The sequence below is a fragment of the Ruegeria sp. BF12 genome, from assembly GCF_056538705.1.
Window position 1 is genome coordinate 1 of record NZ_JBQFTP010000012.1, and the last position, 110640, is coordinate 110640.

Annotated in this window: 122 protein-coding genes, 2 pseudogenes and 1 riboswitch (1 of these 125 only partly in view); of the genes and pseudogenes, 46 read left to right on the forward strand and 78 right to left on the reverse strand. The window is 55.6% G+C overall.

From position 1 onward, the window contains the following. Both ACR0J0_RS17280 and ACR0J0_RS17285 read right to left on the reverse strand, forming a co-directional pair. Window positions 1-304: type II toxin-antitoxin system RelE/ParE family toxin (locus ACR0J0_RS17280; protein WP_480665381.1), on the reverse strand; the 304-nt coding region annotated here is incomplete at its 3' end. Then, window positions 301-558: a type II toxin-antitoxin system ParD family antitoxin gene (locus ACR0J0_RS17285; protein WP_170417856.1), complete on the reverse strand. Its 258-nt coding sequence runs from the start codon at window positions 556-558 to the stop codon at window positions 301-303. The genes ACR0J0_RS17285 and ACR0J0_RS17280, both read right to left, overlap by 4 nt. Before the next feature lie 836 nt (window positions 559-1394). On the opposite strand from ACR0J0_RS17285, the gene repA reads away from it, so the two are divergent. From repA to ACR0J0_RS17340, 11 genes are all read left to right on the forward strand, one after another. Next, on the forward strand, window positions 1395-2579 hold the full coding sequence (gene repA / locus ACR0J0_RS17290) for a plasmid partitioning protein RepA (RefSeq protein WP_170417853.1): 1185 nt from the start codon (window positions 1395-1397) through the stop codon (window positions 2577-2579). Continuing rightward, complete coding sequence (gene repB / locus ACR0J0_RS17295; RefSeq protein WP_170417850.1) at window positions 2579-3547, forward strand: plasmid partitioning protein RepB; 969 nt, start codon at window positions 2579-2581, stop codon at window positions 3545-3547. Before repA ends, repB begins: the two co-directional genes overlap by 1 nt. Before the next feature lie 177 nt (window positions 3548-3724). After that, window positions 3725-4780 carry a helix-turn-helix domain-containing protein gene (locus tag ACR0J0_RS17300; protein ID WP_170417847.1) on the forward strand — a complete coding sequence of 352 codons (1056 nt, stop codon included), beginning with the start codon at window positions 3725-3727 and terminating at the stop codon, window positions 4778-4780. Between the two features lie 154 nt (window positions 4781-4934). Next, complete coding sequence (locus tag ACR0J0_RS17305; protein ID WP_170417844.1) at window positions 4935-6044, forward strand: Fic family protein; 1110 nt, start codon at window positions 4935-4937, stop codon at window positions 6042-6044. A 265-nt stretch (window positions 6045-6309) separates the two neighbouring features. Then, the gene (locus ACR0J0_RS17310) at window positions 6310-7647 is read left to right on the forward strand and encodes an ImmA/IrrE family metallo-endopeptidase (RefSeq protein WP_480665382.1); all 1338 of its coding nucleotides are present in this window, start codon (window positions 6310-6312) and stop codon (window positions 7645-7647) included. Next, window positions 7647-8138, forward strand: a complete 492-nt coding sequence (locus ACR0J0_RS17315) for a DUF4411 family protein (protein ID WP_170634626.1) — start codon at window positions 7647-7649, stop codon at window positions 8136-8138. The genes ACR0J0_RS17310 and ACR0J0_RS17315 overlap by 1 nt, the downstream gene beginning before the upstream one ends. Before the next feature lie 497 nt (window positions 8139-8635). Next, window positions 8636-9250, forward strand: coding sequence for a TetR/AcrR family transcriptional regulator (locus ACR0J0_RS17320; RefSeq protein ID WP_480665383.1), 615 nt, complete (start codon window positions 8636-8638; stop codon window positions 9248-9250). After that, window positions 9247-10401, forward strand: coding sequence for an efflux RND transporter periplasmic adaptor subunit (locus ACR0J0_RS17325; protein ID WP_480665384.1), 1155 nt, complete (start codon window positions 9247-9249; stop codon window positions 10399-10401). The genes ACR0J0_RS17320 and ACR0J0_RS17325 overlap by 4 nt, the downstream gene beginning before the upstream one ends. Beyond that, complete coding sequence (locus ACR0J0_RS17330) at window positions 10398-11534, forward strand: ABC transporter permease (protein WP_480665385.1); 1137 nt, start codon at window positions 10398-10400, stop codon at window positions 11532-11534. The genes ACR0J0_RS17325 and ACR0J0_RS17330 overlap by 4 nt, the downstream gene beginning before the upstream one ends. 4 nt (window positions 11535-11538) lie before the next feature. Next, entirely contained in the window at window positions 11539-12252 is a 714-nt protein-coding gene (locus ACR0J0_RS17335) for an ABC transporter ATP-binding protein (protein ID WP_480665386.1), read from the forward strand. Further along, window positions 12249-12656 (forward strand): hypothetical protein, encoded by a 408-nt coding sequence (locus tag ACR0J0_RS17340; protein WP_480665387.1) that lies wholly within the window; start codon window positions 12249-12251, stop codon window positions 12654-12656. Before ACR0J0_RS17335 ends, ACR0J0_RS17340 begins: the two co-directional genes overlap by 4 nt. Window positions 12657-12873: 217 nt before the next feature. Here ACR0J0_RS17340 and ACR0J0_RS17345 read toward each other — a convergent pair whose 3' ends face one another. Genes ACR0J0_RS17345 through ACR0J0_RS17355 form a run of 3 tightly spaced genes read right to left on the reverse strand, consistent with a single transcriptional unit; the run spans window position 12874 to window position 14286 of the window. Further along, window positions 12874-13455, reverse strand: a complete 582-nt coding sequence (locus ACR0J0_RS17345; RefSeq protein ID WP_480665388.1) for a helix-turn-helix transcriptional regulator — start codon at window positions 13453-13455, stop codon at window positions 12874-12876. Further along, window positions 13452-14027, reverse strand: coding sequence for a cytochrome b/b6 domain-containing protein (locus tag ACR0J0_RS17350; protein ID WP_480665389.1), 576 nt, complete (start codon window positions 14025-14027; stop codon window positions 13452-13454). The genes ACR0J0_RS17345 and ACR0J0_RS17350 overlap by 4 nt, the downstream gene beginning before the upstream one ends. Before the next feature lie 7 nt (window positions 14028-14034). Further along, window positions 14035-14286: a PepSY domain-containing protein gene (locus ACR0J0_RS17355; protein WP_480665390.1), complete on the reverse strand. Its 252-nt coding sequence runs from the start codon at window positions 14284-14286 to the stop codon at window positions 14035-14037. 816 nt (window positions 14287-15102) lie between these two features. Between ACR0J0_RS17355 and ACR0J0_RS17360 the strand changes: the two genes are divergently transcribed. Further along, window positions 15103-15597 carry a hypothetical protein gene (locus ACR0J0_RS17360; RefSeq protein ID WP_480665391.1) on the forward strand — a complete coding sequence of 165 codons (495 nt, stop codon included), beginning with the start codon at window positions 15103-15105 and terminating at the stop codon, window positions 15595-15597. A gap of 274 nt (window positions 15598-15871) precedes the next feature. Here the strand turns inward: ACR0J0_RS17360 and ACR0J0_RS17365 are convergent, their stop codons facing one another. Then, window positions 15872-16783: a homocysteine S-methyltransferase family protein gene (locus tag ACR0J0_RS17365; RefSeq protein WP_170417800.1), complete on the reverse strand. Its 912-nt coding sequence runs from the start codon at window positions 16781-16783 to the stop codon at window positions 15872-15874. An 84-nt stretch (window positions 16784-16867) separates the two neighbouring features. Here ACR0J0_RS17365 and ACR0J0_RS17370 point away from each other — a divergent pair, with 84 nt between their 5' ends. Next, the gene (locus ACR0J0_RS17370) at window positions 16868-17167 is read left to right on the forward strand and encodes an MBL fold metallo-hydrolase (protein WP_170417797.1); all 300 of its coding nucleotides are present in this window, start codon (window positions 16868-16870) and stop codon (window positions 17165-17167) included. A gap of 482 nt (window positions 17168-17649) precedes the next feature. Here the strand turns inward: ACR0J0_RS17370 and ACR0J0_RS17375 are convergent, their stop codons facing one another. From ACR0J0_RS17375 to ACR0J0_RS17390, 4 genes are all read right to left on the reverse strand, one after another. Beyond that, window positions 17650-19056, reverse strand: a complete 1407-nt coding sequence (locus ACR0J0_RS17375; RefSeq protein ID WP_174819503.1) for a DUF7986 domain-containing protein — start codon at window positions 19054-19056, stop codon at window positions 17650-17652. Between the two features lie 115 nt (window positions 19057-19171). Further along, entirely contained in the window at window positions 19172-19282 is a 111-nt protein-coding gene (locus ACR0J0_RS17380; RefSeq protein WP_371732129.1) for a DUF6429 family protein, read from the reverse strand. Window positions 19283-19467: 185 nt separating this feature from the next. Continuing rightward, window positions 19468-19719, reverse strand: coding sequence for an SH3 domain-containing protein (locus ACR0J0_RS17385; RefSeq protein ID WP_408015525.1), 252 nt, complete (start codon window positions 19717-19719; stop codon window positions 19468-19470). Between the two features lie 153 nt (window positions 19720-19872). Further along, a complete protein-coding gene (locus ACR0J0_RS17390; protein ID WP_152460663.1) occupies window positions 19873-20265 on the reverse strand; it encodes a GFA family protein in 393 nt (130 codons plus the stop codon). 233 nt (window positions 20266-20498) lie between these two features. Between ACR0J0_RS17390 and ACR0J0_RS17395 the strand changes: the two genes are divergently transcribed. The 10 genes from ACR0J0_RS17395 (at window position 20499) to ACR0J0_RS17440 (ending at window position 29787) form a co-directional block, all read left to right on the forward strand. After that, window positions 20499-20768, forward strand: coding sequence for a WGR domain-containing protein (locus ACR0J0_RS17395; RefSeq protein ID WP_245220702.1), 270 nt, complete (start codon window positions 20499-20501; stop codon window positions 20766-20768). Window positions 20769-21295: 527 nt separating this feature from the next. Beyond that, window positions 21296-21700, forward strand: a complete 405-nt coding sequence (locus ACR0J0_RS17400) for a DUF3768 domain-containing protein (protein WP_152460664.1) — start codon at window positions 21296-21298, stop codon at window positions 21698-21700. A 218-nt stretch (window positions 21701-21918) separates the two neighbouring features. Next, window positions 21919-23784 (forward strand): ParB/RepB/Spo0J family partition protein, encoded by a 1866-nt coding sequence (locus tag ACR0J0_RS17405; protein ID WP_170417794.1) that lies wholly within the window; start codon window positions 21919-21921, stop codon window positions 23782-23784. A gap of 115 nt (window positions 23785-23899) precedes the next feature. Then, window positions 23900-24193 carry a type II toxin-antitoxin system RelE/ParE family toxin gene (locus ACR0J0_RS17410; RefSeq protein ID WP_170417791.1) on the forward strand — a complete coding sequence of 98 codons (294 nt, stop codon included), beginning with the start codon at window positions 23900-23902 and terminating at the stop codon, window positions 24191-24193. A gap of 5 nt (window positions 24194-24198) precedes the next feature. Then, a complete protein-coding gene (locus ACR0J0_RS17415) occupies window positions 24199-24489 on the forward strand; it encodes an addiction module antidote protein (RefSeq protein WP_152460667.1) in 291 nt (96 codons plus the stop codon). Window positions 24490-24511: 22 nt separating this feature from the next. Continuing rightward, window positions 24512-25054 carry a hypothetical protein gene (locus tag ACR0J0_RS17420; RefSeq protein WP_170417788.1) on the forward strand — a complete coding sequence of 181 codons (543 nt, stop codon included), beginning with the start codon at window positions 24512-24514 and terminating at the stop codon, window positions 25052-25054. A gap of 683 nt (window positions 25055-25737) precedes the next feature. Beyond that, entirely contained in the window at window positions 25738-25938 is a 201-nt protein-coding gene (locus ACR0J0_RS17425; RefSeq protein WP_170417785.1) for a hypothetical protein, read from the forward strand. A 472-nt stretch (window positions 25939-26410) separates the two neighbouring features. Continuing rightward, window positions 26411-26830 carry a hypothetical protein gene (locus ACR0J0_RS17430; protein WP_170417782.1) on the forward strand — a complete coding sequence of 140 codons (420 nt, stop codon included), beginning with the start codon at window positions 26411-26413 and terminating at the stop codon, window positions 26828-26830. Then, the gene (locus tag ACR0J0_RS17435) at window positions 26827-28662 is read left to right on the forward strand and encodes a relaxase/mobilization nuclease domain-containing protein (protein WP_480665392.1); all 1836 of its coding nucleotides are present in this window, start codon (window positions 26827-26829) and stop codon (window positions 28660-28662) included. The genes ACR0J0_RS17430 and ACR0J0_RS17435 overlap by 4 nt, the downstream gene beginning before the upstream one ends. A gap of 87 nt (window positions 28663-28749) precedes the next feature. Next, complete coding sequence (locus ACR0J0_RS17440; RefSeq protein WP_152460672.1) at window positions 28750-29787, forward strand: hypothetical protein; 1038 nt, start codon at window positions 28750-28752, stop codon at window positions 29785-29787. A gap of 486 nt (window positions 29788-30273) precedes the next feature. Here the strand turns inward: ACR0J0_RS17440 and ACR0J0_RS17445 are convergent, their stop codons facing one another. From ACR0J0_RS17445 to ACR0J0_RS17460, 4 genes and pseudogenes are all read right to left on the reverse strand, one after another. Beyond that, window positions 30274-30804, reverse strand: coding sequence for a gluconokinase (locus ACR0J0_RS17445; RefSeq protein ID WP_480665393.1), 531 nt, complete (start codon window positions 30802-30804; stop codon window positions 30274-30276). 11 nt (window positions 30805-30815) lie between these two features. Then, the gene (locus ACR0J0_RS17450; RefSeq protein ID WP_480665394.1) at window positions 30816-31949 is read right to left on the reverse strand and encodes a Gfo/Idh/MocA family protein; all 1134 of its coding nucleotides are present in this window, start codon (window positions 31947-31949) and stop codon (window positions 30816-30818) included. A 12-nt stretch (window positions 31950-31961) separates the two neighbouring features. Beyond that, complete coding sequence (locus tag ACR0J0_RS17455) at window positions 31962-32702, reverse strand: sugar phosphate isomerase/epimerase family protein (protein ID WP_480665395.1); 741 nt, start codon at window positions 32700-32702, stop codon at window positions 31962-31964. A 63-nt stretch (window positions 32703-32765) separates the two neighbouring features. Further along, window positions 32766-33518 (reverse strand): annotated as a pseudogene (locus ACR0J0_RS17460) (ABC transporter ATP-binding protein); the annotation flags it as partial. Between the two features lie 2 nt (window positions 33519-33520). Between ACR0J0_RS17460 and ACR0J0_RS17465 the strand changes: the two are divergent. Continuing rightward, window positions 33521-34078: pseudogene (locus ACR0J0_RS17465) on the forward strand (beta-keto acid cleavage family enzyme); the annotation flags it as partial. Window positions 34079-34102: 24 nt separating this feature from the next. Continuing rightward, window positions 34103-34981: an SMP-30/gluconolactonase/LRE family protein gene (locus ACR0J0_RS17470; protein WP_480665396.1), complete on the forward strand. Its 879-nt coding sequence runs from the start codon at window positions 34103-34105 to the stop codon at window positions 34979-34981. A gap of 155 nt (window positions 34982-35136) precedes the next feature. On the opposite strand, the gene ACR0J0_RS17475 is transcribed toward ACR0J0_RS17470, so the two are convergent. After that, window positions 35137-35544, reverse strand: coding sequence for a helix-turn-helix domain-containing protein (locus ACR0J0_RS17475; protein ID WP_480665397.1), 408 nt, complete (start codon window positions 35542-35544; stop codon window positions 35137-35139). Between the two features lie 442 nt (window positions 35545-35986). Here ACR0J0_RS17475 and ACR0J0_RS17480 point away from each other — a divergent pair, with 442 nt between their 5' ends. Then, on the forward strand, window positions 35987-36355 hold the full coding sequence (locus ACR0J0_RS17480; RefSeq protein ID WP_303963459.1) for a hypothetical protein: 369 nt from the start codon (window positions 35987-35989) through the stop codon (window positions 36353-36355). On the opposite strand, the gene eno is transcribed toward ACR0J0_RS17480, so the two are convergent. The 33 genes from eno to ACR0J0_RS17645 all read right to left on the reverse strand — a co-directional run bounded on the left by eno (window position 36356) and on the right by ACR0J0_RS17645 (window position 65932). Further along, window positions 36356-37633, reverse strand: coding sequence for a phosphopyruvate hydratase (gene eno, locus ACR0J0_RS17485; RefSeq protein WP_480665398.1), 1278 nt, complete (start codon window positions 37631-37633; stop codon window positions 36356-36358). It abuts the gene before it with no gap. Between the two features lie 10 nt (window positions 37634-37643). Beyond that, the gene (gene pyk / locus ACR0J0_RS17490; protein ID WP_480665399.1) at window positions 37644-39071 is read right to left on the reverse strand and encodes a pyruvate kinase; all 1428 of its coding nucleotides are present in this window, start codon (window positions 39069-39071) and stop codon (window positions 37644-37646) included. Window positions 39072-39081: 10 nt separating this feature from the next. Continuing rightward, window positions 39082-40215, reverse strand: coding sequence for a DUF4147 domain-containing protein (locus ACR0J0_RS17495; RefSeq protein ID WP_480665400.1), 1134 nt, complete (start codon window positions 40213-40215; stop codon window positions 39082-39084). A 22-nt stretch (window positions 40216-40237) separates the two neighbouring features. Continuing rightward, window positions 40238-40753, reverse strand: coding sequence for a gamma carbonic anhydrase family protein (locus ACR0J0_RS17500; protein ID WP_303963468.1), 516 nt, complete (start codon window positions 40751-40753; stop codon window positions 40238-40240). Between the two features lie 72 nt (window positions 40754-40825). Continuing rightward, entirely contained in the window at window positions 40826-42352 is a 1527-nt protein-coding gene (locus tag ACR0J0_RS17505; RefSeq protein ID WP_480665401.1) for a UxaA family hydrolase, read from the reverse strand. 63 nt (window positions 42353-42415) lie between these two features. Next, window positions 42416-43357, reverse strand: coding sequence for a 3-hydroxyacyl-CoA dehydrogenase (locus ACR0J0_RS17510; protein ID WP_480665402.1), 942 nt, complete (start codon window positions 43355-43357; stop codon window positions 42416-42418). Window positions 43358-43465: 108 nt separating this feature from the next. Beyond that, window positions 43466-44143: a 3-oxoacid CoA-transferase subunit B gene (locus ACR0J0_RS17515; protein WP_480665403.1), complete on the reverse strand. Its 678-nt coding sequence runs from the start codon at window positions 44141-44143 to the stop codon at window positions 43466-43468. After that, window positions 44144-44797: a CoA transferase subunit A gene (locus ACR0J0_RS17520; RefSeq protein WP_480665404.1), complete on the reverse strand. Its 654-nt coding sequence runs from the start codon at window positions 44795-44797 to the stop codon at window positions 44144-44146. A gap of 79 nt (window positions 44798-44876) precedes the next feature. Further along, complete coding sequence (kce, locus tag ACR0J0_RS17525; RefSeq protein ID WP_303959441.1) at window positions 44877-45818, reverse strand: 3,5-dioxohexanoate:acetyl-CoA acetone transferase; 942 nt, start codon at window positions 45816-45818, stop codon at window positions 44877-44879. Window positions 45819-45838: 20 nt separating this feature from the next. After that, window positions 45839-46657, reverse strand: a complete 819-nt coding sequence (locus ACR0J0_RS17530) for an SDR family oxidoreductase (protein WP_480665405.1) — start codon at window positions 46655-46657, stop codon at window positions 45839-45841. A gap of 8 nt (window positions 46658-46665) precedes the next feature. Beyond that, on the reverse strand, window positions 46666-48009 hold the full coding sequence (locus ACR0J0_RS17535; RefSeq protein WP_480665406.1) for a TRAP transporter large permease: 1344 nt from the start codon (window positions 48007-48009) through the stop codon (window positions 46666-46668). Next, window positions 48002-48469 (reverse strand): TRAP transporter small permease subunit, encoded by a 468-nt coding sequence (locus ACR0J0_RS17540; RefSeq protein ID WP_480665407.1) that lies wholly within the window; start codon window positions 48467-48469, stop codon window positions 48002-48004. The genes ACR0J0_RS17535 and ACR0J0_RS17540 overlap by 8 nt, the downstream gene beginning before the upstream one ends. 138 nt (window positions 48470-48607) lie before the next feature. Further along, on the reverse strand, window positions 48608-49645 hold the full coding sequence (locus tag ACR0J0_RS17545) for a TRAP transporter substrate-binding protein (RefSeq protein WP_480665408.1): 1038 nt from the start codon (window positions 49643-49645) through the stop codon (window positions 48608-48610). Window positions 49646-49934: 289 nt separating this feature from the next. Beyond that, window positions 49935-50609 carry a GntR family transcriptional regulator gene (locus ACR0J0_RS17550; RefSeq protein ID WP_480665409.1) on the reverse strand — a complete coding sequence of 225 codons (675 nt, stop codon included), beginning with the start codon at window positions 50607-50609 and terminating at the stop codon, window positions 49935-49937. A gap of 719 nt (window positions 50610-51328) precedes the next feature. Then, window positions 51329-53221 carry a type IV secretory system conjugative DNA transfer family protein gene (locus tag ACR0J0_RS17555; protein WP_152460673.1) on the reverse strand — a complete coding sequence of 631 codons (1893 nt, stop codon included), beginning with the start codon at window positions 53219-53221 and terminating at the stop codon, window positions 51329-51331. Next, a complete protein-coding gene (locus ACR0J0_RS17560) occupies window positions 53214-53372 on the reverse strand; it encodes a DUF4177 domain-containing protein (protein ID WP_152460674.1) in 159 nt (52 codons plus the stop codon). The genes ACR0J0_RS17555 and ACR0J0_RS17560 overlap by 8 nt, the downstream gene beginning before the upstream one ends. A 12-nt stretch (window positions 53373-53384) precedes the next feature. Next, window positions 53385-54398 (reverse strand): ATPase, T2SS/T4P/T4SS family, encoded by a 1014-nt coding sequence (locus ACR0J0_RS17565; RefSeq protein WP_152460675.1) that lies wholly within the window; start codon window positions 54396-54398, stop codon window positions 53385-53387. 205 nt (window positions 54399-54603) lie between these two features. Beyond that, a complete protein-coding gene (locus ACR0J0_RS17570) occupies window positions 54604-55437 on the reverse strand; it encodes a TraB/TrbI/VirB10 family type IV secretion system protein (RefSeq protein ID WP_170575215.1) in 834 nt (277 codons plus the stop codon). Between the two features lie 11 nt (window positions 55438-55448). After that, the gene (locus ACR0J0_RS17575; protein WP_152460677.1) at window positions 55449-56129 is read right to left on the reverse strand and encodes a hypothetical protein; all 681 of its coding nucleotides are present in this window, start codon (window positions 56127-56129) and stop codon (window positions 55449-55451) included. Continuing rightward, entirely contained in the window at window positions 56129-56944 is an 816-nt protein-coding gene (locus tag ACR0J0_RS17580; protein WP_152460678.1) for a TrbG/VirB9 family P-type conjugative transfer protein, read from the reverse strand. Before ACR0J0_RS17580 ends, ACR0J0_RS17575 begins: the two co-directional genes overlap by 1 nt. Next, window positions 56944-57588, reverse strand: coding sequence for a VirB8 family type IV secretion system protein (locus ACR0J0_RS17585; protein WP_152460679.1), 645 nt, complete (start codon window positions 57586-57588; stop codon window positions 56944-56946). Before ACR0J0_RS17585 ends, ACR0J0_RS17580 begins: the two co-directional genes overlap by 1 nt. 17 nt (window positions 57589-57605) lie before the next feature. After that, window positions 57606-58661: a TrbL/VirB6 family protein gene (locus ACR0J0_RS17590; protein ID WP_152460680.1), complete on the reverse strand. Its 1056-nt coding sequence runs from the start codon at window positions 58659-58661 to the stop codon at window positions 57606-57608. Further along, window positions 58658-59158: a hypothetical protein gene (locus ACR0J0_RS17595; RefSeq protein ID WP_152460681.1), complete on the reverse strand. Its 501-nt coding sequence runs from the start codon at window positions 59156-59158 to the stop codon at window positions 58658-58660. Before ACR0J0_RS17595 ends, ACR0J0_RS17590 begins: the two co-directional genes overlap by 4 nt. Next, entirely contained in the window at window positions 59155-59901 is a 747-nt protein-coding gene (locus tag ACR0J0_RS17600) for a type IV secretion system protein (RefSeq protein WP_152460682.1), read from the reverse strand. The genes ACR0J0_RS17595 and ACR0J0_RS17600 overlap by 4 nt, the downstream gene beginning before the upstream one ends. Next, complete coding sequence (locus ACR0J0_RS17605; protein ID WP_170425207.1) at window positions 59901-60038, reverse strand: hypothetical protein; 138 nt, start codon at window positions 60036-60038, stop codon at window positions 59901-59903. The genes ACR0J0_RS17600 and ACR0J0_RS17605 overlap by 1 nt, the downstream gene beginning before the upstream one ends. Further along, window positions 60035-62401: a VirB4 family type IV secretion/conjugal transfer ATPase gene (locus ACR0J0_RS17610; RefSeq protein WP_480665410.1), complete on the reverse strand. Its 2367-nt coding sequence runs from the start codon at window positions 62399-62401 to the stop codon at window positions 60035-60037. Before ACR0J0_RS17610 ends, ACR0J0_RS17605 begins: the two co-directional genes overlap by 4 nt. After that, on the reverse strand, window positions 62394-62672 hold the full coding sequence (locus tag ACR0J0_RS17615) for a VirB3 family type IV secretion system protein (protein ID WP_152460684.1): 279 nt from the start codon (window positions 62670-62672) through the stop codon (window positions 62394-62396). Before ACR0J0_RS17615 ends, ACR0J0_RS17610 begins: the two co-directional genes overlap by 8 nt. A gap of 3 nt (window positions 62673-62675) precedes the next feature. Then, window positions 62676-62957: an HAD family hydrolase gene (locus ACR0J0_RS17620; protein WP_152460685.1), complete on the reverse strand. Its 282-nt coding sequence runs from the start codon at window positions 62955-62957 to the stop codon at window positions 62676-62678. Then, complete coding sequence (locus ACR0J0_RS17625) at window positions 62954-63598, reverse strand: lytic transglycosylase domain-containing protein (RefSeq protein ID WP_152460686.1); 645 nt, start codon at window positions 63596-63598, stop codon at window positions 62954-62956. Before ACR0J0_RS17625 ends, ACR0J0_RS17620 begins: the two co-directional genes overlap by 4 nt. Then, on the reverse strand, window positions 63595-64020 hold the full coding sequence (locus ACR0J0_RS17630; protein ID WP_152460687.1) for a TSCPD domain-containing protein: 426 nt from the start codon (window positions 64018-64020) through the stop codon (window positions 63595-63597). The genes ACR0J0_RS17625 and ACR0J0_RS17630 overlap by 4 nt, the downstream gene beginning before the upstream one ends. Next, window positions 64017-64640: a hypothetical protein gene (locus tag ACR0J0_RS17635; protein ID WP_152460688.1), complete on the reverse strand. Its 624-nt coding sequence runs from the start codon at window positions 64638-64640 to the stop codon at window positions 64017-64019. Before ACR0J0_RS17635 ends, ACR0J0_RS17630 begins: the two co-directional genes overlap by 4 nt. Before the next feature lie 473 nt (window positions 64641-65113). Beyond that, window positions 65114-65527: a thermonuclease family protein gene (locus ACR0J0_RS17640; protein WP_170417964.1), complete on the reverse strand. Its 414-nt coding sequence runs from the start codon at window positions 65525-65527 to the stop codon at window positions 65114-65116. Between the two features lie 48 nt (window positions 65528-65575). Continuing rightward, window positions 65576-65932 (reverse strand): hypothetical protein, encoded by a 357-nt coding sequence (locus ACR0J0_RS17645; protein ID WP_142638830.1) that lies wholly within the window; start codon window positions 65930-65932, stop codon window positions 65576-65578. Window positions 65933-66087: 155 nt separating this feature from the next. Between ACR0J0_RS17645 and ACR0J0_RS17650 the strand changes: the two genes are divergently transcribed. The 3 genes from ACR0J0_RS17650 (at window position 66088) to ACR0J0_RS17660 (ending at window position 69608) form a co-directional block, all read left to right on the forward strand. After that, the gene (locus ACR0J0_RS17650) at window positions 66088-66810 is read left to right on the forward strand and encodes a hypothetical protein (RefSeq protein ID WP_170602107.1); all 723 of its coding nucleotides are present in this window, start codon (window positions 66088-66090) and stop codon (window positions 66808-66810) included. 367 nt (window positions 66811-67177) lie between these two features. Then, on the forward strand, window positions 67178-68467 hold the full coding sequence (locus ACR0J0_RS17655) for a helix-turn-helix domain-containing protein (RefSeq protein ID WP_170417959.1): 1290 nt from the start codon (window positions 67178-67180) through the stop codon (window positions 68465-68467). A gap of 187 nt (window positions 68468-68654) precedes the next feature. Beyond that, window positions 68655-69608, forward strand: a complete 954-nt coding sequence (locus ACR0J0_RS17660) for a LuxR family transcriptional regulator (RefSeq protein ID WP_170417956.1) — start codon at window positions 68655-68657, stop codon at window positions 69606-69608. Between the two features lie 417 nt (window positions 69609-70025). On the opposite strand, the gene ACR0J0_RS17665 is transcribed toward ACR0J0_RS17660, so the two are convergent. After that, a complete protein-coding gene (locus ACR0J0_RS17665) occupies window positions 70026-70523 on the reverse strand; it encodes a L,D-transpeptidase family protein (RefSeq protein WP_171676746.1) in 498 nt (165 codons plus the stop codon). A gap of 472 nt (window positions 70524-70995) precedes the next feature. Then, window positions 70996-71448 (reverse strand): manganese-binding transcriptional regulator MntR, encoded by a 453-nt coding sequence (mntR, locus tag ACR0J0_RS17670; RefSeq protein WP_171676701.1) that lies wholly within the window; start codon window positions 71446-71448, stop codon window positions 70996-70998. Window positions 71449-71564: 116 nt separating this feature from the next. On the opposite strand from mntR, the gene ACR0J0_RS17675 reads away from it, so the two are divergent. Genes ACR0J0_RS17675 through phnE form a run of 4 tightly spaced genes read left to right on the forward strand, consistent with a single transcriptional unit; the run spans window position 71565 to window position 75788 of the window. After that, on the forward strand, window positions 71565-73418 hold the full coding sequence (locus tag ACR0J0_RS17675) for a cytochrome c peroxidase (RefSeq protein ID WP_170634649.1): 1854 nt from the start codon (window positions 71565-71567) through the stop codon (window positions 73416-73418). Beyond that, window positions 73418-74278, forward strand: a complete 861-nt coding sequence (locus ACR0J0_RS17680; protein ID WP_171676699.1) for a phosphate/phosphite/phosphonate ABC transporter substrate-binding protein — start codon at window positions 73418-73420, stop codon at window positions 74276-74278. The genes ACR0J0_RS17675 and ACR0J0_RS17680 overlap by 1 nt, the downstream gene beginning before the upstream one ends. Next, a complete protein-coding gene (locus ACR0J0_RS17685; protein WP_171676697.1) occupies window positions 74275-75045 on the forward strand; it encodes a phosphonate ABC transporter ATP-binding protein in 771 nt (256 codons plus the stop codon). Before ACR0J0_RS17680 ends, ACR0J0_RS17685 begins: the two co-directional genes overlap by 4 nt. Next, complete coding sequence (phnE, locus tag ACR0J0_RS17690; protein ID WP_171676695.1) at window positions 75045-75788, forward strand: phosphonate ABC transporter, permease protein PhnE; 744 nt, start codon at window positions 75045-75047, stop codon at window positions 75786-75788. Before ACR0J0_RS17685 ends, phnE begins: the two co-directional genes overlap by 1 nt. A 202-nt stretch (window positions 75789-75990) precedes the next feature. On the opposite strand, the gene ACR0J0_RS17695 is transcribed toward phnE, so the two are convergent. Beyond that, window positions 75991-76752 (reverse strand): transglutaminase-like domain-containing protein, encoded by a 762-nt coding sequence (locus ACR0J0_RS17695; RefSeq protein ID WP_171676693.1) that lies wholly within the window; start codon window positions 76750-76752, stop codon window positions 75991-75993. Between the two features lie 97 nt (window positions 76753-76849). Beyond that, on the reverse strand, window positions 76850-77278 hold the full coding sequence (locus ACR0J0_RS17700; protein WP_170424832.1) for a MerR family transcriptional regulator: 429 nt from the start codon (window positions 77276-77278) through the stop codon (window positions 76850-76852). Window positions 77279-77455: 177 nt separating this feature from the next. Between ACR0J0_RS17700 and ACR0J0_RS17705 the strand changes: the two genes are divergently transcribed. The 7 genes from ACR0J0_RS17705 (at window position 77456) to ACR0J0_RS17735 (ending at window position 81891) form a co-directional block, all read left to right on the forward strand. Continuing rightward, window positions 77456-78055 carry an SCO family protein gene (locus tag ACR0J0_RS17705; RefSeq protein WP_371810752.1) on the forward strand — a complete coding sequence of 200 codons (600 nt, stop codon included), beginning with the start codon at window positions 77456-77458 and terminating at the stop codon, window positions 78053-78055. Between the two features lie 5 nt (window positions 78056-78060). Continuing rightward, complete coding sequence (locus tag ACR0J0_RS17710; protein ID WP_171676691.1) at window positions 78061-78483, forward strand: disulfide bond formation protein B; 423 nt, start codon at window positions 78061-78063, stop codon at window positions 78481-78483. Then, window positions 78480-79139 carry a DsbA family protein gene (locus ACR0J0_RS17715; protein ID WP_171676689.1) on the forward strand — a complete coding sequence of 220 codons (660 nt, stop codon included), beginning with the start codon at window positions 78480-78482 and terminating at the stop codon, window positions 79137-79139. Before ACR0J0_RS17710 ends, ACR0J0_RS17715 begins: the two co-directional genes overlap by 4 nt. A 54-nt stretch (window positions 79140-79193) precedes the next feature. Beyond that, window positions 79194-79637, forward strand: a complete 444-nt coding sequence (locus tag ACR0J0_RS17720; RefSeq protein ID WP_171676687.1) for a copper chaperone PCu(A)C — start codon at window positions 79194-79196, stop codon at window positions 79635-79637. Next, window positions 79637-80263 carry an SCO family protein gene (locus ACR0J0_RS17725; RefSeq protein ID WP_171676685.1) on the forward strand — a complete coding sequence of 209 codons (627 nt, stop codon included), beginning with the start codon at window positions 79637-79639 and terminating at the stop codon, window positions 80261-80263. The genes ACR0J0_RS17720 and ACR0J0_RS17725 overlap by 1 nt, the downstream gene beginning before the upstream one ends. Beyond that, window positions 80260-81627: a M23 family metallopeptidase gene (locus tag ACR0J0_RS17730; protein WP_171676683.1), complete on the forward strand. Its 1368-nt coding sequence runs from the start codon at window positions 80260-80262 to the stop codon at window positions 81625-81627. The genes ACR0J0_RS17725 and ACR0J0_RS17730 overlap by 4 nt, the downstream gene beginning before the upstream one ends. Window positions 81628-81726: 99 nt before the next feature. Beyond that, on the forward strand, window positions 81727-81891 hold the full coding sequence (locus ACR0J0_RS17735) for a hypothetical protein (RefSeq protein ID WP_170481525.1): 165 nt from the start codon (window positions 81727-81729) through the stop codon (window positions 81889-81891). 52 nt (window positions 81892-81943) lie between these two features. On the opposite strand, the gene ACR0J0_RS17740 is transcribed toward ACR0J0_RS17735, so the two are convergent. Beyond that, on the reverse strand, window positions 81944-84277 hold the full coding sequence (locus ACR0J0_RS17740; RefSeq protein ID WP_171676681.1) for a heavy metal translocating P-type ATPase: 2334 nt from the start codon (window positions 84275-84277) through the stop codon (window positions 81944-81946). Between the two features lie 188 nt (window positions 84278-84465). On the opposite strand from ACR0J0_RS17740, the gene ACR0J0_RS17745 reads away from it, so the two are divergent. Next, the gene (locus tag ACR0J0_RS17745) at window positions 84466-84738 is read left to right on the forward strand and encodes a hypothetical protein (RefSeq protein ID WP_171676679.1); all 273 of its coding nucleotides are present in this window, start codon (window positions 84466-84468) and stop codon (window positions 84736-84738) included. A gap of 42 nt (window positions 84739-84780) precedes the next feature. Here the strand turns inward: ACR0J0_RS17745 and ACR0J0_RS17750 are convergent, their stop codons facing one another. From ACR0J0_RS17750 to ACR0J0_RS17765, 4 genes are all read right to left on the reverse strand, one after another. Continuing rightward, complete coding sequence (locus ACR0J0_RS17750; RefSeq protein ID WP_171676677.1) at window positions 84781-85443, reverse strand: L,D-transpeptidase; 663 nt, start codon at window positions 85441-85443, stop codon at window positions 84781-84783. Window positions 85444-86057: 614 nt separating this feature from the next. Continuing rightward, entirely contained in the window at window positions 86058-86480 is a 423-nt protein-coding gene (locus tag ACR0J0_RS17755) for a c-type cytochrome (protein ID WP_480665412.1), read from the reverse strand. 161 nt (window positions 86481-86641) lie between these two features. Next, window positions 86642-87109, reverse strand: a complete 468-nt coding sequence (locus ACR0J0_RS17760; protein WP_171676673.1) for a DUF411 domain-containing protein — start codon at window positions 87107-87109, stop codon at window positions 86642-86644. A 74-nt stretch (window positions 87110-87183) separates the two neighbouring features. Continuing rightward, the gene (locus ACR0J0_RS17765; protein WP_171676671.1) at window positions 87184-87813 is read right to left on the reverse strand and encodes a cation efflux transmembrane domain-containing protein; all 630 of its coding nucleotides are present in this window, start codon (window positions 87811-87813) and stop codon (window positions 87184-87186) included. 73 nt (window positions 87814-87886) lie between these two features. On the opposite strand from ACR0J0_RS17765, the gene ACR0J0_RS17770 reads away from it, so the two are divergent. Next, window positions 87887-88303 carry a MerR family transcriptional regulator gene (locus tag ACR0J0_RS17770; protein WP_171676669.1) on the forward strand — a complete coding sequence of 139 codons (417 nt, stop codon included), beginning with the start codon at window positions 87887-87889 and terminating at the stop codon, window positions 88301-88303. A 497-nt stretch (window positions 88304-88800) separates the two neighbouring features. Here ACR0J0_RS17770 and ACR0J0_RS17775 read toward each other — a convergent pair whose 3' ends face one another. The 7 genes from ACR0J0_RS17775 to ACR0J0_RS17805 all read right to left on the reverse strand — a co-directional run bounded on the left by ACR0J0_RS17775 (window position 88801) and on the right by ACR0J0_RS17805 (window position 94348). Then, window positions 88801-89409, reverse strand: coding sequence for a transglutaminase-like cysteine peptidase (locus ACR0J0_RS17775; protein WP_480634869.1), 609 nt, complete (start codon window positions 89407-89409; stop codon window positions 88801-88803). Window positions 89410-89612: 203 nt separating this feature from the next. After that, window positions 89613-90116 carry a hypothetical protein gene (locus ACR0J0_RS17780; protein WP_171676556.1) on the reverse strand — a complete coding sequence of 168 codons (504 nt, stop codon included), beginning with the start codon at window positions 90114-90116 and terminating at the stop codon, window positions 89613-89615. A gap of 66 nt (window positions 90117-90182) precedes the next feature. Next, complete coding sequence (locus ACR0J0_RS17785; protein ID WP_171676554.1) at window positions 90183-90881, reverse strand: CbtA family protein; 699 nt, start codon at window positions 90879-90881, stop codon at window positions 90183-90185. Window positions 90882-90885: 4 nt separating this feature from the next. Continuing rightward, a complete protein-coding gene (locus tag ACR0J0_RS17790; RefSeq protein ID WP_170481539.1) occupies window positions 90886-91056 on the reverse strand; it encodes a CbtB domain-containing protein in 171 nt (56 codons plus the stop codon). 34 nt (window positions 91057-91090) lie between these two features. After that, window positions 91091-91306, reverse strand: a riboswitch (cobalamin riboswitch). A 181-nt stretch (window positions 91307-91487) separates the two neighbouring features. Then, a complete protein-coding gene (locus ACR0J0_RS17795; RefSeq protein WP_170481541.1) occupies window positions 91488-91823 on the reverse strand; it encodes a DUF1636 family protein in 336 nt (111 codons plus the stop codon). Window positions 91824-92956: 1133 nt separating this feature from the next. After that, window positions 92957-93580 (reverse strand): transglutaminase-like cysteine peptidase, encoded by a 624-nt coding sequence (locus ACR0J0_RS17800; RefSeq protein WP_253762183.1) that lies wholly within the window; start codon window positions 93578-93580, stop codon window positions 92957-92959. A gap of 348 nt (window positions 93581-93928) precedes the next feature. After that, a complete protein-coding gene (locus ACR0J0_RS17805) occupies window positions 93929-94348 on the reverse strand; it encodes a MerR family transcriptional regulator (protein ID WP_170481544.1) in 420 nt (139 codons plus the stop codon). Between the two features lie 145 nt (window positions 94349-94493). Here ACR0J0_RS17805 and ACR0J0_RS17810 point away from each other — a divergent pair, with 145 nt between their 5' ends. Then, a complete protein-coding gene (locus tag ACR0J0_RS17810; protein WP_171676552.1) occupies window positions 94494-94817 on the forward strand; it encodes a hypothetical protein in 324 nt (107 codons plus the stop codon). Window positions 94818-94821: 4 nt separating this feature from the next. Further along, the gene (locus ACR0J0_RS17815) at window positions 94822-95040 is read left to right on the forward strand and encodes a GDCCVxC domain-containing (seleno)protein (RefSeq protein ID WP_247748072.1); all 219 of its coding nucleotides are present in this window, start codon (window positions 94822-94824) and stop codon (window positions 95038-95040) included. A 211-nt stretch (window positions 95041-95251) separates the two neighbouring features. Here ACR0J0_RS17815 and ACR0J0_RS17820 read toward each other — a convergent pair whose 3' ends face one another. The 11 genes from ACR0J0_RS17820 to ACR0J0_RS17870 form a co-directional block, all read right to left on the reverse strand. Further along, a complete protein-coding gene (locus tag ACR0J0_RS17820; RefSeq protein ID WP_171676550.1) occupies window positions 95252-95728 on the reverse strand; it encodes a DUF411 domain-containing protein in 477 nt (158 codons plus the stop codon). A 347-nt stretch (window positions 95729-96075) separates the two neighbouring features. Continuing rightward, complete coding sequence (gene petA / locus ACR0J0_RS17825; RefSeq protein ID WP_170515728.1) at window positions 96076-96624, reverse strand: ubiquinol-cytochrome c reductase iron-sulfur subunit; 549 nt, start codon at window positions 96622-96624, stop codon at window positions 96076-96078. Between the two features lie 59 nt (window positions 96625-96683). After that, window positions 96684-97214, reverse strand: coding sequence for a c-type cytochrome (locus ACR0J0_RS17830; RefSeq protein WP_171676548.1), 531 nt, complete (start codon window positions 97212-97214; stop codon window positions 96684-96686). A gap of 113 nt (window positions 97215-97327) precedes the next feature. After that, the gene (locus ACR0J0_RS17835) at window positions 97328-97606 is read right to left on the reverse strand and encodes a DUF2933 domain-containing protein (protein WP_170515721.1); all 279 of its coding nucleotides are present in this window, start codon (window positions 97604-97606) and stop codon (window positions 97328-97330) included. A 17-nt stretch (window positions 97607-97623) separates the two neighbouring features. Further along, window positions 97624-98937, reverse strand: a complete 1314-nt coding sequence (locus ACR0J0_RS17840) for an APC family permease (protein WP_171676546.1) — start codon at window positions 98935-98937, stop codon at window positions 97624-97626. Then, complete coding sequence (locus tag ACR0J0_RS17845; protein ID WP_171676571.1) at window positions 98934-101219, reverse strand: copper-transporting P-type ATPase; 2286 nt, start codon at window positions 101217-101219, stop codon at window positions 98934-98936. The genes ACR0J0_RS17840 and ACR0J0_RS17845 overlap by 4 nt, the downstream gene beginning before the upstream one ends. A 132-nt stretch (window positions 101220-101351) precedes the next feature. Then, on the reverse strand, window positions 101352-102401 hold the full coding sequence (locus ACR0J0_RS17850) for a YncE family protein (protein WP_171676544.1): 1050 nt from the start codon (window positions 102399-102401) through the stop codon (window positions 101352-101354). Window positions 102402-102533: 132 nt separating this feature from the next. Then, on the reverse strand, window positions 102534-102893 hold the full coding sequence (locus ACR0J0_RS17855; RefSeq protein WP_171676542.1) for a hypothetical protein: 360 nt from the start codon (window positions 102891-102893) through the stop codon (window positions 102534-102536). Between the two features lie 84 nt (window positions 102894-102977). Beyond that, window positions 102978-103346, reverse strand: coding sequence for a hypothetical protein (locus ACR0J0_RS17860; RefSeq protein WP_157054266.1), 369 nt, complete (start codon window positions 103344-103346; stop codon window positions 102978-102980). Further along, complete coding sequence (locus tag ACR0J0_RS17865) at window positions 103343-104065, reverse strand: TVP38/TMEM64 family protein (protein WP_371810746.1); 723 nt, start codon at window positions 104063-104065, stop codon at window positions 103343-103345. The genes ACR0J0_RS17860 and ACR0J0_RS17865 overlap by 4 nt, the downstream gene beginning before the upstream one ends. A gap of 251 nt (window positions 104066-104316) precedes the next feature. After that, a complete protein-coding gene (locus ACR0J0_RS17870) occupies window positions 104317-104859 on the reverse strand; it encodes an EF-hand domain-containing protein (protein WP_253762181.1) in 543 nt (180 codons plus the stop codon). 172 nt (window positions 104860-105031) lie between these two features. On the opposite strand from ACR0J0_RS17870, the gene ACR0J0_RS17875 reads away from it, so the two are divergent. Beyond that, window positions 105032-105757, forward strand: a complete 726-nt coding sequence (locus tag ACR0J0_RS17875; protein WP_171676540.1) for a response regulator — start codon at window positions 105032-105034, stop codon at window positions 105755-105757. Next, a complete protein-coding gene (locus tag ACR0J0_RS17880) occupies window positions 105721-107151 on the forward strand; it encodes an ATP-binding protein (protein WP_254448066.1) in 1431 nt (476 codons plus the stop codon). Before ACR0J0_RS17875 ends, ACR0J0_RS17880 begins: the two co-directional genes overlap by 37 nt. Window positions 107152-107224: 73 nt before the next feature. Here the strand turns inward: ACR0J0_RS17880 and ACR0J0_RS17885 are convergent, their stop codons facing one another. From ACR0J0_RS17885 to ACR0J0_RS17895, 3 genes are all read right to left on the reverse strand, one after another. Beyond that, a complete protein-coding gene (locus ACR0J0_RS17885; protein WP_480665413.1) occupies window positions 107225-107845 on the reverse strand; it encodes a class I SAM-dependent methyltransferase in 621 nt (206 codons plus the stop codon). 566 nt (window positions 107846-108411) lie between these two features. Continuing rightward, entirely contained in the window at window positions 108412-108753 is a 342-nt protein-coding gene (locus ACR0J0_RS17890) for a copper-binding protein (RefSeq protein ID WP_171676536.1), read from the reverse strand. A 29-nt stretch (window positions 108754-108782) separates the two neighbouring features. Then, window positions 108783-110640, reverse strand: partial view of an efflux RND transporter permease subunit gene (locus ACR0J0_RS17895; protein WP_171676535.1) — the 3' portion only. Its footprint extends 1322 nt past the window's final position; the window shows 1858 of its 3180 coding nt (coding positions 1323-3180); its start codon lies off the right edge, out of view; the stop codon is at window positions 108783-108785.

Consider the following 110640-nt stretch of genomic DNA (forward strand, 5'->3'; position numbering starts at 1 on the left):
CGGAAACATGTCGCGGCAGATCGCAACGGGAATGCAGGATATCAACAATGATCACCGCGTCCGGCTGATCCAGATAAACCAGGAAATGCTCTCCTGCGCGCACATATCTGAGATCCGCCGCCTCTTCGACCAATATAGAACAACTTCGGCTGGCCACCCTGCCCTCTGTGATGGCCTGACAGCGCGCTATTAGTTCTTGTTCATAAAGATCGGCTTGATGCGATCCAAACTTGTCGATGGTCCATCGGGCAATTTCCACCAGGCTGGATTCAGCGCGGCGTGTCAGTCGAAAGGGTCTGGTCACGCCTTGGCTCGTGCCCTTGCAAAGGCACGACGGATCGCATCCGAACCCCTGCCTTCTGCCAAATCTCCGGCCTGAGCCTGCGCTACACCCTCCTGCAAGCCTTGTTTGAGAGACTCCAGCCCCGCTTCTTCCCGCTCCAAAAGCCGAAGGCCGGCGCGCAACGCTTCACTGGCGTTCTGATATCGACCGGACGCAACCAGATTCTGCACCAGTTGATCCTGCGATTCTGTAAGTACAACATTGCGGGTTACCATGGCGTAAGCCTCCTTTTTGGCAATATATGCCAACGAGACCGTCTGTTCAACGATTGAGGAGCCCAAAATCACTAATTCGAGCAAGCTGGTTTTATGGACGCTAATGGGACGTGAACACACGGATCATGTCTGTGATCCCATATGAATCCAATGACGGTAGAGACTTGCGTCAAAAGCCGCGCCGCGCAAGCACAGCTGCACTGGATCGAGGACAGTTCCGTGTTCCGTCGCAACTTACAGGCGCACAATTCCCGAAACCCCGCCCTCACGGTATGCCATTTCTTGGGCAATTGGCGAGCGGCTGACTCTAGCCGGAATGTTCGCGTGTTTTCCTCTGCGCACGGGCTGAGCTCGGTGTATCTGACCCAGATCGCCATGCCATTCTCACCGCATCGTACTCCCGTACTGGCGCAGAAGTATTGTTACGAAGTTGGTATCGCAGAAAACTCGATAACGAAATTGTTGGTGAGAGAATTTGACCAATCAGCTCAACTAGCTCCCTGCCCTTCCCAATTGCGCAATTTGCGCCAAAAGCCGTTCGGCCTTCACTCCAACTCCATGCTAGAGGCGTTCTACTCAAAGCGGAGCATAGGGAGGAGTTTTACAGGAATGCCTTCGCATGCCTACGTTAGAACTTCATCGACTGAAAGAACCCATGATCCCGCTCAACCGAGTTTACAACTGTAAACCACCCTGCTCTGATGCAAAGCGTATGTAGTCCTCCGCGTTGGAAAATCTACAATATAGGCGAAAATCCTTGACTTAGTGCTATGAATCACGGCTGTTTATCTCAAGTGGCGCAAAAATGACCACATTCTTTAATTTGAGGCAACTACATGATTCCCGTGACACCACTTGCGGCAGAAAGACCATCGGCACTCGCCACGGAAATATCTGAGAGATTAAACTCGGCTATCCGGGAACATCTACTTGCTGCATTTGCCCCCGACAACACCAAATCACTGCGAAATTTTGCAGCGCCAGAAGCTGCTGAACTCTTAGGAGTCTCAGGTCAATTCATGCGCAAAGTCCACGCAGAGGGAACGATTCCTGAACCGAATGACGTACGCAGCGGTAGGCGTTACTATACTGCCCAAGAACTTTGGGAGGCTCGCGAAACGCTTGAGAAAACCTCACGCAAAAAAGGGCGCTATGTCCCTCGCCGGACTGAAGGAGAAAAGCTCCAAGTCTGGCAGTTGATGAACTTCAAAGGCGGCAGCAGTAAGAGCACCACAACAATTCACTTGGCTCACTATTTTGCGCTTCGCGGTTACCGTGTGCTGGCTGTTGATCTGGATCCTCAAGGCTCTCTTACATCCATGTGCGGCATAAGCCCCGAAATAGAGTTTGACGGGCTGACGATTTACGATGCTATTCGATATGAAGATCCGGTAGATATGGCGGACGTCGTGCTTCCGACGTACTTCCCCGGTCTCTCTGTGGCTCCGTCACGGCTTGTTCTTTCCGAATTTGAGACAGAATCTGCCGTTCACTCCAACCCAGACCATCCGTTCTTTACAAGAATACGGAATGCCCTGGCCCAGGTGGAAGGAGATTTTGACCTTGTTCTGATTGATAGCCCACCTCAGCTAGGATTCTTGACAATTGCTGGGATGGCGGCCGCCAGTTCATTGCTTGTGCCACTTACACCTTCGATGCTGGACGTGTCTTCGACGGCTCAATTTCTCGAACTCGCTGGTGCTTACATGGCAGTCATTGAAGATGCCGGCGCTACGCTCGAATACGACAACTTCAAATTCCTGATAACGCGTGACGAGCCAACAGACGTACCGTCTCAACAACTGGCTTCGTTCATGCGGGCACTGTTTCAGGATCGCGTTATGTCAGCCACAGCCCTCAAAAGCACCGCGGTCAGTGACGCCACAATGCTCAAACAATCAATTTACGAAGTCGTGCGGTCAGAAATGACACGCGCAACTTATGATCGGGCAAAGAACTCAATGGATGCGATCGGCTCTGAGGTAGAGCAAATGATCCATCAAGCATGGGGACGCAGCTAATGGCTAGAAAGTCGCTTCAGGAGATGTCGGGGATCGCAAACACCATCGCGCGCTCTGGCCCCAAGGCCATCGATAAAACTCCAAAACCCAATGCCCCTGCTCTTGGTGCGCTTCAGGGCTCTCTTGCCGCAATCAGGGAAATTGACCCTGCTCTGATCGACGACTGGGGGCCTGCCGATAGGCTCGGTGAGTTTACAGCTGTAAACATTGACGAAGAAGACGATAGTTTTGAAAGCTTGATGTCGAGTATACAAGACGGTGGCCAACAAGTTCCCATTCTTGTCAGAAGATCGAAATCCGACGGTCGATACGAGGCAATTTATGGACGGAGGAGGCTCAAAGCCTGTCGTGAACTTGGTATTAAAGTCCGCGCCAATGTTCAGGATATCGACGATGCTTCAGCGCTTCTCGCCAAAGGGCTTGAGAATGCTGCGAGGCGCAATCTTTCCTTCTACGAGAAAGCACGTTTCGCCGAGGCGATCCTGACTTCCGGGCATGACACGGCAACGGTGCGGCAAGTATTGAACGTTTCGAAATCAGGGCTGTCTCACCTGACAAAAATTACGCAACATGTTCCTGCAAAGATTGGTGACATGATCGGCGCAGCCCCAAAATCAGGCCGCCCAAAATGGACCGTGCTTGCAGAGCACTTCGTTGCAGGCAAGCTAGCGGAAGATGAAGCTGCAAATCTTCTTGCAACCATTGAGCCATCGATGTCGTCAGATGATCGGCTGGAAATGCTCCTAAAAGCAGCTGCCAAACGCGGTGCAAGACAAAGAGAAGGTGCAGCCGAACTCAACCCAATCGAAGGCGTTACAATCAAATCTACCAACGGATCACTAACTGTTTCGGTCAAAAGGACCGGAGCTAACGCTGGCTTCGCTAGCTGGTTGGACGAAAACATGGCTGAAATCATTAAGCGCTCACACGCTGAGTTTACAGCTGTAAACGCCAAGAAAAAGAACTGAGGACGAGCAGAAAGGAGGAAGGCAAACAAACAAAACCCCCGAAACCGGAGCTTCGAGGGCTGCTGCGCAAAGCGCAATTCTTAGATTAGACACCTAGAATCTAGCAGCACCCGAATCGCCACACAAGAAAAAACGCTCTTGAGCGAACGGGTAATTTTTGTCTGCCGATAGATAATCATGAAAACACTAACAGCATTGGCTCCAATTGGAGCGACCTTGTCGGGAACGGCAGGGCAGGGGAACAGTACGCCCAAAAAATGGATACTTCTTCGCGCCGTTGAAGAGGCCAGAGAACCTCTTGGGTTAAAATCCACAACTCTCAATGTCCTGAGAGCGATGGTTTCCTTTATGGGCGGTGATCAGATTGCTGCGGACCAGGATGATCATCACATCTGTTTCGCGTCCAACGCGGCGATAGCCAAACGAACTCATGTCAGCGTGCAGACAGTTGAGCGTCATATCTCGACGCTGGTGGACCTTGGACTTATCCGCCGCGTCATGAGCGCAAACGGTAAGCGATGGGCGCGCCGGGATCGCCAGGGCAGGGTGGTCACCGCAACTGGGCTCTCCTTGATGCCTTTGTCTGAACGGCACGCTGAGTTCATTCAGGAAGCCCAGAGGCATGCTGATCGCGTTCTCGAGTTCACTGTACTCCGTGACAAAGTTTCCGCCGCTCTGGCGCGCCTTAAGGAACTCGTAGCAAATGACACCGCGATCTCTGATTTGGTGACCACCGTACGCAATGCTCTGCGTCGCAAACCAGATGCGAATGTACTCAGCGAGCTGTTGGCAGAAATCTCTGTGGAAATCTCCGAGATAACACAGACTGATACAGAAAATTTGAGGGCCAGTGACAGTGAAATTGAGGGGCACAAAGAGGACTCTTTGAATCCGGAAGTTAAGAAAGAAAAGCTTTCTCAGATTCAGGTTTCTCCAGACCAAATGGAGCGCAGTTTTCCACGGCTATGCTCAGAACTACGCTTTGCAAAAGATCAGCACCACTGTGATCGGCTTATGGATGATATCGCCGAGTATCTACGGCTTGGCCAAACCTGGTATGCAATGAAATCAACTTTTGGCCCAGCTATTCGCTTCATTGTTCTCGGATACATCTTTCAACGTGCTGAGAACATACAATCTCCAGGGGCTTACCTGATTTCGTTGCTGGCCAAGATCGAAAAGGGCGAATTGTCTCCAAAGGCAATGCTCTCGCGGACATCCAATGCTACGTAAATTTGGGGAAACAGGATGAAATTTACCGTTTTCAGATTACACCTCCAAGTGATGACTGGATCGAAGGGTCTGAAAAAGGTGAGCTATAGGATTGACCTCTATAAATCACGCAACCATAAATAGTGAGTTATAGAAAGGAAGCTTATACCTCACGATGTGGAACTGGCAGAACCCTGATTGGCCGACATTTCGTTACGACGCCGCAAGACTCGAACCATACGAGCAACAGTTCCTGTTGTCCTCAGGGGAAGTTCTTGGAGCGGTTCATCATGTGAACACATCGGATCGAGATCAATTGCGTATCGACCTGCTAAGCGAAGAAGCAATGAAGACCAGCGCGATCGAAGGTGAGATGCTGGATCGTCTCAGCGTGCAATCTTCCTTGCGCCGACATCTTGGACTGGCTCCCGACAGCTATCCATCCAAACCGCGCGAGCAGGGCGTTTCTGAAATGATGGTGGATGTTTATTCCAACTATTCGGAACCACTGTCACACGACACCCTGTTTCGGTGGCATGACATGCTTCTGTCCCATGACAGGCATCTGGAAACGATTGGATCATACCGGAGCCATGAGGATGCGATGCAAATCGTCTCAGGCAGGCTCGACCGCCCAACGGTGCATTTCGAAGCTCCACCTTCACATCAGGTTCCGGCTGAAATGGACCAGTTCGTAGCCTGGTTCAACCGGACCGCACCGGATGGTCCCGAACCATTGCGCGCACTGATCCGGGCCGGTTTGAGCCATCTGTATTTCGAGAGCATTCATCCCTTTGAGGACGGCAATGGCCGGTTGGGTAGGGCGCTGGCTGAAAAGTCCTTGGCCCAGAATATCGGTCAGCCAAGTCTGATTGCCCTTGCTTTCACGATCGAGCGAGAGCGGAAGGCTTACTACGACCAACTCGAACGCCATCAAAAGACGCTGGAAGTCACACCGTGGCTCGTCTGGTTTGCCGAAACTGTCCTTACAGCACAGCAGGTGACGCTTGAGCGGGTTGGTTTCTTTATTTCCAAGACGCACTTCTATGATCGGTACCGTGATCAGTTCAACACTCGCCAAAGCAAGGTAATCGCCCGTTTGTTCAAGGCTGGGCCGGATGGGTTCACAGGGGGATTGAGCGCTGAGAACTATATCTCGATCACGGGAACATCGCGCGCCACAGCAACGCGGGATCTCCAGAACCTGGTAGAGAAGGGCGCTTTGATCCGAACGGGTGAACTCCGGTACACGCGATATTGGTTAAAGCTAGATCGGGACGGGTAGGGGGCTGAAGTACGGCACGAAGCGCGGGAAGCTGCCGTTCTCTGCAGTCGCGAAACCGTTCACTCGAAAATCAAAAAACGGCCATTCCGGTCTAGAATGACGACTTCGATGATGCCGCAGCCGTACCGATGTCAGTAAAGCGCAGAAGTGACCTTTGCAAAGTCAGTTTTGACACTCGAAACTCCCTTACAGGCGGCAGAGTGAATTCCCTGGGTCGGCCCCAAAATGCACCTAGCATCGCTAAGCAGACCTCACTGTGATATCTATGCACTATGCGTCGTCTGCAAAGTGTCCTACATCTCAAGTAATCAAAGAACAAATATCCAACGGCGAAGCACGGTTTATGTCCATTAAAGTCAATCCAGATGTCCTGATTTGGGCACGTGAGACCGCTGGTTTCACGCTGGAAGATGCTGCGCGCAAGCTGTTTTCTGATGGAGTCCGTGAGACGGCTGATCAGAAGCTTGAGGCACTTGAAAGTGGCGACAGAGAACCGTCCCGTGCACAACTGAATAGCTTTGCCAAGTTGTACAAAAGACCTTTGCTAGCATTTTACATGGAACAGCCGCCACGCACCGGACGCAGAGGGCAAGATTTTCGTCAAAGTCCGGACAGCCGCACAAAGCGCGAAAATGCTATGTTGGATGCTTTGTTGCGTGATGTGAAGGCTCGGCAAGAGGCCATAAAAGACATCCTCATAGATGACGAGGATTTTTGGGAGCACAAATTTGTAGGATCCGTCAATCTCAAAACGAGTGTTGAGGCCACGGTAAAATCCATTTCCAACGAACTTGAGTTTGACTACACGGATGTGAGCTTGCGCCGCGGTGACCCGGACAAGCTGTTTAAGCGGCTGCGTATGGAAGTGGAAGACATCGGCGTTTTTGTATTGCTGTTGTCCGATCTTGGTTCCCACCACTCCACGATCCCGTCCAGTGTATTCCGCGGCTTTGCAATCGCTGATGATGTCGCCCCATTTATTGTGATTAACGCAAAAGAGGCCAAACCGTCCCGCTCCTTTACACTGATGCACGAACTTGCCCATATTTGGCTTGGAACAACCGGAGTAAGCGGTCAAGCCTCTACTGCCACCCCGACGAACCAATCCGCCAAGATTGAACGGTTTTGTAATGATGTGGCTGGAGAGTTTCTTTTGCCTTCGGCGCACTTCCGCAAGGGTATGCCTGACTTTGACCCTGACGATAGCAATAGTGCGGAGGCAGTGGTTGATAGTATTGCCTATAAGTGGTCTGTCAGTGGTCCGATGGTCGCCTATCAACTCTATAGAACAGGTGACCTAAGTGGCGATGCCTATGGCCGTCTTCGTGGGGTGTACTCGGCACGTTGGCAGGCTGCTCTCAAGAGCCAAAAAGAAAAGATGAAAGATAGCGACGGACCAAACCCGCACGTTGTGAAATCTCACAATCTGGGCAACGCACTATTGGAGGTAGTTTATCGCTCCGTTCGCGGCAATGCGCTTACCTACACAAAAGCTGCAAACCTTTTGGGGTCGAAACCATCTGCGGTAGAACCGCTGTTGAGAAGGTACGAGGCGAAACGAAAAAAGGGTGATCTGTTCTCCAACGCAAGCGGAGCGCATTGATGTACCTAATCGATGCCAACGTGTTGATAACTGCGAAGAACACCTACTACCCTTTAGAACACATTCCCCAATTTTGGGAATGGCTCGTTGTTCAAGGTGATGCTGGTAGAATCAAGATGCCGCGTGAGATTTATGAAGAAGTGTCAGGCGGTAGCGATGACTTGGCCGACTGGATCAAGGGAGAAGACGCAAAGGAAGCGCTACTTTTAGATGAGGATGCAGACCCCGCCTTAGTGCAGCAAGCGCTACGTGACGGGTATCAAAGCGATGACGCCAAATTCACAGATAGCGAACTGATCAAGGTAGGTCGGGACGCTTTCCTTGTTGCTTATGGCCTTGTTAGTAGCAACAGAACAGTTGTGACGAAAGAAGTCACAAAACGAACCAAGCGCCTTGGCGCGACACGACTACCAGATGCATGTGACGACTGCGCTGTGTCTTGGTGTGATGACTTCACGATGTATCGCACTTTGGACTTCAACTTGCGTTGACAGATATGCCCGGTCGGAAAACACAGTTTAAATTCTGGATTGGCGGCACTCTGCTGCTGAACCGCGAAAGTTCTCTTAACTGTCCAATTCTCGGGAAAAGCATCCTGAAAGAGCTCTAACGTCTGCTCAGGCTAAACTATGCAAATGCAGCGAATGTCCGAGAAGCGGGCTGCGACCGCGGCATCGGTATGTGCAGGTGAACGGCAGGAATGGGCCGCCCACGACGCCAGGAATACAGGTTTCTGGCTCAATGTCGCGTCGGCTCCGAGTTCCGCTTTGAGCCCAAGCTATTTGATACCGCATTTTCATGAAGGTCGCCTATAGGTGTTGCGCAGTCATAAGGCTCTCTCTGCTGTTTCTTGTCGTCTTCTCGCTACTAGAGAGTGCCATGCGACCATTTTCGATCCCCTATGCCGCAATCAACTGCAGATGCGCTTGACGGTAAGCAAACATCGCCCTATTTAGTTAGTGAGTAATCACTAACAAACTGGTGCGTAATGCCTGCTCGTAAGCCCGCAGATGAACGCAAGACCGAGATCGTACAGGCAATGCTGCGTCTCGCGGACGAGTTGGGCCCGGATCGCCTGACCACGCAGTCGGTTGCTGATGCAGTAGGGTTGACGCAGCCCGCAATCTTCCGGCACTTCGCGACCAAGCAGGATTTATGGTTGGCGGTGGCTGCGGGGATCTCTGACCGCCTCAAGACCGCGTGGGCTGACGCGCTGAAGACATCCAACGATCCGACAGCCCGAGTCAAAGCGCTGATCTTGGCTCAATTGCACCAGATCGAGACAATGCCGGCCATCCCGTCCATCCTGTTCTCGCGTGAGCTACAGGTGGAAAACGACGATCTGCGGCAATCCGTTCTTGCACTGATGACCGAATTGGTCGCATTGCTGGCCATTGAATTGACCAAGGGACAGAAAGAGGGCCTGTTCGACACAGACCTGCCACCAGAAGACGGAGCGCTATTGTTGGTCTCGCTGGTGCAAGGGCTGGCGATCCGTTGGACTTTGGGGAAACGCAGTTTTCCATTGGAATCCGAAGGACGCCGATTGCTCGACGCTCAGATGCGGCTGTTCCGAATAGAAAGTACGGAGGTTTCGCCATGAGCCGCCGTATCATTCTGGGTGTAACCCTTGTTGTCGTCCTCGCCGTATTTGGCTGGTTTGTGCTAACAGAGCGCCCGATCAGTGTTTCCACTGCCACCATTGAAAAGAGTGTCCCTGTGCGCGTCTATGGGCTGGGTACGGTCGAAGCACGGATCGTCTCAGATGTCGGATTTGAGGTTGGTGCCGCGTTGACCGAACTTTTGGTCGACAGTGGCGATGTGATTGAAGAGGGGCAGGTCATTGCCCGGCTTCATCCTAAGGAACAACAAGCAAAAGTCGCGCGCGCCGAAGCGGGGTTTGCCGCCGCAGGAGCCACCCTGGGCAAGGCCGAGGCAAACGTGATCCGCGCCCGCGCCATTCTGGCGCAGCGGCAATCGACAAATGCGCGCCAGCAGGAACTTGCCGGACGCAATGCCGTCTCGACCCAGGCTGCAGAAGAGGCGCAACGTGATGTCGATGTTGCAGCGGCCGATCTGGCCGTCGCAGAAAGTGATGTTGAGGTAGCCAAGTCCATGCACAAGGACGCCGAGGCAGCCCTGCAATACGAACGCGTGCTGCTCGATCATCATGTGTTGCGGGCACCATTTGACGCGGTCGTCGTTGAGCGCCATGTCGAAGCAGGTACCGTTGTTATCGCCGGTGAACCAATCTTTACTCTTATGGATCCGAACACTGTCTGGGCGTTGGCCTATATTGATGAAGAGCGTGCCGGGCCTCTGCGACTCGGACAGGTTGCCGAAGTGCGGTTGCGGTCTCTGCCGCATCAGGTCTTCACGGGTAAGATCGCGCGGATCGGTATTGAAAGCGATCGGGTGAACGAAGAGCGCCGGGTCTGGATTGCGTGCAATCGGTGCCCGGAACAGGTTTTTCTCGGCGAACAGGCCGAAATTTGGATCACGGTGACAGAGTTGGACGATGCGTTGTTGGTTCCAGAGATCGCCGTAACCGGGTTTGATGGGCATGAAGGTCGTATCTGGGTCGCACAGGAGGGACGTGCGCATCAGGTGTCCGCAGTCTTCGGTCACCGGACCGAGGATGCACGGGTCGAGCTGGTCAGTGGTATTGCCGACGGCGCGCAGCTCATTGTGGCACCCGTTAAAGGGTTGTCGGAGGGACGCATGGTTCGGGTTGCCGAGAGGGATGCGCCATGAACCTCGCATACCGCGATGTGCGTCATAATCTATTCCGCTTCGTACTGACTTGCCTCGGCCTCAGCCTTCTGATGGCGGTCGTGCTGGCTATGATTGGTATTTACAATGGGCTGGTCGCGGACGCGCTGAACATCGTCAAAGCACCGCAGGCAGATCTTTGGATTGTTGAATCAGGTACACAGGGGCCCTTTGCAGAAGCCTCGAAAATTCCCGACGGTACCCGTGATGCCGTGGTCCGATTGCATGGTGTGGCCGAAGCGGGCAGCATCAGCTACCAAACCGTCGAGGCGCCCTTTCGCGGCGAAACGCTACGCCTTTACGTGATCGGATACGAGTCAGGTCATCCCGGTGGACCCGAAGCAATCTCGGCTGGACGCGGGATCAGTCAGTCCCATTTCGAGATCGTGGCAGATGCCAAATCCGGACTGTCCGTCGGCGATGTGATCCGACTGGGCCGCGATCCTTTCACTGTGGTCGGGTTGGTCGAGGATACGATGAATTCCGCCGGTGATCCGGCAGCGTTCATCACCCTGCGCGATGCGCAGGTGCTACAGACGCAACTGGCCCCGCCGGCGCAACGCGTTCAGGAGGCGCGAGGCGCGGGGTTGCTCGAAAGTCAGGACAGTGTGGCAGCTGTGATCGCACGGCTTGAGCCGAACGCTGACCCAGATGCAGTGGCGCAGTCGGTGCGGCAATGGAAACATCTTGGGGCCCTGACACAAGCCGATCAGGAGTCAATCTTGCTGATGTCTGTGGTGGACCGGGCAAAGCGGCAGATAGGTTTGTTTCTGGGCATCCTATTGTCCGTTTCAGCCGTTGTGATCGCGCTGATTATCTACACAATGACCATGGAAAAGCTGAAGCAGATCGCCACACTCAAACTGATCGGCGCGCCCGACCGCACGATCGTCGGGCTGATCGTGCAGCAATCCATTGCACTTGGTGCGGTTGGCTGGAGTTTTGGTCTGATCCTTATCCTGCTCGTCAAGGACTACTTCCCCCGTCGAGTGGTGTTGGAGCCGATCAACGCCGCCGCGCTAGCAGGGATCATCCTCTTTGTCTGCATTGTGGCCAGCGGCCTTGGCGTGCGTGCCGCACTCAAGGTCGATCCAGCCACGGCAATCGGAGGGTGACGTCATGCTCAATGATCCGCGCCGCGTGATTGTAGATGTTGCTAATGTCTCCAAACACTTTGGCGAGGGCGATACTCGCGTTGACGCTCTGAAGGATGTTGATCTGTCAGTCCGGACGGGCGAAGTGGTGGCGCTACTCGGTCCGTCTGGATCGGGTAAAACGACGCTTCTGAATGCCATTGGCTGCATCATTGCTCCGAGTGCGGGCAAGGTTACGCTGGACGATGAGGTGGTTTACGACAACCAATGGCTGCGAGACGATCTGCGTAAGCTCCGGCTCGACAAGATCGGGTTTATCTTTCAGTTCCATAATCTTCTGCCATTTCTAGACGCCAAAGATAACGTTGCGCTGGTGCTGAAACTGGCTGGAAAATCGACGGCTGAGGCGCAAAGGCGCGCTATCGAACTGCTGGACTATCTGGAGGTCGGTCACCGCAAGGATGCGATGCCCGCGCTTCTGTCTGGGGGTGAGGCGCAGCGTGTGGCCATCGCACGCGCCCTTGCCAACAGCCCGCGCATTATTCTGGCTGATGAACCAACTGCGGCGCTCGACAGTAAGCGGGCCGGGATCGTGATGGACCTGATGCGCAAGCTGGCAGCCGAGCAAGACGCCTGCATTATCGCAGTGACGCATGACGAGAAGATTTATGACCGGTTCGACAAGCTGTTCCATCTACGCGACGGCCAGCTTGATGGAGAGGAAGGGGACGTGACATGAAAAACGCAAACTCTGGCAACCGCGCCCTGAACATAGCGGCAAACGTGGCAATAGTGTTCGGCGCGTTGACCGTTTTCTCAGGCGGAAGGGCCTTGTTTGGAAGCGAGGAAGCGCGCGCCGCCGTCGGCAATGCGGTGCCCTTCGTGCTGTGGTTCAACTATCTGGCGGGATTCGCCTATGTCGTGGCCGGTATTGGGCTGTTTCTGCGGCATCGGCCAGCGGTCTGGATATCGATAGGCATTCTGGTTGCCACCGTTCTGGTTTTCCTGGCCTTCGGCGCTCACGTGCTGCAAGGCAACGCCTATGAGATGCGCACCGTTGGTGCAATGACCCTGCGCACGGGTGTCTGGTTGGTCATTTCTGTCGTGGCTTGGATGCATATCTTGCGGGCGCGTCGATCCTGAAAGGACAGCCTGCGAAATAGCGCTTCACCCGTAGGCAACACCAAAACCGCCTGAAGCTCTTCCTTACGACATGCCACTGGGGAGTTCACCGCTTAGGACAAGCAGGCATTGCGTGAAAGTCCAAGATGTCCGTCTGCCCGGAAAATTGAGTTTAACCCAATTTGACCTGCGGACTGTTTTGAGACTGATGTCAGTATTTGCATCCAAGACCAATCCACTATTTTGCGTGGAGCTTGTCCCCCGGCGCATTAGCTTCAGGCGGCTGATGGCCTTTCGCCACCTCACCCGTGGAAAAGTCGCCTGACATCAATTCTTCCATGAAAAGACTGACGAATTGGGCCCGACCATGCGTGTCGGATTTGGAGTAGATACTGGTGGCCTGAGCACGAACGGTGCCAGGCGCAGTGTTTCTGACTTTTGCGATGGCCTCATTGTCGAGCCCTTTGAGGATCATCGTCGCGATGTCGCGCTCTGCCTGCGTCAGGTTCCAGTCCTCGAAGAAGCCCTCCATCACCTCGGCCATCTGCCCGCGCGCAACCCTCAGACCGGCATCCATGTCGTTCACCCGTGCCAATAGCCGTCGCAATTCCACCATCAGGAACACGACGCCACCGACAAGTGCGAGTGCTGCCAGCGCTTCGAGTCCGAGATGGAGGTCTTCAAGATGTCCGCCGCCGCTCAGATCGGCAATCACGTCGCCGATGAAAAACAGCGCGCAAAGCGCTTGCAGGATGATGATACCCGCAAGCACTGTCGCGCGTCGTTCCTTTGTAATCGGCGTCATTGTGCGACGTTTCATTCCACCTCTGTTCCGTCCGGAATGCGTTTGTGTCCATTTATCATAGCGCGCACCAGATTTACACCGGAACGCCAGCTATCGAACGCCACACCGGCAACATGAAGCGCAACCGACAGCATGAGCCAGTTGAAGGCGAACTCATGTGCCTCTTCCACCCAGTCGATGCCAAAGAACCGGATCGTCGTCATCATGTACCCGGTTACGCCGAGGGCTATCACTGTTAGCCAGAGGTTGTAGGCCATGAGCGCGCCCAGCGGGTTGTGCGACAGATGAACCGTGCGGTCGCCGTGCAGAATCGCCCGCATATGTCGGATCGCTCTTGCCGGGTTTGGCGGGAAAGCGGAAAAGCGCGCGTGCCGTGGACCGATGACGGCCCAGAGCAGACGAAGGGCGACAAGCCCCAGAGCAGCATAACCCACCCACTCGTGCAGCTTGCTTTCTTCTTCGGTTATTGCGCCGTTCAGCAGGATAGTCAGGGCAAGCGACCAGTGGATCAGCCTTACCAGCGGGTCCCATACCGCGATGTCACGGACGCTGTCGCGCCCGCTTGCAGGATCTGTAACAATCGACATCGTCAGCTCACTTCATCTCGAGCTTGATAATCTTGCCTGTTTCGGGGCTCACATAAACCTCGCCCATGGTTTTGTCCTTGACGAAATAGACCTCGATCTTGCCCTCTTCCATTTCGGCCTTGCGGACCTCGTAACCCATTTCGGTCAAGTTGGAGGTTACTTGTTCCATCGTGGTGCCGAGTACCGTGTCTGTGCTGAGGTCCTGTGCCAGAGCAGGGGTGGCCATCGCGATAAATGTGATAAGAGCCAATTTGGGCATATTCTTTTCCTTTTCAGATATCTCAAAGGCGGCAACGATTGTTGTCGCTAGACTTCGACTTGAGCCATATGAAAGGGTCGCGCAATTGGCAGTCGGCTTACGTACCTTCGGTTAAGCGTGCGCTTAGAGCAAGAGATCGCCGCTCAGGACGATCTTGCGACAGAGTCCAAGCAAGTCACACCGATATCCCTTCCGCTCCAATCTATGTACAGCAACACCGACCGCTGAAGAATCCCGCGCTGCATTTAGGGGCAACGCAGAACTGATACGCATTATCCAATCACCGTCATCAACGACGACGATGACGAAAAGCTTGAAATTGAGCTTAGCGCTACATCAATTGCTTAGTTTATGGCCAAACGTGCCACGATGAATCCGGGCATAGAAAGGAATCCATCGCTATCTTCGTCTGGGGACGTGAGTTTACACCCCCCCTTGTCGGCAAGGAACTGGACCTGAGATACGAGTCCGTCGCCATCTGCATTCATCTGGTAAACGATGCGTCTTTTTCGGCTTGCTTTTCAGCATAGCGCGGGCCGCGTTGTTATGGATCAGCACCGGCGCCCAACTGGATCGTCATGTATGCCTCGCGTGTGAGATGCCCGCAGAGCATCATGTCGGCGGTCACAATTGTCTGTACCGACATACTGCCGCATATGCTTTGACGAGGATCATTAAACCTCGCCCAAAGCCGCCAATCGAGTGCAGCGAAAGCCTGCTTAGCCTGCTTGGAGGTTGACCCTTCTCAAGGTTGATTACTTCGAAGTCGTTTATACTGATCGCTGGTTTTCCGTCGTACAGCATGGAGCTTCGAACATGAAGCAGCTTGTGAAAATTGGCTTAGCAGTCAACTTTGTTTTCTGGGCAGTTTCCCTGAACGCCCAGCAGTCTGATCCGCATCTGATTTACGAAGAGAACTGCGCAGTCTGTCACGACTCGCATGCCGGAGATTTTGTTTCTGAAAATTTGGTTGCGACTGAGAATGGCCTTGTCGGAAAAACCTCTGGTCGCCTTGCCCTCGATTTTCTGGAGGCAGGCCACGGCAGGCTATCAGACAAGGAAATCGACCACCTGATTGACCAGTTCGAATTTATTCACGAATCTGGACGCCTGTTCCAAGACAAGTGCGTTATCTGCCACGACAATGCAGCCAAATTTGCGCGTCTCAAGTTAGTCTTACGCGACGACATACTTACAGGTCGTTACACGGATCGAATTGTCGCAGAGTTTCTGTTGCATCACGGAAGACTCGACGCAACTGAGGCTCAAAAGATGGTAGAGATTCTTACGCACCAACTTCAGGTAAAGTAGTCGAGCAGTGAATTCGCTTTCCGTGTAGGTCGGCTGACAACCCCAGGTAGGACCTTTGGCCCTATTCGCTAATAGTCAGAATTGTCCGCACTCCGCTAGATCAGTAAGCCCTTAGCTTCGCGCACGAAGCGAATGTCGGCAATGCGGGCTGCGACCGCGGCATCTCAATACCCGATCGAGTGACCGGTTTGGGCCGATCTCCTAACAAGTTGTGGAAAGAAATTACGGGATCACCTTAGATCTCAGCGTTATCGCTCAGATTGAACCAAGTTGGCTATGCTAGTTCGCTGATCATCGATTTCAGATGGCGCATGTCGGTACCGCAGCATCCTCCAAATACTTGGATCGACGGATTCTGCCTCGCAATCGCGGCAATCTGTTTACCAAGTTCAGCTGGATCGCCTTCGTCCAGCTCATCTGCTTCGTCAAGTTCCGCATGCGAGCAACTCGAAGCGTTCGCCACAAGGCCTCTCAGCCGGGGGTGGTTGCCAAGCGCTCCGGCGAAATGGGTAGGGTGAGCGCAGTTGACCATAAAAAACAGCGCCGCCGAGTCGGTTGCTGCGTCGATCTGGTCAATTCCGTCCACAAGTTTGGTCCCGTCTGCCAGGCACCCGTCTGTCTCAACAACCAGAGACATGATGATCGGCAGTTCAGCGTCCCGGGCGGCGAGGATGCATCCCGCTGCCTCGCTTGGGCGGTTGAATGTATAAGCGGTGACCAGATCGAGGCTTGTGTCTTTCAGGCTGTGCATTTGAGCGGCGTGGTATTGACGTGCATCTTCGACGGGTACCGGCGGGATGTCGGCGTAAGGATCATGGCGCGGGCCGATGCAGGCCGACACCAGTACATCATCGCGAGCGGCAGCTTGGCGCACGTCTTCCATTAGACTGACCGCATCTTTGTTTACTTCGGCGAGCCGCTCTGCATCGTACCCCAAGGGCGCTGCCCGGTCGGCGTTCGCCATCCATGTGGGCGCATCAAGGATGCATCCGACATTCATTTCACGGGCCAGATCGACAAGAGCCTGCATTTGACCGGCCAGTATCACCCTGGTGCCAGGTTCTTCCAGCAATGGAAACGACGCGAAACCGGGAAGCTCAATTCCATGATTGAAAATCAGGTCGGTGCCAGTGCCGGCGTAAACCAGAAAGGGCTTGTTACCTTCGAGTGGGAGCTGTCGCGCCATTCTGATCCACGCCTATTGCCGTTACCTCTGCACAAGAAACCTACTTTGTCTCGGGCCTCCTGTGAACCTTAGGACTGCGACAGGGTGTATTCCGTCACTCTGATCCCCACGCCAGGCCAAACACCAGGTCATGTCTCGGTCGAAATCACCAGTGGCGACCGGCGCGCTCTGATTACAGGTGATGCAATCCATACAACCGCCCAGTGCTGGCATCCCGAGTGGCATTTTATGTTTGATTCCGATGCTGAGATGGCCGTGACATCCCGTCGGAAACTGTTGGAAAGCGCCTCGGAAACGGGATGTATTGTGCTGGGAAACCACTTCGCTTTGCCGTCTATTGGTCGGGTGAAGGCGGACAACGACGCGTTTCGCTGGGAGGACTAGCCCAGGTTGTATTTTGATGTGCGCGGGTCTGTTGTGGGATGGCGGCTGACGTGAAAGTTCGACGCGCCGCGCAGCTTACAGGCAATGATCGGCGAAACTAAATCTCGAACCCATTGGGCTATGTCACATTCCCTTGAATTCTTGTTTCACAAGCTTTCTCTCTTCACCATTTTGTGAAAGCCTGAAGCAGTTATGAGTGACAGAGTGTGCAATTTTCAGAAAACAGTGGTTCTTTCTGAACTCCAATCAGCTCTCTTGGACGGAATTTGTGATCACTGCGAGGTGACAAGTTCGGAACTGGCCAAGAGTGGAGAGGTGCTGGAAATATGTGGACAAGAGTACTGTTTCGATTATGAAACCGGTGTGTCCACGGAGACTGAAATTTTGTTGTGCCCCAGCTGTCACGAGGCAAACCATCTGGACGCGCAGCGACAGCATAACCCTTGCCACATCTCTGCAAGACGCAGCCGGGAAAACATGGGTTAGTCGATGGGTTCAGGAGGCGAAGCTTTGGAACGGTTTTTGCAAGAACCATCGCTGGTCCAATTTCGGTAGTCTGACAGACCAAGCTCGTCCCACATCCAGCCGAAATCATACTCAGCCACCGGAGAGCCGGTCTGGCGCGCGCTGCGGTTTTCGATTGTCTTCAGCCAGTCTATGACTTTCTTCCTGCCCGCCGTGCTGCGAACGGCCTGGCGCGGGGTCTTGCCATCCAGGGCAGGAATCGGCTGGTCAAGCGTATCGCGGTAATGCTGTTCGAGATATTCGTGGGCCATCTGACGGGCAAGGGCACGGGGGATGTCCTCTTCTTCTGCCACTCCGTTACTCGTGCTGTCATCCGCCATCATCTGTTCGGCGGTCTGGATTGATGTCAGCGGAGATTTCACCAGGTCGCCCAGGAGGTCCCGGACCAGGGCTTCGCCGCGTTCAGCGCGCGCTGTAGAGCTCACAGAAAGTGTGAGTGTCCGACCTTTCAGATCTAGGGACCCAAGCACGGAGGCCCCTGACATTGATTTGTCCAACACGAGGCCGGTGCCGTGCTTGGTGCCGGACGGGGTGTCGAGGTCAAGCCAGGTCCAATCCTTCTGGCCTGAGATCACGAGTTCTGCGGACTGTGTTAGCTTTTCAGATACCTGGCTTTGCGTCACTTTGCTGGCGAGGGGGAAGCGCATGTCGTGAAAGAGCAGGTTGTCGCCATCGCTGTTGCTGATTTGTGGTGGTTCCGGATCCAGTAGGTTCGGCAGATGTGCGAAGAGCCAGGCATTGGTGAAGAGGGGTGCGGAACGGTGTAGCTGATCCTGTGTCAGCCTCAGTTCAACGTCGGGGTTCAATTTCAACACGGAGCGGAGCCCGTCTTCAAAAAACGCGACGGTGTCGGGGTCGAATGGGAGCAGCGCCCCCGAGATCACGTTATAATCCCCCTGTGCGACAACCCGAGCTGCGATGCGATCCCATCGCTGCAGCATCTGCGTCGCGCTGTGTTCCCGGACGGTAACCGGCTCTGCGTCCGAAAGCATGTTGCGCAAGACCATGGATCTGCCGGGGTCTACCTCGCTCACCTCATAAAGGCTGACCGACGCGTCCCGCAATCCTTTGATATAGGCGCGGGTCTGCGCACTCTCCTTGGAACCGCTCCCTTTCAGATAAGCATCCGCAGCGTTTTCGGCGTCCGCTCCGAATGTCCTGCCCAGCAAATCTTCCAGGCCACCACCCCACAGGACCATCGGCCAATCCTCGCCCAGCAAGTCGCCCAGATCCTCGAACTCAAGATCGAAGGCCTCGAGCGCTGGCAGAAAATGCTCGTCCAACACATCAGCGAGCCGCTCATGCCAAATCTCGTCACGGGTGATAAACCCGATGAGCCCACCAAGATCGTTCCCCGTTGTCATCTTCAGCTTCTCCCTGTTTGCCGGACAGGGGCGATTTAGCGCAGATTGCAACCGCCAGCCAGCCCACACGCGTATGCAGACCTGCGTTACATGGAGGGACTTGTCATGGCGAATGCTATGTCTTTGGCTCCCGCCCAAAAAGCTCTGTGAAAAGCTTTTCGGAGCGGCGCAGGCCTTCATCGGTCAGTACCACCGATTTTGCCTTTCCAACCGGGTCCAGGATCAATCCGTTACGGTGCAGGCGATCAAGCGCTCCCCAGTCAAAGCCTTAGGGCCGTCCTGAACCCAGCGAATTCGGGGATGTTGCGAGCCGCTTCGACGACGGGTGTGAGCCCAACTAGTGGATTCGTCAGGGCGTTTCCGCCGGTATTCTATGATTGCTAAAAGATGGTGGTGCTGATCGCTGTCGTATTAGATTTTCCGCAAATATGCCCAAGAGACGTATCCCTTAAGCTTGCGCGCGCGCTCCAAAGAGACGCGGCACCAACGGGTGCCACCGGTCTGCTCACAGCCGTGAACTCGTAGTGCGGTTCCATTTGGAAGACCAACGATCACATTGAACCCTGTTCCAGGCCCACTGCGCATTTTTAGCATGTCACCGTCTTCGACGCCAAAAACCTCATATGTTCCGAGTGACGCGGCCGCCGCCGGTTTAACGTCCATGACGACCCCCAGGAACAAAGCCATTAGGGGTAAAAAGATTGCATTGCGCATCGCGATGTCCTGCTTATTGCCTCAACGACAATCGTAGCAACTCGGGTCACCAAGAGGAACAACTCCAAGACAGAAATGTAGGTGATACCAAAGCTTCAAACGCTACATTTCTTCCAAATGGTGGGGAACCCTGGCCCAGTTGGGGGCATCTTTCACAAAAACCTTGCTCGTTGGCTTGAAGTTGTTTGGCTCATCCAATGTCCCAGCCGCAATGCTCGTCAATCCGAAGGCTGTCACGCCCCACAGGCCTGATCCGCAGGTGCCACAAAAATGCTTGATGACAGGTCGACCTTCCTTTGAGGTCTTCTCAAAGGTCCGTGGTTTGCCTTTCAGCAGCTGCAGGTCTTCCGACTTTATCATGTACCCGGCATAACCGTCCGTTCCGGTCATCGATAGGCAATCACTGCAAAAACACATGAGTTGCATTACTGCGCTGCCAGTGACCTGGTATCGAACCTCACCGCAAAAACATCCGCCTTCCAAGATTTCAGCCACGTTGCCTTCATCCTTCTATTTCGTTTTGCAAGATATGAGAAAACCGTACCTACTCTGGCCAGTGGTCACAACGGTTCCAGCAGCGGAATGTGGAATGGTGCCAATATGAGCTCCTGTACCTGGATGGGTACGAGGCAAGCATCAGACAGATTGAGTTGTCGAATGTTTTCATCACGGTTCTGAATCCTTGCCAATTGACTGTTCCAGCAAAGTCATTGGACAGACGAGCTTTATTGATCGACAATCGCGTCATGGAGCTGACAGACACCACACCTGTGCACCTGATCCATGTGGACCCTGAGATCAACATGGCGCGGTTCTATGGCATCGAGTTGCAGCCGACGTTGTTTGGGGAGGTTTCAGTGCTTCGTACCTGGGGGCGTATTGGCACGAACGGGCAAGCCATGATGGTGACGTATGATGACGAAGCCCTGGCTAGTGAAGCGCTCCACAATCTCGAAAAGCAAAAGCTCCGTCGAGGGTATGTTCCGGTCGGTGAGTGACTTCGGGCTGCAGTCTGTTTCTGTGGCAAATCCCGAGCCTTTCGGCTCGTGAGCAGGCTCTAGGTTTCAGCCGACGTATCGGCTTCCACCCAGAACACCCCAGAATGATCTCCCTGTCCCAGTAGCCCCTGACCCGTCTCTTGCGAGCCGGGGCAGGGGCTTTGGGTCATGGTCGGTCCATGCCGTGGTGATCTGCCCATTCGGGTGACGGTCCCTTTTGCGCTCACGCAGGATCAGAGATCCTTTGTCCTTTCCTTGTGGGTCAGGCGGGATTTGGACAAGCCAAACGCTACCTTCCGTAAGGGGGAAGGCGCGGCCTCCCCCCTCGGACAAGACAAATAGACAATACCGTGTCCTCGCGCGCCTGCGCTGCGGGCCGCACCACTCTTGTCGATTGGTCCTGTCTCGCCCCTCTCCGCGTTCGCCACGGGGCAGGTTTTAGAGACGACGCCCTTTCAGGGCTCGGCTCAAAACCAGCACCAAAGGGGATCAACCCCAGAGGTCGCACCACAAAAGGAGAGACGGTTTTGGACATTGAAAAGACAAAAGACATCGACACTGACACCAGCCTGCAGGCGGCAGAGATTGCGACCCAGAATGACCTATTTCGGAAAGCGCTGATCGATCCGACTGCGGCAATCGAGATGCATTCTAAGGGAATTCAGGGTCAGGTATTTGTCACGCCCGGCGTGTCAGGTGAAGGGATGGAGTTCCAGACTGCAGCTTTGGCAGCGGTGGCGTCGGATGACCAGTTTGACGAGGGCAATGACCCCTATGGCGATCACACCTTTGGGGCGGTGACAGTCCGTGACCAGAAGCTGTTCTGGAAGATCGATCTTTACGACACGGACTACACGTATGGGTCCGACCGGCCGTTTGACACGTCAGTGACGCGCCGCGTTCTGACCATCATGTGCCCCAGCGAATACTGATCTCAATCCCAAACCGGAAAGGAGGTGAACACCATGAGCAATGAAATCTTGCAGCAACGTATCGCAGAAGCGTGGGCGCTAATCAGGAAGGGCGACAATTTCCACATCGCGCGCCGCTTCCTGATCCAACACGCAGCCATCTAAACGGCTCCGCTCTACCCCGGAAGGGGTAGGGCACCCTTAACACGATCTCAAACACTCAAACAAGGATTTGCCCCATGAGCAAAGTCGAAACATTCACCGCACCGGAAACCATCGAAACCGTATCCCTGTCCGATCTCTACCTGTCTGACATCAACCCACGACAGGAGGTTGGTGAGGAAGGTATTGCACTTCTGGCCGACAGTTTGGTTATGTGTGGCTTGATCCAGAACCTCAGCGGGTTGCGCGATACCGATGGCAAAGTCGCAATCGTTGCCGGTGGTCGCCGCCTACGGGCTCTGAACATCGCCGTGACTGAGCGCGCTGATCTGGCACAGGTTCCCGTTAAGGTCACGGACAATCCCTTCGTGGCTGAGCAATGGGCCAATGCGGAGAACACCGCCCGTGAAGAACTGGACCCTGTGGACGAGGTCCGTGCTTATGGCAAAATGGCCGAGAAATCTCTGTCTATTGCCAAGATCAGCAATGCGTTTGGCGTGACCGAATCCCATGTGCGCCGCCGCCTCGCGCTTGCCAGTCTGCCCGCCGCCGTTCTGGATGCGCTCAAAGCCGGTGAGATCAGCATGGGGCTGGCCAAGGCCATGACCGTCAGCACCGAAGAAGAGAAAATTCTGGAGGTTCTGGAACGGGCCAAAGAATGTCGGTGGTTCAGTGAGCATGATGTCAAACAGGCACTGACGTCGGAGGCTGTTAGCAGCACTAGCCGCAAGGCCGTATTTGTCGGGCAGAAGGCTTATGTTGAGGCGGGCGGCACCGTCACCGCTGATCTGTTTGCCGATGAAACCCTATTCAATGAAGGCGCGTTACTGGATCGTCTGTTTGCCGAGAAACTGGCGGTAGAAGCGGAAAAACTGCGCGACGCGGAAGGCTGGGACTGGGTGGACACCCATGAGGAAAGCTACATTCCCTATGGGTTCTCGGGTACGAAAGACATGCACCGTTTGGACATGGTGAGCCGGGACTTCACCGAAGGACAGGCCGAACGGTATGACGAACTTGCCGAACTCTATGAGGGTGAGGCTCTGGACGCGGATGGTGAAAAGGAGCTGGCCGCGCTTGAGGACTATACGGCGCCGTTCTATTCTGACGCGCAGCGCAAGCTGTCCGGCGTGTTTGTCTATGTCACCAACAATGGCGAGATCAAAACATCCCCGGCCTATGTCGCGGCGGAACATGTTCAGGCTGCCATTGAGGCTGGTGTTCTGGCCCCGGTCAAAGAACCGGAGATCAAGGAAGAACCAAAACCAGTTTATTCGCAGAAGTTCATCGACGACATGGTGGCGATCCGGCTGGCAGCGGTTCAAACGGCCCTGCTGGACAAGCCTGATTATGTGTTGAGCCTGTTTGCTTTCTTTGCCACCCCGGCCTCCGGTCTGAGCAGCAATCTGTTTGGGTTTGGCTATGGTGGTGCCGAGCGGAACACACCCGAGATCGATGACCAGTTCATCCTCGACCCGCGTCTTGGCGGAGAACGGGATGAAGCGGCACAGGCAGCCTATGACCAGTTCCACGAGATTGCCGCACAAGGCAGCGTGGAAGCGTTCAAAGCGTTTCGCGATCTGGGCAAGAAGACCCGCAATGGTGAGATCACGGGTTTTCTGGCCCGGCGGTTTCTGACCCAACGCCCGGAGTTCATGGCGGAGATCGAGGCTGAGATCGAGGCTGACATGCGCGCGATCTGGACCCCTTCGGCTGAAAACTGCTTCAAGCGTCTGAAAGGCTGGCAGCTGGATGATCTCTACAAAGACCTGCTGGACCTGCACATCGACGCCGACATGTTCAAAGCCTTCGCGAAATCCAAAAAGGGTGCCAAGAACGAGGCGCTGCACAAGCTCTTCAATGATCCAGAGCATCAAAAGGCACTGGGCGTGACCGAGGCACAGAAAGCCCGGATCGATGCATGGGTGCCGGATTGCTTCTGAAACTGGCAGGGCAGGGCGCAACGCGCCCTGCTTTTCAGCAATGATTTTTGATTTTAGTTCAATGGTATAGGTTGTTTTGACTTGAAAGGTTGTAGCCTGTAGGCTACATATAGGTATGATAGAAATTCGTAAGACGGACCTGTTCGACAAGTGGCTCAAGGGCCTGAAGGACCAAAGGGCGAGAGCCAGGATCTTGGTTCGCATCACGCGGTTGAGCCTGGGCAATCCCGGTGATGTGAAACCGGTTGGTGAAGGTGTGAGTGAACTGCGTATCTCCGAAGGGAAGGGGTATCGCGTTTACTATGTGTCGCGCGGTGACGTTTTGATCGTTTTGCTGTGCGGGGGAGACAAGTCATCCCAGCAAGCCGACATCAAAACCGCCAAGGCGATGGCAAGAGAGTTGGAGTGAAAAACATGGGTGTCAAAACAACGAAGTTTGAAGCGGCTGACTATCTGGACAGCCCGGAAGCCATTCAAGCCTATCTTGAAGCGGCTTTTGAAACCAGCGACACGGCGCTGATCGCGTCGGCACTTGGCGATGTTGCCAAGGCCAAAGGTATGTCGAGTGTGGCCGACAAATCTGGTCTGTCTCGGGAAAGCCTCTACCGCGCACTTAGCGAAAATGGCAATCCCGAGTTTGGCACGGTGCTGAAAGTGCTGAGCGCTGTGGGTGTGACGCTCACCCCGAAAATGCACGTGAATTAACCCACTTTAAAGGCTATCCACCATGTCCACCGATGCAGCTCCGTCTACGGTTGAAAAAGCCGCCCGCCGCGTCTGGAAATCCGCGCAGATGTTCGTCGGGTTTCATACAGACCAGAAGGGCAAGCCGCGCACACAGCCGAAGCTCTGGCCGCCAAAAAACGGGAGCGCGTCGATCCATGGTGATCCCAGCGCGCAGGAGGCCATCGTGGTCGTCAAAGCCGCTGATCCGGACGAGGTACAGGACGTGCAGATCAAGCTGCACCCAAACCGCATTGTTGTGCGCCGCGATGCAGATGCCTGGTGGCAGGGTGTCGCTGTAGATGAGCATACCGTGACGGTCCGAATGGCCGACAACACGATCATCGAAATCCGCCATGACGGATCGGTGAAGCGGCGCTCGGCAGAGGACGAAACCCATGTTGAAGCAGATGGCAGCATCTTCAAGTTCACGGAATTTGCCGAGGCGCATATGACGGGTGACGGGGTGGAAATGACCCGCCGCACAGAGGATCGCATTGCCACGATCACAGCTGACGGTGTTGTCGATCGCGCGCGCAAGCGTTAGCCTGTAAAGAATACCTCCAGATTTTCCTTTGGTTAAACTCGTGGCCCGCTTCGGTGGGCCTTTTTCTTGGCGTACTCATCACTGTATCTGCCCGTGCGCCGGTCTCGCCCCGCGACAGCGCTTGAGAGAGTTCTTGCGGATTACCGGGGCGTCCTACCGAACCCGCCAATCCAAATTGAGTCCGGCTGTTTACCTGATCCGCACAAGCACGGACCAGGGCCGGACCGTCCGGTCTTTGGCCTCCGCCAGTTGGATAGGGCGGTTTGCACCGTCCGTCATTCTTCATCCTTTGCGACGACGGTCATACCGACCCAGAAGGGCAACCCCCAACTTAGAACTGAGCGCCGCGCCTGTGTCGGATCGAGGTGATGTTGCCGCCATCAAAGACATCGTTTTGTTCAGATGTTCCGCGCGCAGCGATCCCAGAAAGCCTTGCCTTTCACCAGGTCTGACAGTTTCAAGTACGTTGCCGGAGAAGATCCTCGGCTGCGGTGTTTCTGAAGGGATGAACATAAGCGGGCAGTCGGGGAAGACGCGCGGCGCCCGGGCCGGGCGCCGCGCTTCAACAAGGAATGTCCCCTGCGCCTGCGGCGCATTCCGCGCGGATCAAATTCCCTGCTGACATCCCCTTGATGCCCGCTTTTCCCTTGTTCATCGAAACACGCCATAGCGAGGATCAAACAATGGCAACTCAAACTCTGAAACTGAGCGTCAAGACCGGTGAAAAAGAAGGCAAGACATTCTGGGATCGATGCGGGGTGCTCTTCGTCAATACCGATGAGACCGGCACCATCACCTCGATCCAGGTCAAGCACAGCATGTTCCCTGGCGTTGAGATGGTGGCCTTCCCGAAGCGCACCGATGACGATCCCGTCACCGAATGACGGGAGGGCAGGGCGGCGCAAGCCGCCCTTTCTTCTGCTCCGGCCGCAGGCCGGACCACATATGCGCCACAGGTGGCGCGCGGTCCTAAGACCGGGCAGGGGTGCCGACCTGCCCCAATGCGGCAGCAGACAACCCTGCCACACCCGCCGCGAAAGCGGCGGGACATTGAGCGCGCTGAGGCGCGCGGAAAATGCCATACTGACCTTGAACGTGCCGGTATGTGACGGGCGCTGTTCGGGCAGCTCCCGCTTTGCGTGATTGCCCTGCGCCGGTCCACCGGCACCCACGCCTGCTGGCTGGAAAAGGGGCAGGACCCTTTTCCCGGCGTGGAGATTGCCTCCAAGAGCAAAACTGTTCCGGGGGCAATTTGAGAAAATACGGATTTCTAAAATCACCCCCGGTTTCCTCTTGGAGAGTATGACAGGATAAGGTAGTTGTGTTACAAGTCATAAAAACAACCAGAGGTATACATTGAGCAAGCCCGGCGACACCACTGTCTTTTCCGTTCGATTGCCGTCAGATGCGTTGGTGCGTTTGGAGGAGGCCGTGCAGTCGCTTGGGGCCAAGAGCCGCAACCAGATCATCCAACGACTGATCTATCGTCTGATCGGGTATCTCGATCCTGACCCGGCCGTTGTCGATCTCTGGCAGACGCACTTGCGGCAGGTTCAGGGTGGATACACCAACCTCAATCAGCTCGCAAAATCGGCCAAACGCGGTTCGGTGATCTGGACCGATGACGACCGGCGCGATGTCGAAAACCTCCATCGTGCGATCATCCAGCACCGGCAAGACCTGAAGGCGCTGATCACCGCGGCCCGCCGAAACCGAGAGCCAGACTCCGCCATTCGCCGAATCTTGCGCGACGATGAGAGGACATCTGAAGCATGAACGTCGCGGCTCACAATTTGACGGCAGGGGACTTTCTGGAGCTAGCCTTCCGGGAAGCGCAGAAGGGTATCGATCGGTCCAAGCAGATCAGCCAGCAGCTGCAAACCGCCAAGCGCATGAAGTTCATGATCTCGCGGGCCTCATCCATCAAGGCGCGGCTTGGTGCTGTGGTTGGAAAGCCCGAGGCGGTTGTGAAACACGTCCGCAAAGGTGGGGTGAAAAAAGCGCATGAGCTGCGCCGCCAGATCAATTACCTGACCGTCAGGGCAGAGGGCGTGTTGGACATCCGCGACAATGGTGTGACCCCGCTCGATGCCGATCAGGTGAGTGATCTGATCGAGACCTGGGCCGAGGATTTCAACGGGAAAACCAACTATGGTTATACCCGTCACATGATCGTTTCTTTTCCCGAAGGCACCTATCCGGATGCCGCGCATGAGGCCGGTTTGGACTTCGCGGATCGCCTGTTTGGGAGCGGTGATTTTGGCGATACCTGGGACTATCTGACCGTGTTCCACAACGACACTGACAACCCCCATGTCCACATCGTTGTGAATAACCGAGGCGTGGAACATGGGCAGTGGTTGGCTATGGGTATGAGCAGCGACATGAACATCGACGTTCAGCGCTCTATCCAGGTTGAGGTTGCCGAAGGATACGGAATTGAGCTGACCGCAACGACCCGCCTTGAGCGCGGTTTGCGGCAGGAAGTTGAGACCGACACGTGGAAGGTTCAGGCCGGACTGTCTGTTGTTGAAAGCACTCCGGAGGTTGAAGTTACGGCCCGCGACATGGCCGGTGATGTGATGACACTCTCCATCGCAAGAATGTCGGATCTGTTTGATGAGCGCGCCAACGCTGTCAAAGACCGGATCGAAGAGTTTGCCATCCAACTCGTTGAAAGTGAGGAACCTATGGTATCGAGAATGGAACATCTGCTGGATCAAGCCCATCATTTTGATGATTACGGCGAGCCAGGAGACCCGTCTTATGTGTCGCCCGAAGTCATGAGCAACTTGCGGCGACACATCGAATTAGGCGGTTCTGAGGAAACAATCGCACCCGAGCTGAAGGCTCAGGTTGTTGCCCATATCAGCGACGTTCGGGACAACGAACAGAGCCATCCGTATCTGTCTGCCCTTGCTGATATTGTCGATGACAAGGCGTTCCAGTCGTCCGCTGATTATGCCCCGGCAGCACGCCGGTACGAGGTCTATATACAGGACACCTTGGGCAAGGGGGCCTATGAGGACTTCCAGACTCAGACCAAAGAATTGCTGCAATCCATCGACAAGATGGAAGGGCTGGCCCGTGAGGTTGACGACCCTCATCTGCGTGTCGCTATGGATATTCAAATTGGCGAGTTGAAGGGCGACGTTGCGGACCTGCGCACCAACGATCCGGACCTTCAAGCCTTCATCATCGAGGACCGCCGCTATTCAACGATGATGGGAATGGGCACTGCCGAAATGGATGTCTTGGATTATTCAGAGGCCGGCAAGTGGGCAGCGATCCGCAAAGAAGTCACCGACACGGCCAGCAGCTACGGCCTCGATGGCGAGGCGTTCGTTGCCCGCTTTGGCGATCATCAGAACGTCACCCTGGGTACAACAATGGGATGGCGCAGCGACGACATTTCGACCGCCGCTGCCCACTTCCAGGCTCAAGGATTGTCGGACAGCCGCGACCGCGCAGAGGCCGTTGTTGACGAGCTGCACCAGCTTGCTTCTTCCAAGATCATCGCAATCTCAGAAGAACTTTCAGACGTTCACGCCCACGCAACGCAACCGCTCTTGCAAGGGCGGGGCGACGATGACGGACACAGCCTATAAGGAGTTCACCCGGTCTGCCTGATGAGCGCGCCAACGCCGTAGGTAGATCCATCAAAGAGTTTTCCATCAACTCGCAAAGGAAAAACTATGGTTTCGCGTACAGACTATCTTTTGAACGAAGTCGAACACTTCGCACCCTATTCCCAATTCGATCAATCTGCCCCGCGCGAGGATCGCGTTTCAGAGCAGATCGACATCATCATGAAAGAGCAGCAGGCGATGGGCTATGATCGTGCAGCCATTGCTTCAAAGAGCTTCGACATCGAGGACCAGGCCAACCGCCGTGTTGACGAACACACGGCGCAAAAAGATCTGGTCGAAGAACTGAAAATCGAATTGGAGGCTGCGGAGCGGTCAGGGGAGCCGGTTGATCTGAACGACATGCAGGCTTTGGTTTCTCAGCACATGAACGACGCTCAGGAATACGACTTGTATCACCCTTACTATTCGTCCCTTGCGGATCTGTCCGGCGACAAAGGCTTTCAGGATTCCGACGACTACCAGTCGCCCGGTGATCGCTATGTTCAGTATATGCAATCCGCTCTGGGGCAGGCCGGTTTCGAGAACTACGAACAGCAGACCAAGGACATTGTGAACTCCATCGAAAACATGGAGGCACTTGCACGAGAGGTCGAAGATCCGCATCTGCGTGCTGCAATGGACGTGCAGATCGGAGAGCTGAAGGGCGATGTTGCCGAGCTACGCCCATACGACACCGACCTGCAGGCATACACTGTTGTCGACGACAGCTACACCACATCCATGAATGCGGCCGAGTTGGATAACCTGGACCCCTCCGAGGCCGAAAAATGGCTGGCAGTGCGTGACGACATTGTTGCAACCGCCAACAGCTTCGGACTCGATGGAAACAAGTTCCTGGCCCGCTACAACGATCATGACAGCGTTTCAGTCGGCACCACTGCGACTTGGCGAGACGCGGACATTTCCACCGCTGCCGCCCATTTCAACAGCCAAGGCGTTCCGGACAGCTACGAGCGCGCGGAGGCCGTTGTTGGTGAGCTGCACCAAGTTTCATCCAGCAAGATTGCCGCCGTGGTGCAAGAGATTGCCCATACCCGCGAACAGGCTACCCACGTCCATGAGTATGATGGACACAGTCTTTAACCACGGAGGACATGATAGATGATTGTTCGCGCCGGTGAATGTGTTGCCGGGAACAGCGAGACCACCGGGTTGGAGTAATGTGGGGTCTGTTCCGATTGGGACGGACTCTTGTCCTTGGACATTCCGGGCATTCGCTGCACCACGTTTGAATAGGCAAGAAGCGGACACAGCCGCCATTTGCTCATGCAGCTATTGCTGACGCAGCATCCGCTGGCAGGTGAAGCACACTTTTCGCCGCGTTGCAGCCGATGTCGCCGGAGCGGTCATTCAGGTGCATAGATTTGGCTGGAAACGAAACTACACTTTCGCGGTGAGACAAGTCATTACGATCTTGTACTCAGAGCATTCGCTGACCGTCTCTGAGGCGCCGGAAAACCTCACAAAGTCGCCATCACGGCCGTCGCCCGCAAGCCTGTGATCATTGCCAGCGCTCTCGTCAAATCAGGTCAGGAGCGGTCATCGCAAACCGCTGGAGAGATACAGTTGCTAGCCACAAACCGATTTGGCAGCTGCTTCGACGGCATCCTCGACCGTCGGCATAGGAGCAGCGGCATCTATCACGATAGCGCCCTCATTTTTGAGCGGCCGCTCCAGATTTGCGAATTGGGCATCCAGCAAAGATGCTGGCATAAAATGGCCCCTGCGCGACGCCATACGCTGTGCAATGGCATCGCGACCGGCATCTAGAAATATGAACTTTAAATGCCCCACGTGGGTGCGAATCAGGTCACGATACTGCTGTTTGAGGGCAGAGCAGGCCAGAACGACATGCCCCTGACGTCGGGCGGTTTCAGCGGCCTCACACAATGCATGAAGCCACGGCAATCGCATCTCATCATTGAGCGGGATACCCCGTTTCATGGCCCTTCGATTGGCGTCCGAATGGTAATCGTCGGCTTCAATGAATTGAGCGTCCAGTCGCTCCGCGAGACTGCGTGCGATAGTGGTTTTGCCAACACCGGACACGCCCATAACAATAAAGACATGATTTCGTGTGGCCTTTGGGGGTTCAACCATAAGAGTGCAATTCAAATGAGTAGAGCGCGGGCTTGATCCGGGAGCAACGCATCCGGACGTTCGCAAGCAGTGACCATATCGATCCAGCGTCGTTCTTCAGCGGACTGAAGGATTGCGGTCATTATCTCGACCACGTGAGTCGCTAGTTCCAAGCTGCAACGATGTGGCCTTCCCGTGGCGACGGCCACGGCCATATCCGCAAGTCCTGCACAGCGGTAGTTGGCACGGTCATTCCCTTGCCCGTCCTTGGCATTGGGGATCTCAAATGCATGATTGCGAGACGCAATAGCGGTGGTATCGCCGTCCTGCTTGGCTAGATAAACCTCTCCTCCAAAGAAATTTGGATCAGGAAGGTACAGCGAACCGTCAGTTCCATAAAGTTCCATATTCTCATGGCGATGGGCGCAAACATCCCAACTTGCGCCAAGGGTGATCAGCGCGCCGTTTTCGAATTCAAGTACGGCGTGAATATTGGTCGGCGTGTCCACAGGCACGGTTTCGCCCTCGCGCGGGCCATTGCCGATGGTGCGGCTCGGAAAGCTGGCCGAAGCCATGGCTGTCACCGCTTTCACCGGCCCAATGAGTTGCACCAGGTTGGTCACATAGTAGGGTCCGAGATCAAGAATGGGCCCGCCACCGGGCTGGAAAAAGAAGTCCGGATTGGGGTGCCAAGCCTCCATTCCGCGCGACATTACGTGACAGGTACCACCGATGATGTCCCCGACCAGATTTTCGTCAATGACCGCACGAGCAAGTTGATGGGCACCGCCTAGGAAGGTGTCCGGCGCCGACCCGACGCGCAGACCTTTTTCCGCCGCAAGGCTCCGCAGGGCTTCGCCTTCTTCCAGGGTCAGCACAAAGGGCTTTTCGGAATAGGCGTGCTTGCCTGCCTCTAGAGTCCGTTTGGTCACATCGAAATGCGCCGCCGGGATCGTCAGGTTGACGATGATCTCTATGTCATCGGCAGCCAGCAGATCGTCGATCGTATCGGCGCGAACCGAAAACTCTTCCGCACGCAACTTGGCGACATCCATGTTCAGATCGGCAACCGCCCGCACCTCCAGCGCCTTAAAGAGCGGCGCGAGCTTGAGGTAAGAGGTCGAGATATTGCCGCAGCCGATGATGCCGACACCAACAGTCTTCATGTCTGTGATCCCTCAAAATGCCTGAACGGTGGCCAGCGACCGGGTGGCCATGCGGACATGGTCATTGGGGTTGTCATGTTCGATGACGTAACGCTCGACCCCGGTGGCATCCATGGCCTGCTTGATCGCGGGCCAGTCCATGATGCCGTGACCCACATCGGCCCAGCCGCTTTCATCGGCATTCTCGCCTTCGGGCGCGCGGTCCTTGACATGCACGGTGGTGATGCGGTCGGCATATTTCGTCAGCCATTTCGCCGGATCGTGACCGGCCACTTTGACCCAAGCCAGATCAAGCTCAAGCATGATGTCATCAGAGGCTGCCGCGATGATATCGAGCGGCATTTGCCCGTCAACGGGCACCAACTCGAAATCGTGATTGTGCCAACCGTATTCCAGCCCGGCAGCGATGATCGGCTCGCCCGCCTTGGCCAGACGCGTCGCGAAGTCCTGCCAACCGGCCAATGTGGTCGGGCGCTCGGCAGGCGGGATGAAGGGCACGATCACCGATTTGATCCCAAGGGCCTTGGCAATCTCGATCGCCTTTTCGGGCTCGTTTTCGACCAGATCAGGCGCGAAATGGCCCGTCGGCATGGTCATGCCATGCGTCTCGAGCAATGCTTTGGTCTTGGCCAGGTCTTCATAGTAAGGGCCGACGCCTTCGACCTCTTTTACGCCCAGCTCTTCAAGCATCTTGAAGGTTTCTCCAACGTCCCAATTGCGCGACGAATAGAGCTGATAGGAAATAGAAGGCATGATCTGTCCTTTTAGATCAGGTTAAGGGTTGGCCATTCGGCCCTTTTTGGGATTGGAAAGCGCTTAGAGCCGCAATTCCGATTGAATATCGAAGAGCGAGGATTGTGACAGGTCGAAACCAAGTCGCAGTTTCTCACCGACCTTCACATCGGCCTGCCCCTCCATGCGCACGCGGAAATGGTTGCCCGCAACAACGCAATCCACGAGCTTGTCTGAGCCAGTTGGTTCAATCAGGTCGATATCCACGTCGATCTGATAGGGCGCGTTCTGCACAAGCTCTCCGGTGACCACATGTTCGGGGCGGATACCCAAGGTCGCAGGGCCTTCGACCGAACCTTCCGAAGAGAATTCGTAGCCGGACAGCGGGATCTTCTGCTCGCCCACTTCGAAGTGACCGTCCTTGATCTGGCCATCCATGAAATTCATTGACGGCGATCCGATGAAGCCCGCCACATATTTGTTGACCGGGCGGCTGTAGATTTCATCAGGGGACGACAGCTGCATGATCTGACCGCCCCGCATGATCGCGATCCGATCGGCCAGCGTCATCGCTTCGATCTGGTCGTGGGTGACGTAGATCATGGTGTTTTCGAGGTTCTGGTGCAGGCGCTTGATTTCGACCCTCAGATCTGCGCGTAGTTTCGCATCGAGGTTCGACAACGGCTCGTCAAACAGAAATACATCGACGTCGCGCACCAACGCACGCCCGATGGCCACACGCTGACGCTGACCACCGGACAGGGCGGCAGGTTTGCGTTTCAAAAGCGGCTCGATTTGCAGGATTTCCGAAGCGCGTTTGATCCGCTCGGCGATCTCACAAATACAAGGACTTCAAGTTCGACTGGGAGCGCGCTCATCTGGAAGGATCACGCGATCTGGTTTTCCGCAACTCTTTTCAGGACATCGAATATGTTCTGGAAACCTGCTACGGCAACGGCACGCGGTTCGAGTTCGAATGTTACGACATCTCGCATCTCTATAACCTTGCGCATTTCGCCGATCGGGGATTGGTCAGGGCACCTTTCTTCGTGCAGTCGGTGTTTGGCCTCTTGGGCGGGATCGGCCCGCACCCCGAAGACGTGATGCACATGAAACGCACGGCGGACCGGCTCTTTGGCGATGATTTCCGCTGGTCGGTGCTGGGCGCCGGATCGAACCAGTTCCGGATTGCCGCGCAAGCCGCCGCCCTGGGTGGCAATGTGCGCGTCGGGCTGGAAGACAGCATCTGGGCCGGCAAGGGCGAGTTGGCTAACTCAAATGCCGTTCAGGTCACCAAGGTGCGCCAGATCATCGAGGGCCTTGGCCTGTCGGTCGCGACACCCAATGAAGCCCGCGAAATTCTGTCGCTGAAGGGCGGCGATCAGGTCAATTTCTGAAGAGATTATTGGGAGGGAAAACATATGCGGATCGAAGTTCTTCTGGATGTAAAGACAACACTGGGCGAAGGCCCGGTCTGGGACGTGGACCAGCAGCGGCTCTATTTTATCGACTCGATGGATGGTCGCGTCTTCCGCTGCACCGCGCAGGGTACGGAAATCCGCGCCTGGGATGTGCCCGGCAAGATCGGCTCGATGGCGCTACGCAAGGACGGCAACGGCGCGATCGTCAGCCTACAGGGCGGTTTCCACCGGCTGGATTTCGAAACTGGCGAATGCGAGCTGTTTCACGACCCCGAATCCGACCTGCCCGCCAACCGGATTAATGACGGCAAATGCGACCGGCGCGGCCGGTTCTTCGCGGGCTCCATGGACACGAGGGAGGAAGGCCCGTCCGGTGCGCTCTACCGCGTCGATCCGGATTTCAGCGTGACCAAAGTGGACGAGGGCATCATCTGTTCGAACGGCCCGTGTTTCAGCACGGACGACAAGACTTTCTATTTTCAGGACACTTGGACCGGTGATATCTGGGCCTATGATTACGACATCGAGACCGGCGAGGTTTCGAACCGGCGCACCTTCGCCACGGTGGACGGCAGCAATGGCGGGGCGGCGGACGGCTCCACCGTCGATGCGGACGGGTATCTCTGGACCGCGCTTGTCTATGACGGGAAACTGCTGCGCTTTGCGCCTGATGGCAGCCTGGACCGCGTAATCGAAATGCCGGTGAAAAAGGTCACCAGCGTGAATTTCGGTGGCCCAAATCTAGATATTCTTTACGTGACCTCGATGGCCAAACCACCCCTGCCGCGATTTCCCGGCGACGGCGTTCAGCGTGGCAGCCTATTTGCGATCTATGATCTTGGCGTGACGGGCGTACCGGAACCACGGTTCGGCGCCTGAAATAGGTGCAGAGCTATGGCGTAGAAAAACAGATCGGCTTTGAGCCGATCGTCGATACAAAAGCCGTTGTTAGTGCTCGCTGCAGCAATTGTCGCTGAGGGCTCACGCGTTGAATCCGCCGCGCTGTGGATGAACGTCGGCTTAGCCGAAAATGCTTAGAGTGTCATTTCGCCCCGTGCCGCAAAGGACCCCGAGATGCCCATCGCCTCGGCCATCAGGCTGCGGCTCCAATGGGTGGCATTGGGTGGGGCCTCCCGCACCGTCTTGGCGATCACCTTCAGCCGGGTCTCGTGAGGCAAGGGCGGCACGCGCGAGGGCCGCGTCTTGTCGCGCTTCAGGCCCGCGATGCCTGCGTCGAGATATCGTTCCTGCCAGCGCCATACCGTCGGCTTCGACGTTTTCGCCCGGCGCATGATCTCAAACGTGCCGAGCCCGTCCGCCGTCCCCAGAATAATCTCGGACCGCCAGACCAGTTTTCGAGGGGTGTTACGGTTCTTGACGAGGGCTCGAAGCTCAGCCCGGTCGTCGGGGCTCAGGTAAAGGCAGATGTCTTTGCGTCTCATGGTTCATCATGACACGCCTACAAGAAAATGGGAATCCTATGTTGGGTGGGGAACACTAGCGCATCGGGCAGCTCAGAGCCCATCTTGTGAATTTGAAATTCTCGCTGCGAGCGCACGCGGCACGATTTTTGCTGCAACTGCGTGATTAACCGTGCTGCGCCGCGATGTGAAAAGGCGTCGTTCATGCAAGTTGCAGCAAGCCGAGGGGGATCAATTCACAGATCGCGGACTTTCTGGACGCTTGCAAGTGCGGCCAGTGCGACCGCGAGAAACTTGCCACCGACCTTCGCGATTGCAGCAATGCGAGTTCGCCGGCATGGCGAACTTCCCCAGACCGGTCATTGGCCGGCACCACCGACCCACCGAATCCTTTACCGTTATTCGTTGCGCCGAGATTGCACTGGCAAGAAGCGGACTTGCAGGACCGTTTCTTACGTAACTGATGCTCCCGCAGAACGCATTTGCTCATGTGGTGTGGAACTTTCGCTGGCGTAGCAGGTTACACCGATCCGAGCAGGTCGACCAGTCCGGCGAAGACCTCGCACGCGAGACAGCGAGCTGCCTTGGCAGGCTCGTGGGGCGCCCGGAATTGCGCTGGAGCATGGTCGCCCTTGCATCGCGCCCCGTGCCGGCCGACGGTCTGCCATGCGTTGGGGCTGTCGGGCCCGAAGGGCTCTACCTGGCGGTCATGCATTCCGGTGCAACGCTTGCCGCAGGCATTGGAGAGGCGCTGGCCGCCGAGATACTGGAGGGCAAGGCGGCAGAGTTGCTAGACCCCTTCCGCCCTGCGCGTTTTCAAACCGTGGGCTGATCAGCCGCGCAGGATAGAGCGCCCGGCGAACTCAGCCGATGCGCCCAGCATTTCCTCGATGCGGATCAACTGGTTGTATTTTGCCAGCCGGTCCGAGCGTGCCAGCGATCCGGTTTTGATCTGGCCGCAGTTGGAGGCCACAGCCAGGTCGGCGATGGTGGCGTCTTCGGTCTCGCCCGAGCGGTGCGACATCACGTTCGTGTAGCGCGCGCGGTGGGCCATATCGACGGCTTTCAGGGTCTCGGTGAGCGAGCCGATCTGGTTCACTTTGACCAGCATCGAGTTGGCAACGCCCTGGGCGATGCCATCGGCCAGACGGGCGGGGTTGGTCACGAAGAGGTCGTCACCCACAAGCTGAACCTTGTCGCCGATCTTGTCGGTCAGGAGCTTCCAGCCTTCCCAGTCGTCTTCGTCCATGCCGTCTTCGATCGAGATGATCGGATAGTCGGCGCAAAGATCGGCCAGATACTGAGCATTCTCTTCCGAGGTCAGCGATTTGCCTTCGCCTTTCAGCTCGTATTTGCCGTCCTTGTAGTATTCCGACGAGGCGCAATCGAGGGCGAGGTAGATATCGTCACCCAGCTTGTAGCCGGCTTTCTCGACGGCGTTCTTGATGAAGTCCAGTGCGTCGCGGGTCGAGCCGATGTTGGGGGCAAAGCCGCCTTCGTCACCGATGCCGGTCGAGAGGCCCGCTGCGGAAAGCTCCTTTTTCAGGGTGTGGAAGACTTCGGCGCCCATGCGCACGGCTTCGCGGATGTTCGCGGCTGACACCGGCATGATCATGAATTCCTGGATGTCGATCGGGTTGTCGGCGTGTTCGCCGCCGTTGATGATGTTCATCATCGGCACCGGCAACACGCGGGCCGAGGTGCCGCCCACGTAGCGAAACAGAGGCTGAGCGGTGAAGTCGGCTGCAGCCTTGGCAACGGCGAGCGACACGCCAAGGATGGCGTTGGCGCCGAGGCGGCCTTTGTTCGGGGTGCCGTCAAGTTCGATCATAGCAGCGTCAATCGCTACCTGCTCGGTCACGTCCATGCCGACCAGCGCTTCGGCAATCTCGCCGTTGACGGCGGCACAGGCTTCCAGAACGCCTTTGCCCAGGTAACGGTCCTTGTCACCGTCGCGCTTTTCCACCGCCTCGTGGGCACCGGTCGACGCGCCCGAAGGTACGGCAGCGCGGCCCATGGTGCCGTCTTCGAGGATCACGTCGACTTCGACGGTCGGGTTACCGCGGCTGTCGAGAATTTCGCGGGCGTGTATGTCGATAATGGTGCTCATTGGTGTATCCTTATCTGCCGAGATAGGCGATCTTTAGCGAGTCTGTGCCGCCAGCTTGGCCATGCACCGATCCGGATGTCACAATAACCGGGCGATCAGGCCGAACCAGGTATTCAGGGGCAAGATGCGACGGGATACGGCCTTCGCGGCTGGAAGAGAACTCTTCCACGCTGGTGCTGACGATAGGCGTTACCCCCCAGACAAGGCAAAGGCTTCGCGCGACTTTCTCCGAGTGACAGATTGCAAGAATTGGGATGGCGCTACGATTCTTCGACACCCGCAGCGTCGTGGCCCCGGTTGTCGTAAACGTGGCAATGCAGCTCGCATTCCTCAAATCTGCAAGGGTGCTGGCCGCACTTGCGATTGAGCTTGAATCGTCCGGGGCATCAATCAGAGCGGTGTTGACGTTCGAATTCAATGAACGAGAGGCAGATTCGGTCGCTTGGGCAATTTCGGCCATCGCCGTAACGGCTTCAACCGGATATTCCCCCGCTGCGCTTTCTGCTGACAACATGACCGCGTCTGCGGACTGGGACACCGCATTGGCAACATCCGATGTTTCCGCCCGGGTGGGCAGAGGTGCTGAGATCATGCTTTCGAGCATCTGGGTGGCCACAATAACTGGTTTGCCGTGTGACCGGGCCGTTGCCACCAGTGATGCCTGGATGGCCGGCAAAACGTGCCAATCGCACTCAACGCCTAAGTCTCCGCGCGCAACCATTATAGCGTCAGTGGCGTGGAGAATTGCGTCGATATCTTGAACAGCAACGGGTTTCTCGATCTTGGCAACGATCTTTGCCAAGCCTCCGGTCAACCGGCGAAGCCCCTTAATGTCCTCTGCGGCCTGCACAAAGGACATTGCCACCCAATCAACCCCCAATTCGAGCGCAAACCGCAAGTCGTTCCGGTCTTTTGGCGTGATCGGGTCCAGCTTCAGCGTGGTGTCCGGAAAGTTGATCCCCTTTCGGTCTCGCAAGGTCGCTTTGTTGAGAACCTCGGCAGTGATTGCGTCGTCATGGCTCTCAACAACGCGCAACCTGATGCGGCCATCGTCGATGAGAATCATATGGCCAACCCCAACAGTGCCGAAAATCTCAGGATGAGGCAGAGGTACGTCGTTTTCCCGGGCGGGATCACAGACCAACCGGATACGGTCGCCGATGGCTAGCGGTTTTTCCCCGCCTGGCACCACACCGATGCGAAGCTTCGGCCCCTGCAGATCCGCGAGAATGGCGATGGATCGACCGAGGTCACTCTCTGTTTTGCGAATGGCTGCATGAACCCTAGCATGGTCTTCGTGGGTTCCGTGGCTGAAATTCATCCGAAAGACGTTCGCGCCCGCCTCGGCGAGAGCCTTGATCTTTTCGTAAGAATTGGACGCGGGACCCAACGTTGCTACGATCTTCGTCTGCCGGGGCTGGTGATTATGAGTGGTCATGACTGAACCTTCATCTGTGTTTGAGAAAAATGGCGAGGTCCATCACATTCGTGCCGGTTGGCCCGGTGATAATTTGATTGCCTGTGCGGACCAGAAAAGAGGCAGAATCAGCGCTTTGCAGCGCATCTTCTGCACCAGGTTCCGAAGAAAAGGTATCGCCATCCAAGAACGCACCCGCTGCATTCGTCGGACCATCGGTGCCGTCCGTCCCTGCGACGAGGCCAGTTATTTCGGATCGGTTTTGAACGTGCCTTGCAATTTCCAGTGCAAGGGCTTGGTTGCGACCGCCTTTGCCGGGGTTTTCGGGAAGAACAACCGTTGGCTCTCCGCCATAGACATATAAGCCGTCGGGGCCTTCCGTGATCTCATGCGCGATCTGAGCGGCAATCTCATTCACATCCGCATACATACTCTCTTGGTTGGTGATGGTCTTGATCCCAATCGATTTTGCGCTTCGCACGACGGCTTCCCGCGCAACAGCGTTTGAGGCGACAACGCTGCAGTTGTAGCCAAGACCGGCACTCTTGGGCGCCGCGCCAATCCCGGAACCGATGACCGAGATGCTGTCTCCGGCTACGTCCGAAATGGCAAGGACATCGACTTGTTGGCCCTTGAACGACGCCAACAGCCCGCCTCCCTTGACTGCGGAGATGGCTTGTCGACGCTTGTTAATTTCTCCGATATCCGCACCTTCAGCCAGAGCGGCTTTCGTCAGAGCCACAAGATCAGCGCTGCTGACACCTGGTTTCAGATGCTCGACAAGCGACGATGCGCCTCCTGAAACAAGCATCATCATACGACTGCCAGTAGGGCATCCGGCCACAAAGTCTAGCAGGCCTTTTCCCGCCTTCAACGAAGACTGATCCGGTATCGGGTGGCTGGTTTCGAATGCCTCGACGTTGCTGCCGAACTCCCCGTTGCCCAGATGGTCAGTCTTGGTGACAAGATAGGTAGGTATCGTGCCGCGCCAGTCGTCTGGCAGTCCCTCGAACATGGCGGTGGCGGCTTTTCCAACAGCAACGATATGCGTTGGAGGTTTGACATCGTGGTGCGACACCCAATTGCGCACGCTGATGTCACCCTTAACGGAAGAAACGGCTGCGCGGAAAAGGTTCAAAAGCGTATTTCTGTGGGCAATGGTCATGTCGAATTCCAACGTGGACAATCTAGCTTGAAAGCTCTTGGGCAAACCGCTTTGAATTCGCTTGATAGTTCAGTGCGCTTTGGTGAAGACCCTCGATCTGCTCCTTGCTTAATTCCCGTTTGACACGCGCAGGAGACCCAACAACCAGAGAATTATCGGGAATACTCGTATTCTCAGTGACCAGCGCGTCGGCTCCGATCAGGCAGTTTTGGCCAATAACTGCTCCGTTCAATACAGTGGCGCCCATTCCAATCAGCGACCCGTCTCCGATCGTACACCCATGAACAATCGCGCTGTGCCCGATTGTGCAATTGCGTCCGATCGACAGTGGAAACCCGGGATCGGAATGGAGAACGCAGTTGTCCTGGATGTTGCTGCCCGCTCCGATAATCATTGGTTCATTGTCTCCGCGAATGACTACCCCGAACCAGATACTTGCACCGGATGCGATCTCAACATTCCCGACAACAAATGATCCTGGGGCGATGAACACGTCTTTGGCAATTTTCGGAGTGACCGCTCCCAAACTGTAAATCATTGGGTTTCCTTCTCGATTTTCCAACAGTTCTGTTCGCGCCCGATTTTCTAGGCGCGGCTTCGAATTCCAGGTCTACATCTGGGCGTAGGTCTGCCAAGGCGCGAACTCCGCGTCGCCGACATCCAGTTCTTCAGAAAGTGTTTTTTGCCCCGAGGCTGACTTCAGGATTGCGTTGAAAATCCGCTCACCGGCTTCGGCCACAGTTTCGCTGCCGTCTGCAATGGTGCCGCAATTGATATCCATATCGCCTTTCATCCGATCGAACATCGCAGTGTTGGAGGCAATTTTGATCGACGGAACCGGTTTGTTACCATAGCAGGACCCCCGCCCGGTTGTGAAACAGATCATGTTACAGCCCGAGGCGACCCCTCCGGTTAGTGAAACCGGATCGTAACCAGGACTGTCAACGAAGACCAAACCCCGTGCGGTGATCTTCTCGCCATATTGATAGACCCCATTCAAATTCGTGCTGCCGGCCTTGGCGACCGCGCCGAGAGATTTTTCAAGGATCGTGGTCAGGCCTCCGGCCTTGTTGCCCGGCGTCGGATTGTTGTTCATTTCCGAGCCATGCTTGGCGGCGTAGTCTTCCCACCACTCCAGCAAATCAACCAGCTTCTGTCCGACCTCAGCCGTAGCCGCGCGATCCGTCAAAAGGTGCTCAGCACCATAGATCTCTGGTGTTTCCGCCAGGGCCGCTGTCCCGCCGTTTTTGACCAGAAGATCGACGGCATAGCCGAGCGCGGGATTGGCCGTGATGCCGGAATAGCCGTCCGAGCCACCGCACTGCAAGGCGACACTCAGATGAGATGCATCCACGGTTTCGCGTTTTGCTTTCGAAGCCGCTTCCAAGGCCGTTTCAAGCCACTGCAGGCCTTTCTCAACCGACTTACGTGTCCCGCCCACTTCTTGCAGCGTGTAATACTGGAAGCTTTCGTCCTGTGGCCGGCCATAGGCTTCCAGCATCAGCGGGATCTGGTTGGCTTCGCAGCCCAGCCCCAGCATCAGCACTGAGGCGAAATTCGGGTGCGTGGCAAACCCCCAGATCGCCCGCTGAAGCTTGCGAAAGGCATCGTCATTGGTCCCGATACAGCAGCCCGCCCCGTGAACAATTGGCACAATCCCGTCAACGCCGGGGTATTTTTCCAACAGACCCGCGCGCTCGGCTTCGCGTGCCAAAAGCTTTGCCGCCGAAGCCGAGCAGTTCACCGAGGTTACAATGCCCACATAGTTGCGGGTTCCGATCTCGCCATTTGCTCGTCGATATCCCTGAAAAGTCGCCCGTTCAGGCAAAGGCAAAATGTCAGTATTCCGGGCGCTTTGGCCGTAGTTCTCGTCGCGCCGGAAACTCGTCATGGCAACATTGTGGACGTGAACATGCTCACCGCTTTGAATGTCTTGGGTGGCAACACCGATGACGCGGCCATATTTGATGACTTTCTGACCGGACGCGATGGGGCTCACGGCGATCTTGTGGCCCGATGGGATCGGATCCCTGGCCATCAGGCCGGATTGAGACAGCTCTGCGTCGCGCTCAATACGCTGCAGCGCCACGGCTATGTTGTCATCGCCGCTGAGCGAGAGAATTTGCTGAGGAATCATGTCTTTACGGCCCCTTCCGTCCGTTTGAGACTGCAGCGCAGCTTACCCACGCCGAAAGTCTTCTTAGTTGTTGGCCCGGGATTGAGCTTTATGGCGCAACAAGGCCATCAGCTTTCTGTCCCGCGCGATCTGCGCTTCGGGAATATTTGCGACGGGCGTTCTTTCGGCCATTTCGGCAGCAAGCTTGTCCTTCGCGACACTGGCCCAGTCAACGCCTTCATAAGAGCCGATCCCAAATCCCCGATACATGCTTCCATATCGCGCAACGTAGTCAGTGACGCCTCCGGGTGCGTTCAGATGAATGGTTTGCATTGGGCCCATGATGGACCAGCGCAGCCCAAGCCCATCGCAAATGGCTTTATCCAGATCCTCGGCTGAAACGATTCCATTGCCCACCAACTTGAACGCCTCTTCCAGAAGCGCACCTTGCAGGCGGTTCACAATAAACCCGTCGATCTCCTCGCTCAGCACGATGGTTTCGCGTCCGCATTTGATCATCAGATCATTCACCATCGAAATGGCATTTTGATCAGTCCACGGCGTAGGGACAATTTCAACTGCGGGATGAAGATGGGGCGGGTTGATGGGATGCACCACAAGGCACCGGTGCCGACCCTCAATATCCTTGCAGTAGCGCGATGCAGATATGCCTGATGTAGAGCTTCCGATAGGCACGTCGCTGGCCGCGATTGCATCCAGCGTTTCAGTGATCTGGTTCTTTATTCCAACGTCTTCCGGACCGTTTTCCTGAACATATATGGCTTGGTCCAAAGCCTCTTCGAGACTGGTCACCAACTTGATGCGCTGCAGGATCTGGGGGGCCTCGGAAGGTGCAACCAGATCAAACTCGACGAGATCGGAAATCCGTTTCTCCATGGCTTTCAAAGCGAGATCCGCAGCCTCAGCCGAGACGTCATACATCGCAACCTCAAAACCAGCCTGAGCGAATACTGCCGCCCAGCCCTGGCCAATCAATCCGCAGCCAATTACAGCAATCTTTTCCATGATTTTCCTCTCTCTGTCTGTCCGGAAAGGGCTCAGCAGATCCGGTGGCAAAATTTAAACGCGTCGACTCTGGATGAATTTTTTGACGCCAATTTCAAAGCAGTTGCTTCATTGGGCCCCTGCCTGGGCAGGTCGGGTTTCGTCCAAGCGCTTAAGATCACTGCAAACCTCAAACCGCGCCTCGGTCGCGGCCTGGACTTCCTCAACGGTTACATCTGGCGCTGTTTCCGTCAGTATTAGGCCGGACCCGGCAACCTCAAAAACCGCAAGGTCTGTGACCAACAGGTCAATCTGGCGCGTGGATGTTAGCGGCAGATCGCATTTGCGAACGATTTTGCTTTTGCCGTTTGCCATGTGCTGCATCGCCACGATGACCTTGCGGGCTCCGGAAGCGAGGTCCATCGCCCCGCCCATGCCGGGCACCATGGCGCCGGGAATCATCCAGTTTGCCAGTAAGCCGCGTTCGTTCACTTGCAGGCCACCCAGCACCGTCACATCAATATGTCCACCTCGGATCAGGCCAAAACTCATTGCACTGTCGATGGCTGCCGCGCCGGGAACAGCGGTCACGAAGCCGCCGCCGGCATCGGTCAGGTCCGGTTCTTCCATGCCCTCAGGTGGACGCGCGCCAAGACCGATCACCCCGTTTTCGGACTGAAAGAAAACACCTGCGTCTGCAGGAACAAAACCGGCAACGAGGCTGGGTAGTCCGATCCCCAGATTGACAAGCATTCCGGGTGCGATCTCGCGGGCGACACGTCGGGCGATGCGTTCCTTGGGCTGCATTTATGTCGACCTTTCGATCAGGTGGTCGACCAGACTAGCCGGGGTGCGCACGGCATCCGGCGGGATCACGCCAACGGGCACGATATGGTCCGGTTCAGCCACGACAGTATCGGCGGCCATCGCCATGGTCGGGTTGAAATTCTGCGCGGTCAGCGAATATTCCAGGTTGCCGAGGTAGTCGGCCTGCCGCGCCGCGATGAGGGCAAAATCGGCGCGGATGGGTTCCTCAACAAGGAATTTTTTCCCCTTGATTTCCAGAACTTGCTTTCCCTCCTCAATAGGAGTTCCAAGACCGGTCGGTGTGACAACCGCGCCAAGCCCCACGCCTCCGGCACGAATGCACTCAATCAGCGTGCCCTGCGGAACGAGCTCCACTTCAAGGATGCCTGCGTTCAATTGGCGCTGGGTTTCCGGGTTCAGGCCGATGTGAGACACGACAACGCGACTGAAGGCCCGGGCAGCGACTAGCTTTCCAATGCCACGCCCCGGCAGGGCCGTGTCATTCGCGATCAGCGTCAGGTCCTTCCGTCCGGCGGCAACAAGCGCGTCGATAATCTTGGTCGGGGTGCCAACCCCCATAAATCCACCGATCATGATGCGCGCGCCATCTGGCACGAGATCTGCGACGGCCTTTGGTGAGAGCGCTTTTTTCATAGCATAATCTCACAAATGCAGTCCCGGCGCTCTGTGGGCACCGAATATAGCCCGTCATGTTCGATGTCGTAGCGCATTCTCAGAAAGCCACCTGATCGCCGCCCTTGAGGCCGAGAATGTCGCGGACTTCATCCGGGGTCGCGATCTGCATGCCCAGGTTTTCGATGATAGCGCGCACCTTCTTGACTTGAACGGCGCTGGATTTTGCCAATTCGCCACGACCGGCCCAAAGGCTGTCTTCAAGCCCGACCCGCACGTTTCCACCGAGCGTTGCCGCCTGCGCTGCGATCCGGAATTGGTTAGATCCCGCACCAAGGACGGACCAACGGAAATCGTCACCGAACAGCCTGTCCGCGGTGCGCTTCATGTGCATCACATCTTCAGGATGCGGCCCAATGCCGCCGAGCAGGCCGAAAACCGATTGTACGAAGAACGGGGCCTTTACCAAGCCGCGATCGGCAAAATGCGCCAGATTGTAGAGATGTGATGTGTCGTAGCACTCAAACTCAAACCGCGTCCCGTTGCCGTAACAGGTCTCCAGCACATACTCGATGTCTCTAAACGAATTGCGGAAGACGAGGTCTTTAGACCCTTCTAGGTGCTCCCGCTCCCAGTCATGCTTAAATTCCTTGAACCGATTGAGCATAGGGTAGAGTCCGAAATTCATGGACCCCATATTCAACGAGGCGAGTTCCGGCTGATAGGTCGCCGCGGGTGCGGCGCGTTCTTCAACGCTCATATAGGGGCTACCGCCAGTGGTAATGTTGACCACGGCATTTGTGCTCTGCTTGATCTGCGGCAAAAACGCAGCGAACCCTTCAGGACTTTGGTCCGGCCGGCCGTCAGGATGACGGGCGTGCAAATGCAGGATCGCCGCGCCCGCCTCGGCAGCGGCCAGGGAGTCTTTGATGATCTCTTCCGGCGTCACAGGCAGATGCGGCGACATCGATGGTGTATGAATGGCACCGGTTACAGCACAGGTGATGATAACCTTGCCTGCGTTCTTGTTGTTGTTACTCATGCTTGATTTTCCAATTGAGTTCAAAGCGTTTCCACGTTCCCGTCAACGGCAAGGGACTGCCCCGACAGGTTCGCGCCAGCATCCGAGATCAGGAATGCAACGGTCGCGGCAACGTCGTCCGGGCTCACCATCCGACGCATTGAGATGTTCTTGAGGTAGTCGTTCTTCATTTCGGCGTAGCTAGTACCGGCGGTGTCTGCACGATCGCGGATCACCTTTTCCATTCTGGGTCCTTCAACAATTCCGGGCAGAACGGCATTGACCCGGATATTGTCAGGACCCAGCTCCTTGGCGAGGCTTTGTGTCAGTCCGATTACGCCGAATTTGGCCGCCGAGTAGGGAGTGCGATAGGCGTATCCATGTTTGCCAGCTGACGAGGACATATTAACCAGAGCGCCGCCGCCACCCGCCTTAATCATCGGTATGGCCCGACGTGCCGACAGAAACTGCCCTGTCAGGCAAATGTCGATACACCGCCGCCAATCATCTGGGGATAGGTCTTCGAGATTGCCGGTTGGCCCGGCAATCCCAGCGTTGTTTACCAGAGCATCCAACCCTCCAAAGGTGTCCTGCACCTTGTCAAAGAATGTATCCACCGCTGTTTCGTCAGACACATCAGCCTCGACGGCGACACAGCCTTCAAGCTCAACGCAGACCGTGCGCAAGGCGTTTGCATCGACGTCGCAGATCGCGATCTGAACACCTTGTGAGTACAGCAAGCGGGCAATACTTAGTCCAATCCCGCTTGCGCCGGCAGTAATCACAACTTTTTTGCCTATTAGACCTGGCAATTTTAGTCCTGCCAGCGGTGAGGGAATTTTGGGAGATTGATCCGTCATATTCGCCCCTAGTTTCCGAACACGGCGGATGGGGCCCAAAGTACGAGGCTCGGCCAGACGATCAGCAATGCAAGACCAAGCAGTTGCAGTGCGACAAACGGAATGATCCCGCGATAAATGGTTCGGATCGATATTTCGGGTGGAGCCACACCTTTGACGTAGAACAGGGAATATCCAAAAGGTGGCGTTAGAAAACTGGTCTGCAAGTTAACCGCCACAAGCATGGCAAACCACAGCAGTTGCTGTTCACGCGAAATCCCAAGTCCGAAGTCCAATCCTGCAACGATAGGTGCAAAGAGCGGCAAAACGATAAAGCTGATCTCGACCCACTCCAGGAAGAAGCCCATGATGAAAATCAGCAGTAGCAAGATGCCCAGCGTGCCATATGCGCCCAGATCGAAGAACAGGATGGCGTTCTCGATCATCTTGTCGCCTTTGAGACCCTTGAACACCATTCCAAAGACCGTAGCACCAACCAAAACACCCAAGATCATGGCGGAGGTATAGCCAGTTTCACGAACACAGCTGGACATAGTCTTCATGGTCAATTTGCGATTGATCGCCGCCAAGATCATGGCGCAGATCGCACCCAGTCCTGCCGCTTCGGTAGGAGTGGCCGTGCCTGTAGCAATTGAACCCAGAACAGTCAGGATAAGTACGAGCGGCGCAAACAAATCGCGCACAAGCGCCAGTACAAGCGACCCTTCTGCCGGAACTTGCGTTGACACAGGGGCGTCACCTGGTTTCGTCAACGCGACGAAGACAATGTAGGCAATATACAGACCGCCTAGAAGCAAGCCAGGAATCATCGCCCCAACGAACAATTCGCCAACTGATATCTGCAGAATGTCGCCGACGAGGACCAACATAATTGAGGGCGGGATCAAAATACCCAGTGTACCCGAAGCAGCGATTGTGCCGACTGCCAGTTCCGGTTTGTATTTTTCGCGCAGCATGATGGGCAGAGCCAAAGTACTCAGCATAACCACCGACGCGCCAACGATACCTGTGCTGGCCGCCATGACGATGCCCAGCAATGCAACGGAAATGGCCAGTCCACCGCGCCTGCGTCCTAAGGCGCGCTCAAGCGAATAAAGCAAATTCTGCGCTAACCCGGATTTATCAAGCATGGCGCCCATAAAGACGAACAAGGGCACCGCGAGCAGAAGCCAGTTCTCGATAACGCCAGCGTATATCCGCGAGACTCCGATTTTGAGGAATGCAAAAGGCAATCCACCGATGAAGGCAAACGCAATGCCGATGCCGCCAAGAACAAAAGCAACCGGGTAGCCGCTGAAAATTCCCAAAAGCAGGCATATGACCATGGAAAGGGGAACAAAGTGCTCAATCATTGGATTTCCCTTTGCCGAACAAAATTCTGATTTTCTGGAGAGTCAGGCCAAGGCCGGCGAGCAGCATCAGGCCAAAACCGATAGGCACGAAGGCCTTGAGTACAAAGCGGTCATACATGCCGTCGTAATCAGACCCTTCGCCCATGTTGAAGGAGCGCAAGGCGAAGTCATACCCGTGATAAACCACGATGACGCAAAGAGGCGCGAGCAGGACCAGATGACCGATGATCTCGATGACATTCTTGGTGCGTTTGCTAAAGTGTTGACGCAGGAAATCGACGCGTACGTGGCGGTCTGTGACGATCGCACCCGCCATGGTGAGCATCAGCATGATCCCGAAAAGGTGCCATTGCAGATCACCGATGCTGGATAATGTGAGCTTTGATCCAAACAGGAAAACGTCACTTTCCCATCGAAGGATTGTACCAATCTTGGCGGCTGACAATGTCACGCCGATCATGACCAGAACGAGGATGGGAATGATAAGCCAAGCCGCGGCCTGGCCTATCCATACGATCCCGCGAAGAACCGTATGGACAAGGCCTGTGCCACGGTTTGGATCACCCGGAGGTGTGTCCATACCGTGTGCCATGCTGGTTTACTCGGCGGGGATGTTCTGAAGGCCGGTCCAGCGACCCGACGATGCCACAAAGGCCTTCATCGAGTGGTATGCTTCGCCATAAAGCGCGTCTTTCTCGGCTTCGGCGCTCAGCACGCGTTCGGTTGCAGTTCGCAGTTCCGCCAGAACTTCATCGGGGAAGGACTTGACCACAATGCCACCTTCTTCGAAAATTTCGATCTGGGGGGTTTGTGCGGCAGGTGCGAATTGTAGGGTCCAGGCCATGCTGACCTGACAGGCGGCTTCATACATTGCCTGTTCGCCCGCGCTCATGCCATTCCAGACATCCATGTTGATCATCAGGACATCAACGCTGCCCGGCTGGTGCCAACCCGGATAGTACTGGAATTTAGCGATCTGGTTGAAACCAAAGTCCTTGTCGATGATCGGGAGAGAGAATTCGGTCGCGTCAATGCGGCCCCGTTCAAGCGCCAGATAGATTTCGCCCGCAGGCATGAACTGGGCAGAGGCTCCGAATTCATTCAGAACACGCGCGCCTACGCCGCCCATGCGCATTTTCAAACCGTTGAAGTCCTCGACCGAGTTGATTTCCTTGTTAAACCAGCCGCCCGGTTCGGGTGCTGTGATGTGACAGGCCAGAACCTTGATGTTCAGATCGTCAAACCCGCGCTGAACGATTTCGAGACCACCGCCCACATGTAGCCATGCGGCCAACGCGTCCGGACCGGCACCGAATGGTGTCGCGCCGATCTGGGCCACGGGTACTTTACCGCCCCATTGGCCAAGAAAGCTCCAACCAGCTGGAATGGCACCAGAGCTTACGTTTTCCAGAATTTCACCTGCTGGAACCAATTCTCCGGAACCATAAAGTTGCAGACCTATATCGCCACCACTCATGTTCCGCAAAGTTTCGTCCATTAATTTCGCACTGTCCGCCAAAAACGTCAGGTCCTTGGGGATGCTCATGTGGACATCCAGAATATCGGCTGAGGCAGAAGATGCGCCAATGGCCAGAGAACCGGCAACCAAGGTTGCGGCAATTTTCGAATATTTCACTGTATTCCTCCCGTGACTGTGCCCGTCACGAACGACCATAGCGGCCGTTTCGTCGGACATGTTCAATAAGCATTGATAATTGATCAAAAATCAATATTTTTTTTGTACTCCATTTCTCGATAAATTTCAGTTGGTTGCGTGAGCTTTGATAGCTTGGGAGAATCCGAATCAGTCAAGAAATCTCAGATTTCACGGCGTTGAGGGACGTTCAAAGGACTGGAACACAGCGAGCCCGGTATTCGGACATATTAGAATAGGGTCTCGGCCGGGTATTCGCTTGCTGTTACTTTCAGCGAGAAGGGTTGTTCGAAAACAAGGTTCTAACGAGAACGTCGTAGGCCTCGGAAATATCCAGAACAAGCTCCTGTTTGGCAGTTGCTTCGTTGCCTTCCCGGACAGCTCGCACTATTTTCCGGTGATGAATGTTGGAAACCTTGTACTGATTTTCCCGTTCCAGCTGATACAGGTGCGGACTGACACGCAGCCATAGCGTGTTGATGATATCGATCAGAACCGGAGAGTTCGACTGCTGGTAGATCCGCAGATGAAACTCATAGTTTGCTTTGATATAGCCCTGCACATCGCTGGATAGCTCTGTGGCCTCCAGTCGTTTCAGCATTTTCTCAAGGTCAGAAACAAAACGATCGTCGCGATTTGCCATAGCCCATTTCATGGCCAGCGCCTCAACTTCAAGACGTACATCGCGAAGGTCAGTAAGTTCTTCATATCCCAGGCTCGGCACGCCGAGCGACCGGCCCGAAACATTTGCCACAACACCAATCGCTTGGAGCCGTGTCAGCGCTTCGCGCACAGGCATGGCACTCACACCGAAGGCTTCTGCGACGCGAGCAACATGGACTGCCTGACCGGGTGTGAACTCACCTTCGCGCAAAAGAGTGCACAACTGACTATAGACTTGGTCGTGTAGCTTATCTTTTTGAATCGGTTTGGCATTCTTAAGCATGTTCTATCTACTCGCATAATTTCGTCGTGAAAATCTACCTAACTTTTGCAGTTGCCAGTTGCTATCAGGCGGGCAATCACCTCGCACAAGGGCATTGGGTAAACACCGAAGGTCTGGGTGATAGTGGCGGCTGTGATCTCTTCACCTGTTGCCAGCTTGACCCCAAAGTTAGTTGGCAAAGCTATCGTTCCACTTCCTTCTGAAGCGTCTTGCATTGCACGGGTTTGATGGCGTTCAAAGATGTTTTCATTTTTGTTTCCCTAAGATGCTTTCCATTATTACGCAAAGTCTTCCATCATTCAAAGATAATTGACCTTTGATCAAAAATCAGTGACCTATATTTTACAAGAAACCTGATACCGTAGCGGACCTTTGGCCACCCGACCCTCAGAGTGGCTTTCAATGACTGCTTTTGCGAGATCGGCTGCAACGCAGCGATGAGCGCGCCGCGCCTGCGATTATATGCTGCGTCAGCAAACACCCGGAAGGGCAACGGCGGAAAAGTCCCGGACCTGTTAATTGCCGTCGAAGTTGTCGCTACGCGATGAACGAATGGCAGCGTTCTCCGCCGCCGCGCGGCATACAAGACCGAGCATCCGCAACGATTTCCGTGCTGCGCGCGCTCGCAGCAGAGAATCACAATGGCCGAGACGGGCTCTCTCCTGCCGTTCTCTGCATATTGAAGTAAGGTCCGGTTCGGCCGCGTCCTGTTACCCCCGTCAAGTGAAGGCGCTACTTTCAGCCCGTTTGGCTTTCATTTTCTCCATCGCCATATCTTTCGCTGACCGACTTTTCCGCTTTGCGACCGTGCGCTGCGCATCAAATGCCGCCTGAAGTTCCTGGTCTTTTTCAGAAACCTCTTTCACCGGGGCAGGGGCCGGTTTCGCATCAGCCACTGCCTTTGCCGTATCCTTGGCCTGCTCTTCAGCAAGATCCAGGTGTGTCCCTTTGATCTTTGGCGTGTCGCCACCAAGGAACTGCATGAAATAAGGATCTTCGAAATATCGAATCTTGTTCGCAATCACGGGCATCTTGCCTTCGCGGATCAGCACAACCTCGTTTTCCGGCAGACGACCAACGTGCTCTGGCCGGAGCAGCCGAATGCCTTCTTCACGCTCTGATATGCTGCCCATTTCCATCTTGCCGAGTGCTCGAGACTTCGACTTGCTTATGACCGTTTTGTCCCCGATGGACCTGGACACATGTTCGCGTACTTCGGAATCCTCTGAGGCGGCAAACATCTGGGTTCCAGCGTTTGCCAGCATCGCCCGCACACCCTCGTGCCCATAAATGTCCTGTAGGCGCGACAGTGTTTGCGAAATCACCACGAGCCTGCCCCCGAACGATCGCATGGTGTCATAGGCTTCAACAACGCGCTCAAGATGGCCGAGGCGTTGGAACTCATCGAGCAGCATCAAAACCTTGAACGGCTCATCTTCGCCCGGCTCAACAGTTTCGATGGTGTTCACCAGATCGAGGAAGAACAGGCGAATGAGCGTCCGGAACTCTTTGACCTTTTTCCCTGGCACGGAAAAGTAGATCGAGCTGGGGCGCCGACGCAGATCTTCAAAGTTGATGTCATTGCCCTGCGTGGCTCTTGCTACCGACGGGTTGCGCCAGAGCTGCAGGCCGGAGTTCAACATAACCGAAATCGTTGACCGCAGGATTTTGGATTCTTCGGCTGCAAGATTCAGAAACTCATCTGCAGCTCGCGCATATCCAACTTCTTCAGCCATTTTCTCATAGTCCTTTTGCTTGGTCGTTTTGACCAGGCGCAGGACTTCGGAAATGTATGGCCGCTTTCTTTTGATCGCCAGCATCGCCATTGCGCAGAACATGCCTTCAACACCACCCATAAAGCCCTGCGCGGACGAGCTGGGCGTGTCGAACATCTGAGTTGCAACCTGAATCACTTCTTCCCATCGCCGGTCCAGATTGTCGGCACGTGCTGCGCGGCGCAGAGGGTTGTAGCTGTGGCTTTTGTCGGGGTTCTCGGGGTCGAACATAAAAACCTCATCGCCCATTGCTGCCCGACGCGCGCCGGTTGTCTGGAAAATCTCGCCCTTGATGTCCAGGACGACGCAAGACCCATTGAAACGCAGGACATTCGGGATCACAAAGCCGCTGGTTTTGCCCGAACCAGACGGGGCAATGAACATCGCGTGCGGCTTTTGGACACCGGGGCCGGGCTTATAGTAGATCGCGTTTTTGTCCTTTGGCTCACCAAATTTGGCAAACACGATTTCACTATCCAATTTGTCTTTGAGCTTCAGAACCGACGCATAGCCTTCCTGGACGAGCTGAGGGGCCTTTGCAAAGGTCGCATCACCGTATTTCGTTGAGGGACCACGCAGCGCAGCCGCCACAAATGCAAAGGTCAAAACACCCACTGCGACCACCGCCACCAGACCCATGATCTGCTGCGTCTCTGCAGGCTGTGCCATGAACTTCTCTGGGATCGCCCAGATGTCCAGCCCGCGAAAGCCTCTGGTGTTGATGTATTCGAGAGCCAGCCCGACCACCAACACCGCGCAAGCCGAGGTAGCGATAAAGCCCATAGTACCGGCTATCGCGACCTTCTTGCCTTTGGGTAGATCCTGAAACTCAGCCATCGGTCAGCTCGCGTTTGAAGAAGCACACGATGCCAAACTCGGCAGGTACGACGCCGACCATTTCCCAACCGTCTTGCCCGAGCTTCGCAAACTTCTCGCCTGCATTTTCCTCTACCCGCATCAAGACATTACGATACTCAAATTTTTTCATTCTATTTCTCCTTCAGATAAGTTGATCAGCGGTCATCAGGGGTGGGAAGATCACTCCGTTGACCTTCCGTTCGTCACCGATTTTCTTCATGTGAACGATCATGTGAATGGTGGCCCGGATGTCATCGACCACTTCTGACTTTTGAACGGTCGGAGATCCGCGACGCACCATCTTGCTCATACGTCCAATGGCATCTACTGGTGAGTTGGCGTGCATGGTACAAACAGAACCATCGTGGCCGGTGTTCACCAGTTCCAGGAACATATTTGCGTCGTCGCCCCGAATTTCACCGCAGACGAGGCGGTCAGGCCGTAACCTCAGCGCCGATTCCAGCAGCTTTGTTGGTGATCGAGGGCCATCTTCTTCGGAACGGTCAGCAAGTAGATCGACAGAATTGGGTTGCTCGATGTCCAGCTCGGCCACTTCTTCAATCGTCACGATCCGTTCGCCAGGATCGACGCGCTTCAGCATTGCATTGAGAACAGTGGTTTTGCCAGACGAGGTGCCCCCGGCAATGATCACGTTCCATTTGCTTAGCATCGCAAGGTCGGCCAGCTCGTCAAAGTTCATTGTTCCGGCAGCGAGAGCAGCCCGAGCCTTTTCAAGCGCGCTGTGATCATTGTTTTCTGCCAACGCCGCCTCTTTGCTGGCGAAGCTGAACGCGCCCAGATCGACGGTTTTCACGCGGAGCAGGCGGATCGCCACGGACCCCACGCCGGTTGTTGCTGGCGGAATCACAACCTGCACCCGCGCTTTACCCTGCTGTGTCGGCACGTTGGCCGTCGCAATCGGCTTCTTTTCTCCGAATGTCACATCGCTGAATCCGGCCACGCAGCGCCCGATGTTTTCCACATCATCTCTGTTCAGAGTAATGTCTGTCCTGGTCATGTGTGTTGTGCCCATTTCTTCGACCCAGACCGATCCGTCAGGATTCACAGAAATTTCGCTCAGGCTTTCATCGTGCAACAGATGCTCGATCTTGCCTGTATAGTATTCCAGAAGGCTATTGCCGTTCCGCCCGCTCATGTTCTTGTCCTTGGTAGAGCACTTTTTTGAACACTGGAGGTTGCCTTCGCTGCATCTCGGCTTTGCCTCGAACACGAAGGCATCCACATAAGATTCATTGCTTCCAAAAAGTGCTGAATTTGCTTCAAAAAAGGCCGCTACCGCACTCGATCATGCTGGCAGCGGCCGGAAAGACTGCTGAGGCGGTCGGCTCATTGGCTCGCGCTCAGAAGCTATCGAACACAACGTCGCGCTGCAGGATGGCGTTGATGCGACTGCCCTGATCGACAAAGACTGTCGGAGTAATGCGCAGGTATTCATCAAGCGCCGCTGCCGTAGCGTTCTGCAGGTTAGACCCCACTTGCGTTGCCAGATCAGTGCGAACCGAGTTGTTGCTATCGTTGTCAGAGACCAGTGCCACCGGCGCAATGCCGATGATGGACAACAGCGCTGCAGTTCCGAACCGTTTCCCAAAGTGTGTGTTCACCCTGCCGGTCGCACCAGTCCGGCCTTGACCGTCCGTACCAGCCGATCCGACCTGAGTTGACAGGCCGTCAGGCGTGATGACACGGCTCCAAACGATCATGATGCGCGTTTGCGCCAATGTCGTGTCCGCTCGATACTCGCCAAAGAGCTTCGATCCGCGCGGCAGAAGCAAACGCGTGCCGTCCATCGAGTAGACGCCACGTGTAATCGTCGCCACGACACTGCCGGGCAACTCCGAGCTGACCGCGCCACCGAACACAGCCGACAAAACCGTGCCTTGCGTCAGGGTGCGCGACGGATCGTCAATGATCGAGGCCCCGACGATGGGGGGATATTCTTCGACCAGATTGTTTTGCCATGTCGTGTTTTGGTTTTCCTGATAGCCGCGTTGATCTTCAGGCAGGCGGGTGTCGTCTGGCTGGACTTGAACCGGCTGCGGCGCTGCAGGGAAGGGTTGGAAAATGACCGGCTGCGATCCACCATTGATCGGCTGGTAGTTTTGACCGGGTGCGTCCTGTGCCATCGCGCTTGAGGCCAACGTGACCAGGGCGAGGGTGAGTGCTGTTCTGTTCATCGTCAGCTCCATCAGTTTCTGCCGTATGGGTTTTCATCGAACACAATGCCGTCCGACTGGTTCTGCCGCTGGCGCATCTTCTTCAGTTCTTCGAGTCTGCGCCGCTCGTCATCGGTCAGACCTTGCGCCTGAAGGTGGCTTACGCTGGCAAGTGCCCGGGCCTCCGCATCTGCGATGGCCTGGGCAAGTTCCGTCTGGAACTTCTTCTCTCGCTCATCATATCTGACCTGAAGGCGTTCATTGGTCAGGTTCAGCGTTGCGATTTCACCGTCTTTTTCGGACAGCGAAACTTTGGCGTCCGTCAGCTCGTCTTGCAGATCGGAAATCCGACCGTTCTGTTGCTCGATAGTTTTCAAGGCTTGTTTCAGCCCTTCGGAATCGACCTGCGGCACTGTTGCCGGTGTTGCCACCTCAATTTCCTCGGGCAAAGCCTCTGGTTCCGGCTCATCGGCCTCTGGTCCCCGTGCGGTCAAAAGCCCGTATCGCTCGCCACCACCTTGTTGCAAAGCGTCAACGCGGACACCCGTGTTCGTGCTTTTGTTTTCATGGCCCATGACAAACCATACAAAGCCCAGGAACACCGCTCCTGCGATCGCAACGGTTATCAGCTTCTTTGGGTCGAACTTCTTCCGGACACGTTGCGACGGCTGTTCAGCCGCCGCCCGTGCCGCAATTGTCTGATTGCGATCCATTACTTGCTGCCCCCCGGTTTAACTGTCTGTGAAGTAACGGGCCTGCCCGTTGCACTCGCCTGCTGAAACGCGTCGCCATCGTTTCGTACACAGATCGAAGTGTCTTCGATGCGCAGTGTCCAAAGGTCGGAAAGGCCCTGCACCTGGATAATGCCGCGCTCTTTGACTGTGGTGTTCACCATCAGCTCGCGGCCATCAGGCAGGACACGGAAAATCCCCGGCAACTCCGCATCCTGCGGGATTTGCATATAGGTGTGAACGCCATCATCCCACACGGCGGTGGGCGCAAAGTCCGCTTTGCCCGAGCGCGAATAGTTCTGGTTCACAAACCGGCCAGTTGGCTTCGGCTCGCTCCGAGCGACTGTGCCGCGACGCGTTGTGGTCCCGCCGCTGTTGTTTTTGTTGTAGAACGTGACCCGAAATGGAACACGTTTGCGTTCGGCGGCGCTCTCGGCCGGAACCAGATAGAAGTTGTATGTCCCGCGATTGGTCAGGACGGTCAGGTTTGAATCCGAGTTCAGGATTTCTGGCTTGAACGCAATAACGCGACCTTCCTGCAGGCGGGTGATCTGAAAACTCTCAGTGTCGCCCGCGCCAATGCTGCGGACGGTCTCGCCCTGCGGAAAGTGAACATAGGTAATCAGGCGTTCACCTACAGTGATGCGGTACACCTGGTTCTCGACGTAATGGAAATGCGTGATGCGATGATCCGCATTCTTTCCGTCTGGCGTCGGTGTGATTTCAGCGAGCAGAGGCGTAGAGAATGCCAAAACTGCTGCGGCGGTGGCGGTGAGTGTTTTGAAAGAACGCTGCATCAGACCTTCCCTATGGCGTCTACGCGGTAGTTGGTGACGACGAAGCCGAACGGATTTTCCAGAAGCTCATCCATCGACGTCACGATTTTTTCCTCAAACCCGTAGGTCACAGTGACCACGTAGCGGGCTGAGGCCGTTGCTTGGTTTGGCACGATCAGGGACTTGCGGATCTCGACCTGCACCGTCTCATCGTTGACCGGCGAGACGCCCAGAATTTCGGTCTGCACCTTTGTCTTGGGCGTATAGATTTCGTCAGGATGGTTGTCGTTCGAACCGTCCCACAGTTCGCGGTAGGACGTTTCGGCCAGCTCATCAGAACGACGCAGCACCGATTTCAGGCGCTCGTTGTTGTCCTGGACATCATAGGTTTCCCGGTCGCGCACATAATTTGCGACTTCACGGAAGGCCATCGCCTCAGAAGGTTCCAGTTCTTCGACTTTTTCAGTCAGCAGGACCGGCAGTTTCGTGTCCGGATCAATGGAGAATGGCACCGCGCGGATTTCCTTCAGGGGAAGGAGCATCGCCCAGCCAATCATAGAGGCCACGCCCATTGCCATGCCGACCATGCCGAATACCTGCCATTTGAAGGCATCGCGGCGTGCGCCCAGAAAGAGTTCTTTTTCGTGATCTGTCACGTGTGACATTTGCTCTGTACCTCGATTTATGAAGATTTATTGGCGCGAGCTTGTCGAATGCTCTGCCGGTAACGGTCAGCGGCGTAGCTCTGACGAGCTGCCCCATCCTGATTTCGGGCTCTGTGCGCTATGTCCCGACGCGCTTGCATTGCGCGAGACGCGCTGTCACGAACGCCAGTCCCGTCACGTGCTGCGGAAGCCATAGCAGCGGCAGTTTTCCCACCGGCTACTGCACCCCTTGCGCCGTCGCTTGCAGTGCCCAATGCACTTCTTGCGGCTGCTGCAGCACCAGTTGCCACGGCAAGACCCGAGGATGCCGAAACGATTGCACCCGACATCCCGCCCGCGAGCGACGGGATCTGCGTGAGCATCACGATTGAAACAATGCAGATCGCCAAAAACCGGCCACTGGCCTCCATATTGTTCACATCCTCAACAGCGGTCAGTTCGGAGCTGAAAAGGGCCTGAATAAGAGAAACGATGCCTGTCAGAACGACGATGACCATGATCAGGCCAACAGTCGTTTTCGCCCAGGCTGCGAAGATATTGGCTGTTGCCGAGCTGAGCAGCGTTGCGATGAAAACAGGCGCTAGACCCAGCAGGACCGCTAGACCGCCTTTTGCGATCAGCGCCATGCCGGTGCCAAAAGCAACGATGACAGCCCCAACAACCCAGAGAATAGCCCCGGTGATGCTCAGACCCCAGGTTGCGTTTTCAATAGCCTGCTGGCCCATCAAGAAACACTGAAGCGCAATGTCATCGAGTGCTTCCCAGACATTTGTTGTGCCGGTCAGTTCTCCGGCAATCGTGTCTGGGAGGCTCGAAATGCCCTGATAAATGGGTTGAAAGAAGCTCCAGCTAGAAGCCATACCAATGATGATCGTCGCCCGAATGATCCAGCCGACATAGCCACCAAACCCGATTTCTCGGATTTGAAGCACACCGTTGATCAGCATTGCCACGAAGATCAGCGCGGCTATTGCCCAGAGGGCGGATGCTAGATCCGCCGCCAGGCTGTTGTATGCTTGCTGCGAGAAGTTATTTAGCGCAGCCTCAATCGAGCTGACGAAATCTTGGATCACGGCCCACAAGCCTCCTCAATTGCAGGGCGCAGAGCTTCCAGACGGGTCCGTTGCTCTTTTTTCAGCGCGGCAAGATTGTCGGACGGTTGGGTCCAAAACTCGTCTTGGTCAGCTCCGACCTTTTGGGCGGCGTCCTCACGGCTTAAACCGCCCAGCGGACATTCGGTGCTGAAGGTCTCGCCAGATTTGCGCAGAATGCATTGCTCGATGGTGGCCTCGTGCGCAGCGATGACCTGTTCATTCAGGATCACCACCGACCAGTTGGTCACAAGAGGCTGCTTGTCTGCGGATTGGCCCGCTTCGGCCATGCGCGCTTGATCGTTTTTGACGAATTGACGACCGTACTCACGCGCACCCGAGTACCCAAGGCACTTACGATATTCACCGAACGGCATATCGACCTTGGGTGATGGGCGCAGCTTCACCTGTGCCGATGCAGCCCCCGACATAACGGCGGCGGCTGCAATGGTCAGGATGAGAGTTGAGCGGAGTTTCATTGTGAGGTTCCTCGTACATAGTTGCTGAGTGTCGAAAGATCGGCAGCGGTTGCAGCCAGATCCGTGCCCGACGCCAGAGCATTAGCCGAGGTTGCGCGTAAGATTTCAATTTCAACCTGAAGGAGTTTAAGGAGAACCGCCGTGTTGTAGTCGATTGCATCCTTCAGATCTTCTTGCTGACCGATTTCACCGCGCAGCTTTTCTGCATCTTCGGAGAGCTGACCGGCCATGTCATAGCCATTCTCACCCAAGGCCGATGCCATCAAGCCAGCGCCACCTCGCTCCGAGAGAATGCGCCGGGCTGGCACGTCTGACGTACTGAATTCTTTAAGGATTCCATTGTTCAGCCCCAGGCTGATTGATCGGCGTTCCATCGCGAGTCCGGCGACGCCTGGAAGATCGCCAATCGTATCTTCGGTCGCGTTCAAGGCGTATCCAAGCGTGTCAGCTGCCGTTGCCAGTTTCAGAAAGCTGCGGCTGTTGAACTGGTCCAGATCCGTCAGACCACTGATGGTTTTGAGGGAGTTTTCGAGCAGTGCCCTCTGCTGCTCGAGCTTCTCATATTGTTGCATCAGCTGTTCGTATTGGCGGACCATTTCCGCGACTTCGCGGGCCGAATTGGCTGCGTCCTGTGCAATGGCCGTGGCGTCGATGGTCGGAACACCTTGGGCTGCCGTCATAACTGGCAGGGCGGCCAGAACCGAAACAGCAATGGTTGTGCGGAATTTCTTTGAAATATCCATCAGACAAACTCCAAGTTTTCAGGGGAGGTCATGCGCTCAAAGTCACAGGCGCATTTGCTGCGATAGCCCGAATAGGTGCTGGTGCAGGCCGAGACAGCGGCCAGAACTACAAGGGTGATGACAAGGCGGGCTTTCATGTGATTTCCTTCCAGAAGTTGGGGTTTTTTCGCCAGTCAGGATCAGGGAACGATTTTCCGTCTGATCCGCTCAGAACACGAAGAAGCGGGCCGAGCGCGCCGACATCGACATCGAGCCAAACACTCTCATCACCTTTCTTCATGAGCATTACGCGGTCGCCAAAATGCGCCCTCAGCGCGCCCAGCTCTGAATCGTTCAAGCCGATTGCCCGGTAGTCTGCTTCATTGCCGGATCGAGAGGGGAACAAGAGTTGCGTGCTGGTGTTTTCCAGGATCGACTTACTTGCCGCTGACGACAGGAGGTGATCGGGGATCTGCGTCATCATCATCATCATGACGTTCAGCTTCCGATACGTGGTGTAGGCATTTATGAGGATGCCAGCGCCATAAGGGTTGCCAGCAATTACCCATGCTTCATCAATCACAAAGACAGTGGGTATCTTGGTGGCGCAGCGGCGTTCAATCTGGCGCATGACGTAGCTGATCCATGCCAGCCGCACCAATTCGTCATCCAGAACCTCAGAAATATCGAACACAAGATGACGGTCGCCAGCAGCAAACGGATCTGAGCCACCCTCGCCAAACATCCAGGACAAGCGGCCTTCGCCCGCCCATTCACTTGCACGCTTGTACAGGTTCTTGTCATCGTCAAAGGCTCTGAACCGTTCCACCAGTGAATCGAAGTTCTGAAGCGCAGGCGGCAAAGTGGCATTGGCTTGGCAAGCCCTTGTGATTTCATCCTTCTGATCGGTGGTCAGTGGTTCGTCATAGCTCAACAGGGCAATGACCCAATTGGCGAGCCAGCTTTGCCCAGCCTCATCCGTCTCGGTCTGAAAAGGGTTCATGCCGGTTGGCTCACCAACTCGGACGCGGATGTACTGCGCACCGAGCGCCCGCATTGGAGCCTCCATTGCCCGGTCTTTGTCAAAAGCGATGATCCGCGCGCCCTGTGCAACCGCCATTGTTGCCAGCAGCATCGCGATCACAGTTTTACCCGAGCCGTTCGGTCCAAGAACGATCGTATGCCCGGAGGGCAGGTTTTCAGGGTCGTTACTGGTCTTGGGAAGGTGCAGCGAAACATCGTAGCTGTCCCCGTGTGTCGTCGGGAAAGTCGCCAATGGCCCCGGCCAAGGTAGCTTTTCCGCATCCAACCCTTTGGGGCGCATGTGGAACGCAACCATATCCGCAAAGTTCTGGTCCGTGATCAGTTCTTCACGGGCGCGGAACGCGAAATTGCCGGGGTGCTGTGCGAAGTACACGGCACGGGCCGACATCGCTTCGCGCTTCACCGTGCCACCCGAAATCTGGATTTCACCGATGATGTGTTTTTCGGCGGTTTTCAGATCTTCCTCGTTCCCAAACACGCAGATCGACAGGTGGTGCTTGCCGAGTGACATGGTGCCGGAGGCAATGCCGTCCGCCAGAATGGACAAATCCTCTTCAAGCGACTTTGCCTTGTCGCCTGCCGAGCGCATTTGTCCCGACTTGCGGCGTTCCATTTCCTGCGCCTGGGCGCGGCTGATCGGCAGGAAGGATTGCGAAATCACGACATCAACCGGCAGGTCTAGCCCGTCGAAAATGCCGGGGAACGAAGCCATCGGGTAATTCTTCAGGGAATAGACACGGATGGAGCGTTCCTGATCGTCGCCCGTGACCAGTTTGCCGCGCTTGCCCTGAAACAGCACATCCTCTTGCGGCATGTTGAAGGCGATGGGTTCTGCAATGTTCGTGTGAATGATCGGCTGATACCGACCGTTCAACAGCATTCCATAATAGCCGAGCCAACGCCCCTCGCTGAGCTTCAGCCGGCGCATACGGGCCTCGCCCAGCGTGCCCGCCAGTGTTGTGAACACATCGTCGAGCTGTTCCATCATTTCGCGGCGTTCCTCGTCTATCGTTCCAGACGACATGCCGAACATCTGTTTTGCCCGCTCATCCTGCCGCTTTTGCAGAATGGCGCTGATGATGATCTTGCGTTCTTTCAGCTCTGCATCGACGGACGCTGAGCGCATGGCCTGCGCCACTGCACCGGCAAAGCCGGTTGGATCTGTGATGACATGACCAGTCTCAGCTGGGACGGTCAGTCGATGAACATAAAAGGCCACCTCATTGGGTGTCGTGCGCAATACACGCTCAAACCGTTCGGCCAGGAACTCGAACTCGTTTTCGTCCAGCGTGTTTGCGTTGATTCCGGTGATTTCTGCAGCGGCGATGAGGCCACCGTTGCGTGTAGAAATGACCTCATCGTCCACGACATAGCCATACGGCAACATCTGAAAGAGGCTCATTTCATCCTTGCGCCAGCTCGGCTCGATCAACGAGCGGGCAAGGGTCCACAAATCCTGTGCAGCAGGCTTAGGCACTATAGTAATCTCCCCCATGATGCTGGCGGTTTTTGGTGCGCGGAGTTTTGGAAAGGGTTACGGACAGGACGCGGAAGAAAGCCGGTTCCCATTCGTAAAAGAGGCGAAGCCCGGTGTAGAAAACAAAACCCGCAATGATTGCTGGCGCTATCCCGAACATGAAGAACGAAAGCATGGTCATCCCGAGGATCACCAGCAGATAGATCACGGGTAAGCCGCCCCATTCTGCGGGGCGGCTCAGGCCGCGAAAGACCGTATTGCGGCGCGGCATCAATCAGCCTCCGATGAATGTATCAGCGAGGCCGATAACAGCGCCGACGACGATAGCGATTACCGGGCCTTTCAGCGAACCCCAGCCGAACACGTAGGCGAGACAGCCCCAGATGAAGCCGACAGCGGCAAGGCTGACGCCAACGACCTTCGAGTCGGCCAGCGTTTCGTTGATGAAATCGCCAATGGCATCTTGCAGCCAGCCAGCGGAGGCGGGCGCTGCTGTGATGATGAACGCAGTGATCGCGAAAAACGCCATCTGCTGGTAGAAGTGGGTTCTTTTCATGAGGAAGTGCTCACTTTGCTTAGGATGATCCGCACGTAATTGCGGGTTTCGGTGAAGGGGGGGACGCCGCCGTATTCGACGACGCGGTGAGGCCCGGCGTTGTAGGCGGCAAGCGCCAGCTTCCAGGTTCCGAACTCGCGGTACTGCGCCGCCAAATAGCGGGCACCACCGTCGAGATTTTCTGCAGGGTTCTTTGGGTTCACGCCCAGGTCTTTCGCCGTTCCGGGCATGAGCTGTGCGAAGCCATAGGCACCCTTGGGTGACAGAGCGTCAGCCCGATACCGGCTTTCCTGCCAGACCAGCGCCATGAACAACTCGGCCGGAATGTCATGGCGTTCCGCCGCTGCGTGGATTTCTTTGACGATCCGCTCCTGCGACCAGCCGCCCGAGGATCTGCGAGGCCGCGGTGCCTTGCCCGCAATCTCGATCTTTTCCTGTGGCTTGGCCTTCGGCGCTTCCGGTTTTTCGTCAAGCGTGTACTCACGCATCCGGATTGGCCGAACGACGCCATTGACGATTTCTGCCCGCGCACCGTTCAGAAACACGCTGCCATCCGGCTCGTATTCGATGACCTGGGCGCTTGCGCCGGTCGCCACAAATGCCGTGGAGACGAGCAGAAGGGGCCGCATTGCTGCGATCATTCGGATTTCTCCTTTGCTTGAGTTGGCGAGGAATTGGAGGGGTTCTGTTCGTCGCCGGTCGCGGCCACGTACTCATCAGTCCAGGACGGCGGAATGCTGACAGCATCCACCAACCAGCCTGCGAGACTTGCGTATTCTTCGCCACCAAGGGCCGAAGTCTTGCGAGCGATAGAGCGCGACAGAAACGAAGCTGCTACGCCGTGCTGCAGCAACAGCGAAATCAGAACGCACAGATCATGCAGATGGTATTCGAGGTCGCTGCCAGAGCGAAAACCGCCGCTATAGAACACTTCACGGGGTTTGATTGGCGACGCCGGATCATACCCGATGGTGACAAAGGCAGTGTGCCCTTGCGGAGTTTCAACGCGGCGTGTTTCAGCCAGCCGACGATCAGGAAGAACTTTGCGCGCAGGCTTGTTCATGACAAAGCTCCCTGCGCATCAAGTTCCGCTTGTCGGATTTGCATTGCGAAATCCACTTCAAGGCGCAGCTCAACGACCACTTCAAGCGGCATAACGATGTCCAGCCAGACACCCTCACGGATCAGGTGAACGTGATAGGTGGCGTTTGGGTAAACGAACCAAAGGGCTTCATGCCGGTTCAGAACGTCGCGCGCGGTGTCGGCGTCGATTGTGCCTGACAGGTCGCAACCGAATTTCAGGGTTGCGTATGAGTTGGCATAGTTTGCTCGGCTGCTGCTTTGGATGAGCGCAGCGGCCTTTTCCGGTGAAGCAAAGCGGAACAGCTCTTTCGGACCCAACGCCTTGTTAACGTCTGCGTGCAACTTCAAGGCTTTGTAGAGCCGATTTGCACGGACATACTCAAGATCATTGAGGACATGGAACATTTCGAGCGCGATTCCGAAAGCCGTGGCGCGGGCATCGCTTTCCAGCCAGTATTCGCGCATTCCGCGCTTGATGGTTGACCGTTCTCCGGCAAGGTGGCGGATTACGGTGAGAATGTCCTTACGGGCTTGCTCGAAGCTCTGGGCGGCAGGCACCCAGCGCCGATCAATCTTGCTTTCGATAGTGTCGAAGGCCACTGTGATCACCTTTCCGCCTTTCAAAAAATAGGTCAGTAGTTTTTACATAATTACTATTATGGGGTCGACTTCAGGTCATCTGAGCGGTGGGGAATCGGGTGCTGGGACACAGCACTGAACCTTCAGTGGCGCCGCAAAAGACCAATGTCTGGTTCGGATCTCTTAGTCAGATGTTTTGGCTGGAACGTTCGGATGTCCCGCGCGCCTCAATCGTCAGACAGCGCTAAGGGATCGGAGGTGCAGACGCGTTGTCTAGGTTTGCACCCATTGACTCTGTCGCGGTGCTGCCCAATCTAGGACCGGCATCTCGGACTACTGTTTTTACCATAGTACAGTTCTCTCTTGATGTTGGAGGAATGCCCGGATGGATTAAGGGCGTTTCTTGTCCTGTCGATTGTTGGCGCAATCGGCAGGACTGCTTATTGCTTAGTCGTTTCTCTCTGCTGTCATAAATCGTTGTTTTATCCTTTCTTTCAGCCGCACCAGGACTGGCGCTTGCCACCCGAGTACGGGCGCGCCAGACCTTCAGAAATCAGGATGGCCCCGACGTTCTGTCCAGACACGCGCCCAAGCGCCAAGAAGCGATCGTGGACGTCAAAGTGCAGCTCAATCTCAAGTTCAATTACGCCCGCGAAGTTGATGAGCTCCGTCAGCCGGTCCTTGGCTCGTAGACCCAAAGCTCTCTCAGCATCGCACTGAGCCCGGAATGTCTCAGGCGTATCAAACCCAATAAGCCGGTATCGGTCGTCACCATGGTCGATCGTGTCACCGTCAACGGCAATCACCTCGGATGCGCCGAGAGTCTTTGTTTTCCTAGCTGGTTCAATCCAAACTGCAGCAATGAACAAGGACGCGAGTGCAGCGCTGAGAAACAAGAGCCGTTTCATGCGCCCTGCCCCAGCATTTTGATGAGCCGGGTTCTCGAACGTGACCGATCAGGTTTTGGATTTCGCGTCCAGGGCCTGAGCTGCTTCGAGACCCTCTGGGGTAATCGACTCGATCGTATAGTCTGATTTGACGCAGAGAATGCGCCCATCACCAAATTCCTGATGATGCTTGAAGAGGCCCGGCCAAAGATCGAACTCTCTGGGCTCAGCGCCCGCTCGAGAGATCTTCGACTTGCACAAGGCCCCGACATAGTTCGGCGAGCTGTAAATGCAGTGGTACTTAGGTCGTCCAAGGGAAGCGAGTCCGATAAATTCGTAGCGGCATGTAAAGGGAACCTGATCCTCTTTCAGGCCCCGGACCATCTCGATGGTTACCACAGTGTATTGTCTCTTGTTGTCCGCCATGACGACCCCCTATGGGCCGTCTTCTACATCCAAAAGTTGTGGACTAAAACACAATCTACGTCAATATAAGAAAACCCGCCAATATACGATATTGGATTGTCAGAAATATATTGGCCGGATATTGCTTAGGCGATTCGCAAGCAGGAGAGACCATCTTGAAACACTCAAAATCCGGAAATCGAACTCGCGCGAAGGCCCTTGCAGTTGCACTCGCTGCACTGCCAGCCACGCAGGCTCGTGCCTATCCAATTGACTGTGCCATATTCCTTTGCCTCGCCGGGGGTTGGCCAAGTTCGGCTGATTGCGTCGCAGCCAAGGCGGAGTTCATTCGGCGCATCACACCCTACCCGGTCGAACCGCCGCTTCAACTCTGGCGCTGTCCGATGAATACGTCACACAGCCCCTCGGACTTGGGTCCTATGGAACGGTTGGAAGCCATCAAGCGCACCAGTGCTAGCCCAGTTCCAGAGCTTCCATCGGATGACACCGCTAAGCCAATACTGGTAGACGCAGCGATCTCGATAGGAAGGATCGATGCACATCACGGCCAATACGGTGACGGTTTCCAAGCCACCCCGATCAGCGTCGATCTTTCTTCTTCCGATTTCGACGTTGTGAGATCCATCAGGGTTTGGGATGTGCGCCACTACAGCTATCGCCGTCGTTCAAGGGAGGGAGATTGCGAGCGTTCGCTTGATCTTGTGGTTGGCACCTACGACGATAATACGAATTTTCGCTGGTCCGAGCGCGCTCCTGCCCCAATCCCTTACTGGCTGCCACTGGGCAATCGCTGTGAACCTCCCAGCTACTTCCGCGGCGTTGGCGTCGAGTGGACCGACACATTCGGGTTCAGCGACTACGAACTCATCCGATATTGAGGTGCTGACCTGCGGTACAACGCGTTGCTCCTGGCTATGCCACCAAAAATCGCCAGCTGCATTTTTAAACCAGGCCGATTGGCCCGGAGGAAAAACTTAATCCCAGAAACAAAAACCCCCGCAAGGCGGGGCCTCAGCGGGGATCTTCTTAAGTCACGTTTGATCACCTGATTTATAGGAAACTCCAAAATTACTGACAAGGACAAACGCATCTGTGCGAACGGTTTTTCTGTGTCTTTTTGCTGAGGTTCGAGCCGCCTTGCTTCCCCAATGAGAAGCAGACCATGAGACCGTTGAACCATTCCGAACACCCTGCCCCGCGAAGCCGCGATATCAACACTGACCTTTGCCAAATGAGGCCAAATCCATGAGCTTTCGGCAGATCGCATCCGCCCATCACCACGATAATATTCGCTTTCACAACGGCCTTCCTGAGGGCTGGAACCGTGACAGGTTACGTCAGCTCTGCGTGGGATATGCGCAGATCAGAGGCGCATCAGCCCAGTGTATTCGCACCTTAGAGATCATCATCGATATGATTACGCCATGTGCTTTTCGAGACCCGTCTCAGGAACCCTTTTGCTACGCGCGCCAGGAAACCCTCATTGCCGGGCGAGGCGTGACAGATCGGACAATCCACAATCACGAACGTGAGCTGGAAAGGATTGGTCTGATCGAACGCAGGCTTGGCGCAAATGGCGCGCGCTGTAAGCGCAAGAAGCTTGGACTCTTCCTGACCCCTGCCCTGAACCTCATTCCCGAGATGCGCGACGCGGACGTGCGCAGCAAGGCCGAGAAGAAAGAACAGGACGAGCTGCGCGGGGATCGATCACGGCTTTACCGATATGTGAAACATAGTCTGGCCGTGCTTCTCTTACTCCCCTGCCCTCCTGAAAGTCTGGAAGGCATGAAGGAGGAACTTCGATCCTGGCCGCGCGCCGACAAGTTGAAATACATGACGCTGGAGGCGCTCAAGCTACATGTTCAGGCGGCTTACGACCTTTGGAGCCGGATCGAAGAGCATGTCGCAAAACCCGGTGAAATTTCGGGTGAACCCGAAGCTTGTTTCGGGTGCCATATACAAGACCAAATTGAAGAAACAATTCTGTCCTGTAACGCCGATGGCGAGAGTTCAATGTCCTCGGCAAAAGCCTCGGAACCAGATTGTTCCGGCTCCGGGCCTGACGGCCCTCCGCATTGCTTAGAAAGCAATCATCCGACAGATACGGCATCGCGCAAGGCCCAAAAACTACCGCGGGTGAATAACCGCATCCTATATGAACTGGCCTCACCCGAGCTGCGCATGCATATCGATATCGCGGGTGGCGGAGATCAGAATTCCAGCCCGTCGCTCTACGCGATTGAGACCGGCGTTTGGTCGCGATTGTCGGAGATCGGCGCCAATGCCTCGGCTTGGCGTACGGCGATTGACCGATTGACCGTGATGGGTGCAATCCTGGCCGGGTTGATCACAGACGCGAGGCTGAGCGATCCACGGTTGCCGCCAGTGGTTAATCCGGGCGGATATCTGCGCGGTATGGTGCACGCAGATGAGCGCGGTGAACTGAACCTGATTTCCAGTTTCATGGGGCTTTTGGCGCGTAGAGCCCGAGAGGAGGAAGACGGGCTTCCGCAAGATCACTGCAGCGGGTTTTAGCCGTGCCGGGTTATGAGCCGCCAGCTTCTCCAATTCATGTGTCTCATCGGCAGGTTTTCGCTCCGTTTCCGCCTCCAGAACAGAACTGTATTCAAATGCATGATTGGCTACGGGAATTCCCGAGTGGTTTGTTCAGCTTTAGGTTGCTAAGCGGCCTCGACGGCAACGCGGAACAGAAAGACGATCTATGAAAATCGCGGACATTGGCAATTCTGAACTGGATTTCAGGCAGACCGGGGAGGCGCGCCTTCAGGAAATTTGTTCGAGGTTCGGACTGGAGAATGCGTCCTACGCCCATATCGACAAGCATCACAACGTTGTCCACGGCTGCACCACGTTCCCGGCCGAATGGGTCAGGCACTACGTCGACAACGACATGGTCCTGGTCGATCCCCTCATCCGGTTTGGCGCCGCAATGATCGCACCAATTGATTGGGCTGTGTTTGATGATCAGCGTGAACACGCACCGCTATTCGATGCAGCGAGAAAATTTGGTGTGGGTCAGCACGGACTATCCATTCCGGTTATCAATCCGTTTGGGGAGCGTGGTGTCTTTACGGTTACCTCCAACCTGCGCCGATCCGACTGGGACGCCTTGGTCGGGAGTATGCTCCCTGCCCTTCGCCACGAAGCGCAGGTCCTGCATCTACTCGCGCTCGATGTGATTGATACAGTTTTCAACTTTCCTACGGATGCGTTGTCCGATCAGGAGATGGATGTTCTGAAGATGCTCGCATCAGGATTGATCCCATCCGTAGTTGCTGGCCAGACGGGGCTCTCCTCCAGGATGGTGCATGCTTTGACGTCTTCGATCGTCACAAAACTCAAGTGCCGGACAACGGAACAAGCAGTGGCGAGAGCTGTCAGCACAGGTATTCTTAAATGGACCGATTTCTTTGCCGACCCGGTCGCCGAACTTGCGGATGTTGAAGGACAGACCCTTTGCGGCGGGATCGTGCGTTGGTCTGGAAGATCACACGAGTTGATCACCTTTGAAGATGGTCGAACGGTGCGGAACTTGGATAGCTTTCAGGCGGTTCAGGTCCAGGAAATTGCCAAAGACTTCAATCTGGATGCTGAAAGGATCCTCGAAGAACTTGGACCCAACCGGGATCAATGCGTGTGGATCAGGCATCTCTGAGTTCGGCCCACGTGCACCGCTTGATTTGCAAAATTGTGAGCAGGGGCAAGTTTCACATAATTTACCTTACGCCGCTGTGCCACCGTAGTAGAGCTCACTCTAACTCTGGTTTCTAAATCTCCTATTCTGCTGAAAATGCGTCACGTTCAAAGCTTGACTACAGAGCCCTTAGACGCGAAGGCAGTAGACGCTGTCACCTTCGTTCGAACAGCCAAAAATTGGAGATTGAGGCCGTATCTCTGCAATGCCCTAGTATAACGGAGGATCTTGCCCAGCGTGGTTTCACAGGACGTGCTTACCAGTTCGCCGAAACAGCGAGTCTGGCGTTGGCCGTGAAAGCTCCAGTAATAGCTTCTGACGCCGTCAACGTAGCGCCAAGGCAAGTCCGCAATCGTTGTCTATTTGGAACCTGTCCCTCTATGAATAGATTTCGATTGGCGTTCCGTCTTTGACCATAGCGTAGATCTCTTCAATCTCCTGATCTGTGACAGCGACGCACCCTGCGGTCCAGTCACGCTTGTTCGTGGGATCAATTCCAGGGCGAGGGCCGCCATGTATAAAAATATCACCGCCCGGAGAACGACCCCGAGCTCGGGCAAACGCAGAATCCGCCTCGTTCGGATAAGAGATTCCGATTGAAAGATGGAAAAGACTTTCGGGATTGCGACGGTCAATTACATAGGAGCCTTCAGGTGTTCGCCCGTCTCCTTCGAATTGCTTGTGACCTTCGGGGGCAAATCCGAGTCCAATCGGAAAAGTTCGCAAGACACGCTCACTACCATCGAGGATAAGTAGGCGCTGCCCTTTGTATAGTCGAAGCCGAGTCACAACCGGCCCATTGTAAGTACGGAACTTGCTTGCACAGCCAGACAAAAAGGCGGCTATGCAGCCAGAGAGAAACAGACGTCTTTTCATAGGAACTGCTCGGCTCATTTTGATTTTTGTCAAAAGAATACCACTAAAGGCCAGTTGAACAAAGGTGTATTGGATCTCGCTAGGACAGGAACCGAAAACTAACTGATCAGTTGTGGCCACCTCGTCAGCAGTGCAATGAGTGCCACTTTGATTTCGACATATGTTATTCTTACGCAGTCTTTTAGTTTCGCCCATTCAGTATGGAGATCGCTGCTTTATTCAGATATTTTGCCGCTGGAAATCTTAACGCCGATTATTAAGTGAGCCAGATCGTCTACCGAATTGGATTCTTGTTCTAAGGGTTCGTTCACTACGCTGCACCTGTGTCGATTTTCAGGTACCACGTAGTTTCGTGCCGCGGGCCACTCACCCTCAGATAGCGTCACTATCTAGCTGCAACTTAGGACAATCTCTGTCGATCTGAAATTAGATCTGCCAAATTTCGCAAACATATTTGAGGCTCTATTTGCTTCTACTTTGCTTCATCGGCCCGCCCAACGAACCGTTCAAACACTGCAAGAGTTTCGTCACTTACATGATGCTCAATGCCTTCAGCGTCATGCTCTGCGACTTCCGGTGAAACGCCCAAGGCGATCAGGAACTCCACGACAATCCGGTGACGCCTTCTACAAGCTTCCGCCAATTGACGCCCGGCATCGGTCAGCTGAAGTGAGCGGTAGGGTATTTGCTCAATGAAACCCTCTCGTTTTAAACGAGCCAAATTCTTGGAAACCGTAGGTTGGGTCACGCCCAATCGCTCGGCTATTTCGACCGGGCGCGCCGCGCCATTCTGATGGATCAGCTCCGCGATAAGTTCAACGTAGTCTTCAACCATTTCGCTTTGGTGGGCCTGTCGCACAGCCTCAAACCCGCTCGCCTGGGTATCAATACTACGATCTGAATTTACCGGTTTTGTTTCGGTCATCGGCTCATGATTACGTCGCTGGTCTAGTCTCCAGTGTATGCACCTGAAAGCCGAGCTTGACAATGAGCATGCCTTCATCATTAAATTAGACAAGGCTAACTTTAATAGACAGTGCTATGAAACATCTGATAGCGTCCACACTTCTTTGCGCACTGCCAGTGATCGCGGATGCCACGGCGATTGAAGAATCGCCTTGGGCCCCACGCGCTGCCGCGTATCGACTGACCTTGTTCATGGGGAACCTAACCCCGGTTCCCTGGGATGAAATTGAGAGGAGTTGGACTTCGCCCGCACCTGGCAGTGACATTCAGGTCGCTCCCCTATCACGCGTCTCCGACAACGAAGCGCTTGCGATCAACCAAGCTATGCAAGCCGAAGATCGGCAGGCGCTGTTCGAAGCAAGCACAACTGCCATTGCGGAGGGAATCCTGCGCCATCTGGATGTCGCAAAGACCGCGCTGGGTCAGCCTGAGGCGGCCCGCGAGGTCGCGCAAGCGGCTGCTCTGTTCCGCGCATTCGAAGATGGTATCAAGGCTGCGGACACGTCGGCGGCTCGCGACCTGGGTCGGGCATGGCTGGTTCTGAACTCCACCCTTGGCAGCGCAGGAGTACTGGGCAACGGCGCCCAAACGGTGGATGCCGACCAATTTGCAGAAGCTCAGGCCATTGTCGCTGCCTATATTCGTGCCAACTATCTGCCATCCGAGTATGCCCAACGCGACAAGTTAACACCGCTGCCTGAAACAGTTGTGCTTTCCGGCGAACAAATCACAATGCCCGCCACGCTGCCGCCAGGGTCAAACATCGGAGATCAGGCGCAGCTGCCGCGGCTGGTTCTTCAGTTTGAGGAGGCGGGTGAGGATGAAGCTAATCTACCGCTGGTGGCCTACGGTGACATGCTGTTCGACAGCCCCGAAATCTTCGGCGGCCCGGCGCGTGAGTTGGGCATCGCCTGCTCGACCTGCCACAACCGCTCCGACGTGAACCGGGATTTCTTCATTCCGGGCCTTTCATCCCATCCGGGTGGGATGGATGTGGACGGATCGTTTTTCAATCCAATGTTCAATGACCGGACCGATGATCACTTGGACACGCCTTCTATGCGTGGCATCCGCTTTACCGCACCTTATGGCCGCGACGGGCGCGAACCCAGCCTGCGCCGGTTCATCCGAAATGTGATTGTGACCGAATTCGCGGGAAAGGAACCAACGCCGTTCCAACTGGACGCGCTGGAAGCCTATGTCAAACAGTTCGACTTTCTTCCCAACCCAAAGATCGACCGGTCCGGCAAGCTGACCGATCTGGCGTCAGATGCCGCCAAGCGCGGGGAGTTGCTGTTCAACACCAAATTTGCCGGACTTGGTGACAAATCCTGCGCTTCGTGTCACACGCCTGACCGTCAGTTCCGCGATGGTCTGACCTACGACATCGGCAGCGCTGAACCACCATTCCCCGGCGGCACGGCTTCTGCGTTCGAAACCCCGACGCTGCGCAACGTCAATTTCACTGCACCTTACATGCATGACGGATCGCTGCCGACGCTGGCCAGCGTTGTTGACTGGTTCAATGATACCAAAAATTTGGGTTTGGACGAAGCACAGCGCGCAGATCTGACGGCCTACGTCGAAGCTGTTGGAGACGGTGAAGACCCCTATCAAGTATTCGAAGGTCGCAACAGCGTATTCCGCTTGTCCTGGGAAGAGCTGACGACATTCGCCAGTACGCTCGATACCCTGCTGCCGATGCAGGATGCCGAAAACATAGCGGTTCTGATCGACACGGTAGCTCCTGATCTGGCCGCGGATGCCAGTGTCATGGTCAATCAGAACGCCAAGCCCGAAATCTACGAATTCGCCGCGATCCTGCGAGCGGTTGGCGATGCCAGCGCCGAAGGAAACTGGACCGAAGCCATCCGCCAGTGGGAACTGTTCAAGTCCATGCAGGCCGAAATTGACGAGAGGATGTTCTGATGTTGTCGCGCCGCAATTTTCTGGTCGCTGCAGCCGCATCTGCAGCCATGCCCGTAATGGCTGCAACTGACCAGGGGCTGAAGCTGGCCTTCATCCCGCAGGAGAACCCCGAAAAGCTGTTGGGTGACATCAACGTCATCACCGGCTGGCTTTCAGAGCAGATGGGCGTCCCGGTCACGGGGTTTGTCACGTTCGACCACGCTGCTGCCGTTGAGGCGCTGCGCAACGGTGATGCCGATATCTCGTTCATGGGAGCGTTGCCCTTTGTGTTGGCCGAAGACCAGATCGGCGCCGTACCGCTATTGTCCGAGGTTTATCGCGGGCAACCCAGCTATTCGGGCCGGGTCTTCGTGCGGCGTGACAGCGGAATCGAAACGCTGGCCGATCTCCGGGGACGTGACATCGCCTTTTCCGATCCGGTCTCGGAATCCGGTTACATCTATCCGCTTGATCTGTTTGTGCGCGCCGGGCTGTTCGCGGGCACGGGCGATGCCGACAGCTTTTTCGGGCAGAAATTCTTTGCTGGCGGATATCAGCAAGCGATGCAGGCCATGGCCAACGGACTGGTCGATGCGGCAGGCGCAAGCCAGTATGCCGATCTCTATCTGACCCCGGATCAGCAGGCCGAGGTCAAGGTGCTGGCGGAATCAGAACAAATTCCCAGCCACGCAATCATTGCCCGCCCTGATCTGGACGCCGGGCTGCAGGCAAAGTTCATTGAAACCATGCTGCGCCTCAACGAGAGTGAGAACCGTCATCTGTTGGCCTACCTCTATGGCCCGGATGGCTATCTTCCTGCTGATCCATCGGTTTACGAGGGCGTGCGCGAGACTGCGCGGCGGTATGGGTTTCTGAAATGAACCCTGTAGTTTCACTCAACGCGGTATCGCAGCACTTTGCCAGTGCGGCAGCTCTTACAGATGTTTCAATATCAGTGCAGCCCGGTGAAAGCGTCGCGCTACTCGGTCCTTCGGGTGCGGGCAAATCAACGTTGCTGGCGTTGTTGGACGGTCGTTTGAGCGGTTGGCAGGGCGAGGCTCAGGTTTTGGGCCAGCCACTTTTGGCAACAGGAATTCCATCCCGCGAGGACCGTGCCAATACTGGCTTTGTCTTCCAGGAATTCGCATTGGTTGATCGGCAGAGTGTTTATCAGAATGTGATGAACGGTCGGATGGGCCGGATGAATATCTGGTCCTCACTCTGGGGTCGGTTCCGGGAAGAGGACCATATGTGCGTGACACGAGCGCTTCAGGATACGGGGCTGTCCGATCTGGCAAGCCGCCGTGCCGATCAGTTGTCGGGTGGACAACGGCAGCGCGTTGCGATTGCCAGATGTCTGGCACAAGAACCCGAGTTGATCCTTGCGGATGAGCCCGTCAGCAATTTGGATCCTGCTCACGCCGAACGAATTCTGAGCCTGATCACCAGCTCTGCACGTAGCCGCGGAATCGGCGTCATTTTCAGTTCGCATCAGCCAGACCTGTCGCGCCGCTTTGCTGAGCGCATCATAGGCCTGCGAGATGGCGTGGTATTGTTCGACAAACCGTCGGCTCAATTGACCAACGGGGACATCGATGAACTGTATCACGGTGCCGGTGTCACATCGGGGCTGCGTGTAGTCAGTTGATGGGCCGATCTGTCATTTGGGTCATGCTGGCACTGGCGATCCTATGGTCGTTGACCAGCGGGGATATGGGATTGGGCAAGCTGCCAGGCGCGGGCCCCCGTCTGGCAGAGTTTCTGGGGCGTATGATTCCACCTGACCTGTCCGTTTGGCGCGAGGTTCTGACGGGGCTGGCCGAGACACTGAGGATCGCCATTCTGGGAACATTGTTTGCTGTAATCCTGTCCGCGGGACTGGCCGTTCTGGCGTCTGAAACTATGGTGTCACCAGCGATCTGGCGTCCCGTCCGTGCCTTGCTTGCGGTTATCCGTTCGATCCCGCTGATCCTGGTCGCTATGCTAATGGTGGGCGCTGTTGGGTTGGGTCCACTTCCCGGTATTCTGGCAATCACATTTCACGCGACCGGCATGTTGGCAAAGTTCTATGCGGAAGCCATCGACAACGTTGCTATCGCTCCTGTGGCGGCGCTTGAAAGCGCGGGAGCCAACAGAATTCAACAGTTGCGTTGGGCGATCTGGCCGCAGATGGCGCCTGTGATCATGCGCGATACCGTATTTCGGTTTGAACTAAATCTGCGCGAAAGCCTGATACTGGGCATTGTCGGTGCCGGTGGCATCGGGTTGTATGTGCAAACCTATGTACGGTCGTTTCAGTATGAAAAGGCTGCGACCGTGACGTTGGCAATCATTGTTCTGGTTTTATTGTCAGAGGCGCTGAATACGGCCTTGCAAAAACGATTCAACTAAGCCGGAATTTCCGAATTCTCCAAAGAAAAGGCTCGCGTCTTTCCTTTTCTTCCATCGCGGTTGAAGGTTGGATGCTTCGCTTGAAACCGGGACGGTGTAGTCTGCTACACACGCCCTCACGCTGGTTTGTTAAAGCCTCAAGCTTGCTTGATTGATTGAAAATCGCCTGCGTTGAGGAAAATTCTTGGTTCCAATCTAGCGTTCAAACGGATTCACCGCTGTTTCCATGGGAATGTGTTGCCGAAACAATTGCTACCAGCCTGCCAGTGCGTAGTGCTCTGACACGTGCGTTCATCCAATGCCTCACGACGACTCGGTACATCAGTTCACGGAAAAAGCCAAAGTTCTGCCTGTGACGGACATAGAAGGAGTCAGGGGAGTCAAAGACCCCAAAATCCTGCACGATGCCGTTTCTTTGAATGTATGTGTCACGGCCTTCCCATTCGACCTGGGGATCGCTCAGGCAATCCGTCCCCACACCATACCCACACAGGCTTTCTGTTTTGGGAAATGTCTGCTGCAACACGCGTAAGAAAAGCTCATCCAGAATAAAGCCTTCCAGCTTTAGCCACGTACCCTCTGCTTCGACTTCGACCCATGAATGCACAATCTCCGTCGGCGCCATCGGATAGAAAAGCTCGGGAACCACACCCCTCTGCAATTCTTTGTGGATCGTAAAGCCATGCAAACGGCATCGGATACCGCTGCCGCGAAACAGTGCCATCAGAAGAGTGCCCTTGGTATTGCATTGCCCATAGCCATTGGCGAGTACCTCTGACGCCGGGATATCGTCTGCACGGTTGTAACCAAAGGCAATCTCGTTACGCACGAAATCATAAATAGCGCCAATTCGATCCAATACAGGCAGATCGGGCCAGCTCCGTTCAGTTATGAGCCCCAAAATTGCGGGTGTTTCAAAATCAAGCAGAGGTGTGGCGGTTAGCAACGGGTCTCGGTTCAGCATTTGGTCTCTCGTCGAATCAACTCAGAAAGACTTGTAATTGCTATAGTGACTATAGCTTCAAGAGGCTAATTCCAGTTCGCAATAACGCTGCCCGGAGTTAGGCGCCGATGTCTTCGTGATCAGTAAGACATTCGGAATGATCGCGTAGAACTTCGAGAACGCGACAATCCGAGGTGTTGCCGCCACTGCATTCATGCACCATGCGCTCTAGCTCGGTCCGCAACGCTTCTAGCCGCGCCATTCTTTGCTCAATCTGTTTGAGTTGTCGGCGCGCGATACTGTCGGCTTCATGACATGGGCGATCCGGATCGTCGGACAAATCAAGCAGTTCGCGTATCGCCTCAAGCGAAAACCCCAATTGGCGGGAATGACGGATGAATGCAAGGCGATCCAGTTCGGCATGGCCGTAACGCCTCTGGCCACCTTCGGTGCGCCCCGGTTCCGGCATAAGTCCGATCTGCTCGTAGTAGCGGATCGTCTGAACCTTGGTTCCGGTCTTTTTTCCAAGCGTTCCGATCGTCAGCATCTGGGTCTCCTTACAAAGCTACAGCTTATGTAGGCTCGGGTTGACGCCGCACAATAGCACCTTCTAGACGGTGGACCTGTGACACCCAGCCGCAGGCTCAAAATCCCCTTTGAACCTCTAGCAGGTAGAGGGTGTACATGCCGTTCTGAACCAAGAATCACAGGCGGACGGCTAACTTTGAAACTGACCGTATTTCAAAAAATCTTATGGGTACTGGCTGGTGTCGCAACGGTGGCATTTGCCTATCTGATGCTGTGGTCAGAATATAGACCTGCGCGGATTGAGGAGGGGTCTGTTCCGTTCGAAGCCAGGTTCGAACTGACAGATCACTCTGGTGTTGTCCGTACCCAGAACGACTTTGCAGGCAAGTGGATGTTGGTGTTTTTCGGTTTCACCAACTGCCCCGACGTTTGCCCTACAACACTGTCCGAGGTGGCAGCAGTGCAGGAAGGTCTGGGAAATCAATCAACCCAAGTGCAACCTATCTTCATATCCATCGACCCCGAGCGCGACACTCCGACCGTCCTGGCCGAGTATATACCACTTTTCGATGCGGGGATCATTGGGCTTACAGGCACGCCAGAACAGATTGCGCAAACGTCCAAGACCTTTCCGATTTTCTACGAACGGATCGAACAAGCCACTGCGCCGGACGGTTATACGATGGGGCATACCTCTCATCTGTTTCTGTTCAACAAGGACGCTGGATTCGTTCAGTCCTGGTCATATGGCACGCCTGCCGAAGAAATTCTTGCGGATCTGAAACAGAGACTCTGAGCACCATGTCCCGGTTTTCCAAAGATACACTTCTTGGCCTGGCCTGGGCGATTGCCCTGGTTGCGTCTCTTTCTGTTCTGTTCATTGGAGAGATCCTGGGGCAGACGCCCTGTGTGCTGTGCTGGTTCCAGCGTGCGTTCATGTTCCCATTGGCGATCGTACTGGGGCTTGGCCTGTGGTGGCAGGACCAGAACGTGGGCCGATATGGGATAGCACTGGCATTGGGGGGCGCTGCTGTCGCCTTGTGGCACATGGGCCTGTATGCTGGTCTAATCCCCGAAAAAATCCAACCATGCTCGGCCAGTGGTCCGTCCTGCACGGACGCAAATCAAAGTGTTTTGGGCATCCCGATTCCGCTGATGGCGCTCGTTTCATTCGCGCTAATCGGCGTTCTGTGCGCCCTTTCACTCAAGGAGAAACAAGTATGAACAGACGTGGCCTGATTTTGTCCGTTCTCGCATTCGGTGGTGCCGGATTCGGAGCCGCTTCCTGGTACGTGAACCGAACGACCGCTTCAGGCAATACCGAGCCTGTCGCACCCGAAATCGCTGAAACACTTATCCGTTCCTACTCGCCTGTTCTCGGCCCAAAGGACGCACCGGTTACAATCGTCGAATTTTTCGATCCGGCTTGTGAAGCCTGCCGCGCCTTTCATCCGGTCGTGAAGGACATCATGGCACAGCATGGAGACGCCGTGCGCGTTGTGATCCGGTACACCCCTTTCCATGGCGAGGGCTCAGAGGAGGCGATCCGCGTGCTTGAAGCGGCACGCATGCAGGGGGTCTTTGAACCAGTGCTGGAAGCCGTGTTGCGAGAGCAGCCCAAATGGGCCGCGCATGGTGCGCCTGAACCTGGTCTTATTATTCGAATTGCAGCAGCAGCGGGACTGGATGCCGAGGCCGCGCAGGCACAAATGCTCGCACCCCAGACAGTCGGTGTGCTCAATCAGGATCGCGCTGATGTCGAAGCGGTCGGTATACGGCAAACTCCGACATTCTTCGTCAATGGCAAATCTCTGGATCCGTTTGGTGAGGCTGAATTGAGACGCCTGGTCGCTGCAGAAGTTGCAGCACTGCAAAGCTGAGCAGTAGCGAGAGGTACTATGAGACTCACTGCAAAAAATACATTTCCAGCAGGAATGCTAAGTGCATTCGGTCTGACGGCCATTCTATCGGCACCGGTACTGGCAGGGGTCGATGATGTTGTCGTTGAAGATGCCTGGTCGCGCGCTTCTATTGGTACCAACCGACCTGGCGTCGCTTACATGACGATCCGCAACACCGGCAACGAGGCCGTAACGCTGACGTCTATCCGCACCGATCTTGCGATGATGCCCGAGATCCATCAGACATCGACCAATGCAGAGGGCGTCAGTTCCATGGCACCAGCTGGCGAGCTGGAAATTGCGCCGGGCGGTTCCGTAGCGCTTGAGCCGGGCGGGCTCCACGCAATGCTCATGCGGCTGCAACGCCCTATGACCGAAGGCGAGAGCTTTACGCTGACTCTTATCTTTGCCGATGGCGCAGAAAAGACTGTCAACGTGCCGATATTTGGCATTGCTGCGCGAGGCCCTGGGAACTGATGCAGCGGCGACGCGTTCTCAAATTCGGGGCTGCTGGACTTGGTGTAATCGGCCTGACACTCTTTGCTGGATGGTGGCAAGTGGATGGGCCGGGAGCGGCTCAATCTGATCGCCTTCGTCCCCTTGCGTTGTCGGGCATGAGTTTTCGCATGGTCGATCACGAAGGGACTACCGTCACCCCGCAATCGCTGGTCGGACGTGCAACAATGGTGTTCTTCGGCTTTACCTACTGTCCGGATGTTTGCCCGACGACACTCTCAGATATTTCCCTCTGGCTGGATGATCTGGGCAATGACGCGGATGAGGTGAACGTCGTGTTCATAACTGTAGACCCTGAAAGAGACACCGTTGAAGCCATGGCCGATTATGTCAGCTACTTTCATCCGGCAATTCGCGGATGGGTCGGCGTTTCGGACCAAATCGCTCAGGCCGCGGACGATTTTCGCGCCACTTATGAAAAAGTTCCAATGGAAGATGGCGACTACACAATGAACCACACTGCAAGTGTATTTCTGTTTAGCCCCACAGGCGAATTTGTCAGCACCATCGACTATCATGAGCAGAAAGAATTCGCTGTACCCAAGATCCGCCGCGCTTTGAAAAGTGGAGCGGATACAACATCATGAACGCACGATTTCTAGCAACCTCGGCGATCGCGATCAGCAGCGTCTCGATTGCTTCGATCATGTTCATTGCCTCGAACAGGTCTGAAATGACGGCGCCTGCGCCCACGGTCTTTCAGGTGCCCAAACTTCCTGCGGAACCGCAGATCACATCGGCTCCGTTGCTGAACGTACCATCGGCAGAACTCGCTCCAAGCCCCGTATCGATTCGACCTGCTCAGCCGGAACCCATTCAGGCAGAGGAACCTTTGCCACCTGTTGAACCACCTTCACGAACATGGACGCGCGAGCTTGCAGTGGGTGACACACTCGACAGTATGCTGTCTGACGCGGGGATCGACGCAACCGATCGCGCCGAAATCGCACTTGCACTTGGCGCTGAATACGACTTGCGGCGCTTGCGGCCGGGTCACTCGATAACAGTCGTTGCAACGGCAGCGGATCAACTGCGGAGTGTGGAGCTCGCCGTGGACGATGGCGTGAGAATTGAAGTGACACTTAGCGAGACGTTGTCCACGCGCGTGGTCTCACCGGAACCCGACACTGTCATTCTGGCCCGCAAAACAGAGATCGAAACTTCGATCTCAAATGCTCTGAGCAGCGCAAAGATCCCGGTTCGTTTTGCGGTGGATCTCGCTCAAATGCTGAGCGGCACAGTGGATTTTCGACGCGATCTGACCGGTGGCGAAACGCTTCGGCTTCTCTGGCGTGAAAAGAGCATTGATGGCGAGAAGGTAGGCCAGTCCGAGCTCATTTTTGCGGCGCTGGAAGTTGATGATCGGCTTTACGAAATAGCATGGCCAGACGACGACAACGGTCGCGCCACGATCTATGTTGATGGTGAACTTCTTCGTGTCTTTGCCCAACCCGTCGAAGGCGCGCGCCTGAGTTCAGTCTTTGGTCGGCGAAAACACCCGGTCTACGGCAATGTGCGGATGCATACAGGTGTCGATTTTGCTGCTGCACGCGGCACGCCGGTACATGCGACAGCTCCGGGCCGGGTATCCTATGTTGGTTGGCGCGGGGGGTATGGGCGTGTGGTGGAAATCGCTCATGGATCGGACACGGTCACGCGATATACGCATCTTAGCGCAACCGCCGAAGGTCTATCCAAAGGTCAGCGCGTGGAGGCTGGCGAGATGGTTGGCCGTGTCGGGTCGAGCGGCACTGCGACCGGCCCCAATCTTCATTATGAAGTATTGGTTGACGGGCGCCCAACGGACCCGCTTTCTGACGATCGACTTGCTGCCGCTGCGAACAACGAGGTTGAAAGCGAAGCAGCGCGAAAACGCTTAAGAAATGCTCGGGCACAGCTTGAGGAACAGCTGGGCAATCCCGTCGCAAAAAAACGCGAATCTAGTTCGTGAGAGTTTCTTAAAACGGCTTCAGGAGCGCGGCTATCAGTTTGCAGGTATGCGCGCCTGAAGCGGACTGCACTCCAGAAGAACCAAATCAGAGGATGTAAAATGATGGCAATCGCGGGGGCCTTGGTTGGCGCCGTTTGGGGTGGGGTCCTGGCAAAGCGCCGGAATGGCAACAGCCTTGATATTCTTCAATACGCTACAGGATATGCCATCGCTTTTGGCCTGGTGGCGTTTTTTCTTTCGATCGCAGTTGTGCGCCTGATGTAACGCGCCAGTAAGCGAGGCGAAAGCCGGACACCTTGAAGTCCGGCTTCCACTCTTATGTGGTCGCAGCGCCTATTCCCTGCGAGCCAAGGGTATTTGCCGCAGTCTGGGCGGTGTGATCTTCCGGAGCTTTCAGAAGCCGTAAGGCATTGGCCACGACCAGCAAGGACACTCCGACATCCGCGGCGATTGCCCCCCACATGGACGCCAAACCAAAACCCGTCAGAGTGACAAACAATGCTTTGGTCGCAAGTGAGAAGCCGATGTTCTGACGGATGATCGACATGGTTCGACGTGAATGGTCGATCAGCCAGGGTACTTTAGCGATGTCATCAGTCATCAGAGCAATGTCTGCGGTCTCAATCGCAGCATCAGACCCAACTGCACCCATCGCAACTGCATAATGTGCCCGAGCCATCGCAGGCGCGTCGTTGACGCCATCGCCGATCATCGCAACCATCTCGTGCTGTTCTGCCAGTTCCTCAATCGCAGCGACCTTGTCTTCCGGTAGAAGCTGAGCCCGGACTTCGTCGATACCGACTTCGGCTGCCACCGCTCTCGCGGTTTGTTCGTTGTCACCTGTCAGCATGATGATCGACTTCACGCCCTGCGCGTGGAGCCGGGCCACAATGTTTCGGGCTTCGGGGCGAATGCGGTCCCGCAGCTCAAGCAAGCCGGTGACTCCGTTCTCATCCCCGACAACCACAAGTGTGCTTCCCGCGCTCTCAATTTGGTTGCGCAATTCGGCAGGGATGGACGCGCCAAAGCCCTTCTCTTCAGCGAAGCGGTCGGAGCCAAGCCAGATACCTCCGCGCTCGGTGCGGCCGTCCAGACCACGACCGGGAACGGTCTGGATGTCTGCAGCCGCCGATATCGAAATGTCGGTCTGTTCTGCCCTGGTCAAAATGGCGCGGGCCAGCGGGTGTGAAGATCGAACCTCAAGGCTGGCAGCGCTTGCCAACAGCTCCTGCTCGGATGCGTCGCCCAGCGGATACACATTGGCCACTTCGGGCTCGCCCATGGTGATCGTGCCGGTCTTGTCCATGGCCAGTGCGGAGGTACGCCCGGGGGCTTCGATATATGCACCGCCCTTAATCAGAACCCCGGCCCGGGCCGAAGCGGTCAAAGCCGCAACGATTGAAACCGGCGTCGAAATGACGAGTGCACAGGGGCAGGCGATAACCAGAAGAACAAGTGCATTGTAAAACCAGAAGCCCCACGATGCGCCAAATGCAAGCGGCGGGATCAGGGCGATAGCCACTGCGACGACCATAACGATGGGCGTATAGATTCGCGCAAATTTCGTAACCCACTGCTCAACCGGCGCACGGCGAGCATGAGCATCACCGACCATCCGGATGATCTTGGCAAGCACGGTATCGGACGCTGTTTTCGTTGCACGTATTTTGAGGGTGCCTTCACCATTGATTGTGCCGGCATAGACCTCATCACCCAGCTCTTTGGGAATCAGCGCGCTTTCACCTGTGATTGGAGCCTGGTCAACGGCACCCGCCCCTTCGATGACTTCGCCGTCAAGTGGAATGCGATCCCCACCCCGAACGATGAAGCTGTCGCCGACAAAGACATCCGCCGCCGGGACCGTTGCCTCTGAGCCGTCAGCACGAACCAGCCGAACCGTCGGGGGGGCCAGATCAAGCAGCGCGGATACCGCGTTCCGAGCACGTCCGACACTCCAGCTTTCCAGATAAAGAGAGAGCGAAAAGAAAAAAGCCACAGTTGCCGCTTCAAAAAACTCACCCAGAGCGATGGCACCAGCGACGGCAACAACCATCAGAAGGTTCATATCCGGCGAAAGTCGATGCGCCGAAGACCAGGCCTTGGGGGCCACCAGCCAGACGCCAAACAAGATCGCGACTGCGAACAAAGAGGCCTCGGCTAAAGGCATCGGAACCTCACCATGTCCCGAAAACAGCCCGAGCGCACCGCCCATGCCTGTTTCGAAAATGTGCCAACCAAAACCTGCCGCCCAAAACCCTCCGCTGAGTGCGGTGAACCGCCGCTGCCGCGCAATATGCGTCGCCTGATCCTGGGCGGCATTTCCGTCATCCCAAGGTTTGGCGGTCATACCGGTGCTGGCAACCAGCAGCATGACATCTTCGTCAGATATCTTGGCAGAACTTTCAAGAAGCGTCATTCGACCGTTGATGACATCAAAAGCGAGATGCTCTTCACCACCAACTTTCGGGCCGATAACCCGGTTCAGGATCGCAACCTCTTCGGCGCAATCTAGGCCAGAGACCTGAAAGCTTCTGCCACCTTCGGGAATCGGACCGGAGGGCGCGATGTCACCACACCCGCTACTGCCGCACGCGTTGTGACCTTGTATATTTTCGTGGCCATGGTCGTGGTTGTGGGTATCGGATGACATAGTTAGACCTCAAGAATCTCTGCGGTCCTTTGCAAATAGTTCCTACAGCAACTAGAGCTTCAATACCTTTTTCAATCTTTTTCAATCCGGTTCGTTGCCCGCGATATTGATGCTTCATTCCTTCTTGCGGGCTGGCCGTGTGGGTGCAACCTAGTTGCAGAAGACGTAAAAAAATTTGGAACAGGTCAATGCTGAAACGGATCGCAATTACCATCACGTTAGTCTCGATTACTGCCGGTTGCTCAGCCCAATTCACAGAGGGCAAGAGTAAAGCACTCGAACCAGGCAATCTGCCAGATTCGGTCGTTGCGCTGGCAGGGCCGGGGCAGGATCTGGCTACGGCACGCCTTTTACCAGATGACAATTGCTTCTGGTATGAGCACAGCGGACCTGTCGAGACGACATTGGTACCACTGCGCGCGACGAATGGCGCTCCGATCTGCGCTGCGCGCGACGCCTGATCAAAAAAGAGAGCAGCGAAGTCCGTATACGCTGCCCAATATTTAAGAGCGGGCTTTGACGCTATCTTCGGCCGAGTATAGAAAAGCGGTCGAGCCGATTTTTACATTTGGGTAGAGATCATTGATATGAGCCATGATCATTCTCACACATCCAGAACTTGCGCGACCACCGATGCTTCTGGGCTGAGGTGTGCCGTGAATTCTGAGATATGTATCTCGACCCCCAACGTATAGGTAGAGAGCTCGAGAGCCGAGAGCATTACTTGGCCCGGGTTCCATGCCATCCCGGAATTCCGCGTATTCGGGGTTGCGCTCGATCATTGAAGCCGTTGGCGTCCAATGTGGCCACTCGACCTTGCGCCGGATAGCATAGGTACCGGGCTCGTAAAGATTCCCACGCGCGATCGCTACGCCATAGCGCATTGCTGTCCCGCCTTCCTCGATATGGTAAAGATAGCGCGCGACGGCATCGACATGGATGTCACCAGGAACCAAACCATCATTTGCTACGACACGTCGTGGTAAAAAACGGTCATGAACGCCCCATGGATTTGAGGTCGCTGGATCGTAATCAAATGGCGTGACCTGGCTGTCCCAATAGGTCTTTTGCGACGAGGTTGGCCATGTTTTGGCGATCAATGGACTGGCCGCAGACGCCGAGAACAGTGCTGTGGTTGATTGAATGAAATGGCGCCGTGTCAGCATAAGTCTCGTCCTGGTTCACAAGTGTAATGTGGTTGCATCGCCTTTTTGCGATCAAATTCGAGTCTTAAAGCCTCTAGCAGCTAGAGCTTCAAGAGGTTTTAGGCAACACTTGGTTTATCCAGTCGATCATGTTGCCGGTTGCGCAACCACTGCTTTGATCGAGTTTGCTTTGGATTTGGTAATAAATACAACTGCAAGAACCGAAATTTCTATTGTAGCCGCTACATAGCCCAATTGGCCCTAAGCTGCGTATTTGGGCGTTATGAGGAACACGACGTGAACACGCAGCTATGATGTGTAACTTTTGAGTCTGCGAGGCTTGAAGACTGTCACATTAGGGAGAAATCGACCCATTTGAGACAGCATAATTCGTCACATTCGCATGTCTCCTACGGGTCTACCTTTTTGTGACGCGATACTGACAGCCGCCGTTCGCTCATGGCGCGGCGGATTAAACGATAGAGCCCTAACCTGCTCGTGCTGCGACGTACATAAATGTCTGCTTCCGTGAAACTTACTAGAATGGCGCATTGTCAGCTTTATGCCTGCTGAGAATTGTCGTCATTGTATCGACAGCAAAAACACTCATCAAAAACCAACAGATTGACGACAGATCAAGGGAACCCCGCACGCATATAAACGATGATCTTCCAAATGTCTTCTTCGCTCAGCGCTTCCTTGAAGGCTGGCATGTCTGTTCCGAAGCGTTCGCCGCCCTCGGAAATTGCCCAAAGAAGGTACTCGTCCCCCGACATCGGCATCTGAACGAACCACCGTAGGAGAGCGGGAGAGGGCACGAGCGAACGTCCGGCTTCACCATCGCCCAAGCCCTCAGCTCCATGACAGCTTGCGCAGTTTTCCGTGTATAGCGTCTTGCCCTCCGAAACATTCTCGGGCGTTGCACGAATGGTGCTCCGAGCCCCGCGGTAGGCTGCGGGCACGTCCTCGTTCATATACGTCCAATGTCGTTGCATGCGCTGCTGCTGGCCAGGCCCCATATTGCCGTGCCCCCAACCACGCATGTGCTCAGACCTCATGTGGTTAGATCCCATTGGCCCGTGACCCCACCAATCTCCTCGTTGTTGTTGTGCGCAACCCACTGTAGCAATGGTGATAGACAGAACGCTCAAGGCAAGAGTGCGTAATCCAAGCTTCGTCATCTTCTCCTCCTTACTGTTTCCGCTCGATGAACGTCGCCTCAGGCCGCTTCGTAACTCTTGAACACCTCGGTGCTACCGTCCTTGAGGATCAAAAACACGTCGTAGGCCTCACGACGATCTTCCGGCCCCATCCCAGGGGAACCGTAGGGCATGTCAGGAACAGCAAGTCCAACAGCATTGGGTTGCTCCTCCAGCAGACGACGAATGTCGGCAACAGGCACATGCCCCTCGATCATATAGCCATCGATCTCGCCTGTGTGGCAGGACATCATTTCTTCGGGAATGCCGTTGTCCAATTTGTGGCGGACAAGCTGTGTTCCAAAGCTGCGCTCCTCGGTAACGCGAAAGCCTTCCTGCCGTAGGATGTCGATCCAAACCTGGCAACAGCCGCAGTTCGGATCCTTGAGAACATGGATGGAAGGCGTGTCTTGCGCAAACACGGCAAATGGTACTGTGCTGGCAAAGCCAGCGGCGTAAGTCAGTACTTGGCGGCGTTTCAGGTCCATAGTGAGAGCCCTTTGTATTTCCAACTCAATTGAGTCAATTTCGCATCATTCGAGATCAAAGGTCATGATCCACGTCAAACATGCTGATGTTCGCCAACTTCCCGGCGCTCGGCGAGCGCTTGGCGCACGATCTGGAAAGCAGAGGAAAGAAACAACGTTGCCATGACCGCCGCAACAATCAGGTCAGGCCAACCGCTAGCTGTGCCCCAGACGCCTAAAGCTGCAAACATAACGGCCACATTGCCAATGGCGTCATTACGCGAACATAGCCAGACAGAGCGCACATTTGCATCGCCGTCCTTGTAACGGACGAGCAAGAGAACACTTGCGAGATTGGTCATAAGAGCGAAAAAGCCAACGATGCCCATGATCTCGGCCTCCGGCACTCCGACATAGAACACCCGGTACACGGTCGATCCAAACACCCAAAGACCCATCAGCAGCAAGCTCACCCCTTTGGCCAGAGCGGCATTGGTGCGTGCACGGATTGAAGCCCCGATCACTGCCAGCGAGATACCGTAGGTCAAAGCATCCCCAAGGAAGTCTAGAGCGTCGGCCTGAAGTGCCTGAGACTTTGCATAGTGACCAGCAGTCATCTCGACGACGAACATCGCCGCGTTCAGAGCAATGACAATCCACAGCCGCCTTTTGTAGTCGTCTGATACCCCGTCGAATTTGGCGTTGTGTGCGCAACATCCTGACATTGGGAAGCCTTTTTGTATCTGTCGTAACCATAGTGTAGTGTCTCTAGTTACTAGAGGTTCAAGAGGTATTTTCATGTTTTCTATCGGGGAGCTTTCCAAGCGCACGAAGGTCAAAGTTCCGACTATCCGCTACTATGAGGAGATGGGCCTACTTGCCGCACCAGAACGCACCGAAGGCGCCCAACGGCGCTACGATATGGCAGGGCTGGAGCGTGTAAGTTTCATCAAACATGCGCGCGATCTTGGTTTCTCAATTGAAGCGATCTCCGAATTGATTGTGCTTCAAGGCCACCCGGATTGTTCATGCCAAGCCGCGACGGACATCGCCGTCTCACAACTTTCCGAAGTAAGAGCAAAGATCAAACGACTACGGGCACTTGAAAAAGAGCTAATTCGGATTTCGAAGGGCTGTGATAACGAGGGGGGGTCAGAGAACTGCTATGTACTCGCGTCTCTTGCCGATCATAAACTGTGTCACCACGATCACTAAACTATGAGCGGACATTGCTTTAGTCGCTGCGAAAGACTGTTTTGTCCGCTCTGCGTAAGCTCATGCGTGGTGCCGCGAATGACCAAAGTTACACATCTTATTCTCTTGTTCCACCTGACGCTCAAATACGCAGCTTCGGGCCAATTGGGCTTACATGTTTTCGATTTCCGGCGATGCAAGCCAAAGGAATAAGACGGGGAATCGGCGCGGTGAGCTCAATGGTGCCAATTCCGTAAATGACCCATTTCCGTGAGCGTTCAGTCGCGAGTCAGGAGATCTACCGTTAGGCGCCGGGTGAGGCTTTGGGAGAAAGAAAGTGCATATCGAACCGGGCATCGTGAACGGCGCCAAAATCGCGCTTTCCAGTGTTGCCGCCGCAGGCCGGTTACTTACACGGTGAAAGTCTGATCGAAAGAAAAAGCGGAGACCTCAACTGAACGCCGCAAAGAACCAGAAGTTAAAGGGCCAGTGCTTATTGTGGCGCGCCACATTTACTTTTAGCCGTTAGCAATCTGCACCCAACGGTCAGGGTGAATCGGGTCCTGTATTCGAAGGAATAGATACTTTGTTTCCTTCCACGTTTTGATCCTGTTGGTAACATTGTCCAGAACCAAATCGCCTTCACTCGAGCGATAGACTAGAACAGCATGGCCACTGCGATTGGTGTCCAAGACAGTTGCAATTAGTAGCTTCGTAGGATCCAAACCGTTCTGCACAAGTTCAAACTTCTTTTGCAAAGCGAAGTCTTCGCAATCTCCTGATCCATGTGTCGGCAGGGTCCAGTACTCCTTTGTACCATATTGGCTTTGATCCGAAACGGCGCGAATCCTCCGATTGACGCGCATGTTGATCGTTTTAACGATCTGCTTTTCCTGCGCCTCGGACAGTCCAGAACTACGAGTTTTCGCGCACGCCCAAGAGTAATCATTGCATAGTGATTTGGCCCCCGACGGCGCTTCAATCTTTCTATCAAGATCGATGAAGGGAAGCTCAGAGGCTTGCAATGTAGCGGTAGAGACAAAGTAACTGCATATGAAACCGGCTATCGATAGATAAACCGGTATCTTTTCCGAAAACCGTTCCTGAGCTAAAGTGGGTTTTGTCATATCTGCCTTCCCCATGCTCAGTTTTCCAGTGCATCCGCAACTGCCGGACCAAGAGTACTCTATCGCAAGCCTTCATGTTCTGCGGTGCTTTGCAACAGCTTGTCTGTTCTTGGATACAGAGCGGCAAAAACCCGCACGCACGCTGTACTTGCCGCTTTGACCTGCTGAACCCACGTAGTTGTCTTCTCAGCCAGGAATGTCACTCAGGAGTCATCGCCGTCAGGCTGGACGGTCACTTTGGCCTCTACGGGCACACCCTCAACCATCAGAGGGCTGTGGCTGTTGCCATTGAGAGAAACTTTTACCTCAACATTGCCATCGGGGAGCGACGGAAGGTGTAACCAATTGGCATAAAGGCGGCCCAGCTTTTCGCCGTTGATATAAACATGCGCGTGACCTTCGCCTGGAACGTCAGCCGAGGAAGCATTTTCCGGAGCAAAGCGAAAGTTCTGCGGTGTCACACGCAGATTCCAGCCCGCCATAGGATCCTTAATCATCTGGATCGCCACACTGGGGGCGTCGCTGTCGGCAGGTAGATTAGTGGCCGCGGAGTGGTCGTGCGCTGCCATCTCCATGTTGCCGCCATGTTGGGCCGGGTCAGTATGATCATGGCTCTCAAAGGTGCTACCGCTGCTGGCGGCAATCACAAAGCCAGCACCGCCGCCAAAGACAAGTCCGATGGCAAAGAGAGCGAGAGAACGGGACATCTTGTCATCCTCAATAAAGAAAGCCCCCGCCGGTGTAACCAGCGGGGTAGCAATGGAGGAGCGCGATCAGACTGCAGCGCCTGCGCGCTTGCCTTCTGTCTGCCAGAAGTAGCCGGTGAAACTGCCCAAGAGTGCCCAGGCGGCCATGCCGATGCCGAAGGCCCGGGCAGCAAAAAGCGCCCCGATCTCGGTCGGAACCGGCCCAGAGAAACTGTCGGGCTCAGGGGCCCCGATAATATGCGGTACCATTAGCAGCACGGCCGCAATCAGGTAGCTTACCAGGTTACCTCCAAAGGCAATCAGCCACATGGCCACGCCGGCTGCGGCAACGGTGACCGTCCACCAGATCTGACGCTCTCCGACATCTGCTGCCGCCACTCCGGGAACTTCTGGAGCCAGCGACAAGCCAGGAGCAAAGTGGAAGGCGACAAAGCCCGCAAGACCCCAAAGCAGGCCGGTGCGGCCGTTGATTTCATGCCCCTGACGTTCGGCTACCGACATCAAAGCCGCCAGGACTAGCGCATAACCAGTGTACGTAAGCGTGGTGAAGATAATGCTGAGACCATCGCGCATCGGCTCGGCGAACATGCCGGGCAGGTCGGGATGCGCAGTTACCGGATCAGCGCCAAAATGTACCAGGTCGCCGCCTTCATAGAGCTCGGCGTGAAGTAGCACGGGCTGCACGAAATACAACTGCAGAAGGGCGGCAATCAGCCCCGCTGCAGCACCAGCGAACAAGCCGCTGGTCAGAATACGACTGAACATTGTCTTAGTGGCAGGGGAAGCCAGTTGCGTGGCGCACATCATGAGCCGCGTCATGCAGGCCAGAAGCCTGAACATGGCCAGTCACGGTAATGATCCCCAGACCCAGAACCACGGCGAATACTGCAGGCAGAAAGGATGCGCCAGCGGCGGATGCCTTGATCGTTTTTGTCGTCATTTTAATCCTCCTCACCGTCACACCCGACGGCATAAGTTGTGTCCATTCTACGGCCGGTCTCCTGACTCGCAGGTCACAGCAGACTTCCCCCTTCCCGGCGCCATTACGCCAGTGGTATTGGAAGGCCGCTCGCCGCTCACAGTCGCGGGGGCGGTCAAGGCTTCAGTGCAGTAGTTTAATGCACCGTCCTCATTCCCGTTTCAGTCCCAGTGCGTAAGCACCTTTGGACACCGTAGAAGCCTTTATTCTTCCATAGTGCTGCGTTCCGTCAAGTACGAAAGCGACATCATAGCATTCTGCAGCGGTTAATCTTAAGTAATGGCAGGATTGGTTTAGATTTTAGCCGCTAAGTGCAGAAGGCTAAGTCGAAAAACACAAACTGTAAGCTGAAAACTCCACACCGGAGTTTTGGCCGGCAAGTTGCATGTGGGCTATCTTTTTTGTGCCGGTATACGTGCAATCGCCTTGAAACGTAGCTTACCTAGCTTCCTGGCGTCAGCGAAGTCGCCGTCAGTACTGTCCTCATACATCCGCATGAAAATCATTATGTCCGGAAGATCGACTGCAGTAATCTCTCCGAACAGATAGGCGGTCTTGCCGCTTTGTCGCACCGCCAACGTCTGTGGTCGGCGACAACCGGACATGCAATCTACTTGCTGCAACTCGGCTTGCACCCCCGATGCCTCCAGCGTTGCGGCTAGCTGATTATAAAGGGTGGAATCCGCGTCGCGGCAGGTTCTGCAAAGCGTGAGGGTAGGCAGGCACATGCGTCAGGCTGATCCTTGATCGAGAACTTCCATCTGAGATTTCATATTTGCTGGTCGGTTGTTAGCTCGGTTTCAATACCTGTTTTGACTCTAAATCTGGAAAAGAGTCTATACTCGAGCAACAAGCACACATTAGCCCTAGCCCTCTAAAACTATGCAAATACACCGAGTGCGAGACGGGGATTTGGCAGAGCGAAGAAGCAACCATCAGACGAAGAGATTTCCAAGTTTCTATGTGAGATTGAGCTGAAGCAGGTGGTAGGCGATGAAGTGGAACAGCTCACGCGAAACATCTTTGTTCTTCAATAATCTGAAACAGCATTGCCTCCGGGATCGGCTCGCCATTACACGCCTATTTTCAGGTCCGCGCGCACCGCGCCTCCCAAGGTGAATTCTGGGACGCGACAGGTTCTTGTAGCGCGTAACTAGGTTCGTTCTATCGTCATTTACAGTCCAGATCCGGGACATATAGCGGGGTTCGTGCTTGATCGTTACCACGACCGATCATGGGACTGAATGCGTCGCGCCAACTGACGACATTCAAAAGAAAGTTCGCTGATGCGAAACGCCTAGGCATCAAAAACTTTTCTGTCTGCGTCACCAGAACTGAGGATCGCCCAAGCTGCCATCGGTGCTCGCCGCAACCCGCTGTGACGGGTGTTGTGATAACGGCATATCTCCGGGTGCAGCCAGTCTTCGAACTCCTCCAATGTCATCGACGCAGTGCCGGAGCCGTCGCATTTCCCCTTATCCTTGGGGGATGATTGCGTTCTTCCCTAAAGTAGATGAACGGCCTCCATGGTCGTCCTAATCAGGCGTTCGATATCGTCGCCGTAATGCGCTCGACCCAGTGGCCTTTACTTGACGGAGATACCCCAATCTGAGCAGGTCAAATGGAAGGTTTCGCTGCGGAAACGCGCCCATTGTCTACGTGTATGGCTTGCGGAATCCCAGCGGTGGGCCAATACAACACCTCGGAGATATCTGGCGCGCGGATCGAATTCGTTCACACGCAATGGTGCAAACACAAGCAGATGGACGAGTCGGACGGAGCAACGAAACTCAAATATGCGCCCAGAACAATGCAGGTCGTGACATCAATTGCGAGAGGCAACCAATGTTTACCCAACGGTTTAGCCGCTAGAAACCTGCACCCAACGGTCAGGGTGTAGTGGGTCCTGTATTCTTAGGAAAAGATACCTCGTTTCCTTCCACGTTTTGATCCTGTTGGTAACATTGTCCAGAACCAAATCGCCTTCACTCGAGCGATAGACTAGAACAGCATGGCCATTGCGATTGGTGTCCAAGACAGTCGCAATTAGTAGCTTCGTAGGATCCAAACCATTCTGCACAAGTTCAAACTTCTTTTGCAAAGCGAAGTCTTCGCAATCTCCTGACCCTTGCGTCGGCAGTGTCCAGTATTCCTTTGTCCCATATTGGCTTTGATCCGAAACGGCACGGATTCTCCGATTGACGCGCGTGTTGATCGTTTTAACGATCTGATTTTCTTGTGCCACGGACAGACCAGAACTACGAGCGCTCGCGCACGCCCACGAGTAGTCTTTGCATAGTGATTTGGCACCCGACGGCGCTCGCATTTCTCTATCTAGTTTGATCAAGGGAAGCTCAGAGGCTTGCGATGTAGCGGCAGACACAAAAAAGCTGCATATAAAACAGATCATTGGGAGATAACCCAGCAGGTTTTTCGATAACATTCCCTGAACTAAAGTGGGATTTGTCATATCTGCCTTCTCCATGCTCGTTCCTCTGAGGTATCCAAACTTCCCGGGCCAATGTATTTCATTCCAAGCCTTCATGTGCTTTGAGGCATTGCAACAACTTCTTAGCCTCTAGGGGTAAAGCGGCAAAAATTTGCAGATTCTTTGGTATTTCTTCCTTAGTTGACAGCATCAGAGCATCCACGCCATCACCAGTCCGGCATAGCTAACAGAGCGACTTAGAGGGTAAGCTGATCGCAATTCTCTCATTCAACAAATATACAACAGAGATCGGCCGTCATCGTTTAAGGTTACGAAATACTGGGACAATGAAGCCGCTCCTCCACAAACTGGGATAGGCAGTTTCGGTTTTTCCGGGCGCTGCAATTAATGGCCGCTAATGACATCTTTGACGACAGGCTCGTTGAGCAACGCCGTTAGCAGGGGGCATGCTGCTTCTCCTTCAGCACAGGTCTGCACAAGTTCTACCAATGCTTGCTCCAGCCGTTGGAGAGCGGCGATTTTTGACCTAACGTTGTCGAGGTGTCTTGTTGCGACGCCTTCGGCGTCACGACAGGCTTGCTCCGGCGCTTTGGACAATTCGCGAAGTGCACATGCATCCTGAATAGTAAAGCCAAGATCGCGGCAGCGTTTGATGAATCTGAGCTCGGATATTTCCCGTTCCGTGTAAGCGCGGCGCCCCGAGGCGGTTCGACCGGCTTTCTCGACTATGCCTTCCCGTTCGTAGTAGCGGATCGTCTCGATCGACAGGCCGGTCAATCTCGCCACTTCGCCAATCGCAATCATGTGATGACCTTTCCCTTGAACCTGTAGCCACTACAGGATGCATATTGTCGGTCATGATGTCGAATTTCGCAAACCGCACGAAGCAAAAATCGAGGAAGCCGAACCGGCTTCCGCCCAAGATCGTCAAAGTCGGAGAAAGCTGACTATGAGCAAATTTGTAGGGGCGAGTTTTCTTAGATCGTTTACCGCATTTGGCGTTGCGACCTGCTGCATCTTGCCGATGGCCTTGATTTTACTTGGCTTGGGAGGGAGCTGGCTGGCCGTATTTGGCAAGATCGCCGCCGCGAGTTATTGCGTGCTCGGCGGTTCGACGGCCCTGCTGCTTCTCTCTGGCATCGTCGCGTACCGCCATGGTTCACTCGACCGCCTCAAATGGTGGCTGACAGGCAGTTTTGCGTTGACGACTATCGCTTGGGTTATCGTACTCAACGAAATCCGAATAAATGATTTCCTGATAACCTTAATGTGACGCCATGAGTGAAGAACGCCCGAACCTTGTCAGCACGATCATCTGCCCGGAATGTGGACATTCAAGACCTGAAACGATGCCAACAGATGCGTGCCAGTGGTTCTACGAATGCACATCTTGCGGAAAAGTCCTGAAGCCACTTCCCGGCGATTGCTGCGTCTACTGTTCCTACGGATCGGCCCCATGCCCGCCAATTCAGGCGGGCGACAAATGCTGCGGTTGATACGGCGACCGTGATGTCGGTTTTGTCCGCAAAGCCGGTCATCAGGCTTTGCGGACGCAGGTATTTTTTCACCGTAGGCTGGAACTTGCCCGATAGGACAAGGCAGGCGCGAAGTCGCGGATCAACTGGTTTGCCGTGAAGAATGTCACGTAAACCGGGCAGAAGAAGCGAGGGCCGTGTTTTTCAGGATCTCGCCAGCGCTACCGGCACTTCATGCCGCCGGGTAGCTGGCGAACACCTCTGTGGTTCCATCCTTGCGGATCAGGAAGACGTCAAAAGCTTCGCGTTCGCTTTCCGGTCCCATGCCAGGTGAGCCGAAAGGCATTCCCGGAACCGACAGTCCGACACCATCCGGGCGTTCGCCCAGCAGGCGCCGAATGTCAGCGGGTGGGACGTGTCCTTCGATCATGTAGCCTTCCACGCGGCCCGTGTGGCATGACATCATGCCCTCCGGAATCCCATTGGCGGTTTTGTAAGCGTTCAAGGCCTCCCAAGCACTGTTTTCCACGCCTACTTCAAAACCTTCCGCCCGCATGATTTTGATCCACGATCCGCAGCACCCACAATTCGGATCCTTCAGGACATGGATTGAGGGGCTTGTTTTCGCGAAGACGGGAAGCGCCGCGCTCCCCACAAGGGCCGCGGCTCCTTGCATCAAGCGGCGGCGGCTCAGGTTATTCATTGTCATGTTCCCTCCTGGGAAAGCTTGTCTTAAGCCGATGTAAAAAACGCACCGGTAGGATTTAATGCGGACCGCAGATACGGGACCGCCATATTCGTCACCCTCGGATACTCATCAGATATGGCTTTCTGGGCGACGCAGGGATTTCTCACAATGATCTGGCGCAAACTCAACTCGGAAACGGAAGCCTTGATCTCCTCTTTTTCTGCACCTGCCACTCTGGGTCCGGCCTGGCGATAATCCGGTTCTCAAGCAACCCCGCTACCTTCCGTTCAAGGCCCGAATTGCGCCCATTTCTCACTGCTGAGTTCGATAGCGCTTACGATCGAACAGTTCTGATTTTCACCACGCTGTCACCCTATTTTTAGCCGCGTGTCGGTCACGAACTCGTAAGGGGGCAGATCGAGGTTGCGGGGCGCGGGGCCTTTCCGAATTCTGCCTGACGTGTCGTAATGTGAACCGTGACACGGACAGAACCAACCGTCCCAGTCTCCGGTGGGTTCGCTGCCACCCTGCCCGAGCGGTATGCATCCCAGATGGGTGCATACGCCAACAACTACCAGCCATTCAGGTCGCTGTACGCGCTCGGAGTCAGGTTGCGGGTCGATCATTGGTGCATCGTCTTCTGCCTTAGCCAGCGCGATCCGCTCTTTAGTCCTGTGGTCGATAAAGATCGGTTTGCCTTTCCATTTAACAGTGATCCTCGTTCCTGGTCCGACTCCTTCAAGATCTATGTCGACAACGGCTTGGGCGGAGATGTCTGCACTGGGGTTCATGCTGTTAACAAGTGGCCAGACCGCCGCGCCCATGGCCACGATGGCGGCACCGCCGGTGACGAAGTATAAGAAATCTCGCCGAGTTTCAGGCTCTGAAGGTGCCTGTCTTTCAGAAAATTCAGACATACTGTTCCTCCTGTGCGTCAGGACGGGTTCATCGAATGGTAGGACACGAACGACATTGATCAGTCGCTCTGTTTCTCTTCTTCACCCTGATGCTCCATTTCCGATTCATCGGAGTGATCTTCGTCGACGTCATGGTGCATCATTCTGGCGATGCCTTCCGGAATCTGATCTCGTGTCAGTTTTGCCTGTTCCCGTGCGTCATGGACAAAGGCGATGATGTCGGCCAGTTCCTGTCCGTTAAGCTCGATCTGTTCGCCCAGTTCTTTCTTTTGTAGTTCGACCATCGCAGCCGAACCGCGCCACATACGGGCGGCAAAATCAAAGGGGTTCATCATGTCTTCCATAGTGTCGGTATCCAGCGCCTGGGCGTCCTCGCCGCCCACACCGTTAACCGAATGGCAGACGATACAGCCTTTGTTGACAAACAGCGCCCTGCCCCGTTCGGCATTCATTTCAGGCATGATGAGCCCCATGGGCAATTGGTCCGTCGCCCGCAAGTGCTCAACTTCACCGTGCGAAGCCATTACAGGCAGTGCACCGGCCGTCAGGGGCAGTGCAATTGCGGCTATCCGTATTGGAGCTGCTAACATGGCAATTTCCCTTCCTTCTTGGATTACGTATTTGCTCTGCTCAGTTGGCCATTCCTACTCCTTGTTGCGCAGTGTTCTTGCCGCAAAGCCGCCAGCCATACAGGGCGCCGTTCTCAGTGTTTGCCGTGGCCGCGATGCATTAAGAAATGCATGCCCACGCAGACCAGCAAGAACAGCAACGGAGAACTGAGCAAAGGATAGAGTGTCTCGCGGTATTCCCAGCCCAGAACAGCGGCGCCCAACGCGATCGCAATGACAACCGGGAGCCAATTACGCTTGGCACCGTTGGCCGTCTGATCTTCGGTTTTGGGCGCTTCGGGCGTTTCGTCAGAGCTGACCCTTTCGGTCGTCTCCTGTGTGGCGCGAGTTTCGTCGAAATTTGATTGGGTCATAGCTGATTTGCCTCCTTTTAGATGATCCATTGTTTGAGAAAGATGCGCTCGTAGGCGAAGACCAAGCCGATGCCAGCAACGGCATAAACCACGATCATCGGATCCGAGCGTAGCTTGAGTATTGTGAACGCAGTCAGCACCACCGCATCCAGCGTCAGAGCGGTCAGCAAGACCCATCCCCGGGCGTTGATCTGACCGCGCAAGCGTCGCCAGACACCCCAATGCACCGCCATGTCCATCACCAGGTAGAAGAACGCCCCCAACGAGGCGATGCGAGACAGGTCGAACAACACCGCAAGCAGACCCGCAATCACGACCGTGTAGATCAGCGTGTGAGACTGGATGCTGCCCGTCATGCCGAAATGGCTGTGCGGGATCATCTTCATGTCGGTCAGCATCGCCAGCATCCGGGACACGGCGAAAACGCTGGCGATCAGCCCCGAGGCCGTTGCCACCATCGCCAGCGCAACGGTCAGGTAGAACCCGCCCTGCCCCAGCACCGGCTTGGCAGCCTCGGCCAGAGCATAGTCCTGCGCCGCGCGGATCTGCTCGGGCGGCAGGCTGACGCCGACCGCAAGGGCGACCAGCAGGTAGACCACCGCGCAGATCGCGATCGAAATCATGATGGTGCGCCCGACATTGCGGTGCGGGTCGACGATCTCAGCCCCGCTGTTGGTGATGGTGGTGAAGCCCTTGAACGCGAGGATCGACAGGGCCACCGAGGCGACGAACCCCAACGGCGCCGCCGGTTCCGAGCCCTGAACCTGCCAGGTTCCGCCCGCCGCCCAAAGTGCGGCGATGCCGAATATTGTGATCCCGCCGATCTTGAGCGCCGACATGATGATCGACCACAACCCCACCGACCGGTTGCCCGACCGGTTCACCGCATAGGCAAAGACGATCAGCGCAACCGCGACCAAAGGTACCAGCGGTCCGCTCTCGATGTTGAACGGGCGGAGCGCATAGCTCGCGAATGTACGCGCGACGAGGCTTTCGTTGATCACCATCGACAGCGCCATCAGCAGCGAGGCCGCCGCCGCAACCGCCCCGGGCCCGTAGGCCTTGGTCAGGATCATGGCGATGCCGCCCGATGAGGGCCAGGCGTTGGACATGGCGATATAGGTATAAGCGCTGAAACCCGTCACCACGGCCCCGACCACGAAGGACAGCGGAAACCACGGCCCCGCCAGCCCGGCGATCTGTCCGGTCAGTGCAAATATCCCCGCGCCGATCATAACGCCGGTACCCATGGCGACGGCCCCGGTCAGCGAGATTGATCCGGGCTTCAGCGCGCCATCGGCACCGTGCGTATTATGCTCGTGCGTGCTCAAATCTTCGCCCCCCGCAGTCGCAGCGCATTCAACACCACTGAAATCGATGAAGCACTCATAGCGAAGGCGGCGAACATCGGGCTGATCAGGATGCCGAAAAGCGGGAACAGAAGACCCGCCGCCACCGGAACGCCCGAGGCGTTGTAGATCAGGGCAAAGAATAGATTCTGCCGGATATTGCGCATAGCAGCGCGAGCCAGCCTTCGGGCGCGCACGATGCCATCGAGGCTACCGTTGACCAGCGTGAAGCCTGCACTTTCGATTGCTACGTCAGCGCCAGTCCCCATTGCGATGCCTACATCGGCCTGCGCTAATGCGGGTGCGTCGTTCACCCCGTCACCGGCCATGGCGACCTTTGCGCCTTTCTCCTGCAGTTCGCGAATTATTCGGGCCTTGTCCTCGGGTAGAACGTCGGCACGAATCTCGTCGATACCCAGACGTTCGGCCACCGCCTTTGCAGTGCGTTCGTTGTCGCCAGTCGCCATGATAATTCGGAAACCCAGCTCGTGCAGCGCCTTGAGGGCGGCGGGTGTTGTTTCCTTGACCGGGTCGGCGACGCTAACCAACCCCGCCACTGAACCATCAAGCGTCACGAACATCACCGTTTCGCCGTCATCCCGACGCGCATTGGCCTTGGCCGTCAGTTCGGCCGCCTCGAGTCCGAGATCGGTGACCAGTTTCAGGTTGCCGAGCGCGACGGGGCGGCCATCCACCGTGCCTTTCACGCCTTTACCAGTCACCGCCTCGAAGTCACTGGCGTCGGACAGGGCCACGCCACGTTCCTCGGCTCCTGTGACGATTGCCTCAGCTAACGGGTGCTCCGAGCCCTTCTCCAGCGTTGCGGCCAGCCGCAGCACCTCGACTTCGTCATGGCCAGGTTCGGGTAATATAGCCACAAGCTTTGGCTTGCCCATTGTCAGGGTACCGGTCTTATCGACAATCAATGTGTCGACCTTCTCGAACCGTTCCAGAGCTTCGGCATTTTTGATCAAAACTCCGGCTTGTGCACCTCTCCCCGTGGCCGTCATGATCGACATCGGAGTGGCCAGGCCAAGCGCGCACGGGCAAGCTATGATCAGTACCGACACCGCTGCGATCAAGGCGTAGGAGAGTGCCGGAGCCGGTCCCCAAACCGCCCATGCAATGAAGGCCAATACAGCGATGCCAATGACCGCTGGCACGAACCATCCGGCAACTTTGTCGGCGTATTTCTGGATCGGTGCGCGCGAGCGTTGCGCGTTGGCCACCATTTCGACAATCTGGGACAGCATTGTGTCAGAGCCCACTCGGGTTGCTTCGATCACAAGGCTACCGGTGCCGTTGATTGTCGCCCCTGTGACCGGCTCACCCTGTACCTTTTCAACCGGAACCGGCTCGCCAGAGATCATGCTTTCGTCAACAGATGAGCGCCCTTCGAGTACAATGCCGTCTACTGGCACCTTGTCGCCAGGGCGTACGCGAAGGCGGTCGCCTACCTGTACTTCTTCAAGCGGGATTTCCTCTTCACTGCTGTCAGGGCGGATAATGCGGGCGGTCTTTGCGGCCATGTCCAGCAAAGCGCGGATCGCCTTACCGGTGCCTTCGCGGGCCCGCAGTTCCATCACCTGCCCGAGCAGAACAAGTGTAACGATAACTGCGGCCGCTTCGAAATAGACCCCAACATGGCCTTCTGAATCTCGAAAACCGTCCGGAAATATGTGGGGCATCAATACGGCGACAACGCTGAACAGCCACGCGGCCGAAACCCCCATGGCAATCAACGAGAACATGTTTAGATTCATGGTGCGAAACGAATTCCACCCTCGTTCCAGAAATGGCCAGCCGCACCAAAGAACGACCGGAGTGCCAAGTATCAGTTCAATCCATAGGGTTGTACGCTCACCAAAAATCTCTCGCACGCCAGACAGCCCAACGTAGGGGCCCATCGTGAAAACCAAAAGCGGCAGCGTCAGAACCGCACCTACCCATAGGCGCCGGGTGAAATCCACCAGTTCCGGGTTCGGCCCCTCGTCCACCATCGCCGCGCTTTCCAGCTCCAACCCCATGCCGCAGAGTGGGCAGGACCCGGGATGGGTTTGCCGCACCTGCGGATGCATCGGGCAGGTATATACGGGTCCGTCATAGCCTGTCGGAACGATGTCATATTCACCGTTGTCGTCCGTCGCTCCATGATGCGCGGAATGGTGGTGATGCGCATGCGCATCCACCTCGCCCTCGGGCACAAGGTGCATCCCGCATTTGGGACAGTCGCCGGGCCCAGATTGACGCACGTCAGAATGCATGGGGCAGACGTAAGCGACCTCGGTCGGGCCGTTCGCGTGGATTCTGATGTCGTGGTCTTCTGTCATGTTCTGCTCCCTGGTTTAAGCTTTGGTCGTAGAGCCGTTTAATTACACAATGCCGGGCACAGTCCTTCAGGGCAGAACAACCATCTGGTGGCCCTCACCCAGTATCGGCACTTCGGTAATAGCCGTCAGGCTGACTTGATCGACGATCCAGACCTTCGGTTCGGTTCGGCTTGATACCATCACCTTGCTTGAGTTCGGTATGGGCGTCAGGTGATAAGGTGCCGGTGACAGGTTGGTCGATCGCTGTTTGCCCGTAGCAAGATCAATCGACAACAACCGGTCGGTGCCTTTGGCGGCCACGAACAGTACGCCCTCGCGGTCGGACAGGCCGATCCCGTGCAACTCGCCTCCAATGTCATAGGTTTCGGTGACAGAACCGCTGGCAAGATCTACGCGGAAGGCCTTGCCACCATCACTGTCGGCTACGAAGGCGGCGCTGCCGGTGGCGTTAAGTACAAGATGCTCAGGGCCTTCGCCGACGGGGATGTTGCGTACGACGAAGCCTTTGACGACATCTACTTCGCTAAGTGTACCATTGCCGGTATTGGTGACATAGACCCTGTCGCCGTCAGGCGCGAATACCGCATAGTTGGGCATTGGCCCGGTTGCTACGAAACCAAGGAAGCTGAGCTTATCGAGATCGACGATCGAAATACCGTCACCGCCTGGATGGGTCGCCACCGCGAACCGCCCGTCGGGCGACACCGCGGTGTGATGCACCGCACCTGGAACCTCGATCTGGCGGACGACCTCGCGTGTTTCCGCATCAAGGATCGTCAGCAGGCTCCGCCCCTTGTCTTTGGGCAACGCGGTGACATCGCGCTTGGCGTGGTGCGCAGCGTGTTCATCCTCGGACATACCTTCGGGCTTTGGTGGCGTTGTGGCCTCGGTTTCTGCGTAGCTGCCTGCGACCAGGTACTTAACGTCGGGCGCGCCTGCCAGCCCATGGACCGCCACGAGCCTCGGCAGCCGCTCGACGGTCTTGCCGGTTTCGGAGTCGATCACCAGAACCGAGTCCGCGCTGCCTTCGGGAATGAACACGGTTGACGCCAGCGTGAGAGAGGGCGCGGTCAAAGCTACTACGGACAGGCCAGCGGCCAGATTGAACAGGGTCATTTAGGTTTCCTTTCGTCAACTGAAACGCGCGCATTGGCGGGCACGTGCAGAAAAATCCGGTAGATGACGGCCATCAGGAAGGGCGTCAAAAGCAGGGTCAGAGCGATGGCCTTCATGGCTTTGTCCTTTCAATCAGTTGAGTTTTGTGCGAGCCGCAAAGACATTGAACAGTCCGCCGAACAGCAACGCGGCGTACCAGCCGTAGAGAAACGCCCACAACAGTCCCAACAGGAATGAGGGCAGGCTGAGCCAGGTCACTCCGGGCATCAGGCCGATCCAAGTCCGGTACATGGCAAAACTTGGAAAGATCAGGTCAAAGGCCACGCACAGCAGGTAGGTTGCGGCCAGAAACAGGCTGAGCGCCCAGCCAAGGGTTATCACCGGAACACCCGGCTGATGTTCTTGTATCCCCATCACACAGGAGCCACAGGCCAGGCGCAACAGTGCGAATAGCACCGCGCCCGTGACGAAAAAGTACAGAATGGCAAGCATGGTAAGTGTCCTGAACCGAGTTGGGCCGCAATCAACGGCTTGGGCAAGACCCCGGAGCGAATCCGGGGCCATTGCCGGTCACGTTCAGGACAGGTTTGGCGGATGTGGTAGTGGGGCGACCGGCAGGCTTGCGCGTGGCCGGAACCGTTCTGGCGCCACGGGCGTAGCAATACGCATCGAGAGCAATTCAGGTGCCGCCATAACTGCCATCGCATAGCAGCCCGGGTGCACTGAGCAGTCTAATTCTTCTGATGGATGAGACGCGGGATACCCACCGCTGTCATCGATCACAAGCTCGGCCTGGGTGGCGGCCTTCGCGATGTCATGTCCGGCATGGGACGGCACAACAGAGATCAGCATCGAAACCACCAACGCACAGATCAACAGGACCTGCAGCCGGCCCATGGCTCGGGCCGTCCGTGTCGCAGTTGATATCCATTGTGCGCGGATCACTTAGGGTTTCCTCCATTCTCCAACAGTTTAGGGCCGCTTGGACCGGTCGCATTGATCTGGCTCAATTCGTGGTCTGAAGAGCCAACGGGCATCTTGCGATTCCAAGCCAACCAAATAAGTGGCGCCCCCGTCAACAGCCCAAGCCCGATAACCGCAAGGCTGGTGCCGCCTGTCGCGGTTTCGGTAATCTGGCTGCCCAGATGGGCCAGAACGAAACTGGCCGGCAGGAGTCCAGCCAAGGTGGCCAGGGCGAACCGCCAAAATTGAAGTTGGGTCAGACCGGCGGCATAGCTGACCATGTCGAAAGAAACGAAAGGCATCAGGCGGCTGGTGAACACGGTCAACATCAGGGCATTCTGCGATCCAAGCAACCCCATGTCCAGCTTGTCGCCGAACCACCGGCGCAGCGCGTCGCGCCCCAACCAACGGGCTATCAGGAACGCCAGCAGCGCCCCCAACTCCGCCCCGATAGCAACCAATGCGGTTCCCAGCCCATGCCCATATGCCACCCCGGCAGCGACAGCGATCGGAGCGCTGGGGATTGGGCTGGCAACCACTGCGGCTGTCATGAAGCCGATGATGACAACGGGTCCGAACGGGCCGGCCCAATCCACCCACGCAGTAATGACTTCGCGCGATAGTCCTGCGTCCAACGCGCCAGACAGCCACAACCAGATGGTGGCGATCAGAAACGCGATCAAAACCGCGATGAAAACCAAACGGCTATTGCTGTGTAGGCCTTCCAGCTTTCGTTCCTCCTATGACATAGCCCTCCACCCCTATACGGGAGTGACGGATTCCGAGGTCACTTAGCGATGTATTTGACCAGTGCCACGATCGCCAGAACGATCAACACTGCAATCAGCGACATCCAAATCATGCCAAACCCCATTCCAGCGCCATACCCCATCATCGCTTTGTTCCTCAGTGGTTTGTGCCGAGTGCGATGACCCGGCTACACGGTTGCGTTTCAGTTGTTGGTTTCAGAAGCCTTTGTCACAGGTTTCGAGGCCTTCATGCCGTGTTTCGGCGACATCGTCTTCGCGCCTTTCTCGATTTCCCCTGTGGTCACCGTGCCATCGCCATTGGCATCCAGATGCTGAAATCGGTCCACCATGGTTTCACGGATCATTCCGGAATGCAGCGCTTCGAACTCATCAATCGACAGGTTGCCATCTCCATTAACGTCATGCGCCTGCATCCGGGCCTTCAGACCTTCGGCGATCTCAGATTCGCTCGGGCGACCGTCCTCGTCCATGTCCAGAACCGCCAGCCAGTTGCCGCCCATCATACCCTTACCATGCATACCACCCATCATCTGGCCATGCGTTTTCATCATCATTTGCATCATGCCTGCGTGATCGCCCATCATCCCGCCGGGCGCACCCTGCATCATGCCGCCCTGATGGCCCTGCATCTGCGCGCTGCTGCCATGCTGACCGGCGGCAAGCGCGGGCAGCGCCATCAAAGTCGCGGCAAAGGCTCCGGCGGCCAGCGTGAAGGTAACTTTCATGACTTTCACCTCTCGGGTTTTTGTTTCTACACAAAGCATATGGCCGCCCTCGGCCGCGCCACCACCCCCCTACTCAACCCGGTTTGTATCGTTGTGTCGCAGCCGGCCCAACTGATACAAAGGGTTACAAAAAAGCCGGGATTTGTACCGCGCCGGGGCCTATGATCGCGCCATGACCGAAGCACCACATATCTTGATTGTCGACGACCACCGCGAAATCCGTGATGCTGTCAGCCGTTATCTGGAAAAGAATGGGTTGCGCGCCAGTACCGCGCGCGACGCAACCGAGATGGACGCGCGACTGGCGGCCGGTCGGATTGACCTTATCGTACTCGACATCATGATGCCGGGCGAAAACGGATTGTCGGTCTGCCGCCGCCTGTCCGCGGCCGGTGGCCCGCCGATCCTGATGCTGACAGCCCTCAGCGATGATACCGACCGTATCGTGGGTTTAGAGATCGGCGCCGATGACTACCTGCCCAAACCATTTAACCCACGTGAATTGCTGGCCCGGATCAAGGCGATCCTGCGGCGTTCCGAAACCACCGTCCCCCCGGCTGGCGATCTGAGCGGCAAACGGATCGCGTTTGGAAGCTGGGTACTGGATGCCGACAGTCGCACTTTGATATCCGCCGAAGGGGCCGAAGAAAGTCTGACCACCGCCGATGTCCGGCTCCTGGCCGTATTCCTGCAGCGGCCCCGCAAACTCCTGTCACGCGACGAACTGCTGGATTTGACCGCCGGCCGCAGCCCGCACTTGTTCGACCGTACGATCGACAACCAGGTCAGCCGCTTGCGTCGCAAGATCGAAGCCGACCCAACGCGCCCGAAGCTCATCACCACGGTAAGAGGTGGCGGTTATTGCCTGTCGACCGACGTGAGCGAGCTTACGGGATGAAAGCCTTTGCCCAAAGTCTGCGCGGTCAGCTTATCCTTTTGATCATCGCCGCGCTGGCTGCCGCGCAACTGGTCAGCCTGTGGCTGTTCGTCGACGAACGCTCAATGGCAGTGCACATGGCCCTTGGCCTGGAAACCGCCGGACGCGCCGCAAACATCGCGCGGCTGATTGAAGAAGCTCCACCCGAGATGCACGACGCGATCCTGCGGGCGGCAAGCTCTCCACTGGTGCGTTTCAGCCTTACAGATACGCCCGCGGTCGATCACACCGGGCATAGCGCTGGTGGGACGGTCGAAAACACAATCCGCAGAATTCTGCCAGGCTATGAAAACCGTCCCATCCGGGTAGAGTTGCATGAGTTCTCTCCTGATATGCTGCCGGTCGAAGGTGTTCCGTCCACAATGGCTGAAATGCACATGGCAATGATGCGTGATCACGTTTCCGCAATTGAAATGCAGCTGTCGATCGCTCTGACGACCGATCAATGGCTCAACGTGGATACCCGGTTCCATAACCCTCCTCTGCAATGGCCTTTGCAGTCCTTCGTCAGCTTCGGTTTCACTGCAACTTTAATTCTTGGAGCAGCCATTTGGTTTCTACTGACACGGCTGACCGGCCCGTTGCGCCGCCTGTCACTGGCTGCAGACCAGTTTGGTCGCGGTGAAGACGTCCAGGAACTGACGGTTTCTGGTCCGACCGAGGTGCGAGATTTGACGCAGGCGTTCAACCATATGCGTGACAGGTTGACTCGCTATGTTGCCGATCGGACCAGACTATTGGGGGCGCTGGGTCACGATTTGCGGTCGCCTCTGACGGGATTGCGGGTTCGCGCCGAACTGGTGGAGGAAGAGGAGACCCGTGACCATCTGATCGAGACCATCGAGGAAATGCAGGATATGGTGGACTCCACCCTGTCATTTGCCAAGGGCGTAGCCACGCGCGAACCTTCCAGTACCGTCCCAATTGGTGAATTCGTAACCAAAACGACCGAAGACATTGTGCAAGCCGGCAACGTGGTTGAGGTATCGGTAGCAGACAATCCGGCCGTCACGCTTCGACCGATGCTGATGAAGCGAGCTCTGCGCAATATCATTGAAAACGCCTGCCGGTATGGTGCCCGGGCCGACGTCTCGGTCAAGCAAGAGGGGAATGAGGCAAAAATATTGATCCAGGATCAGGGCCCCGGCATCCCCGAGCATATGCTTGATGCGGTATTCGACCCATTTGTGCGGCTTGAAACATCCCGCTCGCGAGAGACTGGCGGAACCGGCTTGGGGCTGTCGATCGCACGTACGATCATCCAGTCGCACGGTGGCACAATAGAATTGCTAAACAGAGAAACTGGCGGCTTGTGCGCTAAGGTGGTTCTGCCAGTTTTTGAGGGCCAAACGTAACTTGTGAACACAATAGGCATGTTCCGAAAGCTTATTGGAAGCCCACCACTTTGGGCCAGCTTCAGGTGTGGGCTCAACCGCAGCGGCGGAGAACACTGAACTGGAAAGACTGACTTTCCCCCCAAGAGGTTTGGTGCAGGTGATGGCGATGCGCGACGAGTTCAAAGTGGTCCTCGAAAAGCATGGCGATATCGCTCGGACTATAGCGGGCGACCGGGAGACCACTGCAAGTCTCCGGCCCATCAAGTGCAAACGTAGCAATGATCGCATGGCCGCCAATTTTTACCCCTCTCTTCACTCTTTCCATATAGGCCGCGCGTTGCGATGTATCCACGAGAAAGTGAAAAACCGCCCTATCATGCCAGACGTCATATCTGCGATCGGGGACCCAAGAAGTTATATCTGCGGAAATCCAAGTGACTGTTTCAGCGGCGCGCCCCAACCTTTCCCGGGCCGTGTCCAACGCGACCTGCGATAGATCGAGAACTGTCACGTCATGGAGCCCCTTCGCAAGCAACGCTCCAGCAAGACGAGATGTACCCCCGCCAATGTCGATGACGGATGAAGGCTTAGACACTCTGATCAACTCGATGAGTTCAAGCGATATCTCCGGATCATCCTCGTGCCAACTCAATTGGGTGTCAAACTTCTCGCCATAGACATCGTCCCAGTGCTCTCTTGTGTTAGCTGTCATGTCGTATCGTTTTCCCAAGTCGTCGCCCTGAAGATATCCTCATTTTGACCGCTCCGCGCTGCGTTTTCGACTGAAGCAAAAACCAACAAGGCAACGCCCCAGACAATTCGACGCTGGTCCGTTGAATGGCCGCGTGAAGTCATCTCAGCGACAATGTAGTACACACATTCCAATTGTGAAATGTTTTAGGTGGGATTTGCTTGTCGGTCAGATTCCCACTGGGCTGCGCAAGCAACTCCAGAATTTAGCGCAAGTTTAACTGCAGTGGCGCGGGGCGGAGATACCGAAGCGTTGGCAGTTTCTGTACTGCTTGCCTGGATTGCTCTGTTCCTTCAGAGTAGCCGGAAGATTTTCTGAGCTTTGGAGCTTCAATCAGTCAACGAATTGCTTATTGCGCCTTTAACCGACAATGGACTGATAACTTATGAGCAGAGCCACAGATCGTTAAAATACGATTTGGTTCTTGAGTGGCTCCTACTCCATTTCTCTTAGTTCATAGAATTTCCTACGGTCCTTGAAACGGCGAACAATCACATCATTGGTGAATAGCTGCCGCATCAACAGACTCAGTTTTTCATGATCGCGCCGATCGCATACATACCACCATCGCTTTTGACCAACATCAGTGTGACTTCGTCACCGGCGCTAATCTCACCCATCATCTGGGCATTCTCAAGAAGCTGCAAATCCATCGTCATCGCGGGCCACCCGATCTCGGGGATCGGATCATGGCTGACGTTGGCGGTTTCGTCGCCAATTGAGTTCACCAAAGCTTTTGCGTGAACCGCCCCTTCCATCTGTTCGGACGACATGGACATGTTGGAATGGTCCATGTCGTGGTTCGTTTGCGCGAAGCTGGTTGTCGTAGACACGGCCAAAAGGGCCACAATAGCAGTCAAAGTTTTCATCAGATGCTCCTGTTTCAAGGTTGTGGGTATTATTCTGCCGGAAGCGCAGGGGGCACTTCCTGGATCGTGTGGGAGATCTCTCGGTTCACGCGATTGAGCGCGAGCCGTTTCCAAATCACGAATATTGCGGGAATGACGAAAAGCGTGAGAAGGGTTGCTGTCACCATGCCCCCAATCATCGGCGCAGCGATCCGCTGCATGATTTCAGAGCCTGTACCGGTGCCGTACATGATGGGTATCAGTGCTGCGAAGATCGTGGCTACGGTCATTACCTTCGGCCGAACCCGAAGAACGGCGCCTTCGAACACCGCGTCTTCGATATCGTCACGTGTCAGCTTTCGCTGTTCCGATTGCGCCAGCCCACGACGTTTCTCCCAAGCAAGATTGAGGTACAGCAACATGACAATCGCTGTTTCCACCGCAACTCCCGCCAGCGCGATGAAACCCACGAGTACAGCTATCGAAATATCGAAGTTAAGATACCACAGGAACCAAACCCCACCTGCCAATGCGACCGGAAGCGCCGCAAGAATTATCCCGACCTCAATCACTCGATTGAACGCCAAGAAAAGCATGAGCGTGATAATTAGTAGGGTTGCAGGAGCAACGATCGTCAGCCTGTCCTGCATTCTCTCTATGTACTCATACTGCCCCGACCAAGTCAGCGAATAACCTGGAGGCAGGTTGACCTTTTCTGTAACCACTTCTTGTGCTTCGGCCACATATCCGCCCAGGTCGCGCCCCGCTATGTCGATGAACACGAACCCGGTTCGTCGAGCGTTCTCCGATCGAATCATTCCCGGCCCGTCAACTATTCGAATATCGGCGAGAGCAGACAGTGGCACATGAGCACCCGACGGTGTGACGACAGGAAGATTTTCGAGCCGTTCCGGGCTGTCTCGCCATGCTTGAGGGTACCGTAGGTTTATCGGAAACCTCTCCAGCCCCTCTACAGATTCCGACACTTGCATACCGCCAATTGCGGTCTGAACTACGTCCTGAACTTCTCGAACACTCATCATGTATCGGGAGGCGGCATCTCGTTTGACGTCGATTTCGATGAAACGCCCGCCAACAGGTCGCTCTGCGTAGGCGGAAGCCGTCCCTTCAATATCAGCGACCGCACGTTCTACTTCGATCCCTATATCTGTAATGACCTCCAAGTCGGTGCCGGATATTTTGACACCGACAGGAGTACGGATACCTGTCGCAAGCATATCGATGCGGTTCTTGATAGGTTGGATCCAAACATTTGTAACGCCCGGAACCTGAACGATACGATCGAGCTCATTCCGGATTTTCTCCATTGTCATGCCGGGGCGCCATTCTTCTTCCGGCTTGAGTTGGATTGTGGTCTCCACCATCGTTAGAGGTGCTGGATCGGTTGCAGTCTCCGCACGCCCAACTTTACCGTGAACAGTTTCGACTTCAGGCACGGTAGCTATCAGGCGGTTGGTCTGCTGCAGTACCTCACGGGCTTTTCCCGTCGAGATCCCGGGGTAGAAGCTCGGCATGTAGAGAAAATCACCTTCGTTCAACTCGGGCATGAATTCAGAGCCAATTCTCTGGTACGGGTACCACATGGACGTCACCAGAACGCCGGCCAACAGTGTTGTTGCCCATGGCCAGGCAATTGCCGCGTCCAGAAATGGGCGGTACACGAACACGACCAAGCGATTTAGCGGATTTTTTCGCTCCGGTAGAATACGCCCCCTTACAAAGTAACCCATCAAGACCGGAACCAACGTTATCGAAAGGATGGCGGCTGCAGCCATGGCGTAGGTCTTGGTATAAGCGAGTGGCGAGAAGAGCCTACCTTCCTGATTTTCCAGAACGAAAACAGGCAAAAAACTAACCGTGATAATCGCCAGAGAATAAAAAAGGGCT

What these genes read in the sequence shown, in the direction of transcription:
- ACR0J0_RS17420 (WP_170417788.1), top strand. Translation starts at nt 24,512, where the DNA reads ATGTCCACCGATGCAGCTCCGTCTACGGTTGAAAAAGCCGCCCGCCGC.
- ACR0J0_RS17305 (WP_170417844.1), top strand. Translation starts at nt 4,935, where the DNA reads ATGTGGAACTGGCAGAACCCTGATTGGCCGACATTTCGTTACGACGCC.
- ACR0J0_RS17505 (WP_480665401.1), bottom strand. Translation starts at nt 42,352, where the DNA reads ATGATTCCTCAGCAAATTCTCTCGCTCAGCGGCGATGACAACATAGCC.
- ACR0J0_RS17425 (WP_170417785.1), top strand. Translation starts at nt 25,738, where the DNA reads ATGGCAACTCAAACTCTGAAACTGAGCGTCAAGACCGGTGAAAAAGAA.
- ACR0J0_RS17695 (WP_171676693.1), bottom strand. Translation starts at nt 76,752, where the DNA reads ATGCTGAACCGAGACCCGTTGCTAACCGCCACACCTCTGCTTGATTTT.
- ACR0J0_RS17440 (WP_152460672.1), top strand. Translation starts at nt 28,750, where the DNA reads ATGGTTTCGCGTACAGACTATCTTTTGAACGAAGTCGAACACTTCGCA.
- ACR0J0_RS17890 (WP_171676536.1), bottom strand. Translation starts at nt 108,753, where the DNA reads ATGAAAACTTTGACTGCTATTGTGGCCCTTTTGGCCGTGTCTACGACA.
- ACR0J0_RS17495 (WP_480665400.1), bottom strand. Translation starts at nt 40,215, where the DNA reads ATGACCATTGCCCACAGAAATACGCTTTTGAACCTTTTCCGCGCAGCC.
- ACR0J0_RS17405 (WP_170417794.1), top strand. Translation starts at nt 21,919, where the DNA reads ATGAGCAAAGTCGAAACATTCACCGCACCGGAAACCATCGAAACCGTA.
- ACR0J0_RS17760 (WP_171676673.1), bottom strand. Translation starts at nt 87,109, where the DNA reads ATGGACCTGAAACGCCGCCAAGTACTGACTTACGCCGCTGGCTTTGCC.
- repB (WP_170417850.1), top strand. Translation starts at nt 2,579, where the DNA reads ATGGCTAGAAAGTCGCTTCAGGAGATGTCGGGGATCGCAAACACCATC.
- pyk (WP_480665399.1), bottom strand. Translation starts at nt 39,071, where the DNA reads ATGACCACTCATAATCACCAGCCCCGGCAGACGAAGATCGTAGCAACG.
- ACR0J0_RS17535 (WP_480665406.1), bottom strand. Translation starts at nt 48,009, where the DNA reads ATGATTGAGCACTTTGTTCCCCTTTCCATGGTCATATGCCTGCTTTTG.
- ACR0J0_RS17435 (WP_480665392.1), top strand. Translation starts at nt 26,827, where the DNA reads ATGAACGTCGCGGCTCACAATTTGACGGCAGGGGACTTTCTGGAGCTA.
- ACR0J0_RS17835 (WP_170515721.1), bottom strand. Translation starts at nt 97,606, where the DNA reads ATGACCCAATCAAATTTCGACGAAACTCGCGCCACACAGGAGACGACC.
- ACR0J0_RS17385 (WP_408015525.1), bottom strand. Translation starts at nt 19,719, where the DNA reads ATGGACGTTAAACCGGCGGCGGCCGCGTCACTCGGAACATATGAGGTT.
- ACR0J0_RS17725 (WP_171676685.1), top strand. Translation starts at nt 79,637, where the DNA reads ATGCAGCGGCGACGCGTTCTCAAATTCGGGGCTGCTGGACTTGGTGTA.
- ACR0J0_RS17300 (WP_170417847.1), top strand. Translation starts at nt 3,725, where the DNA reads ATGAAAACACTAACAGCATTGGCTCCAATTGGAGCGACCTTGTCGGGA.
- ACR0J0_RS17715 (WP_171676689.1), top strand. Translation starts at nt 78,480, where the DNA reads ATGAACAGACGTGGCCTGATTTTGTCCGTTCTCGCATTCGGTGGTGCC.
- ACR0J0_RS17750 (WP_171676677.1), bottom strand. Translation starts at nt 85,443, where the DNA reads ATGCTGACACGGCGCCATTTCATTCAATCAACCACAGCACTGTTCTCG.
- ACR0J0_RS17710 (WP_171676691.1), top strand. Translation starts at nt 78,061, where the DNA reads ATGTCCCGGTTTTCCAAAGATACACTTCTTGGCCTGGCCTGGGCGATT.
- ACR0J0_RS17330 (WP_480665385.1), top strand. Translation starts at nt 10,398, where the DNA reads ATGAACCTCGCATACCGCGATGTGCGTCATAATCTATTCCGCTTCGTA.
- ACR0J0_RS17855 (WP_171676542.1), bottom strand. Translation starts at nt 102,893, where the DNA reads ATGCTTGCCATTCTGTACTTTTTCGTCACGGGCGCGGTGCTATTCGCA.
- ACR0J0_RS17325 (WP_480665384.1), top strand. Translation starts at nt 9,247, where the DNA reads ATGAGCCGCCGTATCATTCTGGGTGTAACCCTTGTTGTCGTCCTCGCC.
- ACR0J0_RS17585 (WP_152460679.1), bottom strand. Translation starts at nt 57,588, where the DNA reads ATGTCACACGTGACAGATCACGAAAAAGAACTCTTTCTGGGCGCACGC.
- ACR0J0_RS17805 (WP_170481544.1), bottom strand. Translation starts at nt 94,348, where the DNA reads ATGATTGCGATTGGCGAAGTGGCGAGATTGACCGGCCTGTCGATCGAG.
- ACR0J0_RS17470 (WP_480665396.1), top strand. Translation starts at nt 34,103, where the DNA reads ATGCGGATCGAAGTTCTTCTGGATGTAAAGACAACACTGGGCGAAGGC.
- ACR0J0_RS17780 (WP_171676556.1), bottom strand. Translation starts at nt 90,116, where the DNA reads ATGTCCCGTTCTCTCGCTCTCTTTGCCATCGGACTTGTCTTTGGCGGC.
- ACR0J0_RS17790 (WP_170481539.1), bottom strand. Translation starts at nt 91,056, where the DNA reads ATGACGACAAAAACGATCAAGGCATCCGCCGCTGGCGCATCCTTTCTG.
- ACR0J0_RS17600 (WP_152460682.1), bottom strand. Translation starts at nt 59,901, where the DNA reads ATGGATATTTCAAAGAAATTCCGCACAACCATTGCTGTTTCGGTTCTG.
- ACR0J0_RS17445 (WP_480665393.1), bottom strand. Translation starts at nt 30,804, where the DNA reads ATGGTTGAACCCCCAAAGGCCACACGAAATCATGTCTTTATTGTTATG.
- ACR0J0_RS17870 (WP_253762181.1), bottom strand. Translation starts at nt 104,859, where the DNA reads ATGAAAGTTACCTTCACGCTGGCCGCCGGAGCCTTTGCCGCGACTTTG.
- ACR0J0_RS17415 (WP_152460667.1), top strand. Translation starts at nt 24,199, where the DNA reads ATGGGTGTCAAAACAACGAAGTTTGAAGCGGCTGACTATCTGGACAGC.
- ACR0J0_RS17765 (WP_171676671.1), bottom strand. Translation starts at nt 87,813, where the DNA reads ATGTCAGGATGTTGCGCACACAACGCCAAATTCGACGGGGTATCAGAC.
- ACR0J0_RS17815 (WP_247748072.1), top strand. Translation starts at nt 94,822, where the DNA reads ATGAGTGAAGAACGCCCGAACCTTGTCAGCACGATCATCTGCCCGGAA.
- ACR0J0_RS17795 (WP_170481541.1), bottom strand. Translation starts at nt 91,823, where the DNA reads ATGTGCCTGCCTACCCTCACGCTTTGCAGAACCTGCCGCGACGCGGAT.
- ACR0J0_RS17630 (WP_152460687.1), bottom strand. Translation starts at nt 64,020, where the DNA reads ATGAACAAGCCTGCGCGCAAAGTTCTTCCTGATCGTCGGCTGGCTGAA.
- ACR0J0_RS17315 (WP_170634626.1), top strand. Translation starts at nt 7,647, where the DNA reads ATGTACCTAATCGATGCCAACGTGTTGATAACTGCGAAGAACACCTAC.
- ACR0J0_RS17645 (WP_142638830.1), bottom strand. Translation starts at nt 65,932, where the DNA reads ATGGCGGACAACAAGAGACAATACACTGTGGTAACCATCGAGATGGTC.
- ACR0J0_RS17565 (WP_152460675.1), bottom strand. Translation starts at nt 54,398, where the DNA reads ATGAGCGGGCGGAACGGCAATAGCCTTCTGGAATACTATACAGGCAAG.
- kce (WP_303959441.1), bottom strand. Translation starts at nt 45,818, where the DNA reads ATGAGTAACAACAACAAGAACGCAGGCAAGGTTATCATCACCTGTGCT.
- ACR0J0_RS17605 (WP_170425207.1), bottom strand. Translation starts at nt 60,038, where the DNA reads ATGAAAGCCCGCCTTGTCATCACCCTTGTAGTTCTGGCCGCTGTCTCG.
- phnE (WP_171676695.1), top strand. Translation starts at nt 75,045, where the DNA reads ATGGGCCGATCTGTCATTTGGGTCATGCTGGCACTGGCGATCCTATGG.
- ACR0J0_RS17595 (WP_152460681.1), bottom strand. Translation starts at nt 59,158, where the DNA reads ATGAAACTCCGCTCAACTCTCATCCTGACCATTGCAGCCGCCGCCGTT.
- ACR0J0_RS17575 (WP_152460677.1), bottom strand. Translation starts at nt 56,129, where the DNA reads ATGGATCGCAATCAGACAATTGCGGCACGGGCGGCGGCTGAACAGCCG.
- ACR0J0_RS17570 (WP_170575215.1), bottom strand. Translation starts at nt 55,437, where the DNA reads ATGAACAGAACAGCACTCACCCTCGCCCTGGTCACGTTGGCCTCAAGC.
- repA (WP_170417853.1), top strand. Translation starts at nt 1,395, where the DNA reads ATGATTCCCGTGACACCACTTGCGGCAGAAAGACCATCGGCACTCGCC.
- ACR0J0_RS17310 (WP_480665382.1), top strand. Translation starts at nt 6,310, where the DNA reads ATGCACTATGCGTCGTCTGCAAAGTGTCCTACATCTCAAGTAATCAAA.
- ACR0J0_RS17365 (WP_170417800.1), bottom strand. Translation starts at nt 16,783, where the DNA reads ATGGCGCGACAGCTCCCACTCGAAGGTAACAAGCCCTTTCTGGTTTAC.
- ACR0J0_RS17580 (WP_152460678.1), bottom strand. Translation starts at nt 56,944, where the DNA reads ATGCAGCGTTCTTTCAAAACACTCACCGCCACCGCCGCAGCAGTTTTG.
- ACR0J0_RS17335 (WP_480665386.1), top strand. Translation starts at nt 11,539, where the DNA reads ATGCTCAATGATCCGCGCCGCGTGATTGTAGATGTTGCTAATGTCTCC.
- ACR0J0_RS17515 (WP_480665403.1), bottom strand. Translation starts at nt 44,143, where the DNA reads ATGCAGCCCAAGGAACGCATCGCCCGACGTGTCGCCCGCGAGATCGCA.
- ACR0J0_RS17655 (WP_170417959.1), top strand. Translation starts at nt 67,178, where the DNA reads ATGAGCTTTCGGCAGATCGCATCCGCCCATCACCACGATAATATTCGC.
- ACR0J0_RS17675 (WP_170634649.1), top strand. Translation starts at nt 71,565, where the DNA reads ATGAAACATCTGATAGCGTCCACACTTCTTTGCGCACTGCCAGTGATC.
- ACR0J0_RS17550 (WP_480665409.1), bottom strand. Translation starts at nt 50,609, where the DNA reads ATGCTTAAGAATGCCAAACCGATTCAAAAAGATAAGCTACACGACCAA.
- ACR0J0_RS17665 (WP_171676746.1), bottom strand. Translation starts at nt 70,523, where the DNA reads ATGAAAAGACGTCTGTTTCTCTCTGGCTGCATAGCCGCCTTTTTGTCT.
- ACR0J0_RS17885 (WP_480665413.1), bottom strand. Translation starts at nt 107,845, where the DNA reads ATGACAGCTAACACAAGAGAGCACTGGGACGATGTCTATGGCGAGAAG.
- ACR0J0_RS17850 (WP_171676544.1), bottom strand. Translation starts at nt 102,401, where the DNA reads ATGACCCTGTTCAATCTGGCCGCTGGCCTGTCCGTAGTAGCTTTGACC.
- ACR0J0_RS17770 (WP_171676669.1), top strand. Translation starts at nt 87,887, where the DNA reads ATGTTTTCTATCGGGGAGCTTTCCAAGCGCACGAAGGTCAAAGTTCCG.
- ACR0J0_RS17555 (WP_152460673.1), bottom strand. Translation starts at nt 53,221, where the DNA reads ATGGCTGAGTTTCAGGATCTACCCAAAGGCAAGAAGGTCGCGATAGCC.
- ACR0J0_RS17740 (WP_171676681.1), bottom strand. Translation starts at nt 84,277, where the DNA reads ATGTCATCCGATACCCACAACCACGACCATGGCCACGAAAATATACAA.
- ACR0J0_RS17410 (WP_170417791.1), top strand. Translation starts at nt 23,900, where the DNA reads ATGATAGAAATTCGTAAGACGGACCTGTTCGACAAGTGGCTCAAGGGC.
- ACR0J0_RS17350 (WP_480665389.1), bottom strand. Translation starts at nt 14,027, where the DNA reads ATGTCGATTGTTACAGATCCTGCAAGCGGGCGCGACAGCGTCCGTGAC.
- ACR0J0_RS17730 (WP_171676683.1), top strand. Translation starts at nt 80,260, where the DNA reads ATGAACGCACGATTTCTAGCAACCTCGGCGATCGCGATCAGCAGCGTC.
- ACR0J0_RS17345 (WP_480665388.1), bottom strand. Translation starts at nt 13,455, where the DNA reads ATGAAACGTCGCACAATGACGCCGATTACAAAGGAACGACGCGCGACA.
- ACR0J0_RS17830 (WP_171676548.1), bottom strand. Translation starts at nt 97,214, where the DNA reads ATGTTAGCAGCTCCAATACGGATAGCCGCAATTGCACTGCCCCTGACG.
- ACR0J0_RS17475 (WP_480665397.1), bottom strand. Translation starts at nt 35,544, where the DNA reads ATGAGACGCAAAGACATCTGCCTTTACCTGAGCCCCGACGACCGGGCT.
- ACR0J0_RS17355 (WP_480665390.1), bottom strand. Translation starts at nt 14,286, where the DNA reads ATGCCCAAATTGGCTCTTATCACATTTATCGCGATGGCCACCCCTGCT.
- ACR0J0_RS17845 (WP_171676571.1), bottom strand. Translation starts at nt 101,219, where the DNA reads ATGCATTCTGACGTGCGTCAATCTGGGCCCGGCGACTGTCCCAAATGC.
- ACR0J0_RS17620 (WP_152460685.1), bottom strand. Translation starts at nt 62,957, where the DNA reads ATGAAAAGAACCCACTTCTACCAGCAGATGGCGTTTTTCGCGATCACT.
- ACR0J0_RS17660 (WP_170417956.1), top strand. Translation starts at nt 68,655, where the DNA reads ATGAAAATCGCGGACATTGGCAATTCTGAACTGGATTTCAGGCAGACC.
- ACR0J0_RS17755 (WP_480665412.1), bottom strand. Translation starts at nt 86,480, where the DNA reads ATGAGGTCTGAGCACATGCGTGGTTGGGGGCACGGCAATATGGGGCCT.
- ACR0J0_RS17320 (WP_480665383.1), top strand. Translation starts at nt 8,636, where the DNA reads ATGCCTGCTCGTAAGCCCGCAGATGAACGCAAGACCGAGATCGTACAG.
- ACR0J0_RS17340 (WP_480665387.1), top strand. Translation starts at nt 12,249, where the DNA reads ATGAAAAACGCAAACTCTGGCAACCGCGCCCTGAACATAGCGGCAAAC.
- ACR0J0_RS17615 (WP_152460684.1), bottom strand. Translation starts at nt 62,672, where the DNA reads ATGCCGCGCCGCAATACGGTCTTTCGCGGCCTGAGCCGCCCCGCAGAA.
- ACR0J0_RS17520 (WP_480665404.1), bottom strand. Translation starts at nt 44,797, where the DNA reads ATGAAAAAAGCGCTCTCACCAAAGGCCGTCGCAGATCTCGTGCCAGAT.
- mntR (WP_171676701.1), bottom strand. Translation starts at nt 71,448, where the DNA reads ATGACCGAAACAAAACCGGTAAATTCAGATCGTAGTATTGATACCCAG.
- ACR0J0_RS17560 (WP_152460674.1), bottom strand. Translation starts at nt 53,372, where the DNA reads ATGAAAAAATTTGAGTATCGTAATGTCTTGATGCGGGTAGAGGAAAAT.
- ACR0J0_RS17810 (WP_171676552.1), top strand. Translation starts at nt 94,494, where the DNA reads ATGAGCAAATTTGTAGGGGCGAGTTTTCTTAGATCGTTTACCGCATTT.
- ACR0J0_RS17455 (WP_480665395.1), bottom strand. Translation starts at nt 32,702, where the DNA reads ATGCCTTCTATTTCCTATCAGCTCTATTCGTCGCGCAATTGGGACGTT.
- ACR0J0_RS17540 (WP_480665407.1), bottom strand. Translation starts at nt 48,469, where the DNA reads ATGATCGGCGTGACATTGTCAGCCGCCAAGATTGGTACAATCCTTCGA.
- ACR0J0_RS17625 (WP_152460686.1), bottom strand. Translation starts at nt 63,598, where the DNA reads ATGATCGCAGCAATGCGGCCCCTTCTGCTCGTCTCCACGGCATTTGTG.
- petA (WP_170515728.1), bottom strand. Translation starts at nt 96,624, where the DNA reads ATGTCTGAATTTTCTGAAAGACAGGCACCTTCAGAGCCTGAAACTCGG.
- ACR0J0_RS17640 (WP_170417964.1), bottom strand. Translation starts at nt 65,527, where the DNA reads ATGAAACGGCTCTTGTTTCTCAGCGCTGCACTCGCGTCCTTGTTCATT.
- ACR0J0_RS17530 (WP_480665405.1), bottom strand. Translation starts at nt 46,657, where the DNA reads ATGACGGATCAATCTCCCAAAATTCCCTCACCGCTGGCAGGACTAAAA.
- eno (WP_480665398.1), bottom strand. Translation starts at nt 37,633, where the DNA reads ATGAGCACCATTATCGACATACACGCCCGCGAAATTCTCGACAGCCGC.
- ACR0J0_RS17285 (WP_170417856.1), bottom strand. Translation starts at nt 558, where the DNA reads ATGGTAACCCGCAATGTTGTACTTACAGAATCGCAGGATCAACTGGTG.
- ACR0J0_RS17745 (WP_171676679.1), top strand. Translation starts at nt 84,466, where the DNA reads ATGCTGAAACGGATCGCAATTACCATCACGTTAGTCTCGATTACTGCC.
- ACR0J0_RS17800 (WP_253762183.1), bottom strand. Translation starts at nt 93,580, where the DNA reads ATGGAGAAGGCAGATATGACAAATCCCACTTTAGTTCAGGGAATGTTA.
- ACR0J0_RS17480 (WP_303963459.1), top strand. Translation starts at nt 35,987, where the DNA reads ATGCTCCCGCAGAACGCATTTGCTCATGTGGTGTGGAACTTTCGCTGG.
- ACR0J0_RS17720 (WP_171676687.1), top strand. Translation starts at nt 79,194, where the DNA reads ATGCTAAGTGCATTCGGTCTGACGGCCATTCTATCGGCACCGGTACTG.
- ACR0J0_RS17450 (WP_480665394.1), bottom strand. Translation starts at nt 31,949, where the DNA reads ATGAAGACTGTTGGTGTCGGCATCATCGGCTGCGGCAATATCTCGACC.
- ACR0J0_RS17685 (WP_171676697.1), top strand. Translation starts at nt 74,275, where the DNA reads ATGAACCCTGTAGTTTCACTCAACGCGGTATCGCAGCACTTTGCCAGT.
- ACR0J0_RS17875 (WP_171676540.1), top strand. Translation starts at nt 105,032, where the DNA reads ATGACCGAAGCACCACATATCTTGATTGTCGACGACCACCGCGAAATC.
- ACR0J0_RS17785 (WP_171676554.1), bottom strand. Translation starts at nt 90,881, where the DNA reads ATGTTCAGTCGTATTCTGACCAGCGGCTTGTTCGCTGGTGCTGCAGCG.
- ACR0J0_RS17510 (WP_480665402.1), bottom strand. Translation starts at nt 43,357, where the DNA reads ATGGAAAAGATTGCTGTAATTGGCTGCGGATTGATTGGCCAGGGCTGG.
- ACR0J0_RS17735 (WP_170481525.1), top strand. Translation starts at nt 81,727, where the DNA reads ATGATGGCAATCGCGGGGGCCTTGGTTGGCGCCGTTTGGGGTGGGGTC.
- ACR0J0_RS17820 (WP_171676550.1), bottom strand. Translation starts at nt 95,728, where the DNA reads ATGACAATGAATAACCTGAGCCGCCGCCGCTTGATGCAAGGAGCCGCG.
- ACR0J0_RS17360 (WP_480665391.1), top strand. Translation starts at nt 15,103, where the DNA reads ATGAAGCAGCTTGTGAAAATTGGCTTAGCAGTCAACTTTGTTTTCTGG.
- ACR0J0_RS17775 (WP_480634869.1), bottom strand. Translation starts at nt 89,409, where the DNA reads ATGACAAAACCCACTTTAGCTCAGGAACGGTTTTCGGAAAAGATACCG.
- ACR0J0_RS17700 (WP_170424832.1), bottom strand. Translation starts at nt 77,278, where the DNA reads ATGCTGACGATCGGAACGCTTGGAAAAAAGACCGGAACCAAGGTTCAG.
- ACR0J0_RS17500 (WP_303963468.1), bottom strand. Translation starts at nt 40,753, where the DNA reads ATGATTTACAGTTTGGGAGCGGTCACTCCGAAAATTGCCAAAGACGTG.
- ACR0J0_RS17680 (WP_171676699.1), top strand. Translation starts at nt 73,418, where the DNA reads ATGTTGTCGCGCCGCAATTTTCTGGTCGCTGCAGCCGCATCTGCAGCC.
- ACR0J0_RS17375 (WP_174819503.1), bottom strand. Translation starts at nt 19,056, where the DNA reads ATGACAACGGGGAACGATCTTGGTGGGCTCATCGGGTTTATCACCCGT.